The sequence below is a fragment of the Thioclava electrotropha genome, assembly GCF_002085925.2.
In the GTDB taxonomy this organism is placed as follows: domain Bacteria; phylum Pseudomonadota; class Alphaproteobacteria; order Rhodobacterales; family Rhodobacteraceae; genus Thioclava; species Thioclava electrotropha.
The window spans coordinates 2,434,114-2,545,921 of the sequence record NZ_CP053562.1 but is presented as its reverse complement, the minus strand read 5'-3'; the positions used below and the strand labels follow the sequence as shown (position 1 = coordinate 2,545,921).

Genomic DNA, 111,808 nt, shown 5'->3' with positions numbered 1-111,808 from the left:
GCGTTGTTGTCATCGGGCGAGCCCGCCATCACGAGGATATTCGGCTTCTCGATGTTCCAGTCGCTGAGGCACTGTTCCATGCCCTTGCCGATCAGCTCGCCGACATATTCGTTGTCGAAGCTGATATAGTAGTCGCGCGAGCCGCCAAGCGTGATCCGGTCATAGTCGATGACCGCGACGCCGTGCTCTTTCGCGTATTTCTCGACAGCCGCACCGCCGCCCGAGGAGATCGGGTCGATCAGCAGAACGGTCGCGCCCTGGCTGATATCGGTCTGCGCCTGCGTGAGCTGGTCGGCTTCCGAGCCCTGCGCGTTGGTGATGATCAGATCGTCCGCGGACAGGCCCGCCTCCTTGAAGGCTTTCTTCAGGTAGGGCTCGTCGAACGAGGTGTAGCGGGCGGAGCTTGCTGTGTCGGGCAGCAGCACGCCCACTTTGCCTTTGCCTTTGGCGGCGACGTCCTTGAGCTGGCCCATGGCGGCGAAATCAGCGCCGAAGCTGTCGGCGGTGACGCCTTGAGCCTGCGCGGCACCTGCAATCAGGCCAAGCGCGAGAACGCTGGTTCCGGCGAGACGCGCGGCGGTTCCGCACGTCGAGCGACGAATGTCTTTCATTATAATCCTCCTAAGGCCGGATGGGTTCCTCCCGTGGGGTGGCATCGCCTTGCCCCAGCGCGCCGCCTGTGCCGGTTGCGGACAGGGCAGCGCCGGGGCGCGCATCCGGTACGCGTCCCGTTAGCGCAATCATGGCTTGAAATGTTGCTCTGAACAGGGGGGTGGCGAACACAAAACACTCACGAAACTGCGAGGCCGTGGTATTCCGGGGCAAGTAAGAAGAGTAGGGGAGACGAGCGGCTGACTTCGCGCGGCACCGATGTGGCACCCGGAGTGGTTGACACCTGCGCGCGCCGCTGTATAAGCCCGCCATTCCGGTAACGCGAGTTGCCGGGATTATTCATTGGTGTTGGTGGACCTCGCAAGAGGAAACCTGTCGCCGGTCGCCGCGAGGCCCGGAGGAGGACAACGCCCTTCGAAACAATAATGAAGGAGATCAGCCGTGACCAAACGCACGTCTGCCAAGTACAAAATCGACCGCCGCATGGGCGAGAACATCTGGGGCCGCGCCAAGTCGCCCGTCAACCGTCGTGAATATGGCCCCGGCCAGCACGGTCAGCGCCGCAAGGGCAAACTGTCCGACTTCGGTATCCAGCTCCGCGCCAAGCAGAAGCTGAAGGGCCATTACGGCGACCTGACCGAGAAGCAGTTCCGCCGCATCTACGCCGAAGCCGAGCGTGTGAAGGGCGACACCGGTGAAAACCTGATCGGTCTGCTCGAGCGCCGCCTCGACGCGCTGGTCTACCGCGCCAAGTTCGTCCCGACCGTCTTCGCTGCGCGCCAGTTCGTGAACCACGGCCACGTGCTCGTGAACGGCAAGAAAGTGAACATCCCCTCCTACCGCCTGAAAGAAGGCGACGTGGTGGAAGTCCGCGAGAAGTCCAAGCAGATGGCTCTGGTTCTCGAAGCCGTTCAGTCGCCCGAGCGCGACGTTCCGGATTACCTCGAAGTCGACCACAACAAACTGACCGCGAAATTCGTGCGCACCCCGGCTCTGTCCGACGTGCCCTTCGCGGTTCAGATGGAACCGAACCTCGTGGTCGAATTCTACGCGAAGAACTGATCTCTCAGTCTTCGCCGATCATTCGGAAAAGGCCGTGCCCCCGGGGCGCGGCCTTTTTCTTTTGGGCAGTGGGGTGGCGCGATACGAGCCGAGGGCAGGGCCCGGCCGCCGGGTGGGCGCGCCCCGTTTCGTGGTCTTCGCTTAATCTCGCGAAATCCGGACAACCTCGATCCGCGCGCTGACGCCACCAAAGCGCCCGCCCGAGGGGGCGGTCGGGCGCTGCCCGGGCCGCTGCGCCGCTGATCCGGGCGGGGTTCGCCACTCACCCGTTGCATCCCTGCCGCGTCTGCTATGCGGGTGATCTTCTCACTAGCCCTGTCGCGCCATGGCGGATAGAACTCGGGCCACGATTCAGGAGTGCACAATGACCACGCATATTCGCCCCCAGCCCGGTATTATGGACATCGAGCTCTATCAGGGCGGCGCCTCCCATGTGGCGGGGCGCACCGATGCCGTCAAACTCAGCTCGAACGAGAACCCGTTCGGCCCCTCTGACAAGGCCAAGGACGCGTTCGCGAAATGCGCCCATTCGATGCATCGCTACCCCCCGACCGACCATGCCAAGCTGCGCACGGCGATCGGCGAGGTGCATAAGCTCGACCCCGACCGGATCATCTGCGGCGTGGGCTCGGACGAGATCATCCACTTCCTGTGCCAGGCCTATGTCGGCGCGCGCGACGAGGTCGTGTTCACCGAGCACGGCTTCCTGATGTATCGCATCTCGACCATGGCCGCGGGCGGCACCCCGATCGAGGTCAAGGAGCGCGACCGCACGACCGATGTCGATGCGATCCTGAGCGCCTGCACCAAGAAGACCAAGCTCGTCTTCCTCGCCAATCCGAACAACCCGACTGGCACGATGATCCAGCTGGCGGAGCTGGAGCGGCTGGCGGCGGGGCTGCCGAAAGGCGCGCTGCTGGTGATCGATGCGGCCTATGCGGAATATGTCGAAGGCTATGACGGCGGGGCGGAGCTGGCGACGCGCCTGCCCAATGTCTTCATGACGCGGACCTTCTCGAAGATCTACGGTCTCGGCGGGCTGCGCGTCGGTTGGGGCTATGGCTCGCGCGAGGTGATCGACGTGCTCAACCGCATCCGTGGGCCGTTCAACCTTTCGACCGCGCAGCAGGAGACTGCAGAGGCCGCCGTGCGCGATCAGGACTGGGTCAACAAATGCCGCGATGACAACACCCGTTTGCGCGCGTGGCTGGCCGAAGCGCTGGCGGAAAAGGGCGTTCCGTCAGATACTTCCACGGCGAACTTCATCCTCGCGCGTCTCGCCTCCGAGCAGGAGGCTGCCGATTGCGATACCTACCTGAAATCCGAAGGCATCATCGTGCGCCGGGTCGCGGGCTATAACCTGCCTAACTGCCTGCGCATCACCGTGGGCGACGAACCGTCCTGCCGCCGCGTGGCGCATCTGATCGGCGTCTTCAAGGCAGGCGGGATTGAGGTGCCCAGATGAGCCAACTCTACCAGCGGGTCGCGCTGATCGGGCTCGGCCTGATCGCCTCGTCGATGGCCCATGCGATGCGCGAGAAGGGCCTGGCGGGCGAGATCGTCGGTCATGCGCGCTCCGCCGAGACGCGCGACACCGCGCTGGAGATCGGGCTGGTCGATGCCGTCTATGAGACCGCCGCCGAGGCCGTCGCGGGCGCGGATCTGGTTGTGCTCTGTGTGCCGGTCGGCGCGATGGCGAAGATCGCCGAAGAGATCGCTCCGCATCTGGCCCGCGGGGCTACGATCACCGATGTCGGCTCGGTCAAGCGCGCGGTGATCGACGCGGTCGGTCCGCATGTGCCCGAGGGGGTGCATTTCATTCCCGGCCACCCGCTGGCGGGGACGGAACAGTCCGGCCCGCGCTCGGGCTTTGCGACGCTCTTCGCCAATCGCTGGTGGCTGTTCACGCCGATCGAGGGCACGGACCCCGAGGCGCTGACCCGGCTGAAATCTCTGGTCGAGGCGATGGGCGCGAATACCGACGAGATGGCGCCCGATCACCACGATCTCGTGCTCTCGGTCGTGTCGCACACGCCGCACCTGATCGCCTATACGATGGTTGGCGTGGCGGATCATCTTCGTCGTGTAACCCACGAGGAAGTCATCAAATATTCCGCTACGGGTTTCCGCGATTTTACCCGGATCGCGGCCTCGGACCCGACGATGTGGCGCGACGTGTTCCTGACCAACAAGGAAGCCACGCTCGATATCCTTGGCCGCTTCACCGAGGAGCTGTTCATGCTGCAACGCGCGATCCGCATGGGCGATGGCGACATGCTGCACGACTATTTCACGCGCACCCGCGCGATCCGCCGCGGCATCATCGAGGCCGGGCAGGATACGGATGCGCCCGATTTCGGGCGCGGTGCGCCGAAGAAAGACGCATGAGAGTAGCGGCGCTGATCGCACTTGCGGCAGTGGTGGCGCTTGGCTCTTGCGGGCGCGGTGAAGATCGGCGCTCGGCGCGCTATTCCTCGTCGGGCGAGCTTTGCGGCATTGCGGGGCTGGAAGGCGCGCATATCGCGCCGATCGACGGGCCGGGGCGCTGCGGCATCGCCGATCCGGTTCAGATCACCTCCGTCTCCGGTATCCGCCTGACCTCGCCGGTTCGGGTGAATTGCTCGGCGGCGAAGTCCTTCAAGCGCTGGGTGGATCGTGGGATCAAACCGGCGGTGGGGCGGCGCGGCGGCGGGATCGAGGCGATCCGCATCGCAGCCTCCTATTCCTGCCGGAGCCGCAATTCGCAGCCCGGCGCGAAGCTGTCCGAACATGCCAAGGGCAACGCAATCGACGTCTCGGGCGTGGTCCTGCGCAACGGCAAGACGCTGAGCGTGCTGGAGGATTGGCGCCGGGGCCGGGTGATCAAGCGGATGCACAAATCGGCCTGCGGCCCGTTCGGCACCGTGCTGGGGCCGAAATCGGATCGCTTCCATCAGGACCACATCCACGTGGACGTGGCCAGCTACCGCGGCGGGGCTTACTGCCGTTAACCTTTACTGCCGCTGCGCGACCAGCTGCGGCGCGGGGCCGAGCGGCACCGGGCCGAGGCTCATCTGCCCGTCCTTGAAGACAAGCGGCACTTCCAGCGCGCCATCGGGGTTCTTCGCGGCCAGCATCGCGCCGATCCCGGTTACGAGCTTCATCTGGTCCTTGCCGATCAGACCCATGCTCTGCGCGATGCCGACCCAGTTGCGCCACGAGGCAGAGCGGATCGTCAGCGTGCCGTCGGGATAGCCCGAGGGATCGACCGTCAGGTTGCCCTCGACCGAAACATCGTTGCCGCCCCAGCTCAGCGAAAGGTCCGAAACCGAGAACGTCATCAGCCCCGGGATGCCCGCTTCCAGCGCGGTCTGGTCGATCGGTTCGCGCGTGCCGATCAGCGCGTCGAAATGGATGCGTGCGATGGTGTCGGGCAGCTTGCCCTTCGGGTCGACCCGCTCCAGGAGATCGGCCGGGAGTTTCAGCGACTTCGCCTCCGCGCCCAGACGATAGGCGGCGGCGGGCATCACCAGATCGGCGGCTTGCGCCGAGCCGCCGAGCGCGCCCTGCGCCTTGTCCTTGCGCTCGATGGCGAGGCGCAGCTGATCGGCCGAAAGCGCGGGGGCCGTCTCGCCCGCGGGCGTCAGCACCGGCGCGGAGATCACGGCAATCGCCCGCTCCAGCGGCAGCGCGGTCGAATAGCCCACCGTCAGCGAGGCGCGCATGTCCTCTTGCGTCAGCTTGTAGCTTTGATCGCCCAGTTGCAGCGACTGGCCCGAGGGCAGGTAGGCGATCACTTTATTGGGTTCGTATCCCAGAGCGAAGAGCTGCGCAAAGGGCGCGCTCCAGTGCCACAGGCCGCCCTGATCCTTCAGTTCGGGCTTGTCGAAGGTCAGATCGAAGCGCGAGGGGAAGCCCGCCAGCGACACCGATTGCGCATCGCCCCAGCCTTCCTGCCGGGCCTGCGCGAGCATGTCGCGCGCGCCGTTTTCGATCTTATGCGCGCCGTAAAACCAGTAGCCGCAATAGGCCAGCGTCGCGACCAGCACCAGAATGATCAGTTTGCGCATCTTCGCCTCTTTGCAAATCGGGTGAACCCCATGTAAGCCGTGTTCTCATGCAGGACCAGTGCGACGACAACAGGATCTGGGTCTTCGGCTACGGCTCGCTGATCTGGAACCCCGGCTTCGATTTTGACGAGCGGATGCTCGCCCGTGCGCCGGGTTGGGAGCGCAGCTTCTGCCTGCGCTCGCTGGTGCATCGGGGCACGCCCGAAGCGCCGGGGCTGGTGCTGGCGCTCGACGAGGGGCAGGGCGGCTGCGCGGGGCTCGCCTTCGCGATCCGGCCCGGACAGGAAGACGAGGTAATGGCCTATCTGCGCGAGCGCGAGTTGGTGACCTCGGCCTATCTGGAACGAGAGATCGACGTCGATCTGGATGACGGGCGGCGCGTGCGCGCGGTCACCTATGTGATCGACCGCCATCACGATCAGTATTGCGGCGGGCTTTCCGATGACGAGCAGGCGCGGATCATCGCCAGCGCCACCGGCGGGCGCGGTCCGAACCGCGATTATCTGTTCAATACTGCCCAGCATCTGCACGAATTGGGCATCCCGGATCCCCATCTTGATGCATTGGTGGCACGGCTGCACGACTTGTCGTGATAGCCCTTGGCGAAGGGCTGCACCCTCGCTAGGCTCTGCGCAAACAGGCAAGAGGGGCAATAATGGAAGAGCCGATCCGGCTGGAGCCGCAATTCTCACAACCCGTGCGTCAGGTGATCCTGATGCTTCTGGTGCTCGGCTTGGTCGCTACGGGTGGCTATTTCGCCTATTCGCGCATCTTCCCGATTTTCCTCGCCAATCCCTGGCTGAACGGGGTGATCCTCGCGGTCTTCGTCTTCGGCATCCTCGCCTGTTTCTGGCAGGTGGTGCAGCTGGTGAAGGCGGTGAACTGGATCGAGAGCTTCGCCGCGGACCGCCCCGGTCGTCCGCAGGTGCGCCCGCCGTCGATGCTGGCGCCGCTTGCGTCCCTTCTGGGCTCGCGCGAGGCGCGCCGCGCGGTGTCGTCGTCCTCGGGGCGCTCGATCCTCGAATCCGTCGCGACCCGGATCGACGAGGCGCGCGACATCACCCGCTATATCGCTGGGCTGCTGATCTTCCTCGGCCTGCTCGGGACGTTTTACGGCCTCGCTACCACCGTGCCTGCGGTGGTCGAGACCATTCGCGCACTGGCGCCCAAGGAAGGCGAGAGCGCGATCGGCGTGTTCGACAACCTGATGACGGGTCTGGAGGCGCAGCTGGGCGGCATGGGCACGGCGTTCTCCTCCTCGCTCTTGGGTCTTGCGGGCTCGCTGGTGGTGGGCTTGTTGGAACTGTTCGCAAGCCACGGTCAGAACCGGTTCTACCGCGAGCTGGAGGAATGGATTTCCTCGATCACGCGGCTGTCCTTCACCGCGCTCGAAGGGGGCGATGGCGAAGGCTCGATGGTGGCGGGCGTCCTCGATCACATGTCCGAACAGATGGACCAGATCCAGACACTGTTCGTGCGCTCCGATGCCGGTCGCGTGCAGACCGAGGCGCGGATCGCGCATCTGTCAAACGCCATTCACGACCTGTCGGAACGGCTCTCGGCAGAGATGGATGCGCGCCACCGCCAGCAAGGCGCGCTGCAACAGATGGCCGAGGGGCAGGAGCGGCTGATCGGCGCGCTCGATCACCTCGCGCAACGCACGGCCGAAGGCGCACCCGAGGCGGAGGCGCTGATGGAGACCCGGATGCGGCTGCGCTCGATCGACCAGCAGATGATGCGGATGCTCGAGGAAGTCAGCGCCGGACGGCAGGAAAGCATGGCCGAGCTGCGCCACGATTTCGCAGGTCTCACCCGGGCGATCCTCGGCTACAAACCGCATCGCGAGGATTAATTCATGGCTCTGGCACGGCGCGGCGGCAATCGGTTCTCGACCAATATCTGGCCGGGTTTCGTCGATGCGATGACGGCGCTTCTTCTGGTCCTGATGTTCGTCCTGTCGATCTTCATGATCGTGCAATCGGTGCTGCGCGATACGCTGAGCACCAAGGAAGGCGAGCTGATCCAGCTCAACGAACAGGTGTCGAACCTCGCCAAGGCGCTGTCGCTGCAACAGACGAAGACGCAGCAGCTGACCGGCGAGTTGGAGAATGCGAAGGACAAGGCCGACCAGCAGGACTCGCTGATCGCGACGCTCACCTCGCAGCTCGATGACCGCAGGGCCGCGCTGGCCGATGCCAAGCAGAAGATCACCGAATTCGAGGCCCGCGTCGCGCAATTGGTGGGCGAGCGCAACGCCGCGCAGCAGGATGCGAGCGCCAAGGCCGACGAAATCCGGCTAAGCAAGGAAACCATCGCCGATCTGCGCGACAAGCTGACGAAATCGGGTGATGAGGTCGCGGCGATGACGCTGCAGCTCGAAGAAGCGCGCAAAAAGGCCGAGGACACGCTGACCAAGCTCGCCGCCGCGCAGACCGCGAAAGACGATCTGGAAAAGCAGCTCGGCAAGCAGCTGTCCGAGGCCGAGAAGCAGGCCGCGCTGAAAGCCACCGCGCAGAAGGCGCTGGCCGATCAGCAGGCGATCTCGGAAGGCGCGCAGAAGAAAGTCGCTCTGCTCAATCAACAGGTTGCGGCGTTGCGCAGCCAGCTCGCGCAGCTGCAGAACGTGCTCGACGAGGCGCAGCAGAAGGATGCCGCGGCCAAGGTGCAGCTCGACAATCTCGGCCAGCAGCTGAACGCGGCGCTGGCCCGTGCGGCCTCCGAGGAAAAGAAACGCGCGGACCTGCAGGAGAAGATGCGCAAGGAGGCCGAGGCCAAGGCAAAAGATCTGGAGAACTACCGTTCGGAATTCTTCGGCAAGCTGTCGCAGCTTCTGAAGGGCAAACAGGGCGTGAAGATCGAAGGCGACCGTTTCGTCTTCTCCTCCGAGGTGCTCTTCGCGCCGGCCTCCGCAACGCTGTCTGATGCGGGCCGCGCGCAGATCAAGCAGGTGACCTCGCTGCTCGACCAGCTGCGTGGGGAAATCCCGGGCGACATTCCGTGGATCATCCGCGTCGATGGCCATACCGACGACACGCCGCTGTCGGGGCAGGGCGAGTTCAAGGATAACTGGGAGCTGAGCCAAGCCCGCGCGCTGTCGGTGGTGAAATATATGGTCGAGAGCCTCGGCTTCCCGCCGCAACGCCTCGCCGCCGCCGGGTTCGCGCAGTTCGACCCGGTGAACACCGCCGACACGCCCGAAGCGCGCGCCCAGAACCGCCGAATCGAGCTGAAACTGACCGAGCGCTGAGGCGCCGGTCAGACGATCTCCGTCAGCCAGTCGAGGAACGCGCCGAGCCGTCCCTCGGCACTGCCCTGCAAGCTGCGAAATGAGCGCGCCCCAATGACAAATGAAAAGGCTGCCGGGCCAAGCTCCGGCAGCCTTTTGCGATAATCGCGTCTGCCGAGGGCCGCCAAGCCCCCGGCCGCGTGCTTATTTCGCGATCCGGTCGAGGATGCGCGCCCAGGAGCGGATGCCCTTGTGGAAGCTTTTCACGTCGTATTTCTCGTTCGGGGAGTGGATCGCGTCGTCGTCATTGGCGAAGCCGATCAGCATCGCGTCCATGCCGAGGATCGACTTGAAGTAGTAGCCGATCGGGATCGAGCCGCCCATGCCGACGATGACCGCCTCGCGGTTCCATTCGTCGCTCAGCGCCTGACGCGCGGCTTCGAATTCGGGGCGCGACGTGTCCATCACGGAGGCAGGTGCGCCATCGAGATCACCGTCCCAGGTGATGCGCGCATCGACCGGCAAGCGTGCCTCGACATGGGCGCGCAGCGCCTTGCGGACGTGGGCCGGGTCCATGTCGCCCACGAGACGGCAGGTGATCTTGCAATGCGCCTCGGCCGGGATCACGGTCTTCGAGCCCGCGCCTTGATAGCCGCCCCAGAGACCGTTGATCTCCAGCGTCGGGCGTGCCCATTGCTGCTCCAGCGCCGAATAGCCCTCTTCGCCATGCGGCACGGTCATGCCCGCGTGCTGAAGGTATTCCTTCTCGTCGAAGCCGCAGGTCTTCCACGCTTCGAGCTGCTCGGCCGGGACTTCGTGGACGCCCTCGTAGAAGCCTTCGACCGCGACGCGGCCCTGATCGTCATGGAAGCTCGCGATGATCTTGGAAATCTCGCGCAGCGGGTTCAGCGCGGGGCCGCCGTAATGGCCCGAATGCAGATCGATGCGCGGCCCGTGCAGGGTGAATTCCTCCTTCAGCATCCCGCGCAAGGAGCCCGCGATCGAGGGCACGCCGGGCGAGACCATCGAGGTGTCGCAGATCAGCGCCAGATCGGAGGTCAGCTCTTCGCGGTTGTTCTCGAGGAAGGGCACCAGCGAGGGCGAGCCCGATTCTTCCTCGCCTTCAAGAAAGATCACAAGATTGCCAGGAAGCTCGCCGTTCACGGCCTTATAGGCGCGGCAGGCCTCGATGAAGGTCATCAGCTGACCCTTGTCGTCGGACGCGCCGCGACCACGGATGACGCGACCATTCTCGGTATCTTCGATCTGCGGCTCGAAGGGGGGCGTGTTCCACAGCTCCAGCGGGTCCACCGGCTGCACGTCGTAGTGGCCGTAGAACAGCAGGCGCGGGCCGTCGCCCTTGGAATGCGCAACCACCATCGGGTGCCCCGTGGTCGGGCGCAGTTCGGCGTCGAAACCCAGCGATTTCAATTCCTTGACGAGCCATTCCGCAGCTTCGTGGGTCTCTTCGCGATAGGCCGGATCGGTCGAGATCGAGCGGATTTTCAGCAGCTCGAAAAGACGGTCCATCGCGGCGTCCAGGCCGCTATCGATTTCGGTGAGAACCTCGTTCAGTGCCATGCAGGCCTCCTTTATTTTGGCCTCAGCCTAGGGCTGCGCGCGGGACTGTCCAGAGGGGGTGACGCAAGGGCGCGACAAATTGCGAAAACTGAATGTTTGCTTTTCATGACTATTTGCGACATTTTTGCGCTTCAGGGAGAGGAATTTGACATTTATCAATGTCGCGCTTTGTGGTGCCCGGTAGGGCAGACCCAGCGAACAGTCATGCAAGGGAAGCACGAGATGGATTACGACCGCGCACTCGATCAGGCGATTGACAAGCTGCACGAGGAAGGCCGCTATCGCGTCTTCATCGATATCGAGCGCGAGAAGGGTAATTTCCCCCACGCCGTCTGGACCAAGCCGGACGGGTCGAAGCAGGACATCACCATCTGGTGCGGCAACGACTATCTGGGCATGGGCCAGCATCCGGTCGTGCTGGCGGCGATGCACGAGGCTCTGGACGCCACCGGCGCAGGCTCGGGCGGCACGCGCAACATCTCGGGCACGACGGTCTATCACAAGCGGCTGGAGCACGAGATCGCCGATCTGCACGGCAAAGAGGCCGCGCTGGTCTTCTCCTCGGCCTATATCGCCAATGACGCGACGCTGAGCACGCTGCCCAAGCTGTTCCCCGGCCTCATCATCTATTCCGACGAGCTGAACCACGCCTCGATGATCGAAGGCATCCGCCGTAACGGCGGCGCCAAGCGCATCTTCCGTCACAATGACGTCGCTCATCTGCGCGAATTGCTGGCCGCCGACGATCCGGCTGCGCCGAAGCTGATCGCGTTCGAGTCGGTCTATTCGATGGATGGCGATTTCGGCCCGATCTCCGAACTGTGCGATCTGGCCGAGGAATTCGGTGCGCTGACCTATCTCGACGAGGTGCACGCAGTCGGCATGTATGGCCCGCGCGGCGCCGGTATCGCCGAGAAGCTGGGAGAGATGGACCGGATCGACATCTTCAACGGCACGCTGGGCAAGGCTTTCGGTGTGTTCGGCGGCTATATCGCGGCTTCGGCCAAGATGGTCGATGCCGTGCGCTCCTACGCGCCGGGCTTCATCTTCACCACCTCGATTCCGCCGGCGGTGGCGGCTGGCGCTGCCGCGTCGATCGCCTTCCTGAAAGGCGAGGGCGGTCAAGAACTGCGCGACAAGCAGCAGCTGCACGCGAAGATTCTCAAGATGCGCCTGAAGGGCATGGGCATGCCGATCATCGATCACGGCTCGCATATCGTGCCCGTGATCATCGGAGATCCCAAACATACCAAGGCCTTGTCGGACATGCTGCTCGACGAGTTCGGGGTCTATGTCCAGCCGATCAACTTCCCGACCGTGCCGCGCGGCACCGAGCGTCTGCGCTTCACGCCCTCGCCGGTGCACGACACCGGTATGATTGACGGTCTGGTCAAGGGTATGGATGCGCTTTGGGCGCGCTGTGAGCTGAATCGCGCCGAAGCCAGCGCGTGAGCCACATAGGCGCGTGCGCGGCTCGCTTGCTTGTGATAAGCCTTTGTTAATCGAAGGGGCTATTGGCTCCGAATCGACGCAGGCGGGAAAACGGCAGGGACAGGCAGCATGATCGGGCGAAGGGCTAAACCTTCGACGGGGGACGAAGTCAAACCTAAAGGGTTCGACGATTTCGAACTTCGTCTTGGCGATGTGATGCGCGGCGAGCGGGCGACGCTCGCCAAATCGCTCCTTGATGTCCAGCGCGAACTCCGGATCAAAGCAGCCTATATCGCGGCCATCGAAGCCTGCGATGTGGAAGCTTTCGACACGCCCTCCTTCATCGCGGGCTATGTGCGCTCCTACGCGCGCTATCTCGGCCTCGACCCCGAATGGTCGTTCCAGCGCTTCTGCAACGAGGCTGGCTATTCGCCCGCCCACGGCATGTCCGAAGCCGCCTCCGGTCCGAAGCCGCAGCGCGACCCGAAGGACATGGCCGAGGCGCTCGCCAACCCCGCCTTCATCCCGCGCAAGGAATCGATCTGGACCAAGATCGAGCCGCGCGCCGTCGGTGCGCTCTTCGTTCTGGCGCTGATCGGTGGCGGTATCGGCTATGGCGGCTGGACCGTGCTGCAGGAAGTGCAGCGCGTGCAGCTGACGCCCGTGGATCAGGCCCCCGGCGTGATGGCCGATCTCGACCCGCTCGACTCGGTCAAGGACGGGCCCGAGATGGCGCAGGCCGACGACACGCTGCCCGAGGTCACCCAACCCGAGCGCTCCGCGCGCATCTACCGTCCGGCGGCGCTCGACGCGCCGGTTCTGGTGTCGCGCGACGGGCCCATCGCTTCGATCGACCCCAATGCCACCGGCGCGCTGGCCGGGCAGGGCGTGGGCGCAGCCGCTCCGGGTCTGACGCCCAATCTCATCGGTCTGGCGCAGTCCAACACGTCCCCGAACACGCCGCAGGGCACGCAACTCGCCTCGGCGGCTGGCCCCGAGAACAATATCCAATCCGCCGTTGCCAAGGCGCTGGGAGCGGATCAGCCCGATGTCGTCGTGCTGGCCGTGCGCCCGTCCTGGGTGCGGATCAAGTCTGCCGATGGCGCGACCCTGTTCGAGAAGGTCATGGATGCGGGCGAACGCTACGTGCTGCCCAAGCTCGAAGAAGCGCCGACGATGCGCACGGGCGAATCCGGCGCGATTTATTTCGCGGTCAACGGCGTGACGCATGGCCCGGTCGGCAAGCGCGGTCAGGTCACGAAGAACATCAAGCTGTCGTCGGCCGCGCTGGACGAGGACTATCCGGTTGCCAATCTCGCGCAGGACAAGGACCTCGCGAAGATGATCGCCGTGGCCGATGCGGGCGATGCCGCCGCGCCGGCGCAGACCGACCAGCAATAAACCGCAGATCACGATCCGCCCCGGCCCGTTGCACCGCAGCGGGCCTTGGCGTATCAGGAGCCGAGGTCTCGAAGGAGCGTTTGCATGTCTCTCAACCCGGTCCGCCCGTGGCGCAATATCTACCGCCGCAAGTCTCGCCAGATCATGGTCGGAAATGTCCCCGTCGGGGGCGATGCGCCGATCTCGGTGCAGACGATGACCAATACCGACAGCTCGGACGTGCGCGCGACGCTCGATCAGGTGATCCGCGCGGCAGATGTCGGCGCGGATATCGTGCGCGTCTCGACCCCGGACGAGTCCAGCACCCGCGCCCTGCGCGAGATTTGCCGCGAAAGCCCGGTGCCGATCGTGGCCGACATCCATTTCCACTACAAACGCGCGATCGAAGCGGCGGAGGCGGGGGCGGCTTGCCTGCGCATCAACCCCGGCAATATCGGCGATGAGAAGCGCGTGGCCGAGGTCGTGCGCGCCGCCAAGGATCACGGCTGTTCGATCCGGATCGGCGTGAACGCGGGCTCGCTCGAGCGGCACCTGCTGGAGAAATACGGCGAGCCGTGCCCCGAGGCGATGGTCGAGAGCGCGATGGACCATATCCGCATTCTCGAGGATCACGATTTCCGCGAATACAAGATTTCGGTGAAGGCGTCGGACGTGTTCCTCGCCGCCGCTGCCTATCAGGGCATCGCCGAGGCGACCGACGCGCCGATCCACCTTGGTATCACCGAGGCAGGGGGGCTGACCTCCGGCACGGTGAAATCCGCGATCGGTCTGGGCAACCTCCTGTGGATGGGCATTGGCGACACGCTGCGCGTCTCGCTCTCGGCCGATCCGGTCGAAGAGGTGAAGGTCGGTTTCGAGATCCTGAAATCGCTCGGGCTTCGGACCCGCGGCGTGCAGATCATCTCCTGTCCATCCTGCGCGCGTCAGGGCTTCGACGTGATCGCGACCGTGGCGGAGCTGGAAGAAAGGCTCGAACACATCAAAACGCCGATCTCCCTGTCGATCATCGGCTGCGTCGTGAACGGTCCCGGCGAGGCGCTGATGACCGATATCGGCTTTACCGGCGGTGGTGCCGGATCGGGCATGGTTTACATGGCTGGCAAGCAGGATCACAAGCAGGCCAACGCGGATATGATCGACCATATTGTTGAATTGGTTGAGAAAAAATCGGCCGAGATCGAAGCGGAGAAAGCCGCCGCCGAATAAGCGGAAAAGTGCCGCAGCGCCCCCGAAATCGGCCCCTATCACGCTGCCGTGATAGGGTTCCGGGGGAACGAATTGGCGCCCCTCCACATTTCCCTCCCCACAACGGAGAGAGGCCGTCCCTCGTGGCGGTCAGGGTAATGAAGGAGGTAATTCCAATGACCCGCAAGTTCGCTACTATTCTCGCTGCTGCCGCCAGCACCACGATGATCGCCGGTACCGCTTTTGCCGAGACCAGCCCGCCGCTGATGGCCACCGCCCAAGGCGAGTTCGATATCCACGCCGGGGTCGAGGCCTCGTCGAAAACGATCGCGACGGTCTCCGACGGCACCATCGTCCCGGTGGAAGGCTGTCTTCCCGATGGCACGATCTGTCAGGTGACTTTCGATGGCATGAATGGCTATGCGCCCGCAGGCCAGCTCGGCGTGATGGTCGACGGCCAGATGGCGCTTTTGTCGACCGGCCCGCAATCGGTCACCGTGAACCAGATCCAGGTCCCGGGCGATAACGCCAACAAGGATGGCCAGGGTGCCGCGGCGCTGACCGGTGCGGCTGCCGGTGGCGCAGCCGGTGCGGCCGTGGGTGGTCCCGTGGGCGCCGTCGTCGGCGCGCTGATCGGCTCGGCCGGTGTGGGCGCTGCGGCCAAGCCCGAGCCCACCACGATCACCTGGGTCGAGAAGCACCCCGTCGCGCCGGTCTATCTCGACGGGGAAGTCGCGACCGGCAAGGTCATTCCGGACATGGTGACGCTGACGCCGGTGCCGGACAGCACCTATGCCTATGGCAACATCAACGACAACACGGTCTTCGTGAACCCTGATAGCCGTGCGATCGTCTACGTCGTGCCGGCCTCGTAAGGCTCGATGACAAATACCACCAAGAAAGCCGGCGCCTCACCGCGCCGGCTTTTTTATCGCGGCAAACATTTTGCACGCAGTCCTATCCGGTTCGCAGCCCAACGCGATCGACTTGCCGCGTCGCGGGCCTCGGCGAGCGGCATGGTCCTCGCCGCGGTCGAGCGCTCCGGCTATTGAACCGGGCCAATCGTCAACTCGCTCGCGGAAGCGCGTCTCGGTCCTCCAGAACAGCGGGAGATGTCGAGAATTGCGTCACGGCTTCGCGGAGCGCCTCGGCGAGGTCGTCGAGCATTTTGCTCGCGGCGGTGGTTTCTTCGAACATCGCGACATTCTGGCGGGTGGCGTGGTCGAGCTGTTCGACCGAGCCGTTGATCGCCGCGAGCGTGCGGGACTGTTCCTCGGAGGAGCGCGCCATCTGGGCGACGCGCTGTGAAATCTCTTCGACCGATTTCACGATGCCTTCGAGCGAGGCGACGGTCTTGCTGACGAGTTCGACGCCGGTGCTGACCTGTTGGCCCGAGGCTTCGATCAGTGCGGTGATCTCTTTTGCGGAGGCGGAGGAACGCTGAGCGAGGTCGCGCACTTCAGAGGCGACGACGGCGAAGCCGCGACCGGCCTCACCTGCGCGGGCAGCTTCCACACCAGCGTTGAGCGCAAGGAGGTTGGTCTGGAAAGCGATATCGTCGATCACCGAGGTGATGCGCTCGATCTGTTTCGAACTGGTTTCGATTTCGTTCATTGCGCGGATCGACTCGCTGACCACCGCGGCGCTTTCCTTGGCGACGGTTTCCGCATTGCTGGCGGCACTCGCGGCCTCGGCGGCCATTTTCGCGCCCGATTGCACCGAGGAGGTCAACTCGTTGAGCGAGGCGGCTGCGTCGGCAAGGGTGCCCGATTGCTTCTCGGCCCGGGTCGAGAGGGAGGCGGAGGCGGCGCTGATCTCGCCGATCTGCTGGCGGATGTCGACGCTGTGGCCGGTGACGAGGGCGATGGCGCCTTCGAGTTGTTCAATCGCCGTATTGAAATTGACGGCGAGCCCCGCGTAATCCGCATCGACCTCACCGAGCCGGGCCTTGAGATCCTTGCGCGAGAGCTGTTGCAGCGCGATTTCGAGCGCCTCGACGACGCGGGTCTGGCGCGCTGTGGTTTCGGCGCGTTCCTGGGCGAGATCCTCTTCGGCCAAGCGGGCGAGGCGGGTCGCTTCTTCGACCTCACGCGCGTTGCGTTCCGCATCGACGCGCAGCGCCTCTGCCTTTTGGGCGGCCTCGCTGGCGGCGTCCTGCATCTGCTGGGCGCGCGTGGTCTCTCCCTCCGCTCGGCGACGGGCTTCGTCGGCCTGGGTGGTGGCGTCGATCGCCTCTGCCATACGCTCTTCCATCGAACTTTCCATGCGGCGGCGGCTGAGAACGGCATAGACGAGCACCGCCGTTTCGATGGCGACGGTCGCGCCGTGGAAGAGCGAGCGCGAGACATTTTCCCATATATCCGCGCTGGGATAGATCAGGCTGGGCATCAGGACCGAGAGCGCGAGGTGATGCACCACCACAGTCGCGGCGGCGAAGAAGATCGCGCGGTTGTCGACCATCACGATCAGCACGGCCATCAGCGCGAAAAACGAAAGGTGCGCATCGATTTGCCACGGATGCCCGGAGAGCGCGGCGGTGAGGGCCACGGCCTGGCCAATCACCCCTTGCGCGAGGATGGTGTTGCCGCGCCGCCGGTCGCGCATCCGCCAACCGAGTAGAGCGGCAGAGGCGAAGACCCAGGCGGTCACGCTGGCCACGAGGAAGGCCGTGCCCACCAGATAGGCGGTTGCCGTGACGATGGCGGCCATGGCGACTGTCCCGAAGGCCAGCAATTTCCGCACCTGGCGCATATGCGTGTCTTTCTGTGGCGCTTGCACAGTGGTCGGCCCAGCGGTGTTCCCGTCAATCATCAGAGGTCCCTCAAATCTCGGCCGCCCCGCAGAGCCAGGCCATTTTCTTGGCGTCGAGAACGACCCATGCACCCGCTGCCCGCAGCCGGGCGAGCGCGCCCGGCGCATCTGCTGCCGCGAATTCCCCCAAGGGCGCGCGCACCGGTCCCACGGGGTGCGCTCCTGCGGCGGCGATCACCTGATCGGCGGCGCGCCAGGGTGGGACGACGACGAGGTAAAGCCCCGGTCGGTCCTCTGGCAGCATGCCGAGGGCGGCGATCGGCGCGCAGAGCACCGAGAGGGTCATAAGCAGCAATTCGAGTCGCATCACAGTCCTTTTCGAGGGCAGGCTACGCCCGATCCATTAACGGCCCCCTAAGACGTGAAAACTTCGGACTCTCACGGTAAACGACATGAAAACGCCGCCCGGATCGCGATGGACCCGGACGGCGCTTGCTATCTTTAAAATCTCAATCCGAAGAAGGCCTTGCGCGGCGTTCTTCAGATGCGGATCACTCGGCGTTGCGCTCTTCTGCGACCATTTTCGCCATCGCCGCTTCCGGCGCGTAGCCGCGCAGCAGCTGCCCGCCGATCACGAAGGCCGGGGTGCCCGAAATCGCCATGCGCTGTGCCAGCTGGTAGTTTTGACGCAGAACCTCGGTCACCTTTTCGTCGTTCATCTGCTTGAGGATCGGAGCGGGATCGAGGCCCTGGTCCTTGGCGATCTGGCTCAGGCTCTCGACGGTGAGATTGCCGCGCGCCTTCATCAGCGTGTCGTGCATCTTCGCATAGGCGTCGTCGCCGTCGATCTGCTTCGTCGCGACCGCGAAGCGCGCCGCCAGTTCCGACTGCTGGCCGAGGATCGGGAACTCCTTGACGATGAAGCGGATATTGCCGTCTTTCGAGATCAGGTCCGAGACCTCGTCATAGGCTTTTTTGCAGTAGGTGCATTTGTAATCCATGAACTCGACGACGGTGATGTCGCCATCGGGATTGCCGCCGACCCAGCTGTAGCCGTCCTCGAAAATATCCTTCGCATTAGTCTTGATCAGCTGCTTGTCGTTATCGGCTTGCTGGGCTTGCTGCTTGGCTTCCAGCTCGTTGATCGCCTCGACCAGAACCTGCGGATTGGCCATCAGATACTCGCGCACGGCGTCGCCGAAGGCGGTTTTCTGGCTGTCGGTCATGTTGGCGAAGTCGAAATCCTGCGCGGCTGCCGGGGTGAGCGGGGCGGCCGTGGCGAGCGCGGCGAAGGCGGTCGCGGCCAGAAGCGTGCGGAGCATGGGCGTATCCTTTGGATCGGGTCCTGTTGGTTCGCAAGCAACCTGACCGCTCGGGCGCGCGGGATCAAGAGGGCGTTAGCGCGCAGGGCGCGGCTTCATCGCGAGGCGCGCGGCGGCACATGTGTGCAGTGACGCCGCATTGACGCTCGGACGGCTTCGGCCTAACCCCTTGGGCGAAATCTCAAGCGGCAAGGAGAAGGCGGATGCGGCAGTCGAAACGCGGGCAGGTGGAACCGTTCATCGCGATGGATGTGCTGCGCATGGCGGCAGAGGCGGAGGCTGCGGGCCGCGACATCGTGCATATGGAAGTGGGCCAGCCGGGCACCTCCGCGCCGAAGGCCGCCAAGCGCCGTCTGGCCGAGGCGCTCGAGAGCCAGCCGATGGGCTACACGGTGGCGCTGGGGCTGCCCTATCTGCGCGAGGGGATCGCGAAGCTCTACAAGCGCTGGTACGACATCGATCTGGATCCCGCGCGCGTGGTCATCACTTCGGGCTCTTCCGGGGCGTTCCAGCTGGCCTTCACGGCGCTGTTCGATGTGGGCGACAAGGTAGGCCTAGGCGAGCCGGGCTATCCGAGCTACCGCCAGATCCTCAAGGCGCTCTCGATCGAGCCGGTGGGCATTCCGACCGAGGCGCAGAACCGCTACCAGCCGACGCCCGAGGAAATTCCGGACGATCTGGCCGGGCTGATCGTGGCCTCGCCGGGCAACCCGTCGGGCACGATGCTGGGCAAGCCGGAGCTGCAGGCGCTGATCGAGCATTGTCAGGCCCGCGACATCGCTTTCATCTCGGACGAGATTTATCACGGGCTGCAATATGAGGGCCGTGCGGTCTCGGCGCTGGAGATTTCCAACGACGTCTTCGTGATCAATTCCTTCTCGAAATATTTCTCGATGACCGGCTGGCGCGTGGGCTGGATGGTGGTGCCGGAAAGCCATCTGCGCACCGTGGAGCGTCTCGCGCAGCACATGTTCATCTGCGCCCCTCATGCGAGCCAGGTGGCGGCTCTGGGCGCGCTGGAGAGCCTCGACGAGATGGCCGAGAATGTCGCGCGCTATGGCGAAAGCCGGCAGATGCTGCTCGAAGAGCTGCCGAAGATGGGCTTCACCCGGATCGCGCCGCCGGATGGAGCGTTCTACCTCTATGCCGATGTGTCGGAGCTGACCGAGGATAGCGCCGCTTTCGCCGCGGAAATCCTCGAGAGCGTCGGGGTGGCGGTCACGCCGGGGATGGATTTCGACCCCCATCGCGGCGCGCAGACGATCCGGTTTTCCTATGCGCAAAGCCCCGAGCGGGTCGCCGAGGGGATCAAGCGGCTGCGGAGCTTCATGGAGAACCGCTGAAGATTTGCGGTGAGGGGTGAGCCGGATCAAACGGCCTTCCTGTGGAAGGACGTCCGGCGAACGCCCGTAGCGCAAGCGGAGGGCCGGACGGGCGCGTCGCATCGTTGATGGCTGGTCGCCCGCGCCAAGTCAGCCCCATTCGCCCTTTGCTCCGCGCGACCCCGGCCGCTATAGTGCCCGCAAAACGAAAGCGCATAAAAACGGGGCGCGTATGATCGGGCGGTTCATTCTTCTTCTCGCGATGTCTCTCGCGCTGGCTCTGCCTGCGCGGGCGCAGGACCTGTCGGCCTTGGCGCAATATGCGCCCGACCGCAGCCAGATCGCGCAAAGCGGCGATAAGGTCGCGATCACGCTCGGGATCAGTCAGCCCGTGCCGTATCGCGCCTTTCTGCTGGCCGATCCCTACCGGCTCGTCATCGACTTCCGCGAGGTGAATTTCGGGGCCAACCCGCCTGAAAACCTGCTCAAGGGCAGCGATGCGATCAAAGGTCTGCGCTGGGGCAAGTTCCGGCCCGGCTGGTCGCGGCTGGTGGCCGAGCTTGCCCATCCGATGCGCCTCGTCACCTCTGAAGAGCGCACCAAGGGCGACCCCGAGATCGCGCTGACGCTGGCGCAGGTGCCCGCAGCGAAGTTCACCCCGCGCAAGGGGGCCGCCGATTCCGCCCTATGGGATCTGCCGCAACCCGCGCCGACCGTCGCGCCGCATCGCCGTCAGGACGGGACGCGGCCGCTGAAGGTGGTGCTCGATCCCGGCCATGGCGGCATCGATCCGGGGGCGGAGGATGGCGGCGCGCATGAGGCAGATATCGTGCTGGGCTTTGCCCGCCAGCTGCGCGACGCGATGCGCCGGGCGGGGATGCAGGTGGTGATGACCCGCGATCAGGACGTGTTCGTGCCGCTCGAAACCCGCGTGACGGTGGCGCGCGCGGCGGGGGCGGATCTCTTCATCTCGCTCCACGCGGATTCCATCGCCGAAGGTCGGGCGACCGGCTCCACGATCTACCGGCTCGCCGATCACGCCGAGACCGAGGCGACCCGCAAGCTGGTGCAGCGCCACGACCGCGACGATATCCTCGCAGGTGTCGATCTGAACGGGCAGGGCGATGCGATCACCCATATCCTCGTCGATCTGGCGCGGCGCGATACGCAGCCGCGCTCAGTCCGGCTGTCGCAGGTGCTGGCGGGCGCGATCAAGGGGGCGGGGCTGCATATGCACAAACACCCGGTGCAGGGCGCGAATTTCTCGGTGCTGAAATCGCCCGATATCCCTTCGGTCCTCGTGGAGCTGGGCTTTCTGTCGTCGCCCGCCGATCGCGCGCGGCTCAAGGACCCCGACTGGCGCGCGCGGATGGCCGCGGCGCTCACGAAAGGCGTCGAGACGTGGGCGCAGGGCGATGCGGCCGAGGCCAAGCTTTTGCGCCAATAATCGCGTTTTGTTCCCGGTCTGACGCGCGGTCATCCGCCCATTGGGCGGGATTGTGACCATGCGGAGTCTTCTCGGAAGCGTGAGCGCACATTACTTTGACCGTCACGAAGGCGCGATGTATAGGCTGGCGCGATGGGGTGATCTGCCCCGAGGCAAGGGGTGTATCTGTGATCCGTTTCATTCTCGGCTCGATCGGCGGCGTGTTTTCCTGGGTTGTGACCGGGCTGTTCTTTGCCGCGCTCACCATCGGGGCGATCTTCTGGATCTATTCGCGCGATCTGCCGAGCTATGACCAGCTTGCGCAATACCGCCCCAAGACCATCTCGCGCATCTATAACGGCGACGGTCGCCTGATCGACGAATTCGCCGAGCAGCGCCGCCTCTTCGTGCCGATCCGCGACATCCCCGACCGGGTGAAGGGCGCCTTCGTCTCGGCCGAGGACAAGAATTTCTACATCCACCCCGGTTTCGACCCGCGCGGGATCGCAGCGGCGATGTTCACGGCCGTGAAGTCCGGCGGGCGCGACGTGCGCGGCGCTTCGACGATCACCCAGCAGGTGACGAAGAACCTGCTTCTCTCTGCAGACCGCTCGGTGGAGCGCAAGATCAAGGAACTGATCCTGTCCTCGCGCATCGAGCATGTGCTGAGCAAGGACCGCATTCTCGAGCTCTATCTCAACGAGATCTATCTCGGCCAGAACTCCTACGGGGTCGCTGCTGCCGCGCAGACCTATTTCAACAAGCCGCTCGCCGATCTGACGGTGGGCGAGGCCGCTTACCTCGCGGCGCTGCCGAAGAAACCCGCCGATCTGCATCCGGTGCGCGACTACAAGACCGCCGTGGAGCGCCGCAACTACGTGCTGCGCCGGATGTATGAGGACGGCCGGATCGACAAGGCGACGATGGACGCGGAGCAGAACAAGCCGCTGAAATCAGTGCAGAACGGCGATTACGCGCCGTTCCGCGCGCAGCTTCCGCCGCGCGACTATTTCACCGACGAAATCCGCCGCCAGCTGTCGAAAAGCTTCGGCGAAGAGGAATTCTTCGGCGGCGGCCTGACGATCCGCGCGACCGTGAACCCCGATCTGCAATCCCATGCGACGAAGGCGCTGCAACATGCGCTCGAGAAATACGACCGCGAGCAGGGCGTCTGGCGCGGCACCGGGGCTAAGATCGCCGAGGACAAGCTGAAGAACGAGGCCGACTGGCGCGCCGCGCTCTCCGATGTCTCGACCGCGAAAGCCCCGCGCGACATCGACGGCTGGCACCCGGCTGTGGTGCTGGGCTTCGAAGGCAGCTCGGCCCGCATCGGCATCGAAGGCATCGAGGAAGACAAAGACGGCCACTGGATTCCGCCCGAGGACGTGACCTGGGCGCGCAAACTGAAGGATGACGGCAAGCTCGGTCCGCGCGCGAAAAAGGCGCAGGATCTGCTGGAGAGTGGCGATGTCGTCGAGGTCCGCGCGATGACGAAGGATAGCGACGGCTCCTTCATCCGCTGGACCCTGCGCCAGGTGCCGAAGGTCGAAGGCGCCTTCATGGCAATGGACGTGAATACCGGCCGCGTGCTGGCGATGCAGGGCGGTTTCTCCTATCAGTCCTCGGTCTATAACCGCGCCACGCAGGCGATGCGCCAGCCGGGCTCGAACTTCAAACCCTTCGTCTATGCGGCGGCGCTGGATTCCGGCTTCTCGCCCGAGACGATCGTGGTCGACGCGCCGATCGAGATCAACACGCCCCAAGGCATGTGGCGCCCGAAGAACGCTTCGAACAAATATTACGGCCCGACGCCGATGCGCACCGGGCTCGAGCATTCGCGGAACCTGATGACGATCCGGATCGCACAGGAAATCGGCATGGAGACGGTCGCTGCCTATGCCGAGAAATTCGGCGTCTATGACCATATGCGCCAGTTCCTCGCCAATGCGCTTGGCGCGCAGGAAACGACGATGTTCCGCCTGATCTCGGCCTATGCGATGTTCGCCAATGGCGGCGAGCGGGTGGAGCCGACGCTGGTCGACCGGGTGCAGGACCGCTATGGCCGCACGATCTACCGCCACGATCAGCGCAGCTGCGCCAATTGCGAAGATCCGAACCTGCCCGAGGGGCAGGGGCCGAAGATCGTCAGCCACCGTGACCAGATCATCGACCCGATCACCGCCTATCAGATGATCTCGCTGATGGAGGGCGTGGTGAAGCGCGGCTCCGGCTATGGCGTCGATCTGCCGGTTCCGATCGCGGGCAAGACCGGCACCACCAACGACGCGAAGGACGTGTGGTTCACCGGCTTCAGCTCGAACATCGTGGCCTCGTGCTACATGGGCTACGACAACCCGCGCTCGCTGGGCCGTCACGCCTATGGCGGCACGCTCTGTGTGCCCGTGTTCAACGAATTCATGCGCGAGGCGATCAAGGAATTCGGCGGCTCGAAGTTCAAGGTTCCGCCGGGCGGCACCTGGGCGAAGTTCAACCGCTATACCGGCGAGCGTCTCTCGGATTCCGCAACCGGCGAATTCGTGCAGGCCGAATATCTGCGCCCCGGTCAGGACATGTCGGGCCTCGGCTCGCTGGTCGTCGATGGCGGCTTCGCGATGGGCTCGAACCTGCCGCTGTTTGCGCAGGGCGAACGCGACGATGCGGGCTCCACCACGGTGACCACCTCGACCGGCCAGCAAAAGGTCATCCCGAAGAAGAAGGCCGATTTCGGCTCGCTCTCGGCAGGCGGCCTCTACTGAGCGCGCCGCGCCCACAATCGACAGGCATTAAAAAAGGGGGGCGTTGGCCCCCCTTTTTCCGTTTCTGCTCGATTATGCGTGCCAGAGCTCTGACGGTTCGGGCTTGCCCAAATATCCCGTAAGGGGCGGGGGCAGCGCCCCCAAGCCCCGCTCAGAAGCCTTCGTTGCCGTCGCCCTGCCACGGCTTGGCCAGATCCGAGAAGCGCGTGAACTGGCTCTCGAAGGCCAATTCCACCGTGCCGATCGGCCCGTGACGCTGCTTGCCCAGGATCACCTCGGCCTTGCCATGCACGCGCTCGGCCTTCTGCATCCATTCGGCGAATTTCGGATCGTCTTCCGGCGGCTTGAGACGCTCGTGATAATATTCGTCGCGATAGACGAACATCACCACGTCGGCATCCTGCTCGATCGAGCCGGATTCGCGAAGGTCGGAGAGCTGCGGGCGCTTGTCCTCGCGGCTTTCCACCGTACGCGACAGCTGCGACAGCGCGACCACGGGGATGTTCAATTCTTTCGCGATGGCCTTCAGACCCATCGAGATTTCGCCGATCTCCTGCACGCGGTTGTCGCCCCGGCCCGAGCCGCGCAGCAGCTGCAGGTAGTCGACGATCACCACGTCGAGCCCATGCGTCCGCTTCAGACGGCGACACCGCGCGGCGACCTGACCGATCGGCAGGGCGGGGGTGTCGTCGATATAGAGCGGGCATTTCTCCAGCGCTTTCGCGGCCTCGACGAAGCGGCGGAATTCGCTTTCCGTCATGTCGCCGCGGCGGATGCGCTCCGAGGGCACTTCCGAGGCTTCCGAGAGAATACGCGCGGCCAGCTGTTCGGCGCTCATTTCGAGCGAGAAGAACCCGACCACGCCGCCTTCGATCGCACCCTCGACCCCGTCATGGCGCATGCCCTTCTTGTAGGCCTTGCCGATATTGAAGGCGATGTTCGTCGCAAGCGAGGTTTTCCCCATCGAGGGACGCCCTGCGAGGATCAGCAAATCCGACGGGTGGAAGCCGCCGAGCTTCTTGTCGAGATCGACCAGCCCGGTCGAGACGCCGGCGAGCCCGCCATCGCGCTGATAGGCGGCGTTGGCCGATTGCACGGCCTCGGTCACCGCCGACAGGAACGAGGTCCAGCCCTTCTGCGCCTGGCCCTCTTCCGCGAGGGTGTAGAGCCGCTGCTCGGCGGAGGCGATCTGCTCTTTCGGGTCGTCGTCGATCTGCGGCTTGCCCGCGCGCGACGAGATGTCCTGACCCAGTTCGATCAGCCCGCGCCGCACCGCCATCTCGTAGATCATCAGCGCATAGTCGCGCGCCGCATAGGCCGAGATCGCCGCGCCAGCAAGACGTGCGAGATAGGCCGGACCGCCCAGTTCCTGAAGCCCCGCATCGTCTTCGAGATAGGCTTTCAGCGTCACCGGCGAGGCGAGCGCGTTCTTCTGGATCTTCGCCGCCGCGACTTCGTAGATGCGCTGGTGCACCGGCTCGTAGAAATGCTCCGGTTTGATGACGGATGCGATCCGGTCGAAGATGTCGTTATTGGTGAGGATCGCGCCCAGAAGCTGTTGTTCCGCTTCGATATTATGGGGCAGTGCGGTGCCCTCTGCGGGCAAATTTCCGGGCTGTCCCTCATCGGGTCGTTGTGCCTGATCGTTCATGTACCTGCCTCGGTGTCCCCGTCCCTCTGCGCGGTCTTCTAGCCGCAGTCGGGGGAAAAGGGAATCTGGATAAGATTGGGGAAAACCCCGCTGTTTCAGCGGAGTTTTCGGAATTTATGGTGTTTGCCCATAGGGAGCCTACCACATCTCGCGATTATTTTCGAAGTGCGAGATTCGTCGCCAAAATGCTCCCCAGAGCATCCACAGGATCATCCACAGGAATCTCCGGGCTGTTTCAGCCCTTGCGCGCGTCCTGCCACGGGCGGGGATCGCTCAGGAAGGCCTCGACCTCGTCGAGCGTTTCCTTCGAGAAGCTGCCCTGTTCGCGCGCCTCGGCCAGCACGTCCCACCAGGTGCACAGGTGATGCAGCTCGACGCCATGTTCGCGCAGGTTCGGGACCGTCTCGGGGAAGATGCCATAGTAGAAGATCACCGCCGTATGTCCGCAGGTCGCGCCGGTGTCACGGATCGCATCGACGAAGCTGAGTTTCGAGCCGCCATCGGTGGTCAGGTCCTCGACCAGCAGCACGCGCTGGCCTTCGGTCATCGCGCCTTCGATGCGCGCGTTGCGCCCGTAGCCCTTCGGCTTCTTGCGCACATAGGTCATCGGCAGGGCCAGACGCTCGGCCACCATCGCGGCGAAGGGGATGCCCGCCGTCTCGCCGCCCGCGATATTGTCGAAGGCCTCGAAACCGGCCTCGCGCATCACCGTCACGGCGAGGAAATCCATCAGGGTCGAGCGGATACGCGGGAAAGAGATCAGCTTGCGGCAATCGATATAGGTCGGCGAGGGCAGGCCGGAGGCGAGCGTGAAGGGCTCGTCGGCGTTGAAATGCACCGCTTCGATTTCCAGAAGCATCCGCGCGGTCAGGCGGGCGATTTCTTCTTTGCTGGGGAAGGAGCTGGGGATCATCATCTCGTCCTTATCAAGGCTGGTTTCGGCTTGGTCTAAATATCCCCCGCGGAGCGTCCCTCGGCTGGCCCGGGAGCCTCCGGCGGGGATATTTGCGCCAAGGCGAAACTCAGCGTTTTACATGCCAATGGACCGGGAAACCCGGATCGAAGAGGGTGACAGGGCCCGCGCCGGTTTCGATCTTGGCGGGCCAGCTGTTGGGCTGGTCGGTCTTCTCGAGCGTCAGCGTGCCCTCGTTGACCGGCAGGCGGTAGAAATTCGGCCCGTTGCGCGAGGTGAAGGCCTCCAACTTATCGAGCGCGCCCTCGGCTTCGAATACATGCGCCAGAAGCGGCATCGTATGGGTCGCGGTGAAACAGCCCGCGCAGCCGCAGGCGGTTTCCTTGGCGGCGTCTACATGGGGCGCGCTATCGGTGCCGAGGAAGAAATGCGGGTTGCCCGAGGTCGCGGCCTCGACCAGCGCCAGCCGATGCGTTTCGCGCTTGGCGACCGGCAGGCAGTAGTAATGCGGTTTGATCCCGCCCACGAGGATATGGTTGCGGTTGATGATCAGGTGATGCGTGGTGATCGTCCCGCCCATGTCGTCGCCCTGTGCGGCGACGTAATCCACCCCGTCTTTCGTGGTGATATGTTCCATCACCACGCGCAGCCCGGGGGTCTTGCGCCGGATCGGGTCGAGCACGGTCTCGATGAAGACGGCCTCGCGGTCGAAGATATCGACCTCGGGCCGGGTCACCTCGCCATGCACGCAAAGCGGCAGGCCGATCTCTGCCATCTTCTCCAGCACGCCGCGCACCTTGTCGAAATCGCGCACGCCCGAATCCGAGTTCGTCGTGGCGCCCGCAGGATAGAGCTTTACCGCCTTCACCAGACCGGAGGCTGCGGCCTGCGCCACATCCTGCGGATCGGTCTTCTCGGTCAGGTAGAGCGTCATCAGCGGCTCGAAATCGCTCCCCTCGGGCAGCGCCTTCAGGATGCGTTCGCGATAGGCGGCGGCATCGTCACCGCGCACCACGGGGGGTACGAGGTTCGGCATGATGATCGCGCGGGCGAAATCACGGGCGGTTTCGGGGGCGACACCTTCCAGCATCGCGCCATCGCGCAGATGCAGGTGCCAGTCATCGGGGCGGGGCAGGGTGATCGTGCTCATGAGAAAAGTCCTTAGCCCGAGGCTGCGTGCAAATCCAGAGGGAGCGCGCATGCCGCGCTGCAGCATTTGCATGGCGGGGATGCGGAGATGGCGGTACCACTGGCAGTAAAGCTGACCTAAATTCAGTGCCAAGGGAGAAAACGACCTGAACGCTGAACCTCAGGAGGTTTCCAATGGCATTCGTTACCACCGCCCATGGCGAACAATCGATCTTTGCCCGTATGGGCCACGCAATCGCACAAGGCTTCGTCGCCTATATGGAGCGCCAGTCGCGCCAGGAGCAAATCCGTGCGCTCGACGCGAAAAGCGACGCCGAGCTGGCCGATATGGGTCTGACCCGTGACGGCATCGTGCGCCACGTGTTCCGCGACCGCTTCTACATCTGATCGCGGTCCGGGGCGCCCGGGCGTCTCGCATTGAAAAAGGGCGTGCCCCCGCCGGGGCGCGCCCTTTTTACGTTTCAGTCTCTCGATCGGGGTTCAGGCCGCGCCAGCCCGTTCTTGTGGCTCCGGCAACTCGACCCCCTGCTCGGCGAGCTTCTGGGCGAGCGCCTCATAGCGGTTGCGGAATTTCGGACGGTTCTGGCTGGTCCCGACTGCGCGGCACAGGATCGCCTCCAGCACCGGGCGGCGTGCTCTGCGCAAATGGTCGACCAGCCGGATCACGTAGCGTTTCGAGAGCCGCCGGGCGCGGAAGAAGGTCCAGAACAGGGACGGGGTCAGCTTGCCTGCGCCTGCCGCGATCAGAACCTCGTCGAGAATATCCATATCGAGCAGCCCCGCCGCCGGGTCCGGGCCGATATGCCGGCACGGCATCAGCGTCACGCAAGGCCGCGCGAACAGCGCCGCGTGCATCGCGTCGAGCCGCTCGAACGGGTCATAGAAGACGAAGGCCCGCTCTACGCCGTCGAGCATTTCGGGCGCGAAGCCGTAGCGATCGGTAAAGGACATGCGGCGGGTCTGCGGGTATCGGTCATCCCAGCCCGCGAGTGTCGGATCGAGCGTCGCTTGCGGGGCGAGCGCAACCACCGTGGCGCCGGGTGCTGCGACCGAGAAGGCGGCCGCCGCATAGCCGCCGGGGCCCGCGCCGTAGAACACCACACGGTCGAAATCTTCGAAGAAGGCTTCGTCGACGAGGCGGTCGAAATAGGCATAGATGGCGGGGTCGCGGAACCAGCTCTCGTCCGAAGCGATCACGCTGAGCGCGGACCAGCCCTCATCGCGGGCGATCTTGTAGCCGAAGGGCAGCGCCTCTTCGCGATCGGCCTCGATCTGTGCGCGGGTCTCGAAGCTGACGATCAGGACGGGCGAGTCGTCGTGGAACAGCACTTCATGATCGGCGCCGAGCGGCTCGTAATAGCCGGTCTCGTCCGCGATCTTTTCCAGCCGTGCACGCCAGTCCGTGTCTGCCTTGTTCACCTTCGCCTCTTTTCAGCTTTCGTGCGCGCTTCGCTTGCTGCGGGCGCGGGCGGGACACCGCCAGTTCTGCTCAACCAACGTATCACCGCAAGAAAGGGGCACAAATAGGAGCCAAGCGAGGAATCTGCCGCCACATTTCTTAATGGGCAACAATCGGCCTAGTTGGCTGCGTTTGTTCACGGCTTCTCGGTAATTGCCGCTTTTGCGAGGCGAACCATGAGTTTAGCGGCCTGCGGCGAGAGCGGGCGGCTCGGCGGACAGAGAAGAAGCCTGCCAAAAAGCGCGCGATACGGCTCCTCGCGCAATAGCGTGCGGGCCTTCGCTTTACGCCACATAACTGCCTTATTGTGCAGGCCGGGCAGGTCGGAATCGGCGGTCAGCTCGGCAAGGGCGGCCTGCGTGCCCGCATCGTGGCGACGGATCGAATCGTCCTCGGTGTCCGAGAAATTGCGCTCCACCCAGTAGGACATGTCGAAGGCGCCTGCCTGCCGGTTCGAGCGGCCGCGGTCGCATTTCACGAGGTAGCCCTCCATCGACCCAAGCGGGTAATGGTTGAGCTGAACAAGGTCGTAAGGCGCGCTACCCGGCGGGGTGAACAGCTTCTGGCGCTGATACTGCGGTGGCAATTTGCGCCCCGATCCGTCGACCCAGAGCGTGCCTGCCAGCTTTTCGTCCTGTGGCGCGCGGGGGCGGTGCACACCGAGCTTGGCATAGGCGCCGGTATTGGCGAAGAGCGTCTTGAACATCGACGCGCGCCACGGCCAGAGCATGTCCGGCGGCGCGCAGCGGGGGAACTGTTGCGTGACGGGGCGATCCTCGAAGCCAACCACGCCGCAATTGCCGAACAGTCGCCATGTCATCGCGAAAGCGGTCGCCTGCGGGACGGCCTCGATCAGCGCGTCCAGCGTGCCATCGCCGGTCTTGATGGTGACGAATTCGTCAACGTCGATCACCGCGATCCAGTCGGCCTGAGCCACCAGCGGATGCGCGTCGGCCTGTTTCAGCGCGGCCCATTGCGGGCCTTCCTTCCACGGGCCGGGATTGGGCACATGGGTCAGCCAGCCGATCTCCTGCAGCCGATCCAGCATCGCATCGGTGCCGTCGTCGCAGTCATTGGAAAAAACAAGGAAATCCGTGAAGCCGATGGCGCGGTGATGGGCCAGCCATTCCAGCAGAAACGGGCCTTCGTTCTTGACGGATGTGATCGCGAGCGCACGCATTTCGCCACTGTAGTGAGGCCGCGCGCGCCCGCAAGTGTCTGGGATCACACAGCGACGTGGCGCGGCAGGGCGGCCACGCTTGCCGCGATCTCCTCGGTGCCGTCGGTCAGCTCGAGGATTTCATGGCTGATCTCAGGCGCGTCGATCAGCGCCGCGAGCACCGCTGCGACGTGGCCGCGCGCGACCGAGCCGTAATCGAGCGCATGGGCCAGCGCTACGCGCCCGTCGCCGTCCTCATCGATCAAGGTGCCGGGGCGCAGGATGACATAGTCGAGCCCGCTCGCCACCACAGCGGCGTCGGCCGTCTTCTTCGCCAGCATGTAATGCTCGAAGCCCGACTTGATTTCCTTGCCGCGCCCGGCATCGGGGAAGGCGGAGACGAGGTAGAGCCGGGGCACCCCGGTGCGGTTCATCGCGGCAATCACGTCGAGCGGTGCCTCGCCGTCGATACGGGTGGTGCGCTCGAGGCCGGAGCCCGCAGCCCCCGCCGAGAAGACAACCGCGTCATGGCCCTCGAACATCGGTTCGAAATCGCCCGCGGTCAGTTCCATCAGGTCGCCTTGGACGGGCGTCGCGCCCATCGCGCGGAGACTGTCGGCCTGCTCGGGTTTGCGGTGCAGCGCGGTGACCTCGTGTCCTGCCTCAATGAGAAGCGGGACGAGCCGATGCCCGACGCCGCCTGTCGCGCCGATGACGAAAATGCGTGCCATGTTGTGTGTCCTTTCCTTTGCTCGGAGAGCTAGGTCAGGGCACGCTGGGGTAAAGGCGCCGCCTTCAGTGCGTCGCCTCGTCGGGCGCTTCGACCGTGAAGAAGAAATCGTCGGGCAGATCGCGGGCGTGCAGATCGTCGGGGATCACATGCGGGCCGGTATTGAACACGGCCGACCCGAAGACGTGCAGGATCCGCGAGAGCGCCTCGAACCGTTCCGACGTCAGGGTCTCGTAGAACTCGCGCTGATCTGGGCGCGCCATCAGCTCCTCGATCTTGGCGCGGTGGCAGGCGACGGAATGGTGATGCGCGGCGGCGATCTCGGGATCGGCCATCATGCGGTCGAACTCGGCGCGGGCGGCGGGCAGCATCCGCTGAATCGAGCGATCTTCGACCGCGTTATGGTTCATCCGGAACCAATAGTTCAGCCCCTGATCGCGATCGACATGGTTCACCCGGCCCCGGTCGCGCTTCACGAGGAAGCTCTCGGCCGAGCGCACCGCGTAATGGTTCAGCTGCACCCAGTCATAGCCATAAGTGTCGAGTGTCGAGCGCCAGCCATTGCGGAACATCTCGCGCGGCATCGGCTGGCCCGAGCCGTTGAGCCAGTTCACCTGATCCCAGAGGTCCGGGTTCAGCCCCTTGGGGCGGTGGACACCCAGTTTCTTGTAGAGCGCGATATTGCGAAACAGCGTCTTGAAGCCCCAGGCCTGATGCGGTTTGCGCACGATCTCGGGGGCGCAGCGGGTGAATTGCCCGGTGATGAATCTGTCCTCGTATGCGTGGACATCCGCATTGCCGAAGAGCCGCCAGGTGAGCGCGATCATGTTCGCTTCGCCCATCGCCTGATACAGCGATTTCAGCGTGCCGTCGCCGATCTTCACATTGATGAACTCGTCCACATCCATGCAGATCGACCAGCCCGCCTTGGTGATGACCGGCTCGGTCTCCGCCGCCGCCAGCGCCGCGTGCTGCGGCTTCATGTCGACCATGGTGCGGAACGGGTTCTCGCGGTGCTGGACGTAGCCCTTGGCCTGCAGCAGATCGAGCATCGTATCGGTGCCGTCGGTGCAGTCGTTCGTATAGACGAGGAAATCATCCACCCCGATCGCGCGGTGATAGGCGATCCATTCGAGGATGAAGGGGCCTTCGTTCTTCATCGTGGTAACGATGGCGGTGCGGCCTGCCTTCACCGCCTGCGCGGGCGCGTCCTTCACCTTGGAGACCGGCGGGCGCACCGGCTTGAACCCCCAGATGTCGCGCGACAGATGCAGCAGGCGTTCATCCTCGACCAGCGAGGTCTTGGGGGCCAGTTCCGCAGGCGAGGTTCCCGGCACCCGCAGCGCCATCGCGCGCCAGAAGCCGTAGGTCAGCCCCGGATCGGGGCGGCAATAGCTGACACGCAGCAGGCGCCACGTATTCTCCAGCCCAGCCTTTTGCGGCGCACAGCCCCAGCGCGCGATGCCGCGCCGCGCGTCGAACTGGCGGCAGATATGGTCGGGGAAGCGCGCGGGCTGATCGTTGCGCACGCGCCAAGGGTAGATGCGGCGGCCCACCAGAAGGATTACGCCGTTTTCGGCCTCTTGCGTGGCTTCGAAGGCCGAGGGCTGCCCCGGCTCGCGCGCGGCCAGCAGATCGGTCACGTCGAGCACCAGCACCGAGGCCGCCTTCGCAAAGAAGCGCCATTTCGCGATTTCGAAGATCAGCGCCTGACCCAGCGGGCTGCGCTGCGGGTCGGGGGCAGGCGGCTCCATCCGGTCCTTGCCGGGCGCGTCGGGGGCGAGGAAGACATGGTTCTCCGGTCCCTGATCGGGCTTGCCGAGCGGCAGCGGACTTTCCAAGATCGCGACCGGCAGGTCCAGCTCGCGCAGCGCCATGCCCGCTCCCAGCGCATCGGCGAAACTCTCGCCAGACCCTGCGGGGCTGTCCTCGGGCGCGCGGTTCACGATCACCGCGCCCGTCGCGCCGTGATGGTCGTGATGCCAGCTCAGCCAATCGAGCACGGTCTCGACGCTCTCCTCCAGCCGCAGCCCGAACAGGCAGTTGCGGCCTTCGAATATCTCCCAATCGGGGGCGGCGGGGGTAATCTCGCGCAGGCTTGGCCCGTCTGGCCCGGACATCGCGGCCTGAATCGGGCCCGGCTCGGTCGGCTCGTAAATCGCCATCACCGCGCCCGCGACATTGCGGCCCTCGGCCAGATGCGCGGCCCCGGCAACGGCATCGAAGCTGAGATCCTCGGCCTGAGACGGCGCGGCGAAGAAGGCGCGCAGATGGTGACGGGGCCCGAGATCGGTCTCCTCGGTCCAGCCCACCGCGTCGAGCAGCGCGGGCTTGCCCGTTTGCGCCTGCATCCTGCGCCGGATCACTCGTTGCTTGCCCATATCGATCTCGAAACTGCCTCTCGTTCCAACTAGCACGCAGGGGGTGACGCGATAAAGAGCGCGCAATCGCCGCCGACCCGATTCCGGGCCGCACCTGTCCGGGTCACGATTTCGCCTCCGAACGGGGCGATTTCGCGCGGTGGGAATGGCGAAACCGGGGCAATTGCGGAGGCGCGCGCGCAAGACCGGATGGGACGGGAAGAAAAAGGCACTGAAAGTTCGGTCGGGGCGAGTCGCTCGCGTGATCGCGCCGTGTGTCTTGAGAGCCCGAAAAGACAGGTCCGAAGGCGGGGTGTCAGGCTTCCGGTAAGGTTTTCCTCACACGCGGCTCACCGACCCTGCCAGAAACGTGACCATTGGAACAGTTTGTCGCAGTTCAAACCGGATGAATTTTGACCTAAGTCAAGTTCAGCACACGGATACTCCCATATCACAAGTGCATCGGGTTCTTGATCTCCCTGACGCGGCCCAAACCGCACAGAACCCGACCAGAGGAACAGACGTTCTCCCTCGTCTCTTCCCCAAAATGCGCCGCGGGTCTCCCTCCCGCGGCGCTTTAATTTTCCATCCCCCCGAAACGCGAGAACCACCCCCAACGGGCCATGAAAAAACCCTCCCGGTGAGGGGAGGGTTCAAACCATCTCGCGATGCTCTGGCGGTTATTTCGCCGGGGCGATCATCATCACCATCTGGCGGCCTTCGAGCTTGGGCATGTTCTCGACCTTGCCAAGCTCGCCCACATCGGTGCGGACGCGGTTGAGCAATTCGAGACCCAGATCCTGGTGCGCCATTTCGCGACCGCGGAAGCGCAGGGTGACCTTCACCTTGTCGCCGTTCTCGAGGAACTTCACCACGTTGCGCATCTTGACGTCATAGTCGTGCACATCGGTGCCCGGGCGGAATTTGACTTCCTTGATTTCGATCGTCTTCTGCTTCTTGCGGGCTTCGGCTTCGCGCTTTTGCTGTTCGTATTTGAACTTGCCGAAATCCATGATCTTGCAGACGGGCGGATTGGCGTTGGGCGAGATCTCGACGAGATCGAGCCCGGCCTCTTCGGCCATGGTCATCGCTTCGCGCGGGGTAACCACGCCGACATTCTCACCCTCGGCACCGATCAGGCGGATCTCGGTCGCACGAATGCGGCCGTTCACTCGGGGGCCGGTGTCACGGGTCGGCGGGGCGTTATGGGGTCTGCGGGCTATGGTGGGAATCCTTCTGTAGCCATTGAGTAATTTCGGGCGGAAAAGATAGTCCCGAGTGCCGCCGTATTCAACCGCAAAGGCACGGGAACCGGGCAGGGAGGAAACGCGTTGTGTCCTGCCGGGCAGGGCAAAGGCGTTTGCGGCGCGATTGCGGTCCGTGTGCGTGGCTGTGCCCAGTGGTCGAGGCGGGGTGAATAGCGCCCGCAGAGAGAGACAATCAAGGGAAAAAGCGTGATGAACAAGATTGTGGCAGCGGCGATCGTGGTGTTGGCGGTGGCCGCCGGACTGATCATCCTCAATACCGATATCACAGACTCGCCCGACGCGACCGATACGACAACCAACGCAGCGGCTGGCACTGAGACTGGCGACAAGAGCATGGCGGACAAGGCCAGCGATGCGGTGAAGTCTGCGGGCGAGTCGGTGAAGGCCGCCGCTGATAAGGCGAGCCAAGCGGCGTCCGACGCGGCCGACAGCGTGAAGGAAAAGGCCTCGGGCGCGATGGATACGGGCTCGAACGCGGCGGCGGATGCCGCCGATGCCGCGAAAGAGGCTGCGCAGAGCGGAGCCGATCAGACACAAAGCGCCGCCACCGACGCCGCTCAAAGCGCCGCCACCGACGCCGCTCAAAGCGCCGCCGACACCATCTCGAAAGCGACCGAGACCGCGCAGCAGGCGGCAAGCGACGCGAGTGACGCGGCCAAGGACGCCGCCTCCGCTGCAAGCAAGGCCGCGACAGCCACGATGGACTCCTCAAGCGATACGGCCAGCGCGGCTGCCACCGATGCCGCGAAGGCTGCAACGACGGCTGCGGAAGCGGCCGCGAAAGCTGCGAATGCGGCTGCCTCGGCGGCCAGCGGCGCGCAAGAGGAGGCGACCGATAGCGCTGTCGAAGGCGCGAGCACGGCGGCGAAAGCGGCAGCCGATGCCGCCAGCCAAGCCGCCAATGCCGCAGCCGACGCCGCAGCCGCCGCGACCAATGCCGCACAGTCGGCGGCCCCCGCAGGCACTGCGAGCGGTGGCGACACGCAAAAGCCGGTGCCGGCGCAGGGCGTGATGAGCGCGGCGAAGGCGCTGACCGTGGAAGGGTTCGACGCGGACCGGGTGATGGATATCGTCGACACGTCCGAGCTGCCCGAAGCGACGAAGGAGCAATTGCGCACAGCGGTGCAAAGCGCGCGTGACAACCCGCAACTCGTCGAAGGTGTGGCCGATCAAATCCGTGCGGCGCTGGGCCTCTGAGCCAAGCAGCCAACTGCCAGAACGCCAAGGGCCGCGCGACATCCCCTCGCGCGGCCCTTTTCTTTGCGATCCGCCCAGTCGAGTGGGAACGTCTGCGCAAAGCCTCGCGTTCGCTCTTCAACGAAAGGAGCCCTCCATGAGCACCCGTCTCGAATTGCAAAGCATTTCCCCCGTCACCCATGACACGCATCACCTCGTCTTCCCGCGCCCCGAAGGGTTCGACTTCGCGCCCGGTCAGGCGGTCGATCTGAACCTGACCCGCGAAGGCTGGACCGACGAGCAGCGCCCCTTCACCTTCACCAACCCGGTAGATGGCGACACGCTGGAATTCGTCATCAAGAGCTATCCCGACCATGATGGCGTGACCGAGCAGATCGCGACGCTCACGCCCGGCGAGACCGTCGAGGTCTCCGATCCGTGGGGCGCGATCAAGGATGAAGGCCCCGGCACCTTCATCGCAGGCGGGGCAGGGGTGACGCCCTTCATCTCGATCCTGCGCGCGCGTTTGGCCCGCGAAGGCACGCTCGAAGGCTGCCGCCTGATCTTCTCGAACAAGACGGAAGCCGACATCATCCTGCGCGACGAGTTCGAGGCGATGAAGGGGCTGGAGACCGTCTGGACCGTCACCGACCAGAGCGACCCCGGCAAGGGCGTCGTTTCGATGCATGTCGATCGCGGCTTCCTCGCGCCCTTCGTCGAGAAGGAGAGCGGCAAGTTCTACATCTGCGGTCCCGACCAGATGGTCGATGAGATCGAGGCCACGTTGAAGGAGCTTGGCGTCGAGGAAGACCGCATCATCCGCGAGGATTTCGACTGACGTTGTCCGATCACGTCTAAGTGCCCCGAGACCGCGCGCCCTGCGCCTTCCCGCCCCCTTGCCCCCGGTGAGGGGGCGGCCTAGTTTGCCCTCGCGCAAATTTTTGCCGAGAACAGGCGACAGACAAGCCGGGGGCCCGAACGCATGAGCGAGAAACGCAGCATCTTCGAGGAAGTTGGATCGGAGGGCACCACTACGCGGGCCGAGCCCAAGGGCGGCATGATCGACGCAAAGCCCCGTGGTGCGCGCCGGGCGATCCGGATGTGGCTGTTCGTGCTGTTCACGCTGGTCGTGGCGATGATCGCCGTGGGCGGGGCCACGCGCCTCACCGATAGCGGGCTGTCGATCACGCGCTGGGATCCGATCTCGGGGGCGATCCCGCCGATGAGCGATGCGGACTGGCAGGCGGAATTCACCCATTACAAAGAGAGCCCGCAGTTCAAATACATGAACCCCAACATGACCGTGTCCGAGTTCAAGGGCATCTTCTGGTGGGAATGGGGCCACCGGCAGCTGGGCCGCCTGATCGGCATGGTCTGGTTCATCGGCTTCATCGGCTTCTGGCTGACCAAGAAGATCCCGACGGGATGGACGGGAAGGCTGTTCAGCCTCGGGGTCTTGGGCGGTCTGCAAGGCGCGATCGGCTGGTGGATGGTGTCCTCGGGCCTCGTGGGGCGGATGACCTCGGTCGCCTCCTACCGGCTGGCCACGCACCTCGGCCTCGCCTTCATCATCCTCGGCCTGATCTCCTGGTTCGCGCTGCAGCTCTCGCGCCCGGAATCGGCGCTGTTGCAGGCCCGCCGCCTGGCCGAGCCGCGCCTGACCCGGATCGGCTCGGTGCTGATCGGGCTCGTCTTCGTGCAGATCATCCTCGGTGCGCTGACCGCGGGGATCGATGCCGGTCTCGCCTTCCCGACATGGCCCTCGATGAACGGGCAGTTCCTGCCCTCCGAAAGCTTCGATTACACGCCGATCTGGCGCAACTTCTTCGAGAACCCGGCGCTCGTGCAGTTCATGCACCGCATGGTCGGCTATCTCGTCTTCGCGTCCGGCCTCTATGCCGCATGGCGCGCGCGCAGTTCGGCCCATCCGCGCACCAAGGAAGCCTTCGCGTTGATGGCGGCGATGATCTTCTTCCAGATGGTGCTGGGCATCACCACTGCGCTTGAGCTGGTGAATTACTGGTGGCTGGGTCTCATCCACCAGTTCGGTGCTATCATCACCTGGGTCCTCGTGATCCGCGCGCGTCATATGGCGCGCTTCCCCCTTGTTCGTTCCATCCGGGAGGGCCGCGTATGAGCGCCTATCAGGACCTGCTCGCGCATCAGCGCGAAACCGAAGCGCTGGGCAATATCGCCGGGCTGCTAAGCTGGGACCAAGAGGTGATGATGCCGCGCGGCGCCGCCGATCAGCGCGCCGAGGAATCCGCCGCGCTGGAATCGGTGCTGCATGCGCGCCGCACCGATCCGCGCATCGAGGATTGGCTGGCCCGCGCCGAGGCCGATGATGCGGTCAGCGCGCGCGTCCTCGATCTGGTGGGGCGCAGCTACAACCGCGCGACCCGCATCCCGGCGCGCCTCGCGACCGAGATGGCGCGTCTGACCTCGCTGTCCCAAGGCATCTGGGCGGAAGCCCGCGCCAATGAGGATGCCTCCGCCTTCCTGCCGACGCTGGAAGAGGTCGTGCGTCTCAAGCGTGAAGAGGCCGAATGCCTATCCGAGGGCAATCTCTACGATGCGCTGCTCGACGACTATGAGCCGGGCGCGACGTCGAAGGAAATCGCTACCGTCTTCGACCGGATGCGCGGCCCGCTGGTGGAACTGCGCGACCGGGTGCTGGGCTCGGAGGTCTCGCCGCAGCCCTTCGACAAGGTCTTCCCCGAGAACGCCCAGCTGCGGCTGGCGCGCAAATGCGCCTCCGCCTTCGGCTATGACTGGACGCGCGGGCGGTTGGATATGTCGGTCCATCCATTCTCCTCGGGCGGTGGCGACGATGCGCGTATCACCACCCGGATCTCTGAATCCGACCCGTTCGGCAATATCTATTCGACGATCCACGAGGTCGGCCACGCCACCTACGAGCAGGCGATCAACCCGGCCTATCGCTTCACCCCGCTGGGCCATGGCGTCTCGATGGGCGTGCATGAGAGCCAGAGCCGGATCTACGAGAACCAGCTGGGCCGCTCGGCCCCGTTCACTGGCTGGCTGCATCAGCGCATGACCGATGCGTTCGGCGATCTCGGCATGGATACGGAGGCCTTCCACGCGCTGGTCAATCGCGTCGATATGGGCTTCATCCGCACGGAATCGGACGAGCTGAACTACAATCTCCACATCATGCTGCGCTTCGATCTGGAGCGCGACCTGATCTCGGGCAAGCTCGAGGTCGCGGATCTCGAAGAAGCGTGGAATGCCCGCTTCGAGCAGGATTTCGGCGTGAAGGTCACCAAACCCAGCCAGGGCTTCCTACAGGATGTGCATTGGTCGGTGGGGCTGTTCGGCTATTTCCCGACCTATGCACTGGGCAATGTCTATGCGGGCTGTCTCGACGAGGCGATGCGCGCGGTCACGCCGGGTATCGACGCCGCATTGGCCGAGGGCGATGCGAGCCCCGCCAAGCAATGGCTCGATGAGAACCTGCGGGTCCACGGCGGGTTGCGCACCCCGCGCCAGACGATCCAGCATGCCTGCGGCTTTGAGCCGACCGAGACTCCGCTGCTGGCTTATCTGACGCGGAAATTCGAGGGCATCTACAAGCTGTGATGCGCCGCGCTTTCTGAGGGGGCAGGCGCCTCCGGCGGGGATATTTGGGTCAAGAGGAAGGGGCGCGCGGCCCCTTCATTGATCTCAGTCCTGCTCGGCGGTTTCCAGCTTTTCCAGCGCCGCCATCCAAAGCGCCTCGGCCTTCTCCATCGCCTTGGTCGCCTCGGTGTGCTTGGCCTGCCAGATCGCGAGATCTCGGGCTTTTTCAGGTTCGTAGAGCTTGGGGTCGGCGAGTTTCGCGTCGAGCTTCTCGAGCATGTCGCTCAGCTTCTCAACCCGGGCCTCGCAGTCGCGGACCTCGCGCTTCATCGTCGTCATCGCACAGCGCGACGGCTTCGCGGCTTTCGGTGCGGCCGATTTCGCGGGCTTGTCCTCGGGCGGCGGCGCCAGCAACTCCGCGCGGTAGCTTTCCAGATCGCCCTGATAGGGCGCGACCGCGCCGCCTTTGACCAGCCAGAGCCGGTCCGCGACCAGTCCCAGCAGGTGCATGTCGTGGCTCACAAGGATCACCGCGCCGGAATATTCGGTGAGCGCGGTGACCAGCGCCTCGCGGCTTTCAATGTCGAGGTGGTTGGTCGGCTCATCGAGGATCAGGAGATGCGGCGCATCCAGCGTCGCCAGCAACAGCGACAGCCGCGCCTTCTGCCCGCCCGAGAGCTTGCCCACCGCCGTCTCCGCCTGATCTGCGCCGAGGCCGAAGCCCGCAAGCCGCGCTCGCAGCTTGGCGGGATGCTCGTCGGGGCGCTCGCGCTTGAGATGGGTGAGCGGCGTCTCTTTCAGGTCCAGCTCGTCGACCTGATGCTGCGCGAAATAGCCGATCCGCAGCTTGGACGAGCGCGTGATCTTGCCGTCCATCACCTGAAGTTTGTCCGCCAACAGCTTGGAAAGCGTGGATTTCCCCTCGCCGTTCCGGCCCAGCAGCGCGATCCGGTCGTCCTGATCGATCCGCAGGTTGAGCTGCTTGAGGATCGCGGGCCCGCCATAGCCCACGGCGGCACCTTCCATCGCGATGATCGGCGGCGAGAGCTGTTCCGGCGCAGGGAAGGTGAAGACCTGTTTCGCCGCTTCTTCCGGGGCGGTGATCGGCTCCATCTTCTCGAGCATCTTGACGCGCGCCTGCGCCTGCTTGGCCTTGGTGGCCTGCGCGCGGAAGCGATCGACGAAGCCCTGCAAATGGGCGCGGCGGGCCTCCTGCTTCCTGGCCTGGGCCGCCTGCGCCTCTCGCCGCAGCCGGCGGGTGCGCGCAAACGTGTCGTAGCCGCCTTGATAAAGCGTGAGTTGCCGATCCTCGAGATGCAGGATCGAGCCCACGGCGCGGTTGAGCAGATCGCGGTCGTGGGAGATCACGATCACCGTATGCGGGTAGCGCATCAGATAGCTTTCCAGCCAGAGCGCGCCTTCAAGATCGAGATAGTTCGTCGGTTCGTCCAAGAGCAGCAGATCGGGCTGCGCGAACAGCACGCCCGCGAGCGCCACGCGCATCCGCCAGCCGCCGGAGAAATCCGAGCAGGGGCGCTTTTGTGCCTCCATGTCGAAGCCGAGGCCCTTCAGGATGGCGCTCGCTCGCGCCTCGCCGGACCACGCGTCGATATCGACCAGCCGCGTCTGCACCTCGGCGATGCGATGCGCGTCGGTCGCCGTCTCGGCCTCGGCCAGAAGGCTCGCACGCTCCTCGTCGGCGGCCAGCACCGTATCGAGCAGCGAGGTCGAGGAGGACGGCACTTCCTGCGCCACGCCGCCGACCCGGGCGCGCGAGGGCATGCCGATCTCGCCGCCATCCAGCGTCAGCTCGCCCCGGATCAGCCGGAACAGTGTCGTCTTGCCCGCGCCGTTGGGGCCGACGAGGCCGACCTTGTGGCCTTCGGGAATGGTGGCGGAGGCGTTCGCAAAGAGCGGACGGCCGTCGATCGAAAAGGAGATATCGGAGATGCGCAACATGGGGCCTGACTTGGCGCAGGGGCGGGCAACAGTCAATCGCTGCTGCGCGCCGCTGCCCCTTCGGCTTGGCAAAAATATCCCCGCCGGAGGCATCTGCGGGCGCAAACCCGCGCAACGACCTGCCGATCGGCCTTGACCAAACGGTCACAAACCCAATCTAGAGTCGCCGCAGCCCCGCCCATGAGGGCTTTTCAAGGCTTCCCCTGCATGGTAGCAGGCGCGGCAGATATTTCGGACCGGATACCGGCCACGAACCACAAGGAAAGGGTCACACATGGCCATCGAACGCACGCTGAGCATCATCAAACCCGACGCGACCAAGCGCAACCTCACCGGCAAGATCAACGCCAAGTTCGAGGAAGCGGGTCTGCGCATCGTCGCGCAGAAGCGCATCCAGCTGACCATGGATCAGGCCGGCAAGTTCTACGAAGTCCACAAAGAGCGCCCCTTCTACGGCGAACTGTGCGAGTTCATGGCATCCGAGCCGGTCGTCGTTCAGGTGCTCGAGGGTGAAGGCGCGATCGCCAAGAACCGGGAAGTGATGGGCGCGACCAACCCGGCGGAAGCCGACGAGGGCACCATCCGCAAGGAATACGCGCTCTCCGTGGGTGAAAACTCGGTGCACGGCTCCGACGCTCCGGAAACCGCTGCGGAAGAAATCTCGTTCTTCTTCTCGGGTCTCGAGATCGTCGGCTGATCTAGCGTTTCGCGATCAGACCAATTTCCGAGAGGGCCGCGTCCAGCCGGGCGCGGCCCTTCTCTTTTGCGGATTGGGTGGTGCTGTCGCTCGCCGCGATCCGCGCCTTAAGTGCATCGAATTTCTTGCGGAATTCGGCCTTCTCGGCGCCGCGGCAATCGTTCCACGGACGCCCCTGCAGCGCCATGTTCAGCGCGTAATAGCCGATGAAATGGGCGGGGTTCCCGACTTCGATCCAGGCGGCATAGGCGGCGTCCGCGCCGATCTCGCGCAGTTCCTCGGCCGAGGTGATCCCGGCGCGGATAAAGCCTTCGGCGGTGGCGGGGCCGATCCCCTTTATGGATGTGAGAGAGGTGCTCATCGTGCCGGACGGTCCTTCGGGGCGCGCGGTATCAGTATCGCGCGGGCTGGCGTCGGGACAGTTTGAGAGCGGACTTCGCGCCACGCAAGAGCAGCGCGAAGAAGAGATCGAATGGCGGGCGGCGCGAAAACCGGCGGGAATGAAGAATGCCGGTTGCGGGGCCTGCCTGCGCCGCTATCATAGCGACGCGAGAAAGGGCGTCAGATGGACGCCCAGTCGTCGAATACGGTGCCGTTCTGTTGGGTCGTATTGCCCGTTTGGCCTTGTTGCTGGCCAGGACGGTTCGTGCCGCCTTGCTGTTGCTGGCCTGATTGAGTGCCCGATTGCTGTTGCATGACCTAAGCCTTGTGATGAGTCGCGTTTAGCGGGGTCTTCCCGTTGGTGCGACAAGTAGACACAGGCTCTCGCCGGGAAAAGGGGTGGTCAAGCGAAACTGAATTTTGATCTCTTTGCCGTGAGCGTGTGTCATGAAACTGTGACGTTGGCGCCACGAAAGCGCTGCTGCGCATGGCAATGCGTCAGAAATATGGACCTACTGGAGCGTCATGTCGCGGCGGTTATTCCGCGGCGCGTGCGGTTGCGCAGATCGACAGCGGCTGCAGGCCGGGCAGGCTAAGCATCGCCTCCAGCGCGGTGTTGTTGTCGACCAAATCGGCGAGCGTCTTGCGGTCCAGCGTCCCGTAGAAGGCCTCGAGCGCATCACTCAGCGCATCGCGGAACAGACAGGCGTCGCGGAGCGGGCAGGTGTTGGTCTCGGTATCGAAACATTCCGCGAAGGGCAGGGCGGCCTCGAAGGCGCGCAGCACCTTGCCCACGCCGATCTCTTCGGGCGGGCGGGCAAGCTGCATCCCACCGGCGCGACCGCGCAGGGTGGTGATGAAATTCTCGCGCGCGAGCGTGTTGATGACCTGCGCGAGATGGTTCTCGGACGCGTTACAGGCTTCTGCGATCTCATGCTTGCGCACGGTGCGATGCGGATTGACCGCGCAGAACATCAGCACGCGCATCGCGAGATTGGTTCGTGTGGTCAGACGCATCGCAACTCCTCCAGCTCACGAAGCGGTGATATAGGTAAGTTTACCTCGTAGGTTTGACCTATGTCACGTTCCTTGAAAATTTTCGTCACAGAGCGGGTCTGGCGCAAGCGGGGATCCGCCAGAGGCAATATGCGCGGGACGTAGATGCGCGCTGCGCCCGGCGCGGCGAATGCGTCCATTTGTCAGACTCCTCACACACGGATGCGTGAGTAAATGAGAGGTGTGATCCCGCCGCGTGGGTTGGTCCAGCGCGGCGCGGGTGATCTGATCCGTCGCGTTGTGGGCCGTTCGGCCCCGCGCGGCGATGGCCACCGGGAGGGCAAGATGAGCATTCAAGCTGAGGCACCCGCCGCGCATAGCCGGCTCGAGCATTTTCCGATCACCTTCTATGCGACGACGATGGGGCTCGGGGGCTTTACGCTGGCGCTGCGTGCGGCAGCCAAGCCGCTCGGGCTCGGGCCGTTGCCCTATCAGGTGATGTTCGCGGTGACCGCGACCGTGTTCGTGCTGATCTCTGCCTTCTATCTCGCCAAGGCCATGCGGCACCCGCAAGCTGTGAGCGCGGAATGGCATCACCCGATCCGGCTCGCCTTCTTCCCGACCGTCGCGATCTCGCTGTTGCTGCTGGCGACCGGGGCGCTGACGGTCTCGACCTCGCTTGCGCTCCTGCTGTGGCTGGCGGGTACGACTCTGCAGGGGATCATGACGCTCGCGGTCGTGACCAACTGGATCGGGACGCGCAGTTTCAAGCACGGGCAGCTGAACCCGGCATGGTTCATCCCGGCGGTGGGCAATGTGATCGTGCCGGTGGCGGGCGCGCAGCTCGGCTTCATCGAGATCAGTTGGCTGTTCTTCTCGGCCGGGATGCTGTTTTGGCTCGTGTTGTTGACGCTGGTGTTCAACCGGCTGATCTTCCACGACCCCCTGCCGAGCAAGCTGCAGCCGACGCTGGTGATCCTGATCGCGCCGCCCGCGGTAGCCTTCATCGCGTGGCTGCGTCTGACCGGCGAGCAGATCGTGCCCGGGGCCGAGATCGGGCACGGCGTCGATCCCTTCGCGCATATCCTTTTGTCGCTGGCCTATGTCTTCGCCGCGCTCGTCGCGGTGCAGCTGCCGCGCATCCTGCGGCTGCCCTTCGCGATGAGTTTCTGGGCGCTGAGCTTCCCCATCGCGGCGCTGACCATCGCGACATTCCTGCATGCCGAATACGCCCATTCAGAGCCGCATCTGCGCATGGCGGTGGCGTTTCTCGCGATCCTTGCCGTGGTGATCGTAGGGCTCGTCTGGCGCACGGGGCTTGCGATCCTGCGCGGAGAGATTTGTCAGCCGGAGTGAGGGGGCGCGCCCCGAGGGGATGATCGTTTGTCTTTGCATGAGGTCAGGCGCTGCTCGGGGCTCGTCGTCCCGGGCGGAGCTATGCCCAAGCGCTGGAAGTCGGACGCGCCCCTCATCCCCTCGCACGGCAGCTTGACCTCCCGCGAGGGCTGGCGCAGATTTCGCGGGCGAAAAGGAGGGGCGATCATGGCTCTGGAAGATGCGAAAACCCAAGTGGATCAGGCTTTTACGCGGGCAGAGGCACGTGGCCTGAGCTTCGAGAATACCTTCGGCGGGGCCACCAGCTTCCTGCGGCGGCGCTATACGAAGGACCTCGCGGGCGCGCAGATCGCCGTGACCGGCATCCCCTTCGATCAGGCGGTGACGAACCGCCCCGGTACGCGTTTCGGGCCGCGGGCGATCCGCGAAGCCTCGACGCTGCAGGCGTTCGACGCGCCCTATGGCTGGGGTTACGACCCGTTCTCGGAACTCGCCATCGTCGATTACGGTGACATGCCCTTCGACTATGCCAATGTGCCGGAAGTGCCGGGCCGGATCGAGGCGCATCTGGGCGCGATCTTCGGGGCGGGCGTCGTGCCGATCACGCTGGGCGGCGATCACTTCATCACCCTGCCGATCCTGCGCGCGGCCGCTGCCGCCCACGGGGAGATCGCGCTCGTTCAGTTCGACGCCCATTCCGACACCTGGGCCGATGACGATATGGACCGGATCGACCACGGCACGTTCCTCTACAAGGCGATCAAGTCGGGCGTCGTGAGAGCCGAGAATACCGTCTCGGTCGGTATCCGCACCGACAATCCCGATACGCTGGGCGTGACGATCGTGGATGCGCCTTCGGTGCATCGCGAGGGCGTCGAGGCCACGCTGGAACGCATCCGCGCGGTCGTGGGCGACAAGCCCTGTTACATCACCTTCGACATCGACGGGCTCGACCCGGCCTTCGCGCCCGGCACCGGCACGCCGGTCTGGGGCGGTCTGGCCAGCTGGCAGGCGGCAGAGCTGTTGCGCGGGCTGAAAGGGATCAACCTGATCGGTGGCGATGTGGTCGAGGTCTCTCCGCCCTACGATCCGACCGGCGTGACGGCCATCGCGGGCGCCCATGTCGCGACCGAGCTGATCGCGCTGGCCGGTTGGGGGCTGCGGGAGGGCGCGGCATGAATCGGGCCGTGACGATCCTCGCGCTCGGGTTGGCTGCGGTTGCCGTAGCCGATGGCTGGGTGCGCTTCGCCCCGATCGACCCTGCGCGCTACAAGGTCGAGGGCTTGGCGAAAGCGCCCGGCGATCACCCCGAGACGGGCGGGTTTCAGGCGGCCCGCGAGGTCTCCGATCCGCTGGTGCAGATGGCCGCACTCGACAAGATCATCCGCGCCACCGCGCGCACGAAACAGGTGGCGGGCAGCGTCGATGAGGGGCATGTGGCCTATGTCACCCGCTCCGCCTTCTTCGGCTTTCCCGACGTCACCACGCTTTGGGTCGAGGGCAACACGCTGCAAATCCGCGGCCATCTCGTCTACGGCAAATCTGACCTTGGCGTGAACAAGGCCCGGATCATGGGCTGGCTCGACGAGGCGGGGCTGTAGGGGGGCTGATCCGAGGCGCGCTTGCCGGGTCACAGCGATCAACTCTGACGGCGCGCTCCCTTGCGAAGAGAGGGGCGAAGCCTAAGTGAGGCTCCATGCAGCCGGAGCCAGCATGACCACCATGTACCGTTATTTCTCCTGGGCCATCGCCGTCACCATCGCGGGGCTGGTCGGGTCGTTCGCGCTGGGATTTGCCCAGACCGGCGGGCTTGGCGGCGCGGTCTCTTTCCTGATGATCACGGCGGTGCTCGCCGTGCTGGAAATCTCGCTGAGCTTCGACAACGCGATCGTCAACGCCAACAAACTGCACCAGATGACGCCGAAATGGCAGCGTCGCTTCCTGACATGGGGTATTCTGATCGCGGTCTTCGGGATGCGTATCCTGTTCCCGCTGCTGATCGTCGTGATCGCCGCCGGGATCGGACCATGGGAGGCGGTGCAACTGGCCGCGAAACACCCGGCGGAATATGCCGAGATCATCGAGGACGCGCATCTGTCGATTGCGGGCTTCGGCGGGGCCTTCCTGATGATGGTCGCGCTTACCTATTTCATCGACGAGGGCAAAGAGGTCGACTGGATCCGAGCGTTGGAGCGCCGGTTGCGCGCGCTCGCCTCGATCCGCGGGCTCGAGATCGGCCTCGTGCTGCTCGTCATTCTGGCCTTCACCTGGATCCTGCCCGAAGGGCGTGAGGACGAGTTCATGTTCGCATCGATCTGCGGGCTTGCGACCTTCCTGGGTGTCGAAGTGCTCAGCCACGTGCTCGACCGGACGAATCTCGCTGCCGAGACGGCCAAGGCGGGTCTGGGCGCGTTCCTCTATCTCGAAGTACTCGACGCGTCCTTCAGCTTCGACGGGGTGATCGGGGCCTTCGCGCTGACCCAGAACCTGTTCCTGATCGCCATCGGTCTCGGTATCGGCGCAATGTATGTGCGCTCGATGACCCTGATGCTGGTGGAGCGCAACACGCTGAGCGAATTCCGCTATCTCGAGAATGGCGCCTTCTGGTCGATCCTGATCCTCTCGGTCGTCATGTTCACGCAGACGCTGGTGGAAGTGCCCGAGGTGATTACCGGGCTGATCGGGGCGGGGCTGATCGGGCTCGCGCTGCTGTCCTCGATCCGCTTCAACCGGCGCAGCAGAGCCGCCGTCGAGAGTTGAAATTTTCTTGACAGACTGCGGCGCGCGCGGCACAGCAGGGGCACTTCGGTTCCGCCTTGGCGGATGAAAAGGGAACCCGGTGCGATGCGTGCATTCATTCCGGGGCTGCCCCCGCAACTGTGAGCGGCGAGTGACGGCTGACTGAGCCACTGGGGCGACCCGGGAAGGCCAGCCGAAACCAAGACCCGCGAGCCAGGAGACCTGCCGAGGCGCTCATCCTTTCTGCCTGTGCGGGCGCGCAGCGGAGGCGGTCTTCCGTCAGTGGTGACATTCTCACCGTCGGCGGAAATTCCAAATTTCCAAAGACTTATGATACGAAGTTCACGCGACCGCAGAGTCGCGATACGAGGGAATTGGATATGATCCGCACCCGTTTGACCGTGGGCCTGATGCTCACCACCGCGCTGGCAGCCCCCGCGCTCGCGCAAGACAGCCAACCTTACCAACTCGATGAGATCGTGATCTACCACGGCGCGCTCGAGCCGCAATCGTCGGACAAGACCGCGCAGGCGGTCACCGTGCTGTCGCGCAACGAGCTGGAGCGTTCGGGCCAGACCCGCCTTGCCAATCTGATCGCGCAATCGCCGGGCGTCGGCATCCTGTCGCGCGGGCCGATGGGCGCGCAGACCGGCTTCACCATCCGCGGCGTGTCGCAGAACTACGTGAAGGTTATGGTGGACGGGATCGACGTCTCCGACCCATCCGCGCCGCAGGTGCTGCCCGATCTGGGCCGGTTCAACACGTTCAATTATGACCGGGTCGAGATCATGCGCGGCTCGCAATCGGCGGTCTATGGTGGGCAGGCGGTCGCCGGTGTGATCAACCTCGACACGCCGCGCCCGACCGAGGATGGCGTGAGCCAGAGCGTCAAGTTCGAGCTCGGCTCCTACCACACCGCGAATGCGGCCTATAACTTCGGTTGGAAGAAGGGCGATGACGAGCTCGCGATCCAGCTGTCGAAAGTCTACACCGCTGGTTTTTCGGCGGCCGACAAGAAGAACGGCAATACCGAGAAAGACGGCTACCGCGCCGATCGCGTGAGCCTGCGCGCGCAGAAGCGCATCTCCGACAATCTGCTGATCGGTTTCAACGGGTTTGCCCAGAACGACCGGGGCGAGTTCGACAACGGCTTCAGCTCGCCGCCCACGGACAGCAACGAATACACGATCCACAAGGAGCGGGGCGGGCGTCTCTTCGCGAAATTCACGACAGGTCCGCTCGATCACGAGCTCGGTCTGACCTATTACACGACCTCGCGCTGGTATCCGGTCTATGACTACGGCTACGAGGGCAAACGCCGCAAACTCGACTGGAAAGCCTCGACCGATCTCGGGCCGGGCCGCGTGACCTTCGGCGCGGATCGCACGCTGGAAACCTATACCGGTACCTATGTCACGGGCGATGTCCTGACCGCGGATACGGGCGTCTTCGGTGAATATGCCTTCTCGCCGATGGACGGGGTGAACGTGACCGCCTCGGCGCGCCATGACGATCACTCGGATTTCGGCGGCAACACCACGGGCCGTCTCGGCGTCACCTGGCAGGCCGATGCCACGACCCTCTTCCGCGCTTCGGTGGGCAACGGGTTCCGTGCGCCGTCGGGCTACGAGCTTTATGACGGATATGCGGGCAATCCCGATCTCAAGCCCGAGAAATCGCTGAGCTACGACCTTGGGGTCGAGCGCGATTTCGGCGCGCATAAGCTGACCGCGACGCTGTTCCATATCGAGGTGGACGACCTGATCGACTACAGCAACACGACCTACAGCTATTACCAGACCTCGGGCACCGCCAAGCGGCAGGGGCTGGAGCTGGGCCTGAAAGGGCCGATCTCCAGCATGGTCAATTACAGCCTCGGCTATACCTATCTGGACTCGAAGAACCCCGACGGCCTTTCTGCCGGCTCGACGTGGAATTCGGCTTTCGGGCGGCATACGCTGACCGCCGGAATCGACGCGCAGGTGACTGACAAACTGACGCTCGCCGCCGATATGCGCGTGGTCACCGATCGTCAGAGCCAGCCCGATTACGGCCTTCTGAACGCGCAGATGACCTATGATCTGGGCAATGACAAAGAGGCCTATCTGCGGATCGAGAACCTGACCGACACCGATTACCAGCTCTGGCCGGGCTACGGCACCTCGGGTCGCGCAGCCTATGTGGGGCTGCGTGCGCGGTTCTGATCTGAAAGGGGCGGTTTGCGCCGCCCTTTTCGCCGCCTTGGCGGCGACCTCCTCCGCATGGGCGGAGGAACCTGCGGGCGACGTGCCGCAGCGGGTCGTGTCCATGAACCTCTGCACGGATCAGCTGGCGCTGGCGCTGGCCGATCCGCCGCAGGTCGTCTCGGTCAGCCATTTCGCGACCGATCCGTCGATGTCGGTGCATTGGAAGCAGGCTGAAGATCTGCCCGTAAACTACGGACGTGCCGAGGAAATCTCGATTCTGCACCCCGATCTCGTTCTGGCCGATACATGGTCGAACCCGGACACGATCCGCATGTTGCGCACGCTCGGGATCCGGGTTGAGCAACTGCCGCCCGGCACCTCGCTGCCCGAGATCCGAGGCCGGATCGAGACGATGGGCAAACTGCTCGGCCATCCCGATCGCGCGGCAAAGATGCTCGCGGATTTCGATGCGCGACTGGCGGCGATCAAGACGCCCGCGCCGGGGCTGAAAGCTGCGATCATCGGGCCCTCAGGCTATGGCTACGGGCCGCGGACCCTTGAAGGGCAAATCCTTGAAATGGCAGGGTTTCAGAATGTCGTCAGCGGGCCGGGGCTCGACTGGGGCGGGCGGTTGCCGCTGGAAGATCTGGTGATGGATCGCCCCGATCTGGTGGTCGTCGGCGGCTCGCAAGGCGGCACCGGCACGAGCCGCGCGCAAGAGGTGCTGGCGCACCCGGTGCTACGCGATCTGCCGGTCGTGCGGGGCCTGCGCGATGCAAGCTGGACCTGCGGCGCGCCCGCGATGCTGAATGCGGTGGAGACGCTGGCAAAGCTCGGTCGTAGAATCGAGAAAGAGAAGCTAACGCAATGAGTTATCGCACGATCCTCATCCTTCTCTCCATCCTCTGCGCGGTGCTATTCGCAGCCTCGCTGCTGATCGGGCCGTCGGGCATTTCGCCGCTTCACGGCCTCTCCGCGCTGATCTCCGGCGATGGAGCCGCAGGGCTGGTGATGCGCGAGCTGCGCCTGCCGCGCGCGATCCTCGGGATCGGTGTCGGCGCCGCACTGGGGCTGTCGGGCGCCGCGATGCAAGGCTTCCTGCGTAACCCGCTGGCCGAACCGGGGCTGATCGGCACCTCTGCGGGGGCGGCGCTCGGCGCTGTGATTGCGATCCAGACCGGGCTCTACGCGCTCTTCGCTCTGGCTCTGCCGCTGGCGGCGCTGGCGGGCGCGGGTGTGGCCGTCGCACTGATCCTGATCCTTGCGGGGCGCGAGGGTCGGGCGCTCGTGCTGATCCTTGCGGGGATCGCGGTCTCGGCGCTGGCGGCGGCGGCGACCGCGCTGGTGCTGAACCTCGCGCCGTCGCCCTATGCCGCGGCCGAGATCGTGTTCTGGATGATGGGCTCGCTCGCCGATCGCTCGATGACCCATGTGGCGCTGGCGCTGCCGTTCCTGATCGTCGGCGCGCTGATCCTGCTGCGCGCGGGCGCGGGGCTCGATGCGCTGAGCCTTGGGGAAGATGCTGCAGCTTCGATGGGCATCTCTTTGAAAAAGCTCAGGCTTCAGATTGTCTTCGGCACGGCGCTGATGGTGGGCGCGGCCACGGCTGTAGCGGGCGCGATCGGCTTCGTCGGCCTCGTCGTGCCGCATCTGCTGCGCAAATCCGTGGGCGCGCGGCCCTCGCGGCTGCTGCCGGCTTCGGCGCTTGGCGGGGCGGCGATGCTGACGCTAGCCGACATCGCGACGCGGGTGATCGCGCCCGAGCGCGACCTGAAACTGGGTGTGCTGACCGCGCTGGTCGGCGCGCCGTTCTTCCTGTCGATGATCCGCAAAATGGGGCGCGAGGGCTGATGTTGAAGCTGGAGAACCTCACCGTTCTGCGTGGCGAATGTCCGGTGGTCGATAGTGTCTCGGCACGGGTCGGGCCGGGCGAGGTTATCGGGCTGATCGGGCCCAATGGCGCGGGCAAGACCTCGCTGCTGCGGGGGGCGATGGGGCTTTTGTCGCATCGCGGGGACAGTTCGCTGTCGGCGCTCGACCCGATGGCGCGGGCGCGGGCGGCGGCGTGGCTGCCGCAGGCGCGCGAGATCGCCTGGGGGCTGTCGGTCGCCGATCTGGTGGCGTTGGGGCGGCTGCCGCATGGCCGCGATCAGGCGACGCGCGGGGCCGCCGCGGTGGAGGAAGCGCTGCGTCGGATGGGGCTCGACAACTACCGCGACCGTGCCGCCACGCAGCTCTCGGGCGGCGAGCAGGCGCGGGTGCTGATCGCGCGGGCGCTCGCGCAGGAAAGCCCGCTGATCCTTGCCGACGAGCCTATCGCAGGCCTCGACCCGGCGGCGCAGATCGCGACGATGCAGGTCTTCACCGCCCATGCGCAGGCGGGCGGTGCGGTGGTCACTTCGCTGCATGATCTCGGGCTGGCGGCGCGCCATTGCACCCGGCTCTGGGTGATGGATCGCGGGCGGCTGGTCGCGAACGGTGCGCCCGGAGAGGTGCTGACCGAGGCGCTTCTGGCTGAGGTCTTCCACATCCGCGCGCACTTCAAGAACACGCCGGAAGGGCCCGTTTTTCAACCGCTTTCCACTTTGGGGGTCTGATGGCATTTCCGCCCGAGCGCATCGTCTGCCTGACCGAGGAGACGGTCGAGACGCTCTACCTTCTGGGTGAGGACGCGCGCATCGTAGGCGTTTCCGGCTACGCGGTGCGCCCCAAACGGGTGCGTCAGGAAAAGCCGCGCGTCTCGGCCTTCATCTCCGCCGATCTGCCGAAGATCCTCGCGCTGAAGCCGGACCTCGTTCTGACCTTCTCCGACCTTCAGGCCGATATCGTCGCGGGGCTGGTGCGCGAGGGCGTCGCCGTTCACGCGTTCAACCAACGCTCGGTCGCGGGCATCCTCGACATGATCTGCACGGTGGGCGCGCTGGTGGGCTGCACCGAGCGTGCAGAACTGCTGGCCGCGGGTTACGAGGCGCGTCTGGCGGAGATCGCCGCCAAGCCGCGCCCCAGCCGTCCGCGCGTCTGGTTCGAGGAATGGGACGAACCGCTGATCTCTGCCGTGGGCTGGGTGTCGGAGCTGATCGAGATCGCAGGCGGGCGCGATGTCTTCGCCGATCTGGCGAGAGAGGGCAAAGCCAAGGATCGCATCGTCACTCCCGAACAAGTGATCGCCGCCGCGCCCGAGGTCATCGTGGGGTCGTGGTGCGGCAAGAAATTCCGCCCCGAGAAAGTTTCCGCAAGGCGAGGCTGGCAGGACGTCCCGGCTGTTGCGCGAAACCGGCTGCACGAGGTCAAATCCACCCTGATCCTGCAGCCCGGGCCTGCAGCGCTGACCGACGGGCTCGACGCGCTGGAGGCCGCGATCTGGTCCGATCCGGGGTTGCGGGCGTAATAGTTCTTAGACATAGAGCCCTCGCGCGCTAGAGTGTTCGCGCAGGAACAGAGGCTACTTACCCCGCGGGAGGGGGCATGTTCACGCGTTTTGTACGGTTTTCACCACTCGTCTTGTCAGCTCTGCTGACGCTCGCCGCAGTTTCCGGTTTGATCCTTACCGATTGGTTTCTGGTCATCGCGATCCTCTTCGGTTTCCTGACGCTTGTCGGGATCCACGATCTGATCCAGACCAAGCACGCGATCACCCGGAACTATCCGATCCTCGGCCATCTGCGGTTCTTCTTCGAAGAGATCCGCCCCGAGATCCGCCAATATCTGATCGAGGGGGACGACGAGGACATTCCGTTCTCCCGCGCGACCCGCACGATCGTCTATCAGCGCGCCAAGGATATCGAGGACGCCAAGCCCTTCGGCACCCGTATCCGCGTCTCGGAATCGGGCTATCAGTGGATCACCCATTCGGTGAAGCCGCGCCATATCGAGGATAGCGATTTCCGCGTCGAGATCGGCGGGGAGGCGTGCAAGCAGCCCTACAAAGCGTCGATCTACAATATCTCGGCCATGTCCTTCGGGGCGCTGTCGGCCAATGCGATCATGGCGCTCAACAAGGGCGCGAAGATGGGCGGGTTCGCGCATGACACGGGCGAGGGCGGAATCTCGCGCTATCACCGTGAGGGCGGCGATCTGATCTATGAGGTCGGCTCGGGCTATTTCGGCTGCCGCAACCACGATGGCAGCTTCAATCCCGAGAAATTCGCCAAGCGCGCGCAGGACCCTCAGGTCAAGATGATCGAGCTGAAGCTGAGCCAGGGCGCGAAGCCGGGCCATGGCGGAATGTTGCCCGCGGCCAAGATCACCCCCGAGATCGCCGAGGCGCGCGACATTCCGATGGATCGCGACTGCATCTCGCCCGCCTCGCATTCGGCCTTCTCGACCCCGCTGGAGATGATGGAATTCATCGGCCAGCTGCGCGAGCTGTCGGGCGGCAAGCCGGTGGGCTTCAAGCTTTGCGTCGGTCACCGCCGGGAATTCATGTGCATCGTCAAGGCGATGCTGGAAACCGGCATCACCCCCGATTTCATCGTGGTCGATGGCAAGGAGGGCGGCACCGGGGCCGCACCTCTGGAATTCGCGAACCACATGGGCTTCCCGCTCGTGGAAGGTCTCAGCTTCGTGCACAACACGCTGCGCGGGGCGGGGCTGCGCGATCAGGTGAAGATCGGGGCCTCGGGCAAGGTCGTCACCGCCTTCCATATCGCCAAGGTTCTGGCGATCGGGGCGGATTGGGCGAACTCGGCGCGCGGCTTCATGTTCTCGATCGGTTGCATTCAGGCGCAGTCGTGCCACACGAATAAATGCCCGACCGGGGTGACCACGCAGGACCCGATCCGTCAGCGCGCGCTGGTCGTGCCGGAAAAGTCGACCCGCGTGGCCAATTTCCACCGCAACACGATGAAGGCGCTGGCCGAGATGACGGGGGCTGCGGGCCTCACCCATCCGGGGCAGTTCCTGCCGCATCACCTGCTGGTGCGCGACCGCGAGCGCGATTTCAAAGTGGGCGACGAGATCTATCACTACATGCCCGAAGGGTTCCTCCTGCGTGAGGATGACGACCGCTTCGGCTATCTCAAGCGCTGGAAGCGCGCCCGCGCCGAAGCGTTCGAGCCCTTCGACAGCGGCGTGTGAGATCGGATTTCACGGTATCTTGGGAGAGGCGGCGACGATGGTTGCCGCCTCTTCTTTTTGCCGACGTCTCTTGTTTGCGATGAGGGGAGCGCCCGACCTCGGGTGGGCGCAGGCAAGGTCTCGGTGGTCTTCGCTTTATCGCGCCTCACACCTCCAACGCTGATGCGCGCGGTCAGGCTACAAAAGCGCCCTCCCGGGGGGAGGTCGGGCGCTGCCCGGTGTTGGTCACACCGGGCTGGTCTCACTCACTGCGCGAGCAGGGCTTTTGCCACGGTCTGTTCGGCTGGCCCTTCGAAAGGGCCATGCGTGAAGGCGGCGGCGGTGCGGCCTGTCTCGGGGCAGCGATAGACGGCGTTGGAGCTGAACGGCCCCGCGCCGGAATGGCCGAAAACGCGCGTGTCGCCCCAGTCGCCGCACATCAGCCCCAGCCCGTAACCATGCCGCGTCCAAGGGCGGTCGGGCAACGCGCCGCCCAATTCGCGGCAGGCGGTCATGCGGGCGAATGCGGCTTTGGGCAGCAGCCCGCGCAGCCCGTGCAATAGCCGCGCCGCATCGCCCGCCGTGCCGATCAGCGTGCGGTGATAGACCCAGCCGGGGTGGTAGTCGCGCGCCTCGGGCCAGTGAAGCGCCGCGAAATCAGCGGGCGTTTGGGCGAGCCGGACGTTCTCCAGCCCCAGCGGCGCTGCGATCCGCTCTTGCACCAGTTCCGCGAGGCTCCGGCCTGCGGCGCCTTCGATCACCTCGCGGGCTAGCATGTAGCCGAGGTTGGAATAGCGCCACCCTTCGCCGGGCGGAAATGGCGCGGGCTGCGCGAGCGTCCGGGCCACGAGCAGATCGCGCGGCCACGGCGTGCGCTCCGCTGCTACATCCGCGTGATAGGCGGGCAGGGTGCTGTAATCGGGCAGGCCTGCGCTATGCTCCAGAAGCTGCGCCAGCGTACCCCCCGCGCGCAGCTCCGGCAGATCGAGCGGCGCGTCCAGATCGAGCCGCTTCTCAGAGTCGAGCATCAACGCCAGCGCCGCGATCACGGGCTTGGTGAAGCTCCAATAGGGAAAGAGCCGCGCCCCTGACTGGGCCGCTTGGCAGCGTCCGTCGCGGTCAAACGTCGCGGTGAAGGCGGTGGGGGATTGGGTCAAAGCTTTGTCTTTATATGATTTTTCAGATGGGGCGGGCAGGGCGTTTTCCAATGGTATGTCATTTGCCGCATTGCGGCGCTGAAAAAAGTTGAAACGGCTTTGGCGTTTTGTATCATCACCTATGAATATGATCATGGGAGGAAGGGAGGCTTTCATGAGAGACGCACCCAAAGCATTTTGGTCACCGCTCGCCGCCGGCACCGCGCTCGGCCTGGCTCTGCTGTTGACCTTCGTCGTGACCGGGCACGGGCTCGGCGCATCCGGCTTCGTGACCCGCTTCGCGGCACAGGCCAATGACTGGGTCGCCCCGCAGGCGACCGCTGACAATTCCTATTTCGGGCCTTTCATGGCGGCGGGTAGCCCGCTTCTGAGCTGGATCACTTGGGAAGTGGTCGGCGTCCTGATCGGGGCGTGGCTCGGCGCGAAAGGCGCGGGCCGGATTTCGGTCAAGGTGGAGCGCGGCCCGCGCACCTCGAGCGGCAATCGCCTCGTCTACGCGCTGCTGGGCGGCGCGCTCGTGGGCTTCGGCGCGCGTCTGGCGCGCGGCTGCACCTCGGGTCTGGGCCTGTCGGGTAGTGCTACGCTCGCCGTGGCGGGCTTCGTCTTCCTGATCGGCTTCTTCGCGGCGGGCTTCGCCGTCTCGATGATGATGCGGAGGATCTGGCAATGAGCATCCCTCTTTACGATAGCGGCATAGCCTCGGGCCTCCTGTCGGGCATTCTCTTCGGCTACGCGCTGGAGGCGGCGGGCTTCGGCTCTCCGCGCAAGCTGACAGGGCAGTTCACCCTGCGCGACTTCTCGGTCTTCAAGGTGATGTTCACCGCCGTGATCGTCTGCGCCGTGGGGCTTTACGTGCTGCGGACGATGGGCTGGATGGGCCCGGCTGCGGTCTTCATCCCGACGCTCTTCTTCTGGGCGATCCTGCTGGGCGGCGTCTTCATCGGCGCGGGCTTTGCCGTGGGCGGCTATTGCCCGGGCACCTCTGTGGTCGGTGTGGCCTCGGGCCGGATCGACGCGGTGGTCTTCGCGATCGGCATGGTGCTCGGCACCTCGGTCTTCGCCTGGGTCTTCGACCCGATCAAGGATTTCTACCTCGCGGGTCAGGGGCCGACGGCACAGACCCTGCCGCAGCTCTTCGGGCTGCCGGAATGGGTGATCCTGCTGGCGCTGATCATCATCGCCGCCGTGGGCTTCCGCCTCGGCACGATCCTCGAGCGGTCGCGCGGCGGTCCGTTCACCGCCGAAGAGGTCTGCGCCCCGGATGACGAGGCCGACGACTTCGCTCTGACATCAGCAAACGCGCGCGGGTAACGAGTTGAAACACGGACGATATTCTAGGGAGGAAAAAGTCCATGAAACTGCATAAGAAACGCAAGAGCCTGCTGCGCGCCGCGATGGTGCCGGTGACCGCGGTCGCGATGAGCGCCGCCGTTCCCGCCACTTCGAGCGCTCAGGCGACCAACCCCTGCGCTCCGGCTGTGACGAACCCCTGTGCGCCGGCCAACCCCTGCGCACCGGCGGCCGCCAACCCTTGCGCCCCGGCGGCTGCAAACCCCTGCGCGCCCTCGGCGGCCAAGGCCGCGGATGCGGGCAGCGACGCGGCCCCGATGGCCAGCGGGCCCTATGACACCACCGTTAAGGCAACCCAGGCGCCCTATGGCGACAAGATGCCCCCGATCGTCGACAACTACCTGCGCGCGACGCCCTATGTCGGCACCGGTGGCTTCATCGATCCGACGGGCATTCCGATGCTCAAGATGCTCGGCTTCAAGACCGTCGTGAGCCTGCTCAAGCCCGACGAAGGCGCGCCGAACGAGGGCGATCTCGTGCAGAAGGCCGGGATGAATTACATCCAGATCTCCGTGCCGACCAAGGCGCCGACCGAGGCGCAGGTCGCCGAATTCGCGAAGATCGTCGAAGATCCGGCGAACTATCCGATCCTGCTGCATTGCGAGAGCTCGAACCGGGTGGGCGCGATGTGGGCGCTCTACCGCGCGTCGAAAGGCGTGCCGAACGAGATCGCCATCGAGGAAGGCCGTCAGGTCGGTCTGAAGACCTCGCGCGAACCGGCTGTGCGTGAAATGCTCGGCATGGAGCCGCTCTGAGCGCAGATGTCGCGATGACAAGGACGGGGTCAGCGCCTAGGCTGGCCCCGTTCGCATGAGGAGAGACCGATGATCCGACCCGAAACGCCCTCCGAGATGTCACCCGACAGCGCCAACCCGGCGACGCCCGCGCCCACGCTGCGCATCGCCAATCCCGGGATCGAGGGGCTGCCGCGTGCGCGCCTGGAAGAGATGCATGACGCGGCCGAGACTGTGCTCGAATGCGAGACGGTACTGGCGAAATCGGGGATGAGCGTGGTGTCGGAAGTGCTGCGCGGGCAGGGGGATTTTCTGGTCTGGTCGCGCTACCCGCAGGGCGATGTCTTCGATACCGAGACTCATTGCCACTATTTCTACCACGCCCATGACGCGCGCGAGATGGCCGAGGGCGAGAACGGGCATTTCCACCTGTTCATGCGCCCCGAAGGGATCATTCCGGGGCTGGAGCCGTGGGACCTGCCCGGTGCGAAGATCCCCGAGGACCGGGCGGCGCGCTTCGTCCATATCGGCGCGATCAGCGTGGATGCGAAGGGCCGGGCGATCCGCATTTTCACCACCAATCGCTGGGTCACGGATGAATGCCTCTACCGCGCCGAGGACATGATCCGGCTGCTCGATCATTTCGCGATCGAGCTGGCGCATCCGAACTGGGCGGTGAACCTGTGGCTAAGCGGAATGGTCACGCTCTACCGTCCGCAATTCGCGGCACTCCTGCGCGCGCGGGATGCGCAGATCGAGGCGTGGCTGGCGGATCACCCGGGCAGCGAGGTGCTGGAAGATCGCGGCTTGCAGAATATCAGCCAGTGGCCCGTCGATCCGGTCGCCCAGATCGGCGCGATCGAGGACAAGCTCGACCTCTGAGCTGCGGGGTCACACCGGCACGCTCGAGGGCGCGCAGTCATTGACCGAGAGGATCTCTGGCGCGCGGGTCTTCGCGTTCCACTCCACCTCCCAGGCGCGGCAGGGGCCGGATTTGTTCTTCAGCTGCCGCCAGCGCAGCCGGGGCGAGTCCACCCCCTCGCGCAGCAGCTTGTCGTAGATGGGCATCGCGTGCCAGCGCGTCTCCGCCGCGTTCGAGCCGCCATCGGGCAGGATCAGGCACAGCCCCGTCGCGCGGCCCTCCTTGGCGGCCAGTTGCAGTCGCCGCCCGGCCGTCAGCCCGATCTCGCGGGGCAATTCCCCGATCACCAGCGGCACCGAGCCGTCGCGCAGCGCCTCTTCCATCACGGCGAGCGTGTCGGTCTGGTCCTTGCCGCGCGCCAGCAGAAGCCGCGCCGGATCGAAGAAGCTCACCAGCCCGCGCGGATTGAGCCCCTCGCGGCGATGGCGCTCGTTCACCCAGAGGATCGGCCCCGTGGTGCTGGCGCAGACCGCGCAGGCAAAGCTCGTGGTGCCGATGCCGCAGACCTCATGGGTGCGGCCTTCGCGCAGGGGGAACGGGTGGGGCGTGATCATCGGTGCGGCAGCGGGTCGGGGTGAAACAAAGCATGAACATTGTAGGCAAGAGAAACCCGGCCTGCAAGGGATCGCAGGCCGGGTAAACAGAATGCCGAAAGCGGCGGGGCGTTACCTCAGGAACTCGAGCAGCGCGATGTTGAACTCTTCCGAATGGGTCACGTTGCAGCCATGCGGCGCGCCCTTGATCGTGAAGAACTGGCTGTCGGGGATCGCGTGGTAGGTTCGCGCACCAGAGCCTTCGAGCGGCACGATCGCGTCGCAGTCGCCGTGGATCACCAGAACGGGCACGCGCACCGCCTCCAGATCCTCGCGGAAATCGGTGGTGCCGAACGCTTCCATGCAGCCAAGTGCTGCGCTCTGGTCGGACTGGTTGCACAGCGTCACCGCCTGTTCGCATTCCTCGGCAGAGGCTTTGAGATCGCCGTCGACGCTGTAGAAATTCTCGACGAATTGCGGGAAGAACGCGTCGCGCCCGTCGCGCAGGCCCTGTTCCATCTCGCCTGCGGCTTCCTTGGTCAGCGGACCGTCGGGATTGTTCTCGCTTTGCATCAGGCAGGGCGTCACGGCGGAGGCGAAAACAGCGGCGCGCAGCCGGTCCTCGCCGTGGTTGCGGATGTAGCGCGCGACCTCGCCGCCACCCATCGAGAAGCCCACCAGCGTCACGTCGCGCAAATCCATCGCGGTGAGGATCGCATCGAGATCGGCGGCGAGCGTGTCGTAATCGAAGCCTTCGGTGGGTTTTTCCGCCAGACCGAAGCCGCGGCGGTCATAGGTTATGACGCGGTGACCGGCAGCGATCAGGGCGGGGACTTGTTTTTCCCACGCCTTGCCCGAGAGCGGCCAGCCGTGGATCAGGACCACGGGCCGACCCGAGCCGCCATGGTCGATTGCGTTGAGTTGGCCGGGGCCGAGCGGGGCTGCTGTCATGGGGGTCCTCCTGCGTCTTCAGCGTTTGAAGATCTCACCTGTTCACTGAAGTAACGCGGGCGACGCAGGCAAAGGTCCGAAATCTCATATATTTTTTGCATGTTTTCACGCCTCGGCGGGAGGGCGCCGAATTCCGTCGATCGCGGTGCCGTGCAACCCCCTCACATGCTTTGATCATTGCAATTAGCGCCCGTTCGCCTTATGTATTCTCTCGCTACGTTTGATTCCCAGATGCACTGTCTCCTTACGGCTTCAGTTTGCTTTCAAGAACTGACTACGCCGAGCTGACGCATTTCGCAGGCAGCATAATTTAATAGGAGACTCACGATGGCCGAAGGCACCGTGAAATGGTTCAATAGCACCAAGGGTTATGGCTTCATCGCACCGAACGATGGCGGCAAAGACATCTTCCTTCACATCTCCGCCGTTGAGCGCGCTGGCATCCAGCGTCTCGATGACGGTCAGAAAGTGACCTACGATCTGGAAACCGGCCGTGACGGCCGCCAGTCGGCAGGTAACATCGCGCTCGCGTAAGCTGAGCCCGTGTGACGGTTTGAGACGGCCCGTGCAATCGCGCGGGCCGTTTTCATTTGGGCCTTACCAAACGTCCGGGTCGATGCCCTTCGCGCTGAGTTCCGAGAACTTGTCCTGCAAGAAGCGCTGAAACGGCTGATCGGCGTAAGCGCCGCTGGCCACGTATTCGAGCCCCGACAGATGGTGGAAGGGCTTGAAATAGCCCGGCATTCTGAAGGCTTCGGCCTCGCGCACGGATTGCGCCCCTGCGCTCGCGGCCGGGATCAGCACCTGCGTCGGCGTGAAATTCACCGCCCATTTCTGCGCCAGCGCACGCTCCTCCAGCGCCTCGCCGTCGAAATCGGTGACCTCGCGCGCGCCCCAGAGATCGAGCTGCACGACCATGTAGCTCTTCTCGATCAGCCCGGTGATCTCGGGGCGCTCGAAATTCACCAGATGCATCTCGCGGCAATAGGGGCAGCCGCGCTGCTCGAAGAGCACCAGAAGCCCCTTGCCCTGATCGGCGGCCTCCTGAAGATCCTCTCCCAGATCGAGAAAGCCCTCGTGGAAGAAGGGCTGCTGATAGAGCCCGCCATCGCCCATCACCGCCTCGGCCTGCACGGGCCGCGCGCCTCCCAACGCACCTCCCACTGTCATCGCCCCGACTGTCAGGGCCAACATCTCGCGTCTGTTCATCGCGTCGTCCTCCCTTCTTGAGAGCCCGAGTATAGCACAGGCCGGGCGAATGGCGGGAATCGCGCTCTGAGGGCCGCGCCCGACCTCGGGTGGGCGCTTTACTCCGCATGTGACTGGGCTCTTTATCTTTCAAGCCCGTAGGTCGGTCGTGCCCGCGATGATATCACCAATGCGCCCTCCCGGGGGGAGGTCGGGCGCGGCCCGGGCTGGCCGCCCGGGCGTTGAGCAGGCCGACCCGTAATGAAAATGGGCTGGCCGCAAGACGTGTTGGCTCGCTCCATGCCCGCAACAGGAGGTTCATCACGCCTTTCTGCGGACCGGTTTCGGAGAACCTCAACGGCTACATCCGCTGGCTGGAGCTGAGGTTGGCGGGCGCATTGCCAGATGACGCGAAACGAGTTTCATAGAAAGATGCCGGCGAAGGCCTTTGTAGACGTCCATTCCGCCTATCAGGGCGTGCTCACGGGAGTTAGATTAAACGAATGACTGCAAGTTCTTACATTTCAACGTTGAGATCAAAGATTGGCAACGATCTTCTCTTGATTCCGAGCGTGGCGGCGCTCATTCACGATCGGCACGGACGGCTGCTTCTTCAAAGAAAAGCTGGCCCGGAAGGTTGGAGCCTTCCGGCTGGAGGTATTGAGCCTGGCGAAACTCCGAACGATGCCCTTCGGCGCGAAGTGCTCGAAGAAACTGGCGCGAAAGTCCTCAAGGCTGACGTCGTATCAGTATTGGGCGGAGAAGCATTTCGTTACCGATACCCCAACGGGCACTTGGTGGAATATACGGTGATCGTCTTCAAATGCGCAGTGGCACCGACGGATTCTCCCTGTATTGATTCAGAGACCGAGGAGCTTCGATACTTTTCGGCAGCTGACATGCCAAATCTTGCGCTTCCCTATCCCAAGGCGCTCTTGTTTTCAGGGTAACATTGATCCGCTGAGTAGACCGGCACGCTTTGCGGACATCCCAAACGAAAAAGGCCCCGCGCTCGCGGGGCCTTTTCCAATCTCGTAACCGTCAGCCTCAGGCCTTGGCGAGGTTGCGCAGCACGTAGTGCAGCACGCCGCCGTTCTTGAGGTATTCGATCTCCACCGCGGTATCGATCCGGCTCTTGAGCTTGATCTCCTTGGTGGTGCCGTCCTTGTAGGTGATGGTGCAGGGCACGATCGACTGCGGCTTGATTTCGCCTTCGAGACCTTCGATCGAGACCTCTTCCTCACCGGTCAGGTTCAGATCCTTGCGGGTCTGGCCTTCGGTGAACTCGAAGGGGATCACGCCGAAGCCGACGAGGTTCGAGCGGTGGATACGCTCGAAGCTTTCCGCGATCACGGCCTTGACGCCGAGCAGGTTGGTGCCCTTCGCCGCCCAGTCGCGCGAGGAGCCTGCGCCGTATTGCTCGCCCCCGAAGATCACCAGCGGCTTGCCGGCTTTCTCATAGGCCATCGCCGCGTCGAAGATCGAGGTCTGCTCGCCATCGGGGCCCTTGGTGTAGCCGCCCTCGACGCCGTCCAGCATCTCGTTCTTGATGCGGATGTTGGCGAAGGTGCCGCGCATCATGACTTCGTGGTTACCACGGCGCGAACCGTAGCTGTTGAAGTCCTTCGGTGCGACCTGACGCTCGACCAGGTATTTCCCGGCCGGGGTGTCGGGCTTGAACGAACCCGCCGGCGAGATGTGGTCGGTGGTCACGAAATCGCCCAGCACGGCGAGGATGCCCGCGTCCTTGATGTTCGAGATCGTGCCAGCTTCCGGCGACATGCCTTTGAAGTAGGGCGGGTTCTGGATGTAGGTCGACTGCGGCGGCCAGTCATAGGTTTCGCCGCCTTCGACTTCCACGCCCTGCCACTTCTCGTCGCCTTTGAAGACATCGGCGTATTTCTCGATGAACTTCTCGCGGGTGACGACCTTCTCGACGAGATCGGCGATCTCTTTGTCCGAGGGCCAGATGTCTTTCAGGTAGACGTCCTTGCCGTCCGGCGTCTGCGCGATCGGGTCGCTCGACAGGTCGATGTTCATGTCGCCGGCCAGCGCGTAGGCCACCACGAGGGGCGGGGACGCGAGGTAGTTGGCGCGCACGTCGGGCGAGATCCGGCCTTCGAAGTTCCGGTTGCCCGAGAGCACCGAGGTCGCGATCAGGTCGTTGTCGTTGATCGCCTTCGAGATTTCCGGCTGGAGCGGACCCGAGTTACCGATACAGGTGGTGCAGCCGTAGCCCACGAGGTTGAAGCCGACCGCGTCGAGATCTTCCTGAAGGCCAGCGGCTTCCAGATATTCCGACACGACCTGCGAGCCAGGCGCCAGCGAGGTCTTCACCCACGGCTTGCGGTCGAGGCCCAGTTCACGCGCCTTGCGCGCCACGAGACCCGCGCCGATCAGCACATAGGGGTTCGAGGTGTTGGTGCAGGACGTGATCGAGGCGATCACCACCGAGCCGTCGCGCAGCTCGTAATCTTCACCTTCGACCTTGGCGGTCTTGCCGATGGTGACCGATTTGGTCGCGATCGGGCCTTCGGCGGCCATGTTCTTGGCTTCCGACGAGATGTCGATGCCGCGGTAATCGGCAACCACGCCTTCGAACGCGTCAGCGGCGTTGGTCAGCGCGACATAGTCCTGCGGACGCTTCGGACCCGAGATCGCCGGAACGATGGTGTTCATGTCCAGTTCGAGCGTCGAGGAGTAGACCGGCGCGTAATCCGCGTCGCGCCACATGCCGTTTTCCTTGGCATAGGCTTCGACCAGCGCGATGCGGTCCTTGTCGCGGCCCGTCTGCTCGAGATAGCGCAGGGTTTCGTCATCGACCGGGAAGAAGCCACAGGTCGCGCCGTATTCGGGCGCCATGTTGGCGATGGTCGCGCGCTGAGCCAGCGGCAGGTTGTCGAGGCCGTCGCCGTAGAATTCGACGAACTTGCCGACCACGCCATGGGCGCGGAGCATTTCGACGACTTTCAGCACGAGGTCGGTGCCGGTGGTGCCTTCGACCATCGAGCCGGTCAGCTTGAAGCCCACGACTTCCGGGATCAGCATCGAGATCGGCTGGCCGAGCATGCCGGCTTCAGCTTCGATACCGCCCACGCCCCAGCCGAGAACGGCCGCGCCGTTGACCATGGTGGTGTGGCTGTCGGTGCCCACGAGCGTGTCGGGGTAGGCGACTTCGGTGCCGTCCTGATCCTTATCGGTCCAGACGGTCTGGGCGAGATATTCGAGGTTCACCTGGTGGCAGATGCCGGTGCCCGGCGGAACCACGCGGAAGTTCTCGAACGCGGTCTGGCCCCACTTGAGGAACTTGTAGCGCTCGATGTTGCGCTCGTATTCGCGGTCGACGTTCATCTGGAACGCGCGCGGGTTGCCGAATTCGTCGATCATCACCGAGTGGTCGATCACGAGGTCGACGGGCACGAGCGGGTTGATCTTCTGTGCGTCGCCGCCAAGACCCTTGATGCCGTCACGCATTGCCGCGAGGTCGACCACGGCCGGAACGCCGGTGAAGTCCTGCATCAGCACGCGGGCGGGGCGGTAAGCGATCTCGCGCGGGTTCTTGCCGCCTTGCTCGGCCCATTCGCCGAAGGCTTTGATGTCGTCGGTCGAGATCGTGAAGCCGTTATCCTCGAACCGCAGGAGGTTCTCCAGAACCACCTTCAGCGAAGCGGGCAGCTTCGAGAAATCACCCAGGCCAGCCTCGGTGGCGGCGGGGATCGAGTAATAAGCATAGGTTTTCGAACCGACGCTGAGTTCGCGGCGGGTCTTCGCGGTATCCTTACCGGTAACGATGGGCATGAGAATGGCCTCCCTTCAAGGGTCCTAAGGGTGTCGCTGGCGTGTGTTTGCCCCAAGCGCGCGATCCGTTCAAGAGGGTCGGGGCATTTTTAGTATACCATTGCACACAAAAACACGCGACTGGAGCGACCCAGCGTCATCTTGAACCGCGCATGGGCCGTATACGTTGGACATATATCGTTTCGCGCGCCCGGACAGAAAGAAATCTCTCAAAACATTGATTAGGCATGGTCTGAGCAGAAACGCTAGGTATAAAGACGGCGAAGTGAGGAGTGTTTTTCGAGTGCGCGCAGGACGTTTGACCGCGATGGGAGCTGCTTTCGCCGCAGGGCTGGTAAGCTTTGCGGAATTTGCGTCTGCCCAAGGGGCAGCCGACGCGCCGCCCGGGATGCGTCTCAACGCCTCCGAGGCGCTTCTCGACCAGATGGCCTCCGAGAAATCCGACACGCCCGCGAAGCCGAACCCCGTGGCGCCCGATCCCGACACCGAAGGCGAGCACGACCCGGTCGTGGTCGAGCTTTATACCTCGCAAGGCTGTTCGTCCTGCCCGCCGGCGGATGCGCTTCTCAAGGAGCTCACGGATCGGGACGATGTGATCGCGCTGGCGCTGCATGTCGATTACTGGGACTATCTCGGCTGGAAAGATCCCTTTGGAAAACCTGAGTTTTCCGCCCGGCAGAAGTCCTATGCGATCGCCGCGGGCGAGCGCACGGTCTACACCCCGCAGATGATCATCGCGGGCCGCGAGGCCCTTATCGGGCCGCAGGAAGCGGCGCTCGATACCGCCATCGCACGCGAGAGCGACGCCCATCCCGAGGTCGACCTGAAGATCACGGGGAAGGGCGATCATTACGAGATCGCGCTGAGCCCGGTTGATAAGCTGGAGACGCCCGCGATGGTGCAGCTCGTGCGCTACAAGCCCTCCGCCACGGTGGACATCCTGCGCGGCGAGAATGCCGGGCGCACGGTGACCTACAAGAACATCGTCACCAGCCTGACCGGCATCGCCGAATGGGACGGGCGCGCGCCGGTGACGCTCTCGGTCGATCTCGACGGGGACGCGCCCGCCGTGGTGATCGTTCAGGAATCCCGCCCCAGCAAGAACGGCCCGCTGCCCGGTCCGATCCTCGCCGCAGGTCAGCTCGACTGACCGGGCCGCGCCGAGCTGCGCCGAGCCCGTCAGGGAAGGGCGCAACCGTCCCTTCGGTACCCTGATTTTTCCTTGCATCCAGACGCGCATCCCGTATAAGGCCGCATCTTCCGCGTTTGCTATGAACCGGCGGAGCCTCTCGTGTTGGGTTGCGGAAGTGTCAGACGCCCAACTTTGAAGCCGCCTCGAAATACAGGAGTTCGCATGCCGCTTTACGAGCATGTCCTCATCGCGCGTCAGGATCTGTCCAACGCGCAGGCCGAAGGCCTTGTCGAACATTTCTCCACGGTCCTGTCGGACAACGGCGGCAAAGTCGTCGATTCCGAATACTGGGGCGTGAAGACCATGGCCTACAAGATCAACAAGAACCGCAAGGGCCACTACGCCTACCTGCGCACCGACGCCCCGTCGGCAGCCGTGCAGGAAATGGAGCGTCTGGCCCGTCTGCATGACGACGTGATGCGCGTCCTGACCATCAAGGTCGACGAGCACGAAGAGGGCCCCTCGGTCCAGATGCAGAAACGTGACGAACGCGACAACCGTCGCGAGCGCCGTTGATCGGTAGACAGGAGTAGACACCATGGCAAAACCGTTTTTCCGCCGTCGTAAGGTCTGCCCGTTCTCGGGTGAGAACGCGCCGAAGATCGACTACAAGGACACCCGTCTTCTGCAGCGCTACATCTCTGAGCGCGGCAAGATCGTCCCCGCCCGCATCACCGCCGTTTCGGCGAAGAAGCAGCGTGAACTGGCCCGCGCGATCAAGCGCGCCCGCTTCCTCGCCCTGCTCCCCTACGCCGTGAAATAAGGAGACCGACCGATGGAAGTGATCCTTCTCGAACGCGTGGCCAAGCTCGGCCAGATGGGTGACGTCGTCACCGTCAAGGACGGCTTCGGCCGTAACTACCTGCTGCCGCAAGGCAAGGCACTGCGCGCCAACGAATCCAACATCAAGAGCTTCGAAGAGCGCAAAGCGCAGCTCGAGGCCCGCAACCTCGAAACCAAGAAAGAAGCCGAAGCTCTGGCGTCGAAGATCGACGGCGAGACCTTCGTCGTGATCCGTTCGGCTTCGGACGGCGGCAACCTTTACGGTTCGGTCACCACCCGCGACGCGGCGAACATCGCCTCCGAGCAGGGTTTCTCGGTGGACCGCAAGCAGGTCATCATCCGCCAGCCGATCAAGGTTCTCGGCCTGCATGACGTCGAAGTGCACCTGCACCCCGAAGTCGTCGCCGAGATCCAGCTCAACGTCGCACGTTCGCCCGAAGAGGCCGAGCTGCAAGCGTCGGGCAAGTCGATCCAGGACGTGGCGGCCGAGGAAGAGGCTGCAGCCGAATTCGAGATCGCCGAACTGTTCGACGATATCGGCGGCGCGACCTCCGACGACGACGAGGGCGGCCCCGTTGCCACCCCCGAGTCGGCAGCCGAAGACGAAAACAACGCCTGATCGGTCGCTTCGACCTTTCAGTCCGAAAGATAGAGAACCGCGCCTTCCGGGGCGCGGTTTTTTCATGCTTGCCTGTCAGGGTAGTTCTGCCGAATTATGTCTAATGACATAATGGGCCCCCGACGCGCGGCGCAGACCCCGGAACCGCGTGCCGCAATCCGGCGTTGGCCCCTAAATGGCCCTCAGGGCTTTCAAAACAGGGGACATGCATGACGAAACGATCGGGGCAGGGCCCACGAGACGAAGCATCGAGCCGACGCGACCGGCTCGTGCAGGCAGGGCTTCTGGGCTTCGGCGTCTATCTCATGTGGCGGCGCTATCAGGACGATCGGCAGGCCGCGATCCACGGGCCCACGGAAGGCCGCAGCGCCCGCCATGTTCCCGCGACCCGCACCGACCGCTATGACCGGCCCGCCGACCGCGCGCTGGGACGTCAGGCGGAAAGCCCGTTCGAGATCCCCCGTGCAGGCTGGAAGGCCATCGCCAAGCGCGCTTACGGTCAGATCGACGAGGACCGCGTGCTGGCGGTCGCGGCGGGCGTGACCTTCTACGCGCTGCTCGCCCTGTTCCCGGCCCTGACTGCCACCGTCTCGATCTACGGCATCTTCGCGGATCGCCAGACCATGCTGCAGGACCTCGATGCGCTCAAGAACGTCATTCCGCCCGAGGCGCTGACGTTGATCCGCAACCAGTTGGAGCAGTTGATCGGGTCCAGTTCCAACGCGCTCGGCCTCGCCTCGATCTTCGGCGTCCTTCTGGCGCTCTGGTCGGCCAATGGGGGCGCGAAGGCGATGATCGGCGCGCTCAATGTGGCCTATGGCGAGAAAGAACGGCGCAGCTTCGTGCAGCTCAACGCTTTTGGGCTGGGCATGACGATCACCGGGATTGTCATGGTCTGCGCGCTGATCCTCGTGGCGGCCGTGCTGCCCGTGATGCTCGATTACATCCCGATGGGTGGGGCGCTGGATGCGGTGCTGCGCTGGGGGCGCTGGCCGGTGATGGCGCTGGTGCTGGTGGGGATGCTGATGCTGCTCTATCGCTTCGCGCCCGCACGCAACGCGCCGCGCTGGATCTGGGTCGTGCCGGGGGCGATCGCGGCTTCGATCTTGCTGCTGATCGTCTCGGCGGGGTTCTCGTTCTACACCTCGAACTTCGCGAATTACTCGAGCACCTATGGCTCGATCGGCGCGGTGGTGGTGCTGATGATGTGGATCTGGCTCTCGACGACGGCGGTGCTTCTGGGGGCCGAGATCAACTCTGAGGCCGAGCATCAGACCGCGCAGGACAGCACCATCGGAGACCCGCGTCCCTTGGGCGCGCGCAACGCCGTGGTGGCCGATGCGGTCGCGCCTGCGCCCTCGCGCAAGCGCTGAGCGCGGCAGGGCGCGCGAAACGGGCCTCAAAATCGCCGTTTTTTCAGGGAATCCTGTTCGGGCAAGCAACCCTGACGAGGCCCTGCCATGCGGCTGTTTTCGATCCTGCACTTCGCGCTGACCCACACGATCCTCGTGACGGGCGGGCTTTTGTACCTGCACGATCCCGAAGGCGCGCGCGACCGGCTCGCCTCGGCGGGCGAGGTGCTGCGCACCGCTATTTACGACCGGATCGAACCGGGCAATCCGGCGGCGGATCGCACGGCGTCCCTGCAGGTGGATCGTGCAGCCCAGAAGCTGCGCGAGGTGGCGACCGCGACCGATCTGCCCTCGCTGATCCCGAACGCGAAATTCCTGAAAGTGCCGACCGCGGAGTGAGCCGGGAAGAGAATGGTGGCGGGCGCGACCCGCGCCACATCCCATCCGCGAACGCAAAAGGCCGCCCCGAGAGGCGGCCTTCGCTATTACTGGGCTGAGCGCCCGAAGATCACAGCTCGTCGAGCTTCTCGATCTCTTTCTGCAGCTCTTCCTTGGTGACTTCCTTGTCGTCCACCTTGGCTTCGCCAGCGATGTAATCGACGACCTTGTCTTCGAAGAGCGGCGCGCGCAGCTGCTGCTGCATCTGCGGGTTCTGCTGCACGAATTCGAAGAAGGCGCGCTCCTGACCCGGGTACTGACGTGCCTGGTTCATGATCGCTTGGGTCATCTCGGCGTCGGAAACCTCGATCTCCTGCTTGCGACCGATTTCGGCGAGCAGCAGGCCAAGGCGCACGCGGCGCTCGGCGAGGGTGTTGTGCTCCTCGGTGGTCTCGATCTCGCCGTGGTCATGGCCGTGATCGTCCGGGTTCTCTTCGTGATAGAGCTGGTGCGCGATCTGCTTGGCCTCGGCTTCCACGAGCGAGGGGGGCAGGTCGAACTTCACCTGATCGTCGAGCTGGTCGAGCAGGCCACGCTTCATCACCTGACGCGCTGCGCCCTGGTATTCAGCTTCCAGACGCTCTGCGACCTGGGCTTTCAGCGCGGCGAGGTCTTCGGCACCGAACTGCTTGGCCATCTCGTCGTCGATCTCGGCAGCCTTCGGCGCCTTCACTTCGTGGACCTTGCACTTGAACAGCGCTTCCTTGCCCGCGAGATGCTCCGCACCGTATTCGGTCGGGAAGGTCACGGTCACTTCGACGTCGTCATCGGCTTTCGCGCCGACGAGCTGCTCTTCGAAGCCCGGGATGAACGAGCCCGAACCGACTTCCAGCGGGTAGCCTTCGCCCTTGCCGCCTTCGAACGCTTCACCGTCGACGAAGCCTTCGAAGTCGATCACGACCTGATCGCCGTTCTCGGCCTTGCCTTCTTTGGTCTCGAAGTTCTTGGCGGTCGCGGCGAGGCTTTCCAGCGCTTCGTTCACTTCGCCTTCGTTGGCCTTCACGACCAGACGCTCGAGCTTGACGCCCGACAGATCGACATCCGGGATTTCCGGCAGCGCTTCGTACTCGACGGTCACGACCACGTCGTCACCCTCTTTCCAGTCTTCGCCGTCTTTCATCTCGATCTTCGGCTGCATCGCGGGGCGATCGCCGGTTTTCTCGAAATGCTCGCTCATCGCGCCGTCGACCGATTCCTGCATCGCTTCGCCGAGGATGCGCGGGCCGAATTGCTTGCGCAGCATCGCCATCGGAACCTTACCCTTGCGGAAGCCCTTCATCTCGATCTCGGGCTGCGCTTCGGAAAGCTTCGCGGTGACCTTCTCGTCGAGTTCCTTGGCGGTGATGGTGATCTCGTAGCCGCGCTTGAGGCCGTCGTTCTGGGTCTCGGTGACCTGCATGGTTTGTCCTTTGTCTCTGGGCGCCGCGCGGATCGCGGCCGGTTCTCGAATTTCAGGCGTCCTTCTATTGAGCCTCAGCCATGGTGGCAAGGCGAAAAGGGGCTGCGGGGCGGCCTCCGGGCGGTGAAATACGCGCGCGAGCGGGCGCGTGCGAGGAGATGCCGGGAACACAGGATCGAGAGCGGGCAGGGCGGGCGCTGACAAAGCGGCGCAAGGTGCGGCGCGCGGCCGTAGCGGATCGGGAAGGAAGTTGCAGCCGGGACGCACCACCCCACAATGGTCGCCCCGGCCGCGAATCCGGGATTGCGCCGAACGGGCGCGCTGTCGTGATCTCTCACCGCTTCGGCGGATCCGCCCCCTTGTTTGCGGAGCCCAAGCGAAGACGTCACGATCTCCCTGACCTTCATCCTAGGTCAGAAGTGTTTGAAACTCAGCGGTCATTTTCGGACAGATCGCCTTTTTGCGGCCCGTGCTGTGGTCGAAAAATCCGGCTTCACGCGACGGCGCGCCAGCCGCGCTCGACGCATTCGAACTTCACCGCCTGCCTGCGGAAATGGTCGCGCACGAACCCGGGCGAGAGCCAGAGCCGGCCCCGCCTGCGCGGCAATTCCCACCCAAGGTGGCCCGCCTCTTCGGCCTTCTGGATCATCCGCTTGATCTTCGAGACCGAGATCAGGAACTGCTCCGCCAGAGCGGCGATGCTGACCGGTTTGAGATAGATGCGCCCGTCGGTCTCGCGCAGGTCGGTGAGCATGCGGATCAGCGCATGGAGCAGGATGCCGCCGGTGTCGGAGCCGAGGAAATGCGCCATCGAGGGCGGCGGCGCGCACCATTCGGGATCGGCGCGGATGATTTCGACCATGTGCCGCTGCATCGCGAAGGGAAGATCGGGAGCGTTGCGCGCCGCTGCCAGCCGCGCGCCACCGTCGAGCATGTCGAGGCAATGCAGATGCCCCTCGCACCAGCGCCGCATTCCCTCTTCGGCCATGAGCGTGGTGGTGACGGGCCGCAAGCGCCCGTCGCCTTTGTGCTCGGAGGGCGGGGCGAGTAGGCCATGCACCTCCATCTCGCCCAGATACTGGCTCAGCGTCTTGCGGTTGATCTCGACATGGGGCGTCAGCGCCGTAAGAAGCCGGCCCGGCGTCAGTTCCGGCGCGTCCGGCTCCGTCTTCGCCCGCATCGCCAGCGCGAAACTGGTCTGGCTGACGAGCCAGCGCCGATGCGAGGCCATGTGCCGCGCGATCCGCGGCGTCTGCGCCTGCACATCGAGCAGCATTGTCGCCACCGCCTTCTGTGTGGCGAAGAAATTCGGATTGGCCGCAATCGCGTCGCGGCTGAGCGCGTAGCTGGAATTGGGGGAGCGCGAGCCGGACTCCGGCGGGTCTTCGACAGGCCGCCGGGGCGGCATTTGCGGGCCTTCGACCATCACGCCTCCCACGCTTTCGGTCACCAAAGCGGGGGCGTACCGGGCCCGCGCAGCCATATAAAACTAGCATAGCCGAGCAATAAGGCGAGGATATGGTGCGATATTCTGGAGGTTGGGAGTGGTGCGGGTGAAGGGACTCGAACCCCCACGCCAAAGGCGCTTGGACCTAAACCAAGTGCGTCTACCAATTCCGCCACACCCGCATCAGGGGCGTAATAGCAACAGGCTGCGGGCTCGGAAAGAGGAAGATGCGATTTTGCTCGTCTTAACGAGATGGTGAGGGTTAGCCTGTACCCAAAGGCGCGTCAGACGCCGAAGTTACGAGTAGGCAAGAGCAGGTATCGCCATGGGACAGGCACCAGGGCGGGGGGATGGCATGGCCATGCTCCGCCAGATCATCGAATCCAATCCACGCCACAGCCTTCCGGGTCCGGCTGGCCCGAATGTGACCGAGCGCGTATCGCCCACCGAGGCGCGCAAGCCGAAGCCGGATCTCAGCGCGGGGATCGCCGCCGGGGCGCGGGTCTACACGCTCGACGGGGCCATCCCGATCGAGTTTCTCGAACCCGGCGATCGGATCGTGACCCGCAGCGGGACGTGCAAGCTCAAGGCGTTGCGGGCGGGCGATTATGTGGGCGCGCTGATCCGGATCTTGCCCGGCGCGCTTGGCCATGATCGGCCCGGGGCGCCGCTCCTGATTGCTCAGGGCGCGCAACTGATGATGCGCGACTGGCGGGTACAGGTGATCTACGGCAAGCGCGAGGCGCTTCTGCCCGCGCAATCTGTCGTCGACGGCCACTATGTCACGCTGGGCCAAGGCCGCGCGCGGCTCTTCGTGCTGGAATTCGAGACGCCCGAAGTGATCTATGTCGATGGTGTGGAAATGGCCGCCGCAGTGGCAAGCGTCGACGCCTGATCGACGCGGAATTCCCGACAATCTTCATAAGTCTCAGAGGGTTGCGAGGCGTCGTCTCGTCACATCTGCGATAGTGATTTGACATAAACGTGCCTGATCACGCGCTTGTGTTGACAGGATGATATGTCATTTGCATAGTCTTATTATGCACTAGGGGACGAGTACGCAGTTTCGCTGCGAAACGCGTGGTTAAATCTGTTCGGAGATTTTGATGACGGCACCTTTGCGAAATGCAGAGGCGATCTTGCATTGCGCGGGTTGCGCTGGACGTAACCATGGCGTGTGCGGATCCCTCTCGGATCGAACCCTCGCCCGGGTCGCGCAACGGGCGCGCGCGATCTCCGTCGCGGCCAATGACCGGCTGTGCGAGGAAGATGTCACCTGCCACCACATCGCGCTGGTTCAGAGCGGCATGTTGCGGATGCAGAGCCATTCGCTCGCGGGGCGTCGCAAGATCACCGGGCTCGTCGTTCCGGGCGACAGCATCGGTCAGATCATCCGGGGCACGCGGGGCACCGCGATCGAAGCCGTGATCGACACCAAACTTTGCCTGTTCGAGGCGGCCAATTTCGCTCAGCTGATCGAGCAGGAGCCCGAATTGCGCCGGGCCCTGTGTCATCAGGCGGAAAACTGGACCGAGAAAGCGCGGCGTTTGAGCTTGCTACTGGGCGCCTATGGACCTGCGAGCCGACTGCGCGCGCTGCTGCTGCTGGCGCCCAGTATCATGCCTTGGAAAGCCCTGCCTGACGGGGGTGGCGTGTTGACGATGCTGCTGCCGCGTCAGGACATCGCCGATCTCATCGCCACGACGCAGGAGACGGTCAGCCGCTCGCTGCATCAGTTCCAGAAAGACGGGCTGATCGATATCCTGAACGCTAGGCAATTCCGCCTGAACGACCTCGAGGCCCTGTCCGAAGGGCTGGAGGAGATCCTGCACCAGTGAGCGCGCTCACTCGTCGCGCATCTCCAGCGAATTTCCCGAGATTTCGATGAGCCTCTCCAGATTGGCGAGCTCGACATCGTAAGGCGTGACGATACGGATCGCGCCCGTGCGCTCGAGCTGGTGAAACGCCCGGCTCAGCGATTCCGGCGAGGTGCCCAGCAGATGCGCTATATCGACCCGCTTGATATGGATATGCAGGTTCAGCTGGATGGGCGCATGCGCGGTGCCTTCCAGGGTCCGGTATTTGTGGCGGCTCAGGATGATCAGGAGCGAGGCGAGCCGCTCGACGACTTTCGAGCTGCCCAGCACCATCACCCACTCGCGCGCGGCGTCGAGCTCGTCGAGAATGCTCAGCAGGAACAGCCGCTCCGCCTCATGCGAGCGGGCGATGATCGCCTCGAATTTCTGCCGGTCGCAGGTCAGAACCGCCCCGTCGCTGAGCGCTTCGATCCGGTAGCCGGAGGGGCCGTTGAACGCGCGCCCGAACATGTCCGACGGCGTGATCAGCCCGATGATGTGGCGGTGCCGGTCCTGCAGGGTTTTCGACATCGCGAGAAACCCGTCGGTCACGAAGCCGATCCGGTCCGCGACCTCGCCGTCTTCGATCAGCACATCGCCCGGCGAAAAGCGAATGCTTTGCCAGAGCGGCATCATCTCGCTGCGCAAATCCTCCGGGAGTACGTCGAGCAGGCGCTGCAATTTGCCCTGCGCCACCACGCCCTCGATCTCGACCGGCTGTCCGGATTTCGGATGCTCGTTCATGCGTCTCCTCTCCCTGTCGCGGGAAGGATTCTAGTCCGGGTCAGACCGGGATGCGAGAGCTACGAGGTCGAAAAGCCGGGATTGTGCCGCTCTTTTCTGCGCCTCTCATCATGAAGTTGCAGGAAAAATCGCGCGGCACGGGTAGCACGTTGATCGGCATCAAAGAATCACGCTGAACAGTCACGGTAAAATATCTTGCAACAAAGGAGAGACAGATGAAAAACCTGCTTATCATTCTTGGCGTGACTGCGGCTCTGGCTGGCTGCGAGACGATGACCGGTCCGGCAGCTTCCGACATGACCGATGAGGCGATGACCGCTCCGGCGGGCACTTCGACCGCCACCACGGATACCTCGGGCACCCACACCAATACGCAAGACCAGGATCGCTCGCGCGAGCAAGCGTCGCAATAATCTGACACGGGCGGCGAGGGGCTGATGCATCTCGCCGCCCGCATTGTCTGGGGCGCGCGACCTCAAAGGGGTGACAATGACCGAAGGCCATATCGACGGGCGCAAACTGCGGCGCGCCTGGCGTCTTCTGTGCGGCGGGGCGATGGCCCTGCTGCTTGTCTTGGGGCCCGGTCCCGCGGTCGCGGAGGCTCCCGTCGCTGACGCTATCACCGACGCGGCGCTGCAGCAGGTGCTGCGGTCGGGCGATTGGCCCGCGGCGGAGGCAGCGGCGCGCGCGCGCTTGGCGCGCAATCCAGACGATGTGGGCGCGCTTGTCGTTCTGGCGCGGGCGCTGCGGGGGCAGGGCGACGCGGCAGGCGCGAAGGCGGCGGCGACCCGCGCCAATGCGCAGGCCCGGACGCAGCAGGAAAAATATGTCAGCGCGGTCGAGATGGCGGCGGCGAGCTACGATCTCGGGCATCCGTTCGCAGCCCAGCTCTGGCAACGCCGCGCGATCGAAATGGCGCCCAATGATGCCCTGCGCGCGTCGAGCGTGCGGGACTATCGCGTCCTGTCCGCGGCCAATCCGTGGAGCTTCTCCGTAGCTTTCGACGCGGGCGCGTCCAGCAATGTCAACAATGGCAGTCTCGCGGATACGGTCGATATCGGCGGCATCGACTTCACGCTCAATCCCGATGCGAAGGCGCTGTCGGGCTATGAAATTTCGCTGTCGCTGAAGGCGCGCTACAAATTCGCAGGGTTTGGAGAGTTGCCCGCGAGTTTCGGGGCGCAGATCTACACCAAACAGGTGGTCCTGTCGGGCGATGCGAAGGACTCGGTGCCCGATGCGCGTGGCTCGGATTACACGTTCAACGCGGTCGAGGCGACGTTGGGGCAGGCGCTCAGCCCGGCCGATGCGCCGTTGCGCTATCGTCTCGATCTTCTCGCGGGCAAGAACTGGTATGGCGGCGACGATCTGAGCGACTATCTGCGGGTTTCGGGCAGCGCGCAGTGGGGCGATCCACGGCGTTCGCTCACGCAGGTGACGCTCTCTGGCGAACGGCAGTTGCGCCTCGACAATTTCCGCAACTCGGCGAATGTCGTCACCGCAAGCCTGAGCCATCACCGGCGGCTTGAGGGAGGGGATCGGCTGGGGCTGTCCTTTGCCCTGCGCGACGCGTCCTCGGAGGCGGTCGAGATCGATCATCGGGCGATGCTTGCGGGCGTGTCTTACGATTTCGCCAAGCCGCTGGCCGGGACCGTCAGCGTCGGCGCGGCGCTGGAACTGGAGCGACGCGATTATGACGCGACGCTTTACGGGCCCGGCGCACGGCGCGACACGCGCGGGAGGCTGGCGCTGCAATTCGGGTTCCCGAAGCTCGAATTCTACGGCATCTCGCCGACCCTGCGGCTGGAGGGCGAAGAGACCCGCTCCAATGTCGATTTCTACGACAGCTCGCAGGTGAAATTGCGGCTCGGACTGCGGTCGAATTTCTGACCTCACGCCCCGGTTCGGGGCTTTCATCTGTAAATATTGCGATTTCTGCGACTAAGTGGCCACGCTGCCCATTTCCTCTCGATTTCGTTGACACACATCAATGCGAATCACGAAGAACTCACGGGAATGTGAGCCGTGGATGACGGTAAATTCGCAGTGAAATCAGAGGGATAAGTCTCTATTTCCTGACTGGACGCCATTTGACGTGGGGACGCAGCGGATGACGGGAGGGCAGGTGCCTGAGGGGTCATCGGTTCGCTCATATGGATAGAGGGGACGCAGATATGGCGACACAAATTGACCCAGGTAACGTCGACGATTGGGACGAACCGCTGAACACCGATCCGATGTTCCGCTCGTCGCATGTTTTCAGCACGGCGGATATCACGGTGACCTTCGACGGGATGACGGTTGGGAACTCCGAAGACCCGCAGGCGGTCTTCGATACCGTCGACGATCCGAACGATCCCGAGGATACCAAGATCACCAAGGAGGGGGTGACGCTTTATCCGATCGACAGTGAATTCGGCTATTACGTCAGTGATTTCCAGAATGCCGAGCAGAAAGAGCTCGATGGCGACTATGCCGAGGGTTGGGCGGGTGATGTCTACGACTCCGAGGGCAATCAGCTTGGCCTCGTGATCTCGGATTCACCCACCGACACGTTCAAGACGCCCGCCGTGTACGGCACTTGGCTCGCGGGTCTGGGCGGCAACACGGTGAAGGCCTCGACCGAACATTACGTCGTGATGCAGAACATCCTGTCCGACCAGCGTTTCCCGGGGGATACCGAGGCGCTCTATCCGCTCGACGACGAGCTCTTCATCGTTGGCGGTGAATATGATGGGAAGTCGGTGCGCGGCCTTCTGGCCGGCGAGTACGAGGGCATCACGATTACCGACACCAATGGTGACGGCAAAGTCGATATCAAGGATATTCTTGCCCCCAACGAAACTGAGATCGACAGCAATATCGCGGTCAGCAGCGACTACTCGGTGACGCTGAAGGATGACGGCAAGCTGCTCTATCGCTAGGGCAACACGATCAAGAAGCCCAATGACGTGCGTCTTGAAGCGACGATGGACCTGCCCGACGAGTGGAGCGAGTATAACCCCTACACCTCGCTGCGTAACATCTACCACGTGACCGAGGCCGAACTGGTGATCCATCACACGATTACCAACAACCCCAACGATCAGGTCCGCCCCGAAGACTTCGAGAACGAAGCCGCTATCGGCACTCTGCCCGAATATATCATCGTGCCGGACTACAACCTCGACGGGCAGGGTGCCCGTGAGGTCTGGATCACTGCCGATGACTACTATGCGGGGGATGGCACGCTCTACGAGGCGGGCACGATCCTGCGCGACGATCTTCTGGCGCAGCAATGGGCAGCGAGCGATCTCGCGACGATCGGGGCCGAGGATGGGGCGGCGGGCTTCACCAACGCCTGGTACACCACGATGGACCGCGAGCCCTTCGAGCCGGTGTTGAACGAAGATGGCACCGAATATGCCGATAGCGGTCCGCGCTGGCGTCTGAAGACCGACAAATATGGGCAGGATCTGCCCTCGGTGGTGATCCCGATCGACCCGAGCGACGAGCCGCCTCCCACCAATGACGAGGTGAAATACGAGGTCGGCGCAGAGACCCAGACGGTGATCAACCTGCTCGATTGGGGCTATCCCGCCCAGCCGCTCTCGGTCAGCTCGGGCTGGCAGGACAAGCCCGGCGAGGTGTCGGTCAACGGGATGAACTATTCCGACGGCTTCGATATGGCGGTCTACATCAAGGGCGATATCAAACCCGCGACGATCTACAGCGCCGAGCTGCTGATGGATTACGAGCTGGTCACGCCCTACGCGGTGGGGGCCAATGTCGTCGGCACGGACGGGAATGATTTCCTTGTCGGGATCGGCTCGAACGCCTTCACGGGCGGCGCGGGCACCGATCTCTTCGTCCTCACCTACGGCTCCTCGGTCGAGGGCGTGCCGCTGACCGCGAGCACGATCAGCGATTTCGAAGTCGGCACCGATGCGATTGGCCTGATCGGTCTGGGCGTCTCGGACACGAATTTTGCCGACAACATCTCGCAAGTGGTGAATGGGGACGACCTCGAGATCTGGCTCGACACGGATGGGGCCGAAATCGGTGCCGACCCGGTTCTGATCGCGACGCTGACCGACGTGGCTGGCGATCTCGGGCCGAGCCAGGGGCTCGTCATGGAGGAAGACTTCCTTCTGGCCAACCCGGGTGCGGGCGATGATCCGGGCACAACGGGCCCCAACGAGATCATCGGTACCGATGCGAGCGAGACGCTGATGGGGACCCCGGGCGACGACATCATCACGGCGCTGGGCGGAAACGATATCCTCTACGGCCTTGCGGGCACCGACCTGCTCGACGGGGGTGCCGGGCTCGACCGTCTCTATGGCGGTCTGGACGCGGATGGGTTCGTCTTCGCAGAGGGCACCACGCTCGACATCGTCTACGACTTCGAAGACGGGGTCGACATGATCGCACTCGACGGGGGGCTGACCTTCGCCGACCTCGAGATCACCAGCTACCGCACGACGGGCACTCAAATCACCGCAGGTGACGACCGGATGATCCTGCGCGATGTGGATGTGAGCCTGATCACCGAGGATGATTTCACAACCGTCGATCAATTTGTCGCCGACATGACGCTCGTGAGCGTCTGATCCGGGTTTCTAGAAGGACAATACGAATGGACAACAAAGTAACTTTCATCGCACTGGCGGCTGCGGCCGCCACTCTCTCGGCCTGCGGCGGCAGCGGAACCACGGTCAACACCGCCCCCACCTATGCGGAACTCGTGGCGCGCGCCGATACGGCGGCGGCTGGGGTCGTGGATCTGAGTACCGGGGATGTGACTGGCGGACGCGACGATGTGCCGAATTCGGGCACGGCCAGCTACACCGGTTACGTCAAGGGCGACCTTGACAGCGGCGGGACGTTAATCGGCGAGCTATCGCTTGACGCGAATTTCTCGGGCGGGACGGTCACCGGCTCGGCGACGAATTTCCAGCACTCGACGAAGGACGCCTATACCGGCTCGCTTACGCTTTCCGGCGGGACGATCACCGATAGCGGCGTTGTCGGGACGGCCGATACCTTCGGAGGCAGCCTCGATGGGACGCTCTCCAACGGCGGCACCGATTACACCACCTCGATTTTGCTCGACGGCGAATTCGTCGGCGGGAGCGGAGCAACGCTGCCCGACAATATTGCTGGCTATGCAGACGGAACGCTTGATGACGGGGTGACGAACGATGCGTTCACCGGGGCGTTCATCACCACGCAAACGCCCTGACCGACCCCACTTTCATCAGTGGTACCGGAAGGGCCCGGCGGAGCGATCCGCCGGGCCTTTCTCTTTCCTCCCTCGCGGCGCAGTAACCTGACCCCGATCACGAAAAGGGCCCGGCGAGGTATCCTGCCGGGCCGTTCATTTTGATCGTTCGGGGCGCTGCCTGAAGCGGAACCCTTGGCCCCCCTCATTCCCCTCGGAAGGCGCGGTTGAAATAGATCGTCAGCGGCTGGGTCAGGTAGGACAGCGGCGTGCGCGCGTCGGTCTTGAGGAAGGCCTCGACCGGCATGCCGGGCATCAGCTTGACCTCGGGCAGGGCGGCCAGCGCTTCCGGATCGGGCTCCACCGTCGCCTCGTAATAGGTCTCGCGGTTCGCCTCGTCAGTCTGCACGTCGGGCGAGACCCGCAGCACTTCGGCCGGGATCGCGGGCGTGGTGCGACGGTTGAAGGTCGAGAATTGCAGCGAGACCTGCTGACCGGAATAGACCTGATCGATGCTCGTCGGATCGACGCGGACCGAGACGTAGAGCGGCTGATCGCTGGGCACGAGGAACATCATCGGCTGAGCGGGCTGGATGACCGATTGCAGCGCGAAGACCTGCGAGCCGAACACTACGCCATCGACCGGCGCGCGCACGTCGAGCCGTGCGAGCTTCTCGCGCAGGGTGTTTTCGCGTTCGACCAGCGAAATCTCGTTATATTGCAGGTCGCGCAGCTGGGTGATCGCGGCCTCGCGGCGATCCTCGGACAGGCCGACGACCTCGATCTCGAGCGCCGAGATCCGCACGCGCGCCTCCGCGATGACCGAGTTCAGCCGCCCGATCTCGCCGGTCAGCTTGGCATGTTCGCGCTGGGTGGCGAGCACGCGCGAGGCTTCCATCAGCTTGCGCTCGTAAAGGCTTTGCTTGTCCTCCAGCTCCTGCGACACGAGGTCGAGCTGTTCCATCAGCGAGACGCGCTGCGCCTCGACGCCTTCGATCTGCTTTTCGATCTGCTGCTGTTGCTCGCGCAGCTGGTTGATCTTCTTGGCCATCGTCGCCTGACGCGCGGCAAAGAGGTTGCTCTGGCCCTCGCGTTGCTGGGCGACCTGCTCGGGGTCGAGCATCGGGAAGTCGGGCAGTACGGTGAAATCCACCTCTGTCAGATCGTCGCGCTCGGCGGCCAGCCGCGCCTTGCGCACCGCGATCTCCAGAAGCTGCGCCTGCACGATCGCAAGCTCCGAGCGCAGAAAGGTCCCGTCGAGGCGCAGTAGCACGTCGCCCGCATGCACCTGATCGCCGTTATGGGCGAGGATTTCGCCCACGACGCCACCATCGGGGTGCTGGATCACCTGCCGTTCGCTCTCGACCTTGACCACGCCGCGCGACACGACCGCGCCGTTGATCTTCGCGCCGACGCTCCAGGCGCCCATGCCGCCGACGAGGAGGGTGATCGCGCCGAAGCCTGCGGCGAGCAGAAGTCGGCTATTTGCGAAATCGGAGGATTTGCTCATTTCTCGGCCCTCATCGTCAGAATCCGTTGCACGTCCTGCGCGTTCTTGATCATCGACTGGATGACCTCGTCGCGCGGCCCCTGCGCGGTGATCTGGCCGCTTTCGAGGATCACGAGGCGCGAGCAGGCTTTGATCGCATTGGTGCGGTGGGTCATCAGCACGACCGATTTACCTTCCTCGGTCATCGCCTTCACCACGGCGTTCAGCGCCTCGGAGCCCTCGGAGTCGAGTGCCGAGTTCGGCTCGTCGAGCACCAGAAGCACCGGATCGTTGTAGAGCGCGCGGGCCAGACCCAGCCGCTGGCGCTGGCCGCCCGAGAGCTGCGCGTCGCGCGCGCTGATATGGGTGTCGTAGCCCTTGGGCAGTTGCAGGATGATCTCGTGGATATGCGCTTTCTTTGCGGCGGCCACGACCCGCTCGGCATCCGGCGATTGGGCCATCTGCGCAATGTTCTCGGCGATGGTGCCGTCGAAGGTCTTCACCACCTGCGGCAGGTAGCCGATGAACTGGCCCAGCCGCTCGGGGCTGTATTGGTCGAGCTTGGCGGCGGCGAGGCGCACCTCGCCCGCTGTGGGGGACACGAGACCCACCAGCGCCCGCGCCAGCGTCGTCTTGCCCGAGCCGCTCTTGCCGATCACGCCGATGGCTTCGCCGGGGGCGACATCGAAGCTCACGTTATACAGGATCGGACGCTCGCCACGTTTGCGCGAGACCGAGACGCCGCGCACCGAGAGATCGCCCGTCGGCGCGGGCAGTTCGGTCGGCTTGCGCGGCTCGGGCACCGAGCCCAGAAACGCCCGCAGCGCGGCCCAGCCGTTGCGTGCGCGGTGCAGCAGTGTCCATTGGCCCAGCACCTGCTCGACCGGGGCCAGCGCGCGGCCCAGCAGGACCGAGCCCGCGATGATCGCGCCCGCCGTCATCTCGTGTTGCAGCACCAGATAGGCACCTACGGCCAGCACCGCCGATTGCAGCAGCATCCGGAAGCCCTTGGAAAATGCGCCGAACGCGCCGGTCCAGTCGGCCGCGCGCAGCATCTTGCGCTGGCCTTCGGTCTGGGTGTCCTGCCAGCGCGCGCGCATGGTCTCTCCCATGCCCTGCGCCCAGAGGTAATCGGCCCCGTCCTCGACCTGCCGCGCGATCTGGTTGCCCGCGAAAGAGGTGCCCTGCGCCTCGGTCAGGCGGGTCTGGGTGAGCCAGTGGTTGAGCAGCGAGGTCACGACCAAAAGCGCACCGCCCGCCAGCGCCAGCCAGCCCAGAAGCGGGTGGAAGATGAAGATCGCGGCGGCGAAGACCGGCGTCCACGGAATGTCCAAGAGCGACAGCAGCACCGGCGAGGCGAAGACGGTTTTCACCGCATCGAGGTCCTGCAACGCGCTCGCGCCCTTGTCGGTGCGCCCCAGCGCTGCGCGCTCCAGCGAGGCGCGGAAGACCCGGTCGGAGAGATTGGCGTGAAGCCGTGCGCCGACCCGCGCCATCACGCGGGCGCGGACGAATTCCAGAATGGTGTAGAACAGGTAGAGGAACACCACGAGACCGAACAGCGCGACCAGCGTCTCTTCCGAGCGCGAACCGATCACCCGGTCATAGACCTGCAGCATGAAAAGCGGCCCGGTCAGCAGCAGAAGATTGGTGAAAAAGCTGAAAAGAACAGCGGAGCCGATCAACCCCCGGCTCCCGGAAAAAGCGCGCCGCATTTCCGACCGCGCGCCCGAAGAAGAAAGTCCCACGCCAATACCCCAAAGTTGCGTATCCCCGGGTTCATTTTCACGACGCGGTGAGGGGCATCATTGATTGATGTCAATTTTGCGCGAGACGGGTAGAAAAAGCTGCGCGAGCAGCCGGGCGCGCAGGTGGCCTCAGCCCTGCGCCATCAGCGCGCGCAGCACCTGCGGGACCGCTTCGGGGAGGTCTTCGGCGATCAGGCCGGGGCCGAAACTGCGCGCGGCCTCCACGTGGAGCCAGGCTGCGGAGGTCGCGGCGTCGAAGGGTTTGAACCCGCGCGCAAGAAGCCCCGTGATAAGCCCCGCCAGAACATCGCCCGCGCCTGCGGTGGCAAGCCACGGCGCCGCGCGGTCTTGGGTGGCCGAATGCAGTGCGACGCGCCCGTTCGGGTCCGCAATCACGGTGTCGGCCCCTTTGAGCAGTACCGTACAGCCCGCGCGCGCAGCGGCTTCGCGGGTGGCGTCCAGCTTGGAATAGCTTGGATCGTCGCCTGACAGCTTCTCGGCCAGATCGGGGAACAGCCGTTTGAATTCGCCCGGATGCGGGGTCAGCACGCAGGTCGCGTGAAGCTGGCCGAAGAGCACGCTCGGATCCTCGGCAAAGGCGCTGAGCGCATCGGCATCCAGCACCGTCGCCCGTTTGCCCCAAAGCGCCGCCGGCACCATCTCCTGCGCGCGCGCCATGCCCAGACCGGGGCCGAGGCAGAGCGCGTTTAGCCGCTCGTCGCCCAGCATCCCGCGCAAGGAATAGGCGTCGGGCAGGGCGTTCAGCATGATCGCGTCGAGATGCGCCGCGTTTTCGGCCAGCGCCTTGGGCGGGCAGGCGAGCGTCACCAGCCCCGCGCCGATCCGTAGAGCCGCCCGCGCCGCCATCCGTGCAGCCCCGCCTTTGCCCGCGCCGCCCGAGAGCACCAGCGCATGACCGTGGCTGTATTTGTGGCCCGCCTGCTTCATCAGGAAATTCGACGGGCGGTCGATCAGCTGTGCGGCGTCCGCAATCGCATGCTGCGGCAGGCCGATATCGGTCACGACGAGGTCGCCGCGCATCGACGCGCCGCCGCCGGGCCGGTCGGGCCCGTCCGAGGGATCGAGGTAATGGCCGCATTTCGCGCGGTGGAAGCTGACCGTCAGATCGGCGGGGAAAGCGCCGCCGAGGTTGCGGCCGCTATCCGAGGAAATCCCGCTGGGAATATCGACCGCAACGAAGCGCGGGCGCGGTCCCGAGGGATTGGAAAAGCGCCGCGGATAAATCCCGCGCCATGTCTTCGCGGTGTCCTCGGGCATCGGACGCGTCAGGCCGGTGCCGAACAGCGCGTCGATCACCAGCCCGCCCTCCATCTCGTCGATCCGGTCCTCGATCGCGGCATCATCCCAGGGCAGGACCGCGCCGATCTGCGCCCAGCGGTCGTGATTGGTCTGCGCATCGGGGGGCAGGCGGGTCGGGTCGCCATAGGCGTAACAGGCGACGATCCAGCCGCGCTCGGCCAGAAGCCGCGCGATCACATAGCCGTCGCCGCCGTTATTGCCCGGACCGCACAACACCACCGCCTGCGAGGGCCCCGGATCGGGCCAGCGCGAGAAGATCGCCGTGACGACGCTTTCCCCGGCGCGCTCCATCAGTTCAAGGCCCGTCACCGCGCCGCTCTCGATCTCGGCGCGTTCGCATTGGCGCATTTGGCTCGCGGTCAGGATTTCGGGCATGGTCCTCGGGTCGTCAAAGGAATCGTTTTCAAACTGCTGCTTTTTTGTGCTACTTGCACGAATTGCGGGCGCGGCTTTCGGAATTCCGATCCCCATTCCGCTCCCGTCCAGCCTAGCCGATTGCGGGGGCTTTGGGAAAGTGGTCTGAGGGGGTCGGAACGAAGACCTGACGGAGGAGTCGGCGGCATGAAAAAGGTGGAGGCGATCATCAAGCCCTTCAAACTCGATGAAGTGAAAGAAGCACTTCAGGAAGTTGGTATTCAGGGCCTTTCGGTGATCGAGGTGAAAGGGTTCGGACGCCAGAAGGGCCATACCGAGCTTTATCGCGGCGCCGAATATGTCGTGGATTTCCTGCCCAAGGTGAAGATCGAGATGGTGCTGCCCGACGACCTCGTCGACGCCGCCATCGAAGCGATCACGAACGCCGCGCGCACCGAGAAGATCGGCGACGGCAAGATCTTCGTCTCTCCGATGGAGCAGGCGATCCGTATCCGCACCGGCGAGTCGGGCGACGACGCGCTGTAACTTCCGCCATTCCCGCCGGGCCTCGTTGCGGGTCCGGGGATAACCCAAGCTCAACGAAAGGGTAATGTGACATGAGCATCAAGGACGCTCTCAAACTGATGAAGGACGAAGACGTCGAATACGTCGACGTTCGCTTCACCGATCCGCGCGGCAAGCTGCAGCACGTGACGCTGATGCATACCGAGGTCGACGAAGATTTCTTCGAAGAAGGCTTCATGTTCGACGGCTCCTCGATCGCGGGCTGGAAGTCGATCGATCAGTCCGACATGAAACTGATCCCGGACGCGTCCTCGGTCTATATCGACCCCTTCTACGCTGAGAAAACCATGTGCGTGCACTGCACCGTGGTCGAGCCCGACACCGGCGAGCCCTATGCCCGCGACCCGCGTGGCACCGCCGAGAAGGCCGAAGCCTATCTCGTCGCCTCGGGCATCGGTGATACGGCCTTCTTCGGTCCGGAAGCGGAATTCTTCCTGTTCGACGACGTGAAGTTCTCGGTCTCGATGAACAAGGTCTCCTACGAAGTCGACGCGATCGACGCCTCCTGGAACACCGACACCGATTACGAGATGGGCAACATGGGCCATCGTCCGGGCGTCAAGGGCGGCTACTTCCCGGTCAACCCGGTGGATGACGCGCAGGACCTGCGTTCGGAAATGCTCTCGACCATGAAGCGCATGGGCATGAAGGTCGACAAGCACCACCACGAAGTGGCCTCGTGCCAGCACGAGCTGGGCCTGATCTTCGGGACGCTGACCAAGCAGGCCGACGACATCCAGAAGTACAAATACGTCATCCACAACGTGGCGCACGCCTACGGCAAATCGGCGACCTTCATGCCGAAGCCGATCACCGGCGACAACGGCACCGGCATGCACGTGAACATGTCGATCTGGAAAGACGGCAAGCCGCTCTTCGCAGGCGACAAATACGCCGACCTGTCGCAGGAAGCCCTGTGGTTCATCGGCGGTATCCTGAAGCACGCGAAGTCGCTCAACGCCTTCACCAACCCGGCGACGAACTCCTACAAGCGTCTGATCCCGGGTTTTGAGGCTCCGGTTCTGCGCGCGTATTCGGCGCGTAACCGTTCGGGCTGTGTCCGTATTCCGTGGGCTGAATCCCCCAAGGCAAAGCGCGTCGAAGCACGTTTCCCCGATCCGTCGGCGAACCCCTACCTGTGCTTCTCGGCTCTGCTGATGGCTGGTCTCGACGGCATCAAGAACAAGATCGATCCGGGCCCGTCCTCGGACAAGGACCTCTACGATCTGCCGCCGGAAGAACTGGCCTCGATCCCGACCGTTTGCGCCTCGCTGCGTGAAGCGCTCGAGACGCTGGAAGCCGATCACGAGTTCCTGCTGGCCGGTGACGTGTTCACCAAGGACCAGATCGAGGGCTACATCGCACTGAAGTGGGAAGAAGTGTACGCGTTCGAGCACACCCCTCACCCGGTGGAATACAAGTACTACTACTCCTGCTAAACGGGAGAGGGACAGTGATGGGAAGGGGCGTCCGGTCGGGCGCCCCTTTCGTTTTTGGGCCAGAGATATCTTTGGGCCAGAGATATGGCGCTTTCGCATCGCCCGACGCGGGGTAAGGCCCCGCCACTTGACAGACGCACCTGCGCCGCCCATCTGTCGGGCCTTGGCTGCCGGATGCCAGCCGCCCGCGGGGTGTTTCCCTTGGTGAAATCCGGTTTACGATCGCTCTCCATTCTTTCGGGGGCTCTTCGGCAATGCGGGCCCCGAAGCGGTGGATCATCCCCGTGGAGACGAGATGATGACTGTAAACACAGTGAAAGACGTGAAGGCGCAGGCGCGCCGTCTGGCCGATGCAATGGCGCAGGCGGGAACTCCCGTTGCGCTGTCGAAAGCCTATGAGCTGACCGCGCAGGCGGCGGGTCATGCGGATTGGAACACGATGGTGGCGGCGCTGCGACGTGCCGAACCGGCAGCGCAAGCGAAGGGCTATGCCTTGGGCGATGCGGTGCGCGGGCGCTATCTGGGCCATCCGGTGAGCGGGCGCGTCCATGCGCTGCGCCGCAAGGGCGAGACCCATTACGACATCGAGATCGCGCTGGACGAGCCGGTCGATGTTGTTGAAAGCGCTGCGTTTTCCTCGATGCGGCGGCGCGTACGTGCGACGATCGGCGCGGATGGGCGCTCGATCGGGCGACGCTCTGACGGGGTCGCGCATCTCGAACTGGACTGAGGGGAAGGGGCGCATCGAGCGCCCCTTTTTCTTTGCGCGCGACTGGGGCAGGATCATCCGGCGATATGGCGGGGAGGGATCATGCGCTCGGAGAAGGACAAGATGCTGGCGGGCGAGTTGTATCGCGCCGAGGGCCCGGAGATCGAAGCGGATGTCGCCCGTGCCGGTGCGTGGATGGACCGGTTCAACGCCACCGTGGCGCAAAGCGCCGAGGACTGCCATGCGCTGCTGTCGGAGCTATTTGCCGAAGTCGGGGAGGGCGCGCGCATCCGCCCGCCGTTTCACTGCGATTACGGCAGCAATATCCGGCTCGGGGCCGGGGTCTTCCTGAATTACGACTGTGTCATTCTCGATGTGGTTGCGGTGACGATCGGCGATCGGACGCAGATCGGGCCGAAGGTGCAGATCCTGACCGCCGATCATCCCCGCGATCCGGAGACGCGCCGAACCGGGCTGGAATTCGGACGGCCCGTGCGGATCGGCGAGGATGTCTGGATCGGCGGCGGCGCGATCCTTCTGCCGGGTATTACGGTGGGTGATGGCGCGTTGATCGGTGCGGGCGCGGTGGTGACGCGCGACGTGCCTGCGGGCGCCACGGTCGCGGGCAATCCGGCGCGGATCATCGATCGGTAAGGCTTGAGCGGGGAGAGGGGCAGCGAAACTTGCCCCGCCGCGCCCTTCTCGCTAAGGGAAACCAAAGATCAATCAGGAGGATCAGGCATGAGCCGCGCATTCGTATTCCCCGGTCAGGGCGCACAGGTCATCGGCATGGGCAAGGCATTGGCCGACGCCTATCCCGCGTCGAAAGCGGTGTTCGAAGAGGTCGATGACGCGCTCGGGCAAAAGCTGAGCACGCTCATCTGGGAAGGCGAGCAGGACGAGCTGACGCTGACCGCCAACGCGCAGCCCGCGCTGATGGCGACCTCGATCGCAGCCCTGCGCGCGCTGGAGGCCGAAGGCTATGTGGTGACGGACGCGGCCTATGTCGCGGGTCACTCGCTGGGCGAATATTCGGCGCTTTGCGCGGCGGGTTCGCTGAGCCTGGCCGATACCGCGCGCCTGCTGCGCGTGCGCGGCGACGCGATGCAATCGGCGGTGCCGGTGGGCGTCGGCGCGATGGCCGCGATCCTCGGGCTCGATTTCGAGGCCGCGTCGAAAGTCGCAGCCGAGGCGGCGCAGGGCGAGGTCTGTCAGGCCGCGAACGATAACGATCCGAGCCAGGTCGTGATCTCGGGCGACAAGGCGGCGGTCGAGCGCGCCACCGTGCTCGCCAAGGAAGCGGGCGCGAAACGGGCCGTGATGCTGCCGGTCTCCGCGCCGTTCCATTGCGCGCTGATGCAGCCCGCCGCGGATGCGATGGATGCCGCGCTGGCTGGCGTCGAGATCAAGGCGCCGGTCGTGCCGCTGGTCGCCAATGTGCGCGCCGAAGCGGTGAGCGACCCGGCTCTGATCCGCGAGCTGCTGGTCGAGCAGGTCACGGGCTCGGTGCGTTGGCGCGAGAGCGTGGCGTGGATGGCCGGTCAGGGCGTCGACGAGATCTGGGAAATCGGCGCGGGCAAGGCGCTCTCGGGAATGATCCGCCGGATCGCGAAAGAGGTGACCTGCCGCGCGGTCGGCACGCCGGAGGATATCGCTGCCCTGAAGGGCTGAGGGCTGCGCCGGGGGATCCTCCCCCGGACCCCCTGGGATATTTCCGCCAAGAGGAAGCTTAAGCCGACCGGTTCCAAGTCGAACTAATCGGCCTTTTCATACGGTTGTGATCGCGATGCGCCTGTCGCTTTGATGCGCGCAACCATGGCGTGTGGCACTTAGAGTTCCCTAACGGCGCTTTCGCTGCTAAGAGAGCGCCAACTTAGATATGAGGTAGCATGATGTTCGATCTGAAAGGCAAACGCGCGCTTGTCACCGGGGCTTCTGGCGGGATCGGCGCCGAAATCGCGCGGGCCCTCCATGCGGGCGGTGCGTCGGTGGCACTGTCTGGCACGCGGGTCGAGCCGCTCGAGGCACTGGCTGCCGAGCTGGGCGAGGGCGCCTATGTCTGCCCGGCGAATCTGAGCGATCCGGAATCGGTCGAGGCGCTGCCGAAAGCGGCGATCGAGGCGATGGGTGGTCTCGACATCCTCGTGAACAATGCCGGCATCACGCGGGATCAGCTGACGATGCGGATGTCGGACGAGGATTGGCAATCGGTGATCGACGTGAACCTGACGGCGGCGTTCCGCCTGATGCGTGCGGTTCTCCGCCCGATGATGAAAGCGCGCTGGGGCCGGATCATCAACATCACGTCCGTTGTCGGGCAGACCGGCAACCCCGGTCAGGTGAACTATGCGGCCGCCAAGGCGGGTCTTGTCGGCGCGTCGAAATCGCTCGCGCAGGAAGTCGCGACGCGCGGCGTGACGGTGAACTGCGTGGCACCGGGCTTCATCGAGACGCCGATGACGGAAAAGCTCACCGAGGCTCAGAAAGACGCGATCCTGTCTGGTATCCCGGCCGGGCGCATGGGAACGCCGGAAGAAATCGCGGCTGCGGTGCGCTACATCGCAAGTCCCGAGGCGGGCTACGTCACCGGTGCGGTGCTGCACGTCAACGGCGGCGGGACGATGGCCTGACGTCTTTGTGACCCTAGGGCACGAAGGCCTTTGATAGGATAGAGAAACGTCTTGCCATGGGCCACGGCAATCGCTAAGAGCGCTGCAGACGGGCCGGGCGTAAAAGCCACGGCTCTGAATTGCGGTCTTCGGGTTGACCCGGGGCGCGCGGGTTGAGACGCTCGTATTCGAGCAAGCATGAACGGGCTAGGCCCTATAAACTTTGAGGAATTGACATGAGCGACATCGCTGATCGCGTGAAGAAGATCGTCGTGGAGCATCTCGGCGTGGAAGAGGACAAGGTCACTGAGAGCGCCTCGTTCATCGACGACCTCGGTGCGGACAGCCTCGACACGGTCGAGCTGGTCATGGCCTTCGAAGAAGAGTTCGGCATCGAGATCCCCGATGACGCCGCCGAGAACATTCAGACCGTCGGCGATGCGGTGAAATTCATCTCGGAAGCGCAGTAAGCCTTTTACGGCTGACGCTGAGAGAGAGTTAAGGGCGGCGCTTCGGGGAACCGGAGCGCCGCTTTTCTTTTGCGCGAAGCGCGCGTGCGTTCGGGGGAGGGAAGATGCGTAGTTTCGTCGCGATCGAGCTGCCCGAGGCGCATGTCGAGGCCATCGAGCGGTTGCAGCAGGCTCTGGGTGCGGGCCGGATCGTGCAGCCCGAGAACCTGCATCTGACGCTGGCCTTTCTCGACGAGATCGACGCAGGCCAGCTCGAGGCGCTGGACGAGGGGCTGCGGGCCATCGACTGGGCGCCCGGGCCGGAGGTGGTGCTGGCGGGGCTGGAGATTTTCGGCAGTGCCGCGCGACCGGAGGCGCTGGTGCTGGGCGTGCAGGCCGATCCCAACCTCGACCGTTGGCACCGCGCGGTGATGGGCGCCGCGCGTCTGGCGGAGATCGACCTGCCGCGGCGGCGGTTTCGTCCGCATGTCACCCTGTCGCGGTTCGGCAAGCGCGCATCTCCGGGGGATTTGCTGCGGCTGGGGCGACTCATGGCGGCGGAAGGCGCTGTGAAGCTGCCCGCTTTCACGCCCGAGCAGGTGGCGTTGATCCAGTCCACGCTGGGACACGGGCCGCCGCGGCATGACGTTTTAATGCGCTATCCGGATGAAAAATCTGTGCAATTCGCGAAGACCTGACCGAAAGTGCAATCGTGCCCGCGCGGCTGTTAACCCTTCGTTAACGAATTAGGCGTCCCTTGGAGAGGTCGCGGGTGCTTATGTAAAATGCCCTTCTGCCCGCGCAGTTGAGGTCACGTTATGTCTGTGTTTCGCCGGGCTCGGGTTCTGATCCGTCCTCTTTTGGTTTTCGCCGCCGCGCTTGCGGGGTTGGCTCTGCTGGCGCAGATGGCCACCGCGCTGTCGGGCGAGGATATGGTCGTGCGCGCGCTCACGTCGTGGAACGCGATGGGCGCGTGGACGGCGCTGGCCATTCTGGCGATGGCGGGCGCGATTGCGTTTCGGCGCGAGGCACCGAATGTGGCGCGCGGGCTGGCGGCGGGAGCGCTGTTGCTGTGCCTGTTCTCGAACGTTGCGGAGGTCTATGACCTGAGCGGAGCGGGGGCGATCGGGGGAGGCGCGGCGGCGCTCTTGGCGATCACCGCGGCGGGGTTCTTCGCGCTGGAGGCGGGCGCTTATCTGTTTGGAACGATTGCCTATCTGACGGTGTTCGGCGGGGCTTTGATGTACCTGCTGTCGCACAGTATCGCGACCAGTCGGCTGGCGGAGGGCGTGTCGATCGGGGCGGCGCTGGCGATCATGTGTCTCGCCTATGCGGGGCTCATCTGCCGCAGCGATCGTGGGGTGATGCGGGTGCTGCTCAACGAGCATGCCTCGGGGCGGCAGGCACGGGCGCAGATGCTTCTGGGGGTCGTCGCGCCCTTCCTGCTGGGCACGTTCTATCTGCTCAGCGATCAGGGGAGTCAGGTGCGCGCGGAGCTGCTGTTGCTGGTCGCGACCATCGTGGGGGTGAATATCGGGCTGATCATCCTGATGGCCGTCTCGCTGGAGCGGGTGGATCATGCGCGGCGCAAGGCCGAGCGGGAACTGGTGAACCGGGCGATGCGCGACGGACTGACGGGGCTGTTCAACCGTGAGATGCTCGGGCGGCGTTTCGCGCAGTATTTCGCGCAAGGTATGCGCGGCGAGATGCCCTTCACTGCGCTGATGATCGATCTCGACCATTTCAAGCAGATCAACGATCTGGGCGGGCATCATCTGGGGGATCGGGTTCTGCGCCGTGCCGCGCGCGAGATGCGGGCGCAGTTGCGGCTGGAGGATACGATGGCGCGGGTCGGCGGCGAGGAATTCGCGGTGATCCTGCCGGGGGCGGGGCTGGCCGAGGCGCTCGAAGTGGCGGAGCGGTTGCGCGCCTGTGTGGCGGGGCTGCGTTTCGAGGATCAGTACGGCGCGGCGCTGCAGGTCACTGTCTCGATCGGGGTGGCCGAATGGGAGCGCGGCGAGGAGTTGCGGAGCCTCTATGCGCGCGCCGACGGGGCGCTCTACGCGGCGAAGAATGGCGGGCGCGACCGGGTGTTGCTGGCGCCGCCCACCGCTCAGATGCGCTGTACCGCGCTGACGCTGCCGCCGCTGAGCACCGGGCGGGCGCCTACGGCTGTGCCGACGCTTCCGGCACGGCAGACTGAACCGGTTCGCGCCCCGCAACGCTAGCCCCCTCACGCGCCGTCCGTCCTGAACGGTAACCCGCCTGTCGCAATGGGTTATGATTGCGCCTTTGCGCGCCCCCGTGTATCAGGTCTGCCAAGATATTTGGCTGAGAAAGAGGTCGGGCATGCGTCGGGTAGTAGTCACGGGTCTGGGAATGGTCACGCCGCTGGCTTGCGGCGTCGAGGAGACCTGGTCGCGGCTTATCGCGGGACAATCGGGGGCGGGGACGATCTCGCGCTTCGATGCGTCCAATGTGACCACGAAATACGCCTGCGAGATTCCGCTGGGCGACGGGTCCGACGGCACGTTCAATGCCGATGACTGGATGGAGCCGAAAGAGCAGCGCAAGGTCGACGATTTCATCCTCTACGGGATGACGGCGGCGACGCAAGCGGTGAAGGATTCCGGCTGGGAGCCGCAGGACGAAGAGGGCCGTCTGCGCACCGGCGTGATGATCGGTTCGGGGATCGGCGGTCTCAGCTCGATCGCGGATACGGCCGTTCTGATCAAGGAAAAGGGCGTCCGCCGCGTCAGCCCGTTCTTCATCCCGGGCGCGCTGATCAACCTCGTCTCGGGCCAGGTCTCGATCCGCTTCGGCTTCAAGGGTCCGAACCATGCGGTCGTCACCGCCTGTTCGACCGGCGCGCATGCGATTGGCGATGCCGCGCGTCTGATCATGCTGGGCGATGCCGATGTGATGGTCGCAGGCGGCGCGGAGAGCCCGATCTCGGAAATCGGCATCGCGGGCTTCAACGCCTGTAAGGCGCTGTCCACGAAGCGCGGCAACGAGCCGGAAGCTGCGAGCCGTCCGTGGGATGCCGACCGCGACGGGTTCGTGATGGGCGAGGGCGCGGGCTGCGTCGTGCTTGAGGAATACGAGCACGCCAAGGCGCGCGGCGCGAAGATCTATGCCGAGGTGCTGGGCTATGGCCTGTCGGGCGATGCCTATCACATCACCGCGCCGTCCGAGGATGGCGATGGCGGCTTCCGCGCGATGAAAGCCGCGCTGGAGCGGGCCGATCTGAACCCCGATCAGGTGGATTACATCAACGCGCATGGCACTTCGACCATGGCCGACGTGATCGAACTGGGCGCGGTGCAGCGCCTGCTGGGCGATGCGGCCTCGAAAGCTACGATGAGCTCGACCAAGTCGTCGGTCGGCCACCTGCTGGGCGCTGCCGGCGCGGTGGAGGCGATCTTCTCGATCCTCGCGATCCGCGACCAGATCGCACCGCCGACGCTGAACCTTGAAAATCCGCCGGAAGAGGCCGTGATCGACCTCGCCCCGAAGACCGCGGTCAAGCGCAAGATCGACGTCGCGCTGTCCAACAGCTTCGGCTTCGGTGGCACCAATGCGAGCCTCGTGATGGGCAAGGTGGATAGCTGATGTGGCGTAACATCGTCTCGAATTTCCTGACGCTGCTGATCGTTATTCTCGTCGCGCTTGGCGGGTTGGTCGCTTGGGCGAAGAATCAATATGTCGAGCCCGGCCCGCTGGCCGAGGCGATGTGCCTGCGCGTCGCGCCGGGCGAAAGCCTGCAGGGCGTGTCGTCTACTCTGAAAGACAAGGGGGCGATCTCGTCCTCCTATCTGTTCCGTACGGGCGCGCAATATGAGGAGAAGGCCGACAAGCTGAAATTCGGCTCCTACCTGATCGAGCCGAACGCCTCGATGCAGTCCATCGTCGGTCAGATCACCTCCGGTGGTCCGTCGACCTGCGGGTCGGAACTGGTGTTCCGGATCGGCGTGAACGGCAACGAAGTGCTGCTGCGCGAGCTAGACCCGACCACGGGCGACTATCAGAAGGTCGCGGAATACAATCCCGAGAGCGAGAAGCCGCCCGAAGGGTTCGAGGACAAGGCCGACCGTGCCGATGTCCGCACCCGCGTGACGGTGGTCGACGGTGTGACCAGCTGGCAGATCGTGCAGGGTCTGCAGGAGGCGAGCTTCCTGTCGGGCAAGATCGACGGGGTGCCGGGCGAAGGCACGCTCGCACCTGACAGCTACGAGGTGACGCGCGGGGCCGACCGGCAGGCGCTGATCGGTCTGATGGCAGATCGCCAGTCGAAAATCCTCGCCGACGCCTGGGACGGACGCGCAGACGGGCTGCCCTATGACGATCCGCAGCAGGCGCTGACCATGGCGTCTATCGTCGAGAAGGAAACCGGTGTGCCCGAAGAGCGCCCGGAAGTGGCGAGCGTCTTCATCAACCGTCTCGAGAAGGGGATGCGTCTGCAGACCGACCCGACGGTGATCTACGGCGTGACCGAAGGCAAGGGCGTGCTCGGCCGCGGCCTGCGCCAGTCCGAGCTGCGCAAGGCCACGCCCTACAACACCTATGTCATCGACGGGCTGCCGCCCGGACCGATCGCGAATCCGGGCAAGGCGGCCATCGAGGCGGCGCTGCATCCCGATTCGACCGACTACCTGTTCTTCGTGGCCGATGGCTCCGGTGGACATGCGTTCTCGAGCACGATCGAGGAGCATAATCGGAACGTAGCGAAGTGGCGCGAGATCGAAAAACAGCGTCAGGAAGATGCGTCAAGCAATTGATAAATTAGAAAGAACCCCGGTTTTCGCCGGGGTTCTTTTTTGGCCGGATGGCACAACCCAGAATTTAGAGCTTGACTTTGCGAACGCTCTCGGGTAGAGATTTGGAATGCTAGGAGAAGTGGCAAGCGCCGCGGGGAAACCCGACGGCGTTTTTTCATGTCTCTCGAACGGACCAACTTGGAACGGGTGGGTTCGTCAGTGATGCAAGACAACAAAGTGAACGAGGCGGGGGCGCCGGTCGATCTTCTGGATCAGACCGAAGCGCTCTATCGGGACGTGGCCGAGGAGCTGGCGCAGGCGCTGCAGGGGGTGCGGCGCGGCGACATATCCGAGGCGAAAGCGGCGGTGCAGGCAATCAAGGACCTCCGCACCGCTTTTCATTTGGTGATGGAGGAACGATCGCGTGTCGAGAAACTCCGCAGACAGCTGGCAGGTGTCGCCGCCGGACGCGATGGCGCGCTCGACTTCGATGCCGCCAGAGCTGAAATCGGGCGCCGCCTGGCTCGCCTCCGCGACGCCTGAGAGCGTCGAGGCGTTTCTGGATGGGCTCGACGACAATGCATTGCTCGCGCTGCCCTGGATCTTCGAGTTCTGGGCGTTGGATCATCAGCTTCCGCCCGAAGGGGATTGGAAGTCCTGGGTGATCATGGGCGGACGCGGCGCGGGCAAGACGCGGGCCGGGGCCGAGTGGGTGCGTGCGCAGGTGGAAGGCGCACGGCCGCTCGACCCCGGAAAGGCGCGGCGCGTGGCGCTGGTCGGCGAGACCTTCGATCAGGTGCGCGATGTGATGGTGATGGGGGAGAGCGGGATACTCGCCTGCTCTCCGCCCGACCGCAGGCCCGATTGGGAAGCGGGAAGACGGCGGCTCGTCTGGCCGAACGGGGCGACCGCGCAGGCCTTCTCGGCCTATGAGCCCGAGTCGCTGCGGGGCCCGCAATTCGATGCGGCCTGGGTCGATGAGCTGGCGAAATGGAAGAAGGCGGAGGAGGTCTGGGACATGCTGCAATTCGCACTGCGTCTCGGTGAGCATCCGCAGCAGGTGATCACGACGACGCCGCGCAATGTGGGCGTGTTGAAGCGCATTCTGGAGACGCTATCGACGGTGGTCAGCCGTGCGCCGACCGAGGCCAACCGGGCCTATCTGGCCGAGAGTTTCCTGACCGAGGTTCGGGCGCGCTATGCCGGTACGCGGCTCGGGCGGCAGGAGCTGGACGGGGTGCTCTTGGAGGATATCGAGGGCGCGCTGTGGTCAACGGCGCTGCTCGAAGGTGCGCGCGTGAGCGAGCCCGGTGATCTGGATCGGATCGTGGTGGCGCTCGATCCCTCGGTCAGCGGCAAGGCGGCCTCGGACGAATGCGGGATCGTGGTGGTGGGCGCGAAGACACAAGGCCTGGTGCAGGACTGGCGCGCTGTGGTGCTGGAAGATGCCAGCATCCGCGGCAAGCCGATGGACTGGGCCCGCGCCGGGATTGCGGCGATGGAACGCTGGGGCGCGGAGAAGCTGGTGGCCGAGGTCAATCAAGGCGGCGATCTGATCGAGAGCGTGCTGCGCCAGATCGACCCGCTGATCCCGTTCAAGGCACTGCGTGCCAGCCGGGGCAAATCGGCGCGCGCGGAACCGGTGGCGGCGCTCTACGAGCAAGGGCGCGTGGCGCACCTCAAATCCGCCGATCTCGGCGCGCTCGAAGATCAGATGTGCCGGATGGGGCTGCAGGGCTATCAGGGCAAGGGCTCGCCCGACCGAGTGGATGCGCTGGTCTGGGCGGTGACCGAGCTGATCCTCGAACCGGCCGCGCATTGGCGCAGGCCGCAGCTGCGGGGGCTCTGAGCCTCTTTCGGCTTGGTCGAAAAATCCTGCGGGGGGCCGCGGGGGCAAAACCCCCGGCGTGACAGATGAAATCAAGAGCAAGGGCTGGGGTATTCCCCGGCCCTTTTTCTTTGCCAGCCGGTCCGCGACGGGGCCGCGAGAAGGAGACGGGAATGGGTTGGAACATCTTTCGCAAATCCGACGGCGCGGGCCCGCCGGAGGTGAAGGCCTCGGCGACGGGACGGATCGTGGCGATGGCGAGCGGATCGGGGCGGGTGGTCTGGTCGCCGCGCGATGTGGGCTCGTTGACACGGGCGGGGTTTACGGGCAACCCGGTCGGGTTTCGCTGCGTGAAGCTGATCGCGGAGGCTGCGGCCGCCCTGCCGCTGGTCTGCCAGGACGCCGAGCGGCGCTACGATATCCATCCCGTGCTCGACCTGATCGCGCGGCCCAACGCGGCGCAGGGCAAGGGCGCCTTCTTCGAGGCGCTTTACGGGCAGATGCTGCTGTCGGGGAACAGCTATCTGGAGGCGGTGGCGGTTGAGCCGGGCCTGCCGCGCGAGCTGCATGTGCTGCGCGCCGACCGGATGAGCATCGTGCCGGGCGCGGATGGCTGGCCGGTGGCCTATGACTATACGGTGGCCGGGCGCAAGCATCGGTTCGACATGACCGGCAGCCCCGATCCGATCTGCCATCTGCGGGCGTTTCACCCGCAGGACGACCATTACGGGCTGTCGCCGATGCAGGCGGCGGCGGTGGCGGTGGATGTGCATAACAGTGCATCGAGCTGGTCGAAGGCGCTTCTGGACAATGCCGCGCGTCCCTCCGGGGCGATCGTCTACAAGGGGACCGATGGGCAGGGTACGCTGAGCCCGGACCAGTATGACCGGCTCGTCTTCGAGATGGAGACGCATCATCAGGGCGCGCGCAATGCGGGGCGGCCGATGCTGCTGGAGGGCGGTCTGGACTGGAAGCCGATGGGGTTCTCGCCGTCGGATATGGAATTCCACGAGACCAAGCTGGCTGCGGCGCGCGAGATCGCGGTGGCCTTCGGGGTGCCGCCGATGCTGCTCGGGATCCCCGGCGATGCCACTTACGCGAATTACGCCGAGGCGCATAGGGCCTTCTACCGGCTGACGGTGCTGCCGCTGGCCACGAAGGTCGCGGCGGATGTGGCGTGGTGGCTGTCGACATGGGCGGGGGAGCGGGTGAGCCTGAAGCCCGATCTGGACCAGATCCCGGCGCTGGCGGTCGAGCGCGATCAGCAATGGAAGCGGATCGGAGAAGTGGCGTTTCTGACGTCCGCGGAGAAGCGCGCGCTGCTGGGTCTTCCGCCGCTGCCTGCGGATGGGGCGGCGGACGCGGCGGAGCGCTGAGATGGCCGATGGTGGGTCGCGATATCTCAAGGAGCCCTTCGCTGTCCATGAAGAGCGGATGCAGGCGACCGAGAAGATCATGCAGCTCCAATTTTCGCAGGTGGAACAGCGGCTCGACCGGATCGAGGTGATGATCGAACGGTTGGAGCGGCGGCTCTGGATGGCGGTTTACGGCGTGGTGGCGGTGATCCTGACGCAGGCGGTTCTCAGCCTCGTAGAGATTGGCCCGAGATAAGGGAAGTTACATGAATACAGATAATTACGGGCTGGAGTTAAAGTTCTGCGCGAGCGAGATGCGGCCCGTTCAGATCAGCGACGGGACGGTGATCGAGGGCTATGCGAGCCTGTTCGGCCTGCCCGATCAGGGCGGCGATGTGGTCTGCAAGGGCGCCTATGCCAAGGGGCTCGCGCGGCTCGCTGCGCGGGGCGGGACGGTGAAGATGCTCTGGCAGCACGATCCGGCCCAGCCGATCGGCATCTGGGACGAAATCCGGGAAGACGCGCGCGGGCTTTACGTCAAGGGCAGGCTGCTGCCGGGCGTGGCGCGCGCAAGCGAAGCGGCGGCGCTGATCGCGGCAGGGGCGATCGACGGGCTGTCGATCGGCTATCGCACGGTCGCCGCCGAGAAGGACGCAAAAGGCCAGCGGCTGCTTGCGGAACTGGAGCTTTGGGAGGTGTCGCTCGTGACCTTCCCGATGCTTCGCGAGGCGCGGGTGGCGGCGAAGGGCGAGAGCCTGGAGCGCGACCTGCGCGATCTGGCCGCGGCGCTTCACAGTGCCACGGCGGAACTGGCCGGTCGCTGAGGCGGGCGGGCGAAAGATCCCATTGGAGATGGAATGACGATGAAGACCGAGAGCAAGTCTCGGGCCGGGACGGGTATGTCCGAGGGGCCCGATCCGGCCGTGGAGCTGAAATCCGCGCTGGCCGGTTTCGTAAGGGAAGTCAAAACCTTCCGCGATGAAGTTGAAGTGAAAATGCAACAACAAGATGAGCGTTTGACCATGCTGCAGAGCAAATCCATGACCGCCGGGCGTCCCGCCCTTTCCGCCGCCGCGACTGAAGAGGCGCCGCATCAGAAGGCCTTCGCGGCGTATTTGCGTTCGGGCGATGACGACGCACTTCGCGGGCTGAGCCTCGAGGGCAAGGCGCTCAACAGCTCGGTTGCCGCCGAAGGGGGCTATCTGGTCGATCCGCAGACCTCCGAGACGATCCGCTCGGTGCTGACGTCGACGGCCTCGATCCGCCAGATCGCGAATGTGGTGAATGTCGAGGCGACGTCCTTCGATGTGCTGGTCGATCGCAGCGAGCTGGGCTCGGGTTGGGCCACCGAGACGGCGGCGCTGACCGAGACCGCGACGCCGCAGATCGACCGTATCTCGATCCCGCTGCACGAACTGGCCGCGATGCCGAAAGCCTCGCAGCGGCTGCTCGATGACAGCGCCTTCGATGTCGAGACGTGGCTGGCGCAGCGCATCGCAGAGAAATTCGCCCGCGCCGAGGCGGCGGCGTTCATCTCGGGCGATGGCGTCGACAAGCCCACGGGCTTCCTGACCCATCCGCAGGTTGGCAATGACGCCTGGGCCTGGGGCTCGCTCGGCTATGTCGCGACGGGCGCGGATGGCGATTTCGCGGGCGCGAACCCGGCTGATGCTGTGGTCGATCTGGTCTATGCGCTGGAGGCCGAATATCGCGCCAATGCGAGCTTCGTGATGAACTCGAAGACCGCGGGCGCGGTGCGCAAGATGAAGGATGCCGATGGGCGCTTCCTGTGGACTGACGGGCTGGCTGCGGGCGAGCCGCCGCGCCTGATGGGCTACCCGGTGCTGATCGCCGAGGACATGCCCGATATCGCTTCGGACAGTTTCGCGATCGCCTATGGCGATTTCGACGCGGGCTACACGGTCGCCGAGCGCCCGGACCTGCGGGTGCTGCGCGACCCCTTCTCGGCCAAGCCGCATGTGCTGTTCTACGCCTCCAAGCGCGTGGGCGGCGATGTGAGCGATTTCGCCGCGATCAAGCTGCTGAAATTCGCGCTCGCCTGAGGGGCGTGAGCGGGATCGGGAGGCGGCGCCTTCCGGTCCCCGGGGCCGGGTGACCGGCTTTCGGGGCGGGCGCGGGGCTGACGGCCGTCGCCTAGCTGCTCCCTCCGTTCGAGCGGCGGCGGGGCTCGCGCCCGACATGGTATTGGCGGCATCCCCGGGCGGGGGTGCGACCACGCGAATTGCGGAGGAATGTCATGATGTTGACGGAAGAGACGGCGGTGGCGGCAAGCGCGCTGCCTGTCGCGGAATTTCGCGCGCATCTGCGGCTCGGCACCGGGTTTGCCGATGTGGGGGCGGAGGATGCGTCGCTGGAGAGCTACCTGCGGGCAGCGATGGCGGCGATCGAGGGGCGCACGGCGAAAGCGCTGCTGGCGCGGGATTTCGTGCTGAGCCTTGAGGCGTGGCGCGATGCGGTGGAGCAGACGTTGCCGGTGGCGCCGGTGAGTGCGGTGACTGAGGTCCGGTTGGTCGATGCGGCGGAGGTGTTCACCGTGATCGCGCCGGAGCGCTATCGGTTGGTTGAGGATCTGCAGCGCCCGCGACTGGCGGCGGTTGGGGGCGTGCTGCCCGCAATCTCTGCAGGCGGCGTGGCGGAGGTTCGGTTTACTGCTGGGTTTGGGCCTGTTTGGGCCGATCTTCCCGCCGATCTGGCACAGGCGGTGTTTCTGCTGGCCGCGCAATATTACGAGCATCGTGCGGAGGGCGCGGGCTGGCGTGAGATGCCCTTCGGCGTGGCCGCGCTGATCGAACGCTGGCGCACGGTGCGCGTGCTGGGAGGTCGGGGATGAAGGCGCCGTTTCTGAACCGGCCGCTGGTGCTGGAAGCGCCCGAGCGGGTGCCGGACGGGGCTGGGGGCTTCATCGAGGCCTGGTTCGAACTGGGCATCCTCTGGGCGCAGATGAAACCGGGAACCGGGGTGGAGCGCGCGGGCGAGTTCGTGACGCTGGCCTCGGTGCCGTGGAAGATCACGGTGCGCGCGGCGCCCGAAGGCTCGCCGCGCAGGCCGAAGCCCGAACAGCGGTTTCGCGAGGGGGCGCGGGTGTTCCAGATCCTTGCCGTGGCCGAGGCGGATGCCGGGGCGCATTACCTGACCTGTTTCGCGCGTGAGGAGGTGGTGGCATGAGCTATGCGATCGGAGCCGCCTTGCAGGAAGCCGTCTATACGCGGTTGCAGGGCGATGCGGCGCTCACGGCGCTGGTGGGGGCGGCAGTCTATGACGCGGCGCCCGCGGGGGCTGCGAGCGGTACCTATGTCAGCCTCGGCCCGGAGACTGCGCGCGATGCCTCGGACATGACGGGCGACGGGGCGGTGCATGATTTCACCGTCTCGGTGGTGAGCGACGAAGCCGGATTTCATGCCGCGAAAGAGATCGGGGCGGCGATTTCGGATGCGCTTCTGGAGGTGCCGCTGAGCCTGACGCGGGGGCGCGTCGTGGGGCTCTGGTTCCTCAAGGCGCGTGCTCGGCGGGTCGATAAGGGCGCGTCCCGGCGGCTCGATCTGACCTTCCGCGCGCGGGTTGAGGGCTGAGAAGACTTTCACTCTTGCAACTTTTCGGCCGGTCGATTGTCGCTCTGGCGGAAACAAAATATCGAAAATCGGAGAAATGGCCATGGCGGCGCAAAACGGCAAGGATCTTCTGATCAAACTGGACCTGAACGGGGTCCAGACCTTCGAGACCATCGCGGGGCTGCGCGCCACGCGGATCACTTTCAACGCCGAGACGGTCGATGTGACCTCGCTGGAAAGCGAAGGGCGCTGGCGCGAATTGCTGGGCGGTGCGGGTGTGCGCTCGGCTGCGATCTCGGGCTCTGGCGTGTTCAAGGATGCGGGCACGGACGAGCGTGCGCGGCAGGTCTTCTTCGATGGCGAGGTACCGCAGTTTCAGGTGGTCATCCCGGATTTCGGCATCGTGCAGGGGCCGTTCATGATCACCTCGATCGACTATGCGGGTAGCCATGATGGCGAGGCCAATTACGAGATCGCAATGGCCTCGGCGGGTGCGCTGAGCTTCACGGCGATCTGATGGCGAACCCGTGGGCAGGCGAGGTCGAGCTGGTGCTGAACGGGCAGCGGCATGTGGCGAAACTGACGTTGGGCGCGCTGGCGGAACTGGAGGCCGAGATCGGCGAGACGGACGGGATGATCGCGTTGGTCGAGCGGTTCGAGGCGGGGAGGTTCTCGAGCCGCGATGTTCTGGCGGTGATCGTCGCGGGGCTGCGCGGTGGTGGCTGGCAGGGCTGTGCGGGCGATCTGCGGAGCGTTGAGATCGGCGGCGGCCCGTTGGGGGCTGCGCGCAAGGCGGCGGAGCTGCTGGCGCGGGCCTTCGCATTGCCCGGAGAGGGAACGGCGTGAGCGGGCTCGACTGGCCGGGGCTGATGCGGGCGGGCTTGCAGGAGTTGCGGCTGCGACCGGCGGAGTTCTGGGCGCTGAGCCCGGCGGAGCTGGCGCTGATGCTGGGCGCGGGCGGGCCGATCGCGCGGCCGATGGGACGCGCGCGGCTCGATGAATTGCTGGCGCGGTTTCCCGATGCGCCGACGAGGATTGAGGGACGGAAATGATAGATACGGATGATCTGGATGGGCTGGGCGCGCAGGCGGTCGAGCTGGAGCGCGCGCTTGGCGGGGCCAGCGCGATGGCGGAGGTGTTCAATCAGGAGCTTTCCGCGATGCGCGAAAGCCTGACCTTTACCGGGCGCGAGGTCGGCACGTTGAGCAACGCCTTCGGGCGGCATCTTCGCAGCGCTTTCGACGGGGTCGTGTTCGACGGTTTGCGGCTGTCGGATGCGCTGCGGCAGGTCGCGCGCAGCATGGCCGACAGCGTCTATAACGTCGCGATGAAGCCGGTGCAGCAAGCGGTCGGTGGGGCGGTCGCGAACGGCTTGAACGGGTTGGTGAGCGGGATGTTTCCCTTCGCCGATGGCGGGGCGTTTTCTCAGGGGCGTGTGATGCCCTTCGCCAAGGGCGGCGTGGTGTCGAGCCCGACCAGTTTCGCGATGCGGGGCGCGACCGGGCTGATGGGCGAGGCGGGACCGGAGGCGATCATGCCGCTGGCTCGCGGAGCCGATGGGCGGCTGGGCGTGGCGGCGCAGGGCGGCGGCCGCGCGGTCAATGTGGTGATGAATGTCACGACGCCGGATGTCGCCGGGTTCCAGCGCTCGTCGAGCCAGATCGCGGCGCAGGTCAGCCGGGCGCTGGCGCGTGGCGAGCGCAACCGCTGAGGGGGCAAAGATGGCATTTCACGAGGTGAGATTTCCCGCGAATCTGAGCTTTGGCTCGGTTGGCGGGCCGGAGCGGCGCACGGAGATCGTGACGCTGACCAACGGGTTCGAGGAGCGCAACAGCCCCTGGGCGCATTCGCGCAGACGCTATGATGCGGGGGTCGGGTTGCGCTCGCTCGATGATGTGGAGCGGCTGCTGGCCTTCTTTGAGGCGCGCGGTGGGCAGCTGCACGGGTTTCGCTGGAAGGACTGGGCGGATTTCAAAAGCTGCGCGCCCTCTCAGGCCGAGGGCTACGAGGACCAGCTGATCGGGCATGGCGACGGTGTGAACCGGGTGTTTCAGCTCTCGAAGCTCTATGCCTCGGGCGGGGCGGAGTATCGCCGCCCGATCACCAAGCCGGTTGCGGGCTCGGTGAAGCTGGGTGTTCAGGGTGGCTATCAGGCGGAGGCCGCGGATTGGGCGGTCGATCTGGCGACGGGGCAGGTGACGTTCGTCGATCCACCCGCCGAAGGGGCGCCGATCACCGCAGGGTTCGAGTTCGACGTGCCGGTGCGCTTCGACACGGATGCGGTGCAGGTGTCGGTGCAGAGTTTTCAGGCGGGTGACATGCCGCAGGTTCCGGTCGTGGAGGTGCGGATATGAGCGGCTACCCGGAGGCGCTTCGGGCGCATCTTGAGAGCGGGGCTACGACGATTGCGCGGGCCTGGGCGGTTGCGCGGCGCGATGGCGTGGTGCTGGGGTTCACCGATCACGATGGCGGGCTGGCCTTCGACGGGATCGCGTTCGAACCCGAGAGCGGCATGACCGCGAAGGCGGTGGCGCAGGGCACGGGGCTGGCGGTCGACAATTCCGAGGTCTATGGCGCGCTGAGTTCGGAGGCGATCTCGGAGGCGGATATTCTGGCCGGGCGCTATGACGGGGCCGAGGTGCGCGCGTGGATCGTGAATTGGGCTGATGTCGATCAGCGGGCGCTGTTGTTTCGCGGGTCTCTGGGCGAGATCGCGCGCGGGGCCGGGGCGTTTACGGCAGAGCTGCGGGGCTTGAGCGAGGCATTGGGCGCCGAGAAGGGCCGGATTTATCATCCGCGCTGTTCGGCGGTGCTGGGGGATGGCGCTTGCCGCTTCGATACCGGGCAGCTGGGCTATTTCCACGAGGGGCCGGTGTATTTTGTCGAAGGCTCGGTGGTGTTCGGGTTCGAGACCCTGGGTGGCTTTGGCGAGCGTTGGTTCGAGAAGGGGCGGTTCCGGGTGATCTCGGGGGCGGCTGCGGGGCTTGTGGGCGTAATCAAGGTGGACCGGGTGCGCGATGCGGGGCGCGAGATCGAGCTGTGGGCGCGGATTGGCGCGGATGTGGCCGTCGGCGATGTGGTGCGCCTTGAGGCCGGCTGCGACAAGCGGGCCGAGACCTGTAAGGGAAAATTCGCCAACTTTCTGAATTTCCGCGGCTTTCCACACATTCCCGGAGTGGATTGGTTGACGTCCTACCCGGTGCAGGGCGGCGGCAATACGGGCGGGAGCCTGTTCAAGTGACGGCTGAGGTCCGGGCGGCGCATGCGGTGGAGATCGCGCGGGGCTGGATCGGCACGCCCTACCTGCATCAGGGCTCGCATCAGGGGGTGGGCTGCGATTGTCTGGGCCTTCTGCGGGCGATCTGGCGCGCGCTTTATGGCTGCGAGCCCGATGCCGTGCCGGTCTACACACCCGACTGGGGCGAGGCGGGGCGCGACGAGGCGTTCGAGCGCGGTCTGCGGGCACAGATGGCGCAGTGGGACGGGGTCGCGCGGTCCGGGGATGTGCTGCTGTTTCGGATGCGCGCGGGCGCTGTCGCCAAGCATCTGGGGATTGCGGGCGAGGTCGGTCAGGGGCCGACATTCATTCATGCCTATGCCGGGCATGGGGTGCTCGAGAGCCCGCTGAGCCTGCCATGGCGGCGGCGCATTGTGGCGCGTTTTCAATTTCGATGAAGGAGCCGGAGAATGGCGACGATTTTGCTGTCAGCGGCGGGGGCCGCGATCGGGGCCGGGTTCGGGGCACGATTCTGGGGCTCTCCGGTGCGGTGATTGGGCGTGCGGTCGGGGCGACCTTGGGCCGGGCGATCGATCAGCAATTGCTAGGCGGGGGCTCGGGCACGGTCGAGACCGGGCGGGTCGATCGTCTGCGGCTCACGAGCGCGTCCGAGGGCGAGGGGCTCGGGCGGCATTGGGGCCGGATGCGCGTGGCAGGTCAGGTGATCTGGGCCACGCGCTTCGTCGAGAAGAAGCACAAGAGCGGCGGCGGCAAGGGCGAGCCGACCTTCATCGAATATACCTATTCGGTCAGTCTCGCGGTCGCGCTCGGCGAAGGGGAGATCCTGCGCGTGGGACGGATCTGGGCGGATGGATCCGAGGTCAATCCGTCCGATTTGAACATGCGGGTCTATAGCGGCTCGGACGATCAGCAGCCCGATCCGAAGATCGAAGCGGTCGAGGGCATGGGCGAGGCGCCGAGCTATCGCGGGATCGCCTATGTCGTTTTCGAGAACCTGCAGCTCAAGCCGTTCGGCAACCGCGTGCCGCAGTTCACCTTCGAGGTGGTGCGTCCGGCGCAGGGGGACGGCGTGCGCGGTGCGCCTGATCTGACGCAGGCGATCGAGGCGGTGGCGCTGATCCCGGGGACGGGGGAGTATTCGCTCGCGACGCGGCGGGTCAGCGAGGCGAAGGTGCGCTTCTACTGGAATGACCTGTTGGGCGATGCGGGGGACGACAGCCTGCTCGGAGGTCTGCTCGAGGCGCTGACCTATCCCTCCAACTTGTCGCTGTCGATCTTCAGCGGTTGGGGGATCGACGATGACGCGACACCGGTCAATCAGCATGCCCCGCATGGGGGGACGGATTTCACGGCGAGCCTCGAGATGCTCGATCAGGAATTGCCCAAGTGTGGGGCGGCCTCGTTGGTCGTCTCCTGGTTCGGGGACGACCTGCGCTGTAATCGCTGTCAGATTCAGCCCAAGGTGGGCGAGCGCTGGCGCGACGGAAAAGAGATGCGCTGGCGCGTCTCGGGCGCTTGGCGCAATCAGGTGGAAGAGGTCCCGAAGCTCGACGGGCGCTCGGTCTATGGCGGGACGCCGGCGGATGGGGCAGTAATCGAGGCGATCGACGCGTTGCGCGCGGCGGGCAAGGCGGTGACGTTTTATCCGTTCATCCTGATGGATCAACTGGAGGGCAATGCGCTGCCCGATCCGTGGAGCGATGCGGCGAGCCAGCCCAAGCTGCCGTGGCGGGGTCGGATAACGACCTCGGAAGCGCCGGGACGCGCAGGCTCGCCGGATGGAACGGCGGCAGCGGCCGATGAGGTGGCGGCGTTTTTCGGTGCGGCACAGGTGGCAGACTTCGCGGCGTCTGGCGAAACTGTGACGTATAGCGGGCCGGAGGAATGGTCGTTCCGGCGCTTCATTCTCCACTATGCGCATCTGTGCAAGCTCGCTGGCGGGGTGGAGGCGTTCTGCATCGGGTCGGAGATGCGGTCTCTGACGCAGATCTGCGGGGCAGACAACAGTTTCCCGGCGGTGGCGCAACTGGTGCAGCTGGCCCGGGATGTGCGCGCGGTACTCGGCGCGGAGTGCAAGATCGGCTACGCGGCGGATTGGACCGAGTATTTCGGCTACCAGCCGGGGAACGGCGACCGGTTTTTCCATCTCGATCCGCTTTGGGGCGATGACGATATCGATTTCATCGGGATCGACAATTACATGCCGCTGTCGGATTGGCGGGAGGGAGAACACCACGCGGATGCGCATTGGGGCACGATCTACGATCTCGGCTATCTGCAATCGAATATCGAGGGCGGGGAGGGGTTCGACTGGTATTACGCCTCGCCCGAGCATCGTGACGCGCAGATCCGCACGCCGATCACCGATGGCGAGCATGGCGAGCCTTGGGTCTGGCGCTACAAGGACATTCGCGGCTGGTGGGAGCATGACCATCACGAGCGGATTGGCGGCGTGCGTATCGAGGCGCCGACCGCTTGGGTGCCGCGCTCAAAGCCAATATGGTTCATGGAAATGGGTTGTGCGGCCATCGACAAGGGGACGAACGAACCGAACAAGTTCCTCGACCCGAAAAGCTCGGAAAGCGCGCTGCCGCATTACTCGGATGGGCGGCGCGATGATTACATCCAGATGCAATATCTGCGGGCGATGACCGAGTATTGGGGGGAAGAGGCCAACAATCCGATCTCGGAATATTGCGGCCGACCGATGGTGGATATGGCACGCGCCCATGTCTGGGCGTGGGATGTGCGGCCCTATCCGCAATTTCCCGGTCTGCCGGAGGTATGGGACGACGCGGCGAATTATGCGCGGGGGCATTGGATTTCGGGGCGGGCGACGGCGCAGCCTCTGGCGCATGTCGTAGGCGAGATTTGTGCGCTCGCGGGGGTCGAAGTGTTCGATGTGAGCGCGCTGCACGGGGTGGTGCGCGGATATGCGATGCCCGGGGGGATCACGCCGCGCGGCGCGTTGCAGTCGCTGAGCCTGATCTACGGTTTCGATGCGGTGGAGCGCGACGGGGAGTTGGTGTTCCGGATGCGCGATGCGTCGGTCGATGCGGAGGTGATGCCTCCGCTGCTGGCGCTGGATGGCGACGATCAGAGCCTGGAGACGCGGCGTGCGCCGGAGGCGGAGATCGCGGGACGTGTGCGACTGGCCTATTTCGAGGCCGATGGTAGCTTCGAGACCCGCGCCGTGGAGGCGATTTTCCCTGACGAGGAAAACGGCCCCGCCTCTGCGAGCGAGGCGCCTCTGGCGCTGACGCGGGCGGAGGGAATGCGCGTGGTGAACAGATGGCTCTCGGAGGCGCGGGTGGCGCGCGATACGGCGCAGATCACGCTTCCGCCGTCGATGGGGTGGCTCGGGCCGGGGGATGTCGTGGTGCTGCAGACCGAGGAGGGCGCGCGGCGCTATCGGATCGACCGGATGGAGCGTGCCGAGGCGATCCGCGTGGAGGCGGTCCGGGTCGAGCCGGGGATCTATGAGGCCTCGGAGGAAACCGACGAGGTGGCGCGGATCGAGAGCTTCACGCCGCCAGTGCCGGTGACGCCGGTATTCCTTGATTTACCGTTGCTGACAGGTACGGAAGACCCTTATGCGCCGCATCTGGCGGTGACGGCGAGTCCTTGGCCGGGGGCTGCGGCTTTGTATTCCGCGCTCGAGGATGCGGGCTATGCGGTTAATACCAAAGTCGAAACCCAAGCGGCGATCGGGGTGACACAGACGATCTTGTCGCATGCGCAAACCGGGCTCTGGGATCGCGGGCCGAGCTTGCGCGTGAAGATGCTGTCGGGGGCCTTGGAAAGCGCGAGCGAAGAGGGTGTGTTGGCGGGACTGAACGCGATGGCGATCGGGGATGGCTCGTCTGATCTCTGGGAGGTGTTCCAGTTCCGGGCCGCCGAGCCCGTGGAGCCGGGCGTCTGGAATGTCTCGATGCGCTTGCGCGGGCAGGCTGGGAGCGATGCGCTGATGCCCGATGCGTGGCCGGAAGGTTCGGTCGTCGTGCTGCTCGACGGGACGCCGCGCCAGATCGAGGTGCCGCCGTCGGCGCGTAATCAGGCGCGTCACTACCGGGTGGGGCCTGCCGGTCGCGGGTATGATGACCCCTCCTATATTCATACGGTTCAAGCCTTTGCGGGGATCGGGCTGCGGCCCTTGTCGCCATGTCATTTGCGCGCGCAGGCGCTGGGCGGTGATCTGCGGCTGAGCTGGGTGCGGCGGACGCGGATCGGGGGCGACGACTGGGAGGCGCTGGACGTGCCTTTGGGCGAGGTGTCGGAGCGCTACCGGGTGCGGGTGTTCGAGGGGCAGTCGATCCGGCGCGAGGTGATCGTGAGCGCGCCGGAGTGGACCTATGGCGCGGCAGAGCGCGCGGAAGACGGGATGATCGGCGCGCCGAGCTTCGAGGTGGCGCAGGTCTCGGATGTCTTCGGCCCGGGACTGCCGGCGCGGCTGACCTGGACCGGGTGAGATGCGCGCGGTGCTGGACGGCGATCTGATGGCACTGGCGCGGGCGGTGATGCTCTGGCCCGATGCGCGGCGCATGGACCGGCTTCACCGGCTCCTCGACCGGGTTCATGCGGCGGACCTCTATTGCAAGCGATTCCGCCGCGCGCATCCGCACTGGGGTAACGGCTCGGTCCTGAGCATGGCGCTGGGCCTGCCGCGGGCGAAAGCCGGGCCGGGCGATCCGGGCTACCTGCGCGCGCTGGGCTGTGTCTGTGCGGGGATGGCCGCGTGGCGCTTGACGCGACAGCCCCTTAAGCGAAATGACAAAACGCCCCTTCCTCTATTCGCCGGGAAGCCTATGTGTTAAGTTCTTGCGCGCGAAGAGGGAGTAATCCGATGAACAAGCAGATGGCCAAGGTTACCACCGTCGATCCGGTCTGGACGCAGATTTGCGACGAGGCGCGGGCTGCGGTGCGTGACGAGCCGCTTCTGGGGTCTTTGATCCATGCCGGGCTCTTGCATCACCCGACGCTAGAACGGGCGCTGGCCTATCGTTTCTCGATGAAACTCGCCTCGGCGGAGATGAGCGAGCAGCTTCTGCGTGAGATCGCCGAGGAAGCCTTTGCCGCCGATCCCGCCTTGGGGCAGGCGGCGCGGGCCGATCTGGTGGCCGTGCATGAGCGCGACCCGGCCTGCCACCGGCTGATCCAGCCGCTGTTGTTCTTCAAGGGGTTTCAGGCGCTGCAAAGCTACCGGATCGCGCATTGGCTGTTCACGAATGGTCGCCGCGACATGGCTTATTTCGTGCAGATGCGCACCTCCGAGCTGTTCGGTGTGGACATTCATCCCGGCGCGAAGATCGGGCGCGGCATCATGATGGACCATGCCCATTCGATCGTGATCGGGGAAACGGCTGTGGTGGGCGACAATGTCTCGATGCTGCATTCGGTGACGCTTGGCGGGACCGGCAAGGAAGACGAAGAGCGTCACCCGAAGATCGGCAATGGCGTGCTGATCGGGGCGGGTGCGAAAGTGCTCGGGAATATCCATGTCGGCGATTACAGCCGGATCGCGGCGGGCTCGGTGGTGTTGGAAGACGTGCCCTGCTGCAAGACCGTCGCCGGGGTGCCCGCGAAGATCGTGGGCGAGGCGGGCTGCGACCGTCCCGCGCGCGAGATGGATCAGCTTTTGCACAGCAAGTGAGCATGTCTCACATGGAATAGACAGGCGGGGCTTCGGCTCCGCTTTTTTCATGACTGGCTTTGGCCAAAGTGAACCCGGGCAGGAGCTCGGGGCGTAGCTCTGCTGACTGATCACAGGAGAGCGACAT

The 111,808-nt window shown here is 64.9% G+C and carries 107 protein-coding genes, 1 tRNA gene, 1 pseudogene and 1 riboswitch (2 of these 110 running past the window's edge); of the genes and pseudogenes, 80 read left to right on the top strand and 29 right to left on the bottom strand.

Features of this window, described 5'->3' with window-relative positions:
• Positions 1 to 611, bottom strand: partial view of a sugar ABC transporter substrate-binding protein gene (locus tag AKL02_RS12105; protein WP_083077442.1) — the 5' portion only. Its footprint begins 571 nt before the window's first position; 611 of the gene's 1,182 nt are visible here — the first part of the coding sequence; it begins with the start codon at positions 609 to 611; the stop codon falls past the left edge of the window.
• Positions 612 to 1,053: 442 nt separating this feature from the next.
• Between AKL02_RS12105 and rpsD the strand changes: the two genes are divergently transcribed.
• From rpsD to AKL02_RS12085, 4 genes are all read left to right on the top strand, one after another.
• Positions 1,054 to 1,674, top strand: coding sequence for a 30S ribosomal protein S4 (gene rpsD / locus AKL02_RS12100; protein WP_078540514.1), 621 nt, complete (start codon positions 1,054 to 1,056; stop codon positions 1,672 to 1,674).
• Positions 1,675 to 2,038: 364 nt separating this feature from the next.
• Positions 2,039 to 3,139 carry a histidinol-phosphate transaminase gene (gene hisC / locus AKL02_RS12095; protein ID WP_078520975.1) on the top strand — a complete coding sequence of 367 codons (1,101 nt, stop codon included), beginning with the start codon at positions 2,039 to 2,041 and terminating at the stop codon, positions 3,137 to 3,139.
• Positions 3,136 to 4,062: a prephenate/arogenate dehydrogenase family protein gene (locus AKL02_RS12090; protein WP_083077440.1), complete on the top strand. Its 927-nt coding sequence runs from the start codon at positions 3,136 to 3,138 to the stop codon at positions 4,060 to 4,062. The genes hisC and AKL02_RS12090 overlap by 4 nt, the downstream gene beginning before the upstream one ends.
• Entirely contained in the window at positions 4,059 to 4,664 is a 606-nt protein-coding gene (locus AKL02_RS12085) for an extensin-like domain-containing protein (protein WP_108722348.1), read from the top strand. The genes AKL02_RS12090 and AKL02_RS12085 overlap by 4 nt, the downstream gene beginning before the upstream one ends.
• Positions 4,665 to 4,667: 3 nt before the next feature.
• Here AKL02_RS12085 and AKL02_RS12080 read toward each other — a convergent pair whose 3' ends face one another.
• Positions 4,668 to 5,723, bottom strand: a complete 1,056-nt coding sequence (locus AKL02_RS12080; RefSeq protein WP_083077438.1) for a DUF2125 domain-containing protein — start codon at positions 5,721 to 5,723, stop codon at positions 4,668 to 4,670.
• A gap of 47 nt (positions 5,724 to 5,770) precedes the next feature.
• On the opposite strand from AKL02_RS12080, the gene AKL02_RS12075 reads away from it, so the two are divergent.
• The 3 genes from AKL02_RS12075 to AKL02_RS12065 all read left to right on the top strand — a co-directional run bounded on the left by AKL02_RS12075 (position 5,771) and on the right by AKL02_RS12065 (position 8,970).
• Positions 5,771 to 6,316 (top strand): gamma-glutamylcyclotransferase, encoded by a 546-nt coding sequence (locus AKL02_RS12075; RefSeq protein WP_198453184.1) that lies wholly within the window; start codon positions 5,771 to 5,773, stop codon positions 6,314 to 6,316.
• A gap of 62 nt (positions 6,317 to 6,378) precedes the next feature.
• Entirely contained in the window at positions 6,379 to 7,575 is a 1,197-nt protein-coding gene (locus AKL02_RS12070) for a biopolymer transporter ExbB (protein ID WP_078520972.1), read from the top strand.
• Between the two features lie 3 nt (positions 7,576 to 7,578).
• Positions 7,579 to 8,970, top strand: coding sequence for a peptidoglycan -binding protein (locus AKL02_RS12065; RefSeq protein WP_083077436.1), 1,392 nt, complete (start codon positions 7,579 to 7,581; stop codon positions 8,968 to 8,970).
• A 183-nt stretch (positions 8,971 to 9,153) separates the two neighbouring features.
• Here AKL02_RS12065 and AKL02_RS12060 read toward each other — a convergent pair whose 3' ends face one another.
• Positions 9,154 to 10,530, bottom strand: coding sequence for a dipeptidase (locus tag AKL02_RS12060; RefSeq protein ID WP_078540522.1), 1,377 nt, complete (start codon positions 10,528 to 10,530; stop codon positions 9,154 to 9,156).
• Positions 10,531 to 10,752: 222 nt separating this feature from the next.
• Here AKL02_RS12060 and hemA point away from each other — a divergent pair, with 222 nt between their 5' ends.
• The 4 genes from hemA to AKL02_RS12040 all read left to right on the top strand — a co-directional run bounded on the left by hemA (position 10,753) and on the right by AKL02_RS12040 (position 15,422).
• Positions 10,753 to 11,982: a 5-aminolevulinate synthase gene (gene hemA, locus AKL02_RS12055; RefSeq protein WP_078520969.1), complete on the top strand. Its 1,230-nt coding sequence runs from the start codon at positions 10,753 to 10,755 to the stop codon at positions 11,980 to 11,982.
• A gap of 108 nt (positions 11,983 to 12,090) precedes the next feature.
• A complete protein-coding gene (locus AKL02_RS12050) occupies positions 12,091 to 13,362 on the top strand; it encodes a helix-turn-helix domain-containing protein (protein WP_083077434.1) in 1,272 nt (423 codons plus the stop codon).
• Positions 13,363 to 13,446: 84 nt separating this feature from the next.
• The gene (ispG, locus tag AKL02_RS12045; RefSeq protein WP_083077432.1) at positions 13,447 to 14,568 is read left to right on the top strand and encodes a flavodoxin-dependent (E)-4-hydroxy-3-methylbut-2-enyl-diphosphate synthase; all 1,122 of its coding nucleotides are present in this window, start codon (positions 13,447 to 13,449) and stop codon (positions 14,566 to 14,568) included.
• A gap of 155 nt (positions 14,569 to 14,723) precedes the next feature.
• The gene (locus tag AKL02_RS12040) at positions 14,724 to 15,422 is read left to right on the top strand and encodes a DUF1236 domain-containing protein (protein WP_078540526.1); all 699 of its coding nucleotides are present in this window, start codon (positions 14,724 to 14,726) and stop codon (positions 15,420 to 15,422) included.
• A gap of 190 nt (positions 15,423 to 15,612) precedes the next feature.
• Here the strand turns inward: AKL02_RS12040 and AKL02_RS12035 are convergent, their stop codons facing one another.
• The 3 genes from AKL02_RS12035 to AKL02_RS12025 form a co-directional block, all read right to left on the bottom strand.
• On the bottom strand, positions 15,613 to 17,256 hold the full coding sequence (locus tag AKL02_RS12035) for a methyl-accepting chemotaxis protein (protein WP_165756957.1): 1,644 nt from the start codon (positions 17,254 to 17,256) through the stop codon (positions 15,613 to 15,615).
• A 112-nt stretch (positions 17,257 to 17,368) separates the two neighbouring features.
• Positions 17,369 to 17,665, bottom strand: a complete 297-nt coding sequence (locus AKL02_RS12030; RefSeq protein WP_083077427.1) for a hypothetical protein — start codon at positions 17,663 to 17,665, stop codon at positions 17,369 to 17,371.
• 184 nt (positions 17,666 to 17,849) lie between these two features.
• Complete coding sequence (locus tag AKL02_RS12025; protein ID WP_083077425.1) at positions 17,850 to 18,620, bottom strand: DsbA family protein; 771 nt, start codon at positions 18,618 to 18,620, stop codon at positions 17,850 to 17,852.
• Between the two features lie 203 nt (positions 18,621 to 18,823).
• Here AKL02_RS12025 and AKL02_RS12020 point away from each other — a divergent pair, with 203 nt between their 5' ends.
• The 3 genes from AKL02_RS12020 to AKL02_RS12010 all read left to right on the top strand — a co-directional run bounded on the left by AKL02_RS12020 (position 18,824) and on the right by AKL02_RS12010 (position 24,124).
• Entirely contained in the window at positions 18,824 to 19,963 is a 1,140-nt protein-coding gene (locus AKL02_RS12020; RefSeq protein WP_083077422.1) for a pyridoxal phosphate-dependent aminotransferase, read from the top strand.
• 211 nt (positions 19,964 to 20,174) lie between these two features.
• Entirely contained in the window at positions 20,175 to 21,389 is a 1,215-nt protein-coding gene (locus tag AKL02_RS12015) for an N-acetylmuramoyl-L-alanine amidase (RefSeq protein WP_108722347.1), read from the top strand.
• A gap of 167 nt (positions 21,390 to 21,556) precedes the next feature.
• Entirely contained in the window at positions 21,557 to 24,124 is a 2,568-nt protein-coding gene (locus AKL02_RS12010) for a penicillin-binding protein 1A (RefSeq protein ID WP_083077419.1), read from the top strand.
• Between the two features lie 151 nt (positions 24,125 to 24,275).
• Here the strand turns inward: AKL02_RS12010 and AKL02_RS12005 are convergent, their stop codons facing one another.
• From AKL02_RS12005 to pyrC, 3 genes are all read right to left on the bottom strand, one after another.
• On the bottom strand, positions 24,276 to 25,775 hold the full coding sequence (locus AKL02_RS12005; protein WP_078540536.1) for a replicative DNA helicase: 1,500 nt from the start codon (positions 25,773 to 25,775) through the stop codon (positions 24,276 to 24,278).
• A 235-nt stretch (positions 25,776 to 26,010) separates the two neighbouring features.
• Positions 26,011 to 26,688 carry an orotate phosphoribosyltransferase gene (locus AKL02_RS12000; RefSeq protein WP_075775149.1) on the bottom strand — a complete coding sequence of 226 codons (678 nt, stop codon included), beginning with the start codon at positions 26,686 to 26,688 and terminating at the stop codon, positions 26,011 to 26,013.
• Positions 26,689 to 26,797: 109 nt separating this feature from the next.
• Positions 26,798 to 27,838 carry a dihydroorotase gene (gene pyrC / locus AKL02_RS11995; RefSeq protein WP_083077417.1) on the bottom strand — a complete coding sequence of 347 codons (1,041 nt, stop codon included), beginning with the start codon at positions 27,836 to 27,838 and terminating at the stop codon, positions 26,798 to 26,800.
• 173 nt (positions 27,839 to 28,011) lie between these two features.
• On the opposite strand from pyrC, the gene AKL02_RS11990 reads away from it, so the two are divergent.
• On the top strand, positions 28,012 to 28,224 hold the full coding sequence (locus tag AKL02_RS11990) for a YjiS-like domain-containing protein (protein WP_078520956.1): 213 nt from the start codon (positions 28,012 to 28,014) through the stop codon (positions 28,222 to 28,224).
• A 93-nt stretch (positions 28,225 to 28,317) separates the two neighbouring features.
• Here the strand turns inward: AKL02_RS11990 and AKL02_RS11985 are convergent, their stop codons facing one another.
• The 5 genes from AKL02_RS11985 to infC all read right to left on the bottom strand — a co-directional run bounded on the left by AKL02_RS11985 (position 28,318) and on the right by infC (position 34,717).
• Positions 28,318 to 29,256, bottom strand: a complete 939-nt coding sequence (locus AKL02_RS11985; RefSeq protein WP_083077414.1) for a hypothetical protein — start codon at positions 29,254 to 29,256, stop codon at positions 28,318 to 28,320.
• Between the two features lie 176 nt (positions 29,257 to 29,432).
• Entirely contained in the window at positions 29,433 to 30,476 is a 1,044-nt protein-coding gene (locus AKL02_RS11980; RefSeq protein WP_083077412.1) for a glycosyltransferase family 2 protein, read from the bottom strand.
• Positions 30,477 to 30,520: 44 nt separating this feature from the next.
• A complete protein-coding gene (locus AKL02_RS11975; protein ID WP_083077411.1) occupies positions 30,521 to 31,186 on the bottom strand; it encodes an SDR family oxidoreductase in 666 nt (221 codons plus the stop codon).
• Positions 31,187 to 31,250: 64 nt separating this feature from the next.
• Positions 31,251 to 33,566 carry a glycosyltransferase family 2 protein gene (locus tag AKL02_RS11970; protein WP_083077410.1) on the bottom strand — a complete coding sequence of 772 codons (2,316 nt, stop codon included), beginning with the start codon at positions 33,564 to 33,566 and terminating at the stop codon, positions 31,251 to 31,253.
• Between the two features lie 659 nt (positions 33,567 to 34,225).
• The gene (infC, locus tag AKL02_RS11965) at positions 34,226 to 34,717 is read right to left on the bottom strand and encodes a translation initiation factor IF-3 (protein WP_232621611.1); all 492 of its coding nucleotides are present in this window, start codon (positions 34,715 to 34,717) and stop codon (positions 34,226 to 34,228) included.
• A 285-nt stretch (positions 34,718 to 35,002) separates the two neighbouring features.
• Here infC and AKL02_RS11960 point away from each other — a divergent pair, with 285 nt between their 5' ends.
• The 4 genes from AKL02_RS11960 to AKL02_RS11945 all read left to right on the top strand — a co-directional run bounded on the left by AKL02_RS11960 (position 35,003) and on the right by AKL02_RS11945 (position 39,589).
• Positions 35,003 to 36,010, top strand: a complete 1,008-nt coding sequence (locus AKL02_RS11960) for a hypothetical protein (RefSeq protein WP_165756947.1) — start codon at positions 35,003 to 35,005, stop codon at positions 36,008 to 36,010.
• A gap of 136 nt (positions 36,011 to 36,146) precedes the next feature.
• Complete coding sequence (locus tag AKL02_RS11955) at positions 36,147 to 36,827, top strand: FAD-binding oxidoreductase (RefSeq protein ID WP_083077408.1); 681 nt, start codon at positions 36,147 to 36,149, stop codon at positions 36,825 to 36,827.
• Between the two features lie 144 nt (positions 36,828 to 36,971).
• Positions 36,972 to 38,126 (top strand): heme A synthase, encoded by a 1,155-nt coding sequence (gene ctaA, locus AKL02_RS11950; protein WP_083077405.1) that lies wholly within the window; start codon positions 36,972 to 36,974, stop codon positions 38,124 to 38,126.
• The gene (locus AKL02_RS11945; RefSeq protein WP_083077403.1) at positions 38,123 to 39,589 is read left to right on the top strand and encodes a carboxypeptidase M32; all 1,467 of its coding nucleotides are present in this window, start codon (positions 38,123 to 38,125) and stop codon (positions 39,587 to 39,589) included. Before ctaA ends, AKL02_RS11945 begins: the two co-directional genes overlap by 4 nt.
• Before the next feature lie 84 nt (positions 39,590 to 39,673).
• On the opposite strand, the gene AKL02_RS11940 is transcribed toward AKL02_RS11945, so the two are convergent.
• The gene (locus AKL02_RS11940; RefSeq protein ID WP_083077400.1) at positions 39,674 to 41,527 is read right to left on the bottom strand and encodes an ABC-F family ATP-binding cassette domain-containing protein; all 1,854 of its coding nucleotides are present in this window, start codon (positions 41,525 to 41,527) and stop codon (positions 39,674 to 39,676) included.
• 274 nt (positions 41,528 to 41,801) lie between these two features.
• Here AKL02_RS11940 and ndk point away from each other — a divergent pair, with 274 nt between their 5' ends.
• On the top strand, positions 41,802 to 42,224 hold the full coding sequence (ndk, locus tag AKL02_RS11935; RefSeq protein ID WP_078520946.1) for a nucleoside-diphosphate kinase: 423 nt from the start codon (positions 41,802 to 41,804) through the stop codon (positions 42,222 to 42,224).
• A gap of 1 nt (position 42,225) precedes the next feature.
• Here ndk and AKL02_RS11930 read toward each other — a convergent pair whose 3' ends face one another.
• Positions 42,226 to 42,585 (bottom strand): TfoX/Sxy family DNA transformation protein, encoded by a 360-nt coding sequence (locus AKL02_RS11930; protein WP_083077397.1) that lies wholly within the window; start codon positions 42,583 to 42,585, stop codon positions 42,226 to 42,228.
• Positions 42,586 to 43,142: 557 nt separating this feature from the next.
• Positions 43,143 to 43,622 (bottom strand): RrF2 family transcriptional regulator, encoded by a 480-nt coding sequence (locus AKL02_RS11925; RefSeq protein WP_078605692.1) that lies wholly within the window; start codon positions 43,620 to 43,622, stop codon positions 43,143 to 43,145.
• Positions 43,623 to 43,946: 324 nt separating this feature from the next.
• Between AKL02_RS11925 and AKL02_RS11920 the strand changes: the two genes are divergently transcribed.
• The 10 genes from AKL02_RS11920 (at position 43,947) to AKL02_RS11875 (ending at position 54,937) form a co-directional block, all read left to right on the top strand.
• Complete coding sequence (locus tag AKL02_RS11920) at positions 43,947 to 44,957, top strand: SLAC1 anion channel family protein (RefSeq protein ID WP_083077573.1); 1,011 nt, start codon at positions 43,947 to 43,949, stop codon at positions 44,955 to 44,957.
• Positions 44,958 to 45,143: 186 nt separating this feature from the next.
• Positions 45,144 to 46,115 carry an agmatinase gene (gene speB / locus AKL02_RS11915; protein WP_083077394.1) on the top strand — a complete coding sequence of 324 codons (972 nt, stop codon included), beginning with the start codon at positions 45,144 to 45,146 and terminating at the stop codon, positions 46,113 to 46,115.
• Positions 46,112 to 46,537, top strand: a complete 426-nt coding sequence (locus AKL02_RS11910; protein WP_078520942.1) for a DUF1499 domain-containing protein — start codon at positions 46,112 to 46,114, stop codon at positions 46,535 to 46,537. Before speB ends, AKL02_RS11910 begins: the two co-directional genes overlap by 4 nt.
• A 112-nt stretch (positions 46,538 to 46,649) precedes the next feature.
• Positions 46,650 to 47,696, top strand: a complete 1,047-nt coding sequence (locus tag AKL02_RS11905; RefSeq protein ID WP_083077391.1) for a DUF475 domain-containing protein — start codon at positions 46,650 to 46,652, stop codon at positions 47,694 to 47,696.
• Between the two features lie 29 nt (positions 47,697 to 47,725).
• A riboswitch (cobalamin riboswitch) is annotated at positions 47,726 to 47,919 on the top strand.
• A 136-nt stretch (positions 47,920 to 48,055) separates the two neighbouring features.
• The gene (locus tag AKL02_RS11900; protein WP_083077389.1) at positions 48,056 to 49,879 is read left to right on the top strand and encodes a TonB-dependent receptor plug domain-containing protein; all 1,824 of its coding nucleotides are present in this window, start codon (positions 48,056 to 48,058) and stop codon (positions 49,877 to 49,879) included.
• The gene (locus AKL02_RS11895) at positions 49,866 to 50,732 is read left to right on the top strand and encodes an ABC transporter substrate-binding protein (RefSeq protein WP_165756956.1); all 867 of its coding nucleotides are present in this window, start codon (positions 49,866 to 49,868) and stop codon (positions 50,730 to 50,732) included. Before AKL02_RS11900 ends, AKL02_RS11895 begins: the two co-directional genes overlap by 14 nt.
• Positions 50,729 to 51,712, top strand: coding sequence for a FecCD family ABC transporter permease (locus AKL02_RS11890; RefSeq protein ID WP_083077386.1), 984 nt, complete (start codon positions 50,729 to 50,731; stop codon positions 51,710 to 51,712). The genes AKL02_RS11895 and AKL02_RS11890 overlap by 4 nt, the downstream gene beginning before the upstream one ends.
• Entirely contained in the window at positions 51,712 to 52,458 is a 747-nt protein-coding gene (locus tag AKL02_RS11885) for an ABC transporter ATP-binding protein (protein ID WP_083077383.1), read from the top strand. Before AKL02_RS11890 ends, AKL02_RS11885 begins: the two co-directional genes overlap by 1 nt.
• A complete protein-coding gene (locus AKL02_RS11880; RefSeq protein ID WP_083077380.1) occupies positions 52,458 to 53,249 on the top strand; it encodes a cobalamin-binding protein in 792 nt (263 codons plus the stop codon). Before AKL02_RS11885 ends, AKL02_RS11880 begins: the two co-directional genes overlap by 1 nt.
• Positions 53,250 to 53,326: 77 nt before the next feature.
• Positions 53,327 to 54,937 carry an FMN-binding glutamate synthase family protein gene (locus tag AKL02_RS11875; protein ID WP_078540564.1) on the top strand — a complete coding sequence of 537 codons (1,611 nt, stop codon included), beginning with the start codon at positions 53,327 to 53,329 and terminating at the stop codon, positions 54,935 to 54,937.
• A gap of 245 nt (positions 54,938 to 55,182) precedes the next feature.
• On the opposite strand, the gene AKL02_RS11870 is transcribed toward AKL02_RS11875, so the two are convergent.
• On the bottom strand, positions 55,183 to 56,073 hold the full coding sequence (locus tag AKL02_RS11870; RefSeq protein WP_232621610.1) for a serine hydrolase domain-containing protein: 891 nt from the start codon (positions 56,071 to 56,073) through the stop codon (positions 55,183 to 55,185).
• 154 nt (positions 56,074 to 56,227) lie between these two features.
• Between AKL02_RS11870 and AKL02_RS11865 the strand changes: the two genes are divergently transcribed.
• The 4 genes from AKL02_RS11865 (at position 56,228) to AKL02_RS11850 (ending at position 59,039) form a co-directional block, all read left to right on the top strand.
• Positions 56,228 to 56,743, top strand: coding sequence for a YeeE/YedE thiosulfate transporter family protein (locus AKL02_RS11865; protein ID WP_083077375.1), 516 nt, complete (start codon positions 56,228 to 56,230; stop codon positions 56,741 to 56,743).
• The gene (locus tag AKL02_RS11860) at positions 56,740 to 57,384 is read left to right on the top strand and encodes a DUF6691 family protein (RefSeq protein ID WP_083077373.1); all 645 of its coding nucleotides are present in this window, start codon (positions 56,740 to 56,742) and stop codon (positions 57,382 to 57,384) included. The genes AKL02_RS11865 and AKL02_RS11860 overlap by 4 nt, the downstream gene beginning before the upstream one ends.
• 41 nt (positions 57,385 to 57,425) lie before the next feature.
• Positions 57,426 to 58,178 (top strand): protein tyrosine phosphatase family protein, encoded by a 753-nt coding sequence (locus tag AKL02_RS11855; RefSeq protein WP_083077371.1) that lies wholly within the window; start codon positions 57,426 to 57,428, stop codon positions 58,176 to 58,178.
• A 69-nt stretch (positions 58,179 to 58,247) separates the two neighbouring features.
• Positions 58,248 to 59,039: a DUF6969 family protein gene (locus AKL02_RS11850; protein WP_083077369.1), complete on the top strand. Its 792-nt coding sequence runs from the start codon at positions 58,248 to 58,250 to the stop codon at positions 59,037 to 59,039.
• A gap of 9 nt (positions 59,040 to 59,048) precedes the next feature.
• Here the strand turns inward: AKL02_RS11850 and AKL02_RS11845 are convergent, their stop codons facing one another.
• A complete protein-coding gene (locus tag AKL02_RS11845; RefSeq protein WP_083077366.1) occupies positions 59,049 to 59,633 on the bottom strand; it encodes an ImuA family protein in 585 nt (194 codons plus the stop codon).
• 111 nt (positions 59,634 to 59,744) lie between these two features.
• Positions 59,745 to 60,563, bottom strand: coding sequence for an alpha/beta fold hydrolase (locus AKL02_RS11840; protein ID WP_083077363.1), 819 nt, complete (start codon positions 60,561 to 60,563; stop codon positions 59,745 to 59,747).
• 327 nt (positions 60,564 to 60,890) lie between these two features.
• Here AKL02_RS11840 and AKL02_RS11835 point away from each other — a divergent pair, with 327 nt between their 5' ends.
• Positions 60,891 to 61,097, top strand: coding sequence for a cold-shock protein (locus tag AKL02_RS11835; RefSeq protein WP_078520927.1), 207 nt, complete (start codon positions 60,891 to 60,893; stop codon positions 61,095 to 61,097).
• Positions 61,098 to 61,160: 63 nt separating this feature from the next.
• Here AKL02_RS11835 and AKL02_RS11830 read toward each other — a convergent pair whose 3' ends face one another.
• On the bottom strand, positions 61,161 to 61,772 hold the full coding sequence (locus AKL02_RS11830) for a thioredoxin family protein (RefSeq protein WP_083077360.1): 612 nt from the start codon (positions 61,770 to 61,772) through the stop codon (positions 61,161 to 61,163).
• Between the two features lie 482 nt (positions 61,773 to 62,254).
• On the opposite strand from AKL02_RS11830, the gene AKL02_RS11825 reads away from it, so the two are divergent.
• Complete coding sequence (locus tag AKL02_RS11825) at positions 62,255 to 62,701, top strand: NUDIX domain-containing protein (RefSeq protein ID WP_165756955.1); 447 nt, start codon at positions 62,255 to 62,257, stop codon at positions 62,699 to 62,701.
• 97 nt (positions 62,702 to 62,798) lie between these two features.
• Here AKL02_RS11825 and acnA read toward each other — a convergent pair whose 3' ends face one another.
• A complete protein-coding gene (acnA, locus tag AKL02_RS11820; protein ID WP_083077357.1) occupies positions 62,799 to 65,549 on the bottom strand; it encodes an aconitate hydratase AcnA in 2,751 nt (916 codons plus the stop codon).
• A gap of 307 nt (positions 65,550 to 65,856) precedes the next feature.
• Between acnA and AKL02_RS11815 the strand changes: the two genes are divergently transcribed.
• From AKL02_RS11815 to AKL02_RS11790, 6 genes are all read left to right on the top strand, one after another.
• Positions 65,857 to 66,699, top strand: a complete 843-nt coding sequence (locus AKL02_RS11815; protein WP_232621609.1) for a DUF1223 domain-containing protein — start codon at positions 65,857 to 65,859, stop codon at positions 66,697 to 66,699.
• 204 nt (positions 66,700 to 66,903) lie between these two features.
• Complete coding sequence (rpsF, locus tag AKL02_RS11810; RefSeq protein ID WP_078520924.1) at positions 66,904 to 67,257, top strand: 30S ribosomal protein S6; 354 nt, start codon at positions 66,904 to 66,906, stop codon at positions 67,255 to 67,257.
• A gap of 22 nt (positions 67,258 to 67,279) precedes the next feature.
• Positions 67,280 to 67,504, top strand: coding sequence for a 30S ribosomal protein S18 (gene rpsR, locus AKL02_RS11805; RefSeq protein WP_038073027.1), 225 nt, complete (start codon positions 67,280 to 67,282; stop codon positions 67,502 to 67,504).
• Between the two features lie 12 nt (positions 67,505 to 67,516).
• Positions 67,517 to 68,143, top strand: a complete 627-nt coding sequence (rplI, locus tag AKL02_RS11800; RefSeq protein ID WP_083077355.1) for a 50S ribosomal protein L9 — start codon at positions 67,517 to 67,519, stop codon at positions 68,141 to 68,143.
• A gap of 209 nt (positions 68,144 to 68,352) precedes the next feature.
• A complete protein-coding gene (locus AKL02_RS11795) occupies positions 68,353 to 69,516 on the top strand; it encodes a YihY/virulence factor BrkB family protein (RefSeq protein ID WP_083077352.1) in 1,164 nt (387 codons plus the stop codon).
• Between the two features lie 87 nt (positions 69,517 to 69,603).
• Positions 69,604 to 69,894, top strand: a complete 291-nt coding sequence (locus AKL02_RS11790; RefSeq protein ID WP_083077349.1) for a hypothetical protein — start codon at positions 69,604 to 69,606, stop codon at positions 69,892 to 69,894.
• Positions 69,895 to 70,003: 109 nt separating this feature from the next.
• Here the strand turns inward: AKL02_RS11790 and tig are convergent, their stop codons facing one another.
• From tig to AKL02_RS11775, 3 genes are all read right to left on the bottom strand, one after another.
• Positions 70,004 to 71,332, bottom strand: a complete 1,329-nt coding sequence (gene tig, locus AKL02_RS11785; protein WP_083077347.1) for a trigger factor — start codon at positions 71,330 to 71,332, stop codon at positions 70,004 to 70,006.
• A gap of 493 nt (positions 71,333 to 71,825) precedes the next feature.
• Entirely contained in the window at positions 71,826 to 72,758 is a 933-nt protein-coding gene (locus AKL02_RS11780) for a hypothetical protein (RefSeq protein WP_083077344.1), read from the bottom strand.
• Positions 72,759 to 72,877: 119 nt separating this feature from the next.
• Positions 72,878 to 72,961: transfer RNA gene (locus AKL02_RS11775), tRNA-Leu, on the bottom strand.
• Positions 72,962 to 73,134: 173 nt separating this feature from the next.
• Between AKL02_RS11775 and AKL02_RS11770 the strand changes: the two genes are divergently transcribed.
• A complete protein-coding gene (locus AKL02_RS11770; RefSeq protein ID WP_165756954.1) occupies positions 73,135 to 73,674 on the top strand; it encodes a Hint domain-containing protein in 540 nt (179 codons plus the stop codon).
• Between the two features lie 280 nt (positions 73,675 to 73,954).
• Positions 73,955 to 74,617, top strand: a complete 663-nt coding sequence (locus AKL02_RS11765) for a Crp/Fnr family transcriptional regulator (protein ID WP_198453183.1) — start codon at positions 73,955 to 73,957, stop codon at positions 74,615 to 74,617.
• A 6-nt stretch (positions 74,618 to 74,623) separates the two neighbouring features.
• On the opposite strand, the gene AKL02_RS11760 is transcribed toward AKL02_RS11765, so the two are convergent.
• Complete coding sequence (locus AKL02_RS11760; protein WP_078520910.1) at positions 74,624 to 75,379, bottom strand: Crp/Fnr family transcriptional regulator; 756 nt, start codon at positions 75,377 to 75,379, stop codon at positions 74,624 to 74,626.
• A 215-nt stretch (positions 75,380 to 75,594) separates the two neighbouring features.
• Between AKL02_RS11760 and AKL02_RS11755 the strand changes: the two genes are divergently transcribed.
• The 5 genes from AKL02_RS11755 (at position 75,595) to AKL02_RS11735 (ending at position 80,603) form a co-directional block, all read left to right on the top strand.
• On the top strand, positions 75,595 to 75,792 hold the full coding sequence (locus AKL02_RS11755) for a hypothetical protein (RefSeq protein WP_078520909.1): 198 nt from the start codon (positions 75,595 to 75,597) through the stop codon (positions 75,790 to 75,792).
• Positions 75,793 to 75,868: 76 nt separating this feature from the next.
• On the top strand, positions 75,869 to 77,269 hold the full coding sequence (locus AKL02_RS11750) for a surface lipoprotein assembly modifier (protein WP_083077336.1): 1,401 nt from the start codon (positions 75,869 to 75,871) through the stop codon (positions 77,267 to 77,269).
• A gap of 284 nt (positions 77,270 to 77,553) precedes the next feature.
• Positions 77,554 to 78,303 (top strand): hypothetical protein, encoded by a 750-nt coding sequence (locus AKL02_RS11745; protein WP_083077334.1) that lies wholly within the window; start codon positions 77,554 to 77,556, stop codon positions 78,301 to 78,303.
• A 27-nt stretch (positions 78,304 to 78,330) separates the two neighbouring features.
• Positions 78,331 to 79,971, top strand: a complete 1,641-nt coding sequence (locus tag AKL02_RS11740; RefSeq protein WP_133051941.1) for a calcium-binding protein — start codon at positions 78,331 to 78,333, stop codon at positions 79,969 to 79,971.
• A gap of 26 nt (positions 79,972 to 79,997) precedes the next feature.
• Entirely contained in the window at positions 79,998 to 80,603 is a 606-nt protein-coding gene (locus AKL02_RS11735; protein ID WP_083077329.1) for a HupA family protein, read from the top strand.
• A 184-nt stretch (positions 80,604 to 80,787) separates the two neighbouring features.
• Here AKL02_RS11735 and AKL02_RS11730 read toward each other — a convergent pair whose 3' ends face one another.
• From AKL02_RS11730 to AKL02_RS11720, 3 genes are all read right to left on the bottom strand, one after another.
• Positions 80,788 to 82,092: an HlyD family type I secretion periplasmic adaptor subunit gene (locus AKL02_RS11730; protein ID WP_083077326.1), complete on the bottom strand. Its 1,305-nt coding sequence runs from the start codon at positions 82,090 to 82,092 to the stop codon at positions 80,788 to 80,790.
• Positions 82,089 to 83,756, bottom strand: coding sequence for a type I secretion system permease/ATPase (locus AKL02_RS11725; RefSeq protein ID WP_232621608.1), 1,668 nt, complete (start codon positions 83,754 to 83,756; stop codon positions 82,089 to 82,091). The genes AKL02_RS11730 and AKL02_RS11725 overlap by 4 nt, the downstream gene beginning before the upstream one ends.
• A 192-nt stretch (positions 83,757 to 83,948) precedes the next feature.
• Positions 83,949 to 85,514, bottom strand: coding sequence for an NAD(P)H-hydrate dehydratase (locus AKL02_RS11720; protein ID WP_083077320.1), 1,566 nt, complete (start codon positions 85,512 to 85,514; stop codon positions 83,949 to 83,951).
• A 186-nt stretch (positions 85,515 to 85,700) separates the two neighbouring features.
• On the opposite strand from AKL02_RS11720, the gene AKL02_RS11715 reads away from it, so the two are divergent.
• The 31 genes and pseudogenes from AKL02_RS11715 to AKL02_RS11560 all read left to right on the top strand — a co-directional run.
• On the top strand, positions 85,701 to 86,039 hold the full coding sequence (locus AKL02_RS11715) for a P-II family nitrogen regulator (RefSeq protein WP_075775041.1): 339 nt from the start codon (positions 85,701 to 85,703) through the stop codon (positions 86,037 to 86,039).
• 71 nt (positions 86,040 to 86,110) lie between these two features.
• Positions 86,111 to 87,517 (top strand): type I glutamate--ammonia ligase, encoded by a 1,407-nt coding sequence (gene glnA / locus AKL02_RS11710; protein ID WP_083077318.1) that lies wholly within the window; start codon positions 86,111 to 86,113, stop codon positions 87,515 to 87,517.
• A gap of 298 nt (positions 87,518 to 87,815) precedes the next feature.
• Positions 87,816 to 88,247, top strand: coding sequence for a glyoxalase superfamily protein (locus AKL02_RS11705; protein ID WP_133051940.1), 432 nt, complete (start codon positions 87,816 to 87,818; stop codon positions 88,245 to 88,247).
• 81 nt (positions 88,248 to 88,328) lie between these two features.
• On the top strand, positions 88,329 to 88,880 hold the full coding sequence (locus tag AKL02_RS11700; protein ID WP_083077312.1) for a sugar O-acetyltransferase: 552 nt from the start codon (positions 88,329 to 88,331) through the stop codon (positions 88,878 to 88,880).
• A gap of 87 nt (positions 88,881 to 88,967) precedes the next feature.
• The gene (gene fabD / locus AKL02_RS11695) at positions 88,968 to 89,897 is read left to right on the top strand and encodes an ACP S-malonyltransferase (protein ID WP_083077309.1); all 930 of its coding nucleotides are present in this window, start codon (positions 88,968 to 88,970) and stop codon (positions 89,895 to 89,897) included.
• A 221-nt stretch (positions 89,898 to 90,118) separates the two neighbouring features.
• Entirely contained in the window at positions 90,119 to 90,856 is a 738-nt protein-coding gene (fabG, locus tag AKL02_RS11690; protein ID WP_078521048.1) for a 3-oxoacyl-[acyl-carrier-protein] reductase, read from the top strand.
• A gap of 215 nt (positions 90,857 to 91,071) precedes the next feature.
• Positions 91,072 to 91,305, top strand: a complete 234-nt coding sequence (locus tag AKL02_RS11685; protein WP_075775036.1) for an acyl carrier protein — start codon at positions 91,072 to 91,074, stop codon at positions 91,303 to 91,305.
• Between the two features lie 104 nt (positions 91,306 to 91,409).
• The gene (thpR, locus tag AKL02_RS11680; RefSeq protein ID WP_083077306.1) at positions 91,410 to 91,982 is read left to right on the top strand and encodes an RNA 2',3'-cyclic phosphodiesterase; all 573 of its coding nucleotides are present in this window, start codon (positions 91,410 to 91,412) and stop codon (positions 91,980 to 91,982) included.
• A gap of 120 nt (positions 91,983 to 92,102) precedes the next feature.
• A complete protein-coding gene (locus AKL02_RS11675; RefSeq protein ID WP_083077303.1) occupies positions 92,103 to 93,512 on the top strand; it encodes a GGDEF domain-containing protein in 1,410 nt (469 codons plus the stop codon).
• A 121-nt stretch (positions 93,513 to 93,633) separates the two neighbouring features.
• Positions 93,634 to 94,896 carry a beta-ketoacyl-ACP synthase II gene (gene fabF / locus AKL02_RS11670; RefSeq protein ID WP_083077300.1) on the top strand — a complete coding sequence of 421 codons (1,263 nt, stop codon included), beginning with the start codon at positions 93,634 to 93,636 and terminating at the stop codon, positions 94,894 to 94,896.
• Positions 94,896 to 96,062, top strand: a complete 1,167-nt coding sequence (gene mltG / locus AKL02_RS11665; protein WP_083077297.1) for an endolytic transglycosylase MltG — start codon at positions 94,896 to 94,898, stop codon at positions 96,060 to 96,062. The genes fabF and mltG overlap by 1 nt, the downstream gene beginning before the upstream one ends.
• A gap of 156 nt (positions 96,063 to 96,218) precedes the next feature.
• Entirely contained in the window at positions 96,219 to 96,584 is a 366-nt protein-coding gene (locus tag AKL02_RS11660) for a hypothetical protein (protein WP_232621607.1), read from the top strand.
• Positions 96,514 to 97,890: a DNA-packaging protein gene (locus tag AKL02_RS11655; protein WP_408648096.1), complete on the top strand. Its 1,377-nt coding sequence runs from the start codon at positions 96,514 to 96,516 to the stop codon at positions 97,888 to 97,890. Before AKL02_RS11660 ends, AKL02_RS11655 begins: the two co-directional genes overlap by 71 nt.
• 152 nt (positions 97,891 to 98,042) lie before the next feature.
• Positions 98,043 to 99,245, top strand: coding sequence for a phage portal protein (locus AKL02_RS11650; RefSeq protein ID WP_083077292.1), 1,203 nt, complete (start codon positions 98,043 to 98,045; stop codon positions 99,243 to 99,245).
• A gap of 1 nt (position 99,246) precedes the next feature.
• The gene (locus tag AKL02_RS11645; RefSeq protein WP_083077290.1) at positions 99,247 to 99,480 is read left to right on the top strand and encodes a GTA head formation protein, RCAP_rcc01685 family; all 234 of its coding nucleotides are present in this window, start codon (positions 99,247 to 99,249) and stop codon (positions 99,478 to 99,480) included.
• A gap of 10 nt (positions 99,481 to 99,490) precedes the next feature.
• Positions 99,491 to 100,048 carry an HK97 family phage prohead protease gene (locus AKL02_RS11640; protein ID WP_083077287.1) on the top strand — a complete coding sequence of 186 codons (558 nt, stop codon included), beginning with the start codon at positions 99,491 to 99,493 and terminating at the stop codon, positions 100,046 to 100,048.
• A gap of 39 nt (positions 100,049 to 100,087) precedes the next feature.
• The gene (locus AKL02_RS11635) at positions 100,088 to 101,287 is read left to right on the top strand and encodes a phage major capsid protein (protein WP_108722359.1); all 1,200 of its coding nucleotides are present in this window, start codon (positions 100,088 to 100,090) and stop codon (positions 101,285 to 101,287) included.
• A 194-nt stretch (positions 101,288 to 101,481) separates the two neighbouring features.
• Positions 101,482 to 102,075, top strand: a complete 594-nt coding sequence (locus tag AKL02_RS11630; protein ID WP_083077284.1) for a head-tail connector protein — start codon at positions 101,482 to 101,484, stop codon at positions 102,073 to 102,075.
• Positions 102,072 to 102,410 (top strand): head-tail adaptor protein, encoded by a 339-nt coding sequence (locus AKL02_RS11625; protein ID WP_083077281.1) that lies wholly within the window; start codon positions 102,072 to 102,074, stop codon positions 102,408 to 102,410. Before AKL02_RS11630 ends, AKL02_RS11625 begins: the two co-directional genes overlap by 4 nt.
• On the top strand, positions 102,407 to 102,814 hold the full coding sequence (locus tag AKL02_RS11620; protein WP_083077278.1) for a DUF3168 domain-containing protein: 408 nt from the start codon (positions 102,407 to 102,409) through the stop codon (positions 102,812 to 102,814). Before AKL02_RS11625 ends, AKL02_RS11620 begins: the two co-directional genes overlap by 4 nt.
• A gap of 82 nt (positions 102,815 to 102,896) precedes the next feature.
• Positions 102,897 to 103,310, top strand: coding sequence for a phage major tail protein, TP901-1 family (locus tag AKL02_RS11615; protein WP_083077274.1), 414 nt, complete (start codon positions 102,897 to 102,899; stop codon positions 103,308 to 103,310).
• Entirely contained in the window at positions 103,310 to 103,639 is a 330-nt protein-coding gene (locus AKL02_RS11610) for a gene transfer agent family protein (RefSeq protein ID WP_083077271.1), read from the top strand. Before AKL02_RS11615 ends, AKL02_RS11610 begins: the two co-directional genes overlap by 1 nt.
• The gene (locus AKL02_RS11605; RefSeq protein WP_083077268.1) at positions 103,636 to 103,845 is read left to right on the top strand and encodes a rcc01693 family protein; all 210 of its coding nucleotides are present in this window, start codon (positions 103,636 to 103,638) and stop codon (positions 103,843 to 103,845) included. Before AKL02_RS11610 ends, AKL02_RS11605 begins: the two co-directional genes overlap by 4 nt.
• Complete coding sequence (locus AKL02_RS11600) at positions 103,842 to 104,504, top strand: RcGTA-type gene transfer agent tail tape measure protein (RefSeq protein ID WP_083077265.1); 663 nt, start codon at positions 103,842 to 103,844, stop codon at positions 104,502 to 104,504. The genes AKL02_RS11605 and AKL02_RS11600 overlap by 4 nt, the downstream gene beginning before the upstream one ends.
• Before the next feature lie 10 nt (positions 104,505 to 104,514).
• Positions 104,515 to 105,147, top strand: a complete 633-nt coding sequence (locus AKL02_RS11595; RefSeq protein WP_083077262.1) for a DUF2460 domain-containing protein — start codon at positions 104,515 to 104,517, stop codon at positions 105,145 to 105,147.
• A complete protein-coding gene (locus AKL02_RS11590; RefSeq protein ID WP_083077260.1) occupies positions 105,144 to 106,034 on the top strand; it encodes a phage/gene transfer agent baseplate hub protein in 891 nt (296 codons plus the stop codon). Before AKL02_RS11595 ends, AKL02_RS11590 begins: the two co-directional genes overlap by 4 nt.
• Complete coding sequence (locus AKL02_RS11585) at positions 106,031 to 106,468, top strand: C40 family peptidase (RefSeq protein ID WP_232621606.1); 438 nt, start codon at positions 106,031 to 106,033, stop codon at positions 106,466 to 106,468. The genes AKL02_RS11590 and AKL02_RS11585 overlap by 4 nt, the downstream gene beginning before the upstream one ends.
• A gap of 12 nt (positions 106,469 to 106,480) precedes the next feature.
• A pseudogene (locus AKL02_RS11575) lies at positions 106,481 to 110,499 on the top strand (baseplate multidomain protein megatron).
• A 1-nt stretch (position 110,500) separates the two neighbouring features.
• On the top strand, positions 110,501 to 110,845 hold the full coding sequence (locus AKL02_RS11570) for a DUF7742 family protein (RefSeq protein ID WP_083077257.1): 345 nt from the start codon (positions 110,501 to 110,503) through the stop codon (positions 110,843 to 110,845).
• Positions 110,846 to 110,874: 29 nt separating this feature from the next.
• The gene (gene cysE / locus AKL02_RS11565) at positions 110,875 to 111,681 is read left to right on the top strand and encodes a serine O-acetyltransferase (protein WP_078540612.1); all 807 of its coding nucleotides are present in this window, start codon (positions 110,875 to 110,877) and stop codon (positions 111,679 to 111,681) included.
• Positions 111,682 to 111,806: 125 nt separating this feature from the next.
• A protein-coding gene (locus AKL02_RS11560; protein WP_083077253.1) for a DUF4174 domain-containing protein crosses the window boundary here: on the top strand, positions 111,807 to 111,808 show a 2-nt sliver of it. 433 nt of this gene lie beyond the right edge of the window; only 2 of the gene's 435 nt are visible here; only part of the start codon is in view: it crosses the right edge, with 2 bases visible at positions 111,807 to 111,808; its stop codon lies beyond the right edge, outside the window.

What these genes read in the sequence shown, in the direction of transcription:
- hisC (WP_078520975.1), top strand. Translation starts at nt 2,039, where the DNA reads ATGACCACGCATATTCGCCCCCAGCCCGGTATTATGGACATCGAGCTC.
- AKL02_RS12090 (WP_083077440.1), top strand. Translation starts at nt 3,136, where the DNA reads ATGAGCCAACTCTACCAGCGGGTCGCGCTGATCGGGCTCGGCCTGATC.
- AKL02_RS12085 (WP_108722348.1), top strand. Translation starts at nt 4,059, where the DNA reads ATGAGAGTAGCGGCGCTGATCGCACTTGCGGCAGTGGTGGCGCTTGGC.
- AKL02_RS12080 (WP_083077438.1), bottom strand. Translation starts at nt 5,723, where the DNA reads ATGCGCAAACTGATCATTCTGGTGCTGGTCGCGACGCTGGCCTATTGC.
- AKL02_RS12075 (WP_198453184.1), top strand. Translation starts at nt 5,771, where the DNA reads ATGCAGGACCAGTGCGACGACAACAGGATCTGGGTCTTCGGCTACGGC.
- AKL02_RS12070 (WP_078520972.1), top strand. Translation starts at nt 6,379, where the DNA reads ATGGAAGAGCCGATCCGGCTGGAGCCGCAATTCTCACAACCCGTGCGT.
- AKL02_RS12065 (WP_083077436.1), top strand. Translation starts at nt 7,579, where the DNA reads ATGGCTCTGGCACGGCGCGGCGGCAATCGGTTCTCGACCAATATCTGG.
- AKL02_RS12060 (WP_078540522.1), bottom strand. Translation starts at nt 10,530, where the DNA reads ATGGCACTGAACGAGGTTCTCACCGAAATCGATAGCGGCCTGGACGCC.
- hemA (WP_078520969.1), top strand. Translation starts at nt 10,753, where the DNA reads ATGGATTACGACCGCGCACTCGATCAGGCGATTGACAAGCTGCACGAG.
- AKL02_RS12050 (WP_083077434.1), top strand. Translation starts at nt 12,091, where the DNA reads ATGATCGGGCGAAGGGCTAAACCTTCGACGGGGGACGAAGTCAAACCT.
- ispG (WP_083077432.1), top strand. Translation starts at nt 13,447, where the DNA reads ATGTCTCTCAACCCGGTCCGCCCGTGGCGCAATATCTACCGCCGCAAG.
- AKL02_RS12040 (WP_078540526.1), top strand. Translation starts at nt 14,724, where the DNA reads ATGACCCGCAAGTTCGCTACTATTCTCGCTGCTGCCGCCAGCACCACG.
- AKL02_RS12035 (WP_165756957.1), bottom strand. Translation starts at nt 17,256, where the DNA reads ATGGCCGCCATCGTCACGGCAACCGCCTATCTGGTGGGCACGGCCTTC.
- AKL02_RS12030 (WP_083077427.1), bottom strand. Translation starts at nt 17,665, where the DNA reads ATGCGACTCGAATTGCTGCTTATGACCCTCTCGGTGCTCTGCGCGCCG.
- AKL02_RS12025 (WP_083077425.1), bottom strand. Translation starts at nt 18,620, where the DNA reads ATGCTCCGCACGCTTCTGGCCGCGACCGCCTTCGCCGCGCTCGCCACG.
- AKL02_RS12020 (WP_083077422.1), top strand. Translation starts at nt 18,824, where the DNA reads ATGCGGCAGTCGAAACGCGGGCAGGTGGAACCGTTCATCGCGATGGAT.
- AKL02_RS12015 (WP_108722347.1), top strand. Translation starts at nt 20,175, where the DNA reads ATGATCGGGCGGTTCATTCTTCTTCTCGCGATGTCTCTCGCGCTGGCT.
- AKL02_RS12005 (WP_078540536.1), bottom strand. Translation starts at nt 25,775, where the DNA reads ATGAACGATCAGGCACAACGACCCGATGAGGGACAGCCCGGAAATTTG.
- AKL02_RS12000 (WP_075775149.1), bottom strand. Translation starts at nt 26,688, where the DNA reads ATGATCCCCAGCTCCTTCCCCAGCAAAGAAGAAATCGCCCGCCTGACC.
- pyrC (WP_083077417.1), bottom strand. Translation starts at nt 27,838, where the DNA reads ATGAGCACGATCACCCTGCCCCGCCCCGATGACTGGCACCTGCATCTG.
- AKL02_RS11990 (WP_078520956.1), top strand. Translation starts at nt 28,012, where the DNA reads ATGGCATTCGTTACCACCGCCCATGGCGAACAATCGATCTTTGCCCGT.
- AKL02_RS11980 (WP_083077412.1), bottom strand. Translation starts at nt 30,476, where the DNA reads ATGCGTGCGCTCGCGATCACATCCGTCAAGAACGAAGGCCCGTTTCTG.
- AKL02_RS11975 (WP_083077411.1), bottom strand. Translation starts at nt 31,186, where the DNA reads ATGGCACGCATTTTCGTCATCGGCGCGACAGGCGGCGTCGGGCATCGG.
- AKL02_RS11970 (WP_083077410.1), bottom strand. Translation starts at nt 33,566, where the DNA reads ATGGGCAAGCAACGAGTGATCCGGCGCAGGATGCAGGCGCAAACGGGC.
- AKL02_RS11960 (WP_165756947.1), top strand. Translation starts at nt 35,003, where the DNA reads ATGAACAAGATTGTGGCAGCGGCGATCGTGGTGTTGGCGGTGGCCGCC.
- AKL02_RS11955 (WP_083077408.1), top strand. Translation starts at nt 36,147, where the DNA reads ATGAGCACCCGTCTCGAATTGCAAAGCATTTCCCCCGTCACCCATGAC.
- ctaA (WP_083077405.1), top strand. Translation starts at nt 36,972, where the DNA reads ATGAGCGAGAAACGCAGCATCTTCGAGGAAGTTGGATCGGAGGGCACC.
- AKL02_RS11945 (WP_083077403.1), top strand. Translation starts at nt 38,123, where the DNA reads ATGAGCGCCTATCAGGACCTGCTCGCGCATCAGCGCGAAACCGAAGCG.
- AKL02_RS11940 (WP_083077400.1), bottom strand. Translation starts at nt 41,527, where the DNA reads ATGTTGCGCATCTCCGATATCTCCTTTTCGATCGACGGCCGTCCGCTC.
- ndk (WP_078520946.1), top strand. Translation starts at nt 41,802, where the DNA reads ATGGCCATCGAACGCACGCTGAGCATCATCAAACCCGACGCGACCAAG.
- AKL02_RS11930 (WP_083077397.1), bottom strand. Translation starts at nt 42,585, where the DNA reads ATGAGCACCTCTCTCACATCCATAAAGGGGATCGGCCCCGCCACCGCC.
- AKL02_RS11925 (WP_078605692.1), bottom strand. Translation starts at nt 43,622, where the DNA reads ATGCGTCTGACCACACGAACCAATCTCGCGATGCGCGTGCTGATGTTC.
- AKL02_RS11920 (WP_083077573.1), top strand. Translation starts at nt 43,947, where the DNA reads ATGAGCATTCAAGCTGAGGCACCCGCCGCGCATAGCCGGCTCGAGCAT.
- speB (WP_083077394.1), top strand. Translation starts at nt 45,144, where the DNA reads ATGGCTCTGGAAGATGCGAAAACCCAAGTGGATCAGGCTTTTACGCGG.
- AKL02_RS11910 (WP_078520942.1), top strand. Translation starts at nt 46,112, where the DNA reads ATGAATCGGGCCGTGACGATCCTCGCGCTCGGGTTGGCTGCGGTTGCC.
- AKL02_RS11905 (WP_083077391.1), top strand. Translation starts at nt 46,650, where the DNA reads ATGACCACCATGTACCGTTATTTCTCCTGGGCCATCGCCGTCACCATC.
- AKL02_RS11900 (WP_083077389.1), top strand. Translation starts at nt 48,056, where the DNA reads ATGATCCGCACCCGTTTGACCGTGGGCCTGATGCTCACCACCGCGCTG.
- AKL02_RS11890 (WP_083077386.1), top strand. Translation starts at nt 50,729, where the DNA reads ATGAGTTATCGCACGATCCTCATCCTTCTCTCCATCCTCTGCGCGGTG.
- AKL02_RS11885 (WP_083077383.1), top strand. Translation starts at nt 51,712, where the DNA reads ATGTTGAAGCTGGAGAACCTCACCGTTCTGCGTGGCGAATGTCCGGTG.
- AKL02_RS11880 (WP_083077380.1), top strand. Translation starts at nt 52,458, where the DNA reads ATGGCATTTCCGCCCGAGCGCATCGTCTGCCTGACCGAGGAGACGGTC.
- AKL02_RS11875 (WP_078540564.1), top strand. Translation starts at nt 53,327, where the DNA reads ATGTTCACGCGTTTTGTACGGTTTTCACCACTCGTCTTGTCAGCTCTG.
- AKL02_RS11865 (WP_083077375.1), top strand. Translation starts at nt 56,228, where the DNA reads ATGAGAGACGCACCCAAAGCATTTTGGTCACCGCTCGCCGCCGGCACC.
- AKL02_RS11860 (WP_083077373.1), top strand. Translation starts at nt 56,740, where the DNA reads ATGAGCATCCCTCTTTACGATAGCGGCATAGCCTCGGGCCTCCTGTCG.
- AKL02_RS11855 (WP_083077371.1), top strand. Translation starts at nt 57,426, where the DNA reads ATGAAACTGCATAAGAAACGCAAGAGCCTGCTGCGCGCCGCGATGGTG.
- AKL02_RS11850 (WP_083077369.1), top strand. Translation starts at nt 58,248, where the DNA reads ATGATCCGACCCGAAACGCCCTCCGAGATGTCACCCGACAGCGCCAAC.
- AKL02_RS11845 (WP_083077366.1), bottom strand. Translation starts at nt 59,633, where the DNA reads ATGATCACGCCCCACCCGTTCCCCCTGCGCGAAGGCCGCACCCATGAG.
- AKL02_RS11840 (WP_083077363.1), bottom strand. Translation starts at nt 60,563, where the DNA reads ATGACAGCAGCCCCGCTCGGCCCCGGCCAACTCAACGCAATCGACCAT.
- AKL02_RS11835 (WP_078520927.1), top strand. Translation starts at nt 60,891, where the DNA reads ATGGCCGAAGGCACCGTGAAATGGTTCAATAGCACCAAGGGTTATGGC.
- AKL02_RS11830 (WP_083077360.1), bottom strand. Translation starts at nt 61,772, where the DNA reads ATGAACAGACGCGAGATGTTGGCCCTGACAGTCGGGGCGATGACAGTG.
- AKL02_RS11825 (WP_165756955.1), top strand. Translation starts at nt 62,255, where the DNA reads ATGACTGCAAGTTCTTACATTTCAACGTTGAGATCAAAGATTGGCAAC.
- acnA (WP_083077357.1), bottom strand. Translation starts at nt 65,549, where the DNA reads ATGCCCATCGTTACCGGTAAGGATACCGCGAAGACCCGCCGCGAACTC.
- AKL02_RS11815 (WP_232621609.1), top strand. Translation starts at nt 65,857, where the DNA reads ATGGGAGCTGCTTTCGCCGCAGGGCTGGTAAGCTTTGCGGAATTTGCG.
- rpsF (WP_078520924.1), top strand. Translation starts at nt 66,904, where the DNA reads ATGCCGCTTTACGAGCATGTCCTCATCGCGCGTCAGGATCTGTCCAAC.
- rpsR (WP_038073027.1), top strand. Translation starts at nt 67,280, where the DNA reads ATGGCAAAACCGTTTTTCCGCCGTCGTAAGGTCTGCCCGTTCTCGGGT.
- rplI (WP_083077355.1), top strand. Translation starts at nt 67,517, where the DNA reads ATGGAAGTGATCCTTCTCGAACGCGTGGCCAAGCTCGGCCAGATGGGT.
- AKL02_RS11795 (WP_083077352.1), top strand. Translation starts at nt 68,353, where the DNA reads ATGACGAAACGATCGGGGCAGGGCCCACGAGACGAAGCATCGAGCCGA.
- AKL02_RS11790 (WP_083077349.1), top strand. Translation starts at nt 69,604, where the DNA reads ATGCGGCTGTTTTCGATCCTGCACTTCGCGCTGACCCACACGATCCTC.
- tig (WP_083077347.1), bottom strand. Translation starts at nt 71,332, where the DNA reads ATGCAGGTCACCGAGACCCAGAACGACGGCCTCAAGCGCGGCTACGAG.
- AKL02_RS11780 (WP_083077344.1), bottom strand. Translation starts at nt 72,758, where the DNA reads ATGGTCGAAGGCCCGCAAATGCCGCCCCGGCGGCCTGTCGAAGACCCG.
- AKL02_RS11770 (WP_165756954.1), top strand. Translation starts at nt 73,135, where the DNA reads ATGGCCATGCTCCGCCAGATCATCGAATCCAATCCACGCCACAGCCTT.
- AKL02_RS11760 (WP_078520910.1), bottom strand. Translation starts at nt 75,379, where the DNA reads ATGAACGAGCATCCGAAATCCGGACAGCCGGTCGAGATCGAGGGCGTG.
- AKL02_RS11755 (WP_078520909.1), top strand. Translation starts at nt 75,595, where the DNA reads ATGAAAAACCTGCTTATCATTCTTGGCGTGACTGCGGCTCTGGCTGGC.
- AKL02_RS11750 (WP_083077336.1), top strand. Translation starts at nt 75,869, where the DNA reads ATGACCGAAGGCCATATCGACGGGCGCAAACTGCGGCGCGCCTGGCGT.
- AKL02_RS11745 (WP_083077334.1), top strand. Translation starts at nt 77,554, where the DNA reads ATGGCGACACAAATTGACCCAGGTAACGTCGACGATTGGGACGAACCG.
- AKL02_RS11735 (WP_083077329.1), top strand. Translation starts at nt 79,998, where the DNA reads ATGGACAACAAAGTAACTTTCATCGCACTGGCGGCTGCGGCCGCCACT.
- AKL02_RS11730 (WP_083077326.1), bottom strand. Translation starts at nt 82,092, where the DNA reads ATGAGCAAATCCTCCGATTTCGCAAATAGCCGACTTCTGCTCGCCGCA.
- AKL02_RS11720 (WP_083077320.1), bottom strand. Translation starts at nt 85,514, where the DNA reads ATGCCCGAAATCCTGACCGCGAGCCAAATGCGCCAATGCGAACGCGCC.
- AKL02_RS11715 (WP_075775041.1), top strand. Translation starts at nt 85,701, where the DNA reads ATGAAAAAGGTGGAGGCGATCATCAAGCCCTTCAAACTCGATGAAGTG.
- glnA (WP_083077318.1), top strand. Translation starts at nt 86,111, where the DNA reads ATGAGCATCAAGGACGCTCTCAAACTGATGAAGGACGAAGACGTCGAA.
- AKL02_RS11705 (WP_133051940.1), top strand. Translation starts at nt 87,816, where the DNA reads ATGACTGTAAACACAGTGAAAGACGTGAAGGCGCAGGCGCGCCGTCTG.
- AKL02_RS11700 (WP_083077312.1), top strand. Translation starts at nt 88,329, where the DNA reads ATGCGCTCGGAGAAGGACAAGATGCTGGCGGGCGAGTTGTATCGCGCC.
- fabD (WP_083077309.1), top strand. Translation starts at nt 88,968, where the DNA reads ATGAGCCGCGCATTCGTATTCCCCGGTCAGGGCGCACAGGTCATCGGC.
- fabG (WP_078521048.1), top strand. Translation starts at nt 90,119, where the DNA reads ATGTTCGATCTGAAAGGCAAACGCGCGCTTGTCACCGGGGCTTCTGGC.
- AKL02_RS11685 (WP_075775036.1), top strand. Translation starts at nt 91,072, where the DNA reads ATGAGCGACATCGCTGATCGCGTGAAGAAGATCGTCGTGGAGCATCTC.
- thpR (WP_083077306.1), top strand. Translation starts at nt 91,410, where the DNA reads ATGCGTAGTTTCGTCGCGATCGAGCTGCCCGAGGCGCATGTCGAGGCC.
- AKL02_RS11675 (WP_083077303.1), top strand. Translation starts at nt 92,103, where the DNA reads ATGTCTGTGTTTCGCCGGGCTCGGGTTCTGATCCGTCCTCTTTTGGTT.
- fabF (WP_083077300.1), top strand. Translation starts at nt 93,634, where the DNA reads ATGCGTCGGGTAGTAGTCACGGGTCTGGGAATGGTCACGCCGCTGGCT.
- mltG (WP_083077297.1), top strand. Translation starts at nt 94,896, where the DNA reads ATGTGGCGTAACATCGTCTCGAATTTCCTGACGCTGCTGATCGTTATT.
- AKL02_RS11660 (WP_232621607.1), top strand. Translation starts at nt 96,219, where the DNA reads ATGTCTCTCGAACGGACCAACTTGGAACGGGTGGGTTCGTCAGTGATG.
- AKL02_RS11655 (WP_408648096.1), top strand. Translation starts at nt 96,514, where the DNA reads ATGGCGCGCTCGACTTCGATGCCGCCAGAGCTGAAATCGGGCGCCGCC.
- AKL02_RS11650 (WP_083077292.1), top strand. Translation starts at nt 98,043, where the DNA reads ATGGGTTGGAACATCTTTCGCAAATCCGACGGCGCGGGCCCGCCGGAG.
- AKL02_RS11645 (WP_083077290.1), top strand. Translation starts at nt 99,247, where the DNA reads ATGGCCGATGGTGGGTCGCGATATCTCAAGGAGCCCTTCGCTGTCCAT.
- AKL02_RS11640 (WP_083077287.1), top strand. Translation starts at nt 99,491, where the DNA reads ATGAATACAGATAATTACGGGCTGGAGTTAAAGTTCTGCGCGAGCGAG.
- AKL02_RS11635 (WP_108722359.1), top strand. Translation starts at nt 100,088, where the DNA reads ATGAAGACCGAGAGCAAGTCTCGGGCCGGGACGGGTATGTCCGAGGGG.
- AKL02_RS11630 (WP_083077284.1), top strand. Translation starts at nt 101,482, where the DNA reads ATGATGTTGACGGAAGAGACGGCGGTGGCGGCAAGCGCGCTGCCTGTC.
- AKL02_RS11625 (WP_083077281.1), top strand. Translation starts at nt 102,072, where the DNA reads ATGAAGGCGCCGTTTCTGAACCGGCCGCTGGTGCTGGAAGCGCCCGAG.
- AKL02_RS11620 (WP_083077278.1), top strand. Translation starts at nt 102,407, where the DNA reads ATGAGCTATGCGATCGGAGCCGCCTTGCAGGAAGCCGTCTATACGCGG.
- AKL02_RS11615 (WP_083077274.1), top strand. Translation starts at nt 102,897, where the DNA reads ATGGCGGCGCAAAACGGCAAGGATCTTCTGATCAAACTGGACCTGAAC.
- AKL02_RS11610 (WP_083077271.1), top strand. Translation starts at nt 103,310, where the DNA reads ATGGCGAACCCGTGGGCAGGCGAGGTCGAGCTGGTGCTGAACGGGCAG.
- AKL02_RS11600 (WP_083077265.1), top strand. Translation starts at nt 103,842, where the DNA reads ATGATAGATACGGATGATCTGGATGGGCTGGGCGCGCAGGCGGTCGAG.
- AKL02_RS11595 (WP_083077262.1), top strand. Translation starts at nt 104,515, where the DNA reads ATGGCATTTCACGAGGTGAGATTTCCCGCGAATCTGAGCTTTGGCTCG.
- AKL02_RS11590 (WP_083077260.1), top strand. Translation starts at nt 105,144, where the DNA reads ATGAGCGGCTACCCGGAGGCGCTTCGGGCGCATCTTGAGAGCGGGGCT.
- AKL02_RS11570 (WP_083077257.1), top strand. Translation starts at nt 110,501, where the DNA reads ATGCGCGCGGTGCTGGACGGCGATCTGATGGCACTGGCGCGGGCGGTG.
- cysE (WP_078540612.1), top strand. Translation starts at nt 110,875, where the DNA reads ATGAACAAGCAGATGGCCAAGGTTACCACCGTCGATCCGGTCTGGACG.